This is a genomic window from Xanthocytophaga agilis (assembly GCF_030068605.1).
Lineage (GTDB): Bacteria > Bacteroidota > Bacteroidia > Cytophagales > 172606-1 > Xanthocytophaga > Xanthocytophaga agilis.
The window spans coordinates 461371-575942 of the sequence record NZ_JASJOU010000005.1 but is presented as its reverse complement, the minus strand read 5'-3'; the positions used below and the strand labels follow the sequence as shown (position 1 = coordinate 575942).

The 114572-nt window shown below is 37.9% G+C and carries 89 protein-coding genes (1 of these 89 running past the window's edge); 56 read left to right on the top strand and 33 right to left on the bottom strand.

Annotated elements, in window-relative coordinates:
• Nucleotides 1-4934: Ig-like domain-containing protein (locus QNI22_RS18100; RefSeq protein ID WP_314512754.1), on the top strand; the 4934-nt coding region annotated here is incomplete at its 5' end.
• A 966-nt stretch (nucleotides 4935-5900) separates the two neighbouring features.
• Here the strand turns inward: QNI22_RS18100 and QNI22_RS18095 are convergent.
• The gene (locus QNI22_RS18095; protein WP_314512752.1) at nucleotides 5901-7886 is read right to left on the bottom strand and encodes a DUF3352 domain-containing protein; all 1986 of its coding nucleotides are present in this window, start codon (nucleotides 7884-7886) and stop codon (nucleotides 5901-5903) included.
• Nucleotides 7887-8062: 176 nt separating this feature from the next.
• Nucleotides 8063-8533, bottom strand: coding sequence for a response regulator (locus QNI22_RS18090; protein ID WP_314512750.1), 471 nt, complete (start codon nucleotides 8531-8533; stop codon nucleotides 8063-8065).
• 190 nt (nucleotides 8534-8723) lie between these two features.
• Between QNI22_RS18090 and QNI22_RS18085 the strand changes: the two genes are divergently transcribed.
• From QNI22_RS18085 to QNI22_RS18055, 7 genes are all read left to right on the top strand, one after another.
• Entirely contained in the window at nucleotides 8724-11069 is a 2346-nt protein-coding gene (locus QNI22_RS18085; RefSeq protein WP_314512748.1) for an Rv1355c family protein, read from the top strand.
• A 22-nt stretch (nucleotides 11070-11091) separates the two neighbouring features.
• Nucleotides 11092-11874 (top strand): GNAT family N-acetyltransferase, encoded by a 783-nt coding sequence (locus QNI22_RS18080; protein WP_314512746.1) that lies wholly within the window; start codon nucleotides 11092-11094, stop codon nucleotides 11872-11874.
• Nucleotides 11875-12048: 174 nt separating this feature from the next.
• A complete protein-coding gene (locus tag QNI22_RS18075) occupies nucleotides 12049-14235 on the top strand; it encodes a sensor histidine kinase (protein ID WP_314512744.1) in 2187 nt (728 codons plus the stop codon).
• A gap of 105 nt (nucleotides 14236-14340) precedes the next feature.
• On the top strand, nucleotides 14341-15450 hold the full coding sequence (locus tag QNI22_RS18070) for a hybrid sensor histidine kinase/response regulator (protein ID WP_314512742.1): 1110 nt from the start codon (nucleotides 14341-14343) through the stop codon (nucleotides 15448-15450).
• Nucleotides 15451-15546: 96 nt separating this feature from the next.
• A complete protein-coding gene (locus QNI22_RS18065) occupies nucleotides 15547-16884 on the top strand; it encodes a D-alanyl-D-alanine carboxypeptidase/D-alanyl-D-alanine-endopeptidase (protein WP_314512737.1) in 1338 nt (445 codons plus the stop codon).
• 18 nt (nucleotides 16885-16902) lie between these two features.
• Nucleotides 16903-17277, top strand: coding sequence for a hypothetical protein (locus QNI22_RS18060; protein WP_314512734.1), 375 nt, complete (start codon nucleotides 16903-16905; stop codon nucleotides 17275-17277).
• A 17-nt stretch (nucleotides 17278-17294) separates the two neighbouring features.
• The gene (locus QNI22_RS18055) at nucleotides 17295-18029 is read left to right on the top strand and encodes a YqjF family protein (protein ID WP_314512732.1); all 735 of its coding nucleotides are present in this window, start codon (nucleotides 17295-17297) and stop codon (nucleotides 18027-18029) included.
• A 13-nt stretch (nucleotides 18030-18042) separates the two neighbouring features.
• On the opposite strand, the gene QNI22_RS18050 is transcribed toward QNI22_RS18055, so the two are convergent.
• From QNI22_RS18050 to QNI22_RS18030, 5 genes are all read right to left on the bottom strand, one after another.
• Nucleotides 18043-18822, bottom strand: coding sequence for an alpha/beta fold hydrolase (locus QNI22_RS18050; protein ID WP_314512731.1), 780 nt, complete (start codon nucleotides 18820-18822; stop codon nucleotides 18043-18045).
• 91 nt (nucleotides 18823-18913) lie between these two features.
• Entirely contained in the window at nucleotides 18914-20842 is a 1929-nt protein-coding gene (dxs, locus tag QNI22_RS18045) for a 1-deoxy-D-xylulose-5-phosphate synthase (protein ID WP_314512728.1), read from the bottom strand.
• Between the two features lie 232 nt (nucleotides 20843-21074).
• Nucleotides 21075-21908, bottom strand: coding sequence for an amidohydrolase family protein (locus tag QNI22_RS18040; RefSeq protein WP_314512726.1), 834 nt, complete (start codon nucleotides 21906-21908; stop codon nucleotides 21075-21077).
• A gap of 60 nt (nucleotides 21909-21968) precedes the next feature.
• Nucleotides 21969-23249, bottom strand: coding sequence for a metal-dependent hydrolase family protein (locus tag QNI22_RS18035; protein WP_314512725.1), 1281 nt, complete (start codon nucleotides 23247-23249; stop codon nucleotides 21969-21971).
• Nucleotides 23250-23333: 84 nt separating this feature from the next.
• The gene (locus tag QNI22_RS18030; protein ID WP_314512723.1) at nucleotides 23334-23768 is read right to left on the bottom strand and encodes a YybH family protein; all 435 of its coding nucleotides are present in this window, start codon (nucleotides 23766-23768) and stop codon (nucleotides 23334-23336) included.
• 346 nt (nucleotides 23769-24114) lie between these two features.
• Here QNI22_RS18030 and QNI22_RS18025 point away from each other — a divergent pair, with 346 nt between their 5' ends.
• Complete coding sequence (locus QNI22_RS18025; RefSeq protein WP_314512721.1) at nucleotides 24115-24651, top strand: RDD family protein; 537 nt, start codon at nucleotides 24115-24117, stop codon at nucleotides 24649-24651.
• A gap of 80 nt (nucleotides 24652-24731) precedes the next feature.
• Here the strand turns inward: QNI22_RS18025 and tatC are convergent, their stop codons facing one another.
• Nucleotides 24732-25532 (bottom strand): twin-arginine translocase subunit TatC, encoded by an 801-nt coding sequence (gene tatC, locus QNI22_RS18020; RefSeq protein ID WP_314512767.1) that lies wholly within the window; start codon nucleotides 25530-25532, stop codon nucleotides 24732-24734.
• A gap of 283 nt (nucleotides 25533-25815) precedes the next feature.
• On the opposite strand from tatC, the gene QNI22_RS18015 reads away from it, so the two are divergent.
• A complete protein-coding gene (locus QNI22_RS18015) occupies nucleotides 25816-27042 on the top strand; it encodes an S-adenosylmethionine:tRNA ribosyltransferase-isomerase (protein WP_314512719.1) in 1227 nt (408 codons plus the stop codon).
• A gap of 156 nt (nucleotides 27043-27198) precedes the next feature.
• Nucleotides 27199-29874 carry an ABC transporter permease gene (locus QNI22_RS18010; RefSeq protein ID WP_314512717.1) on the top strand — a complete coding sequence of 892 codons (2676 nt, stop codon included), beginning with the start codon at nucleotides 27199-27201 and terminating at the stop codon, nucleotides 29872-29874.
• Between the two features lie 670 nt (nucleotides 29875-30544).
• On the opposite strand, the gene QNI22_RS18005 is transcribed toward QNI22_RS18010, so the two are convergent.
• The 4 genes from QNI22_RS18005 to QNI22_RS17990 form a co-directional block, all read right to left on the bottom strand.
• The gene (locus QNI22_RS18005) at nucleotides 30545-31180 is read right to left on the bottom strand and encodes a uridine kinase family protein (RefSeq protein WP_314512715.1); all 636 of its coding nucleotides are present in this window, start codon (nucleotides 31178-31180) and stop codon (nucleotides 30545-30547) included.
• A gap of 158 nt (nucleotides 31181-31338) precedes the next feature.
• Nucleotides 31339-32187, bottom strand: coding sequence for an SMP-30/gluconolactonase/LRE family protein (locus tag QNI22_RS18000; protein ID WP_314512713.1), 849 nt, complete (start codon nucleotides 32185-32187; stop codon nucleotides 31339-31341).
• 89 nt (nucleotides 32188-32276) lie between these two features.
• Entirely contained in the window at nucleotides 32277-33137 is an 861-nt protein-coding gene (locus QNI22_RS17995; RefSeq protein ID WP_314512711.1) for a TraB/GumN family protein, read from the bottom strand.
• 190 nt (nucleotides 33138-33327) lie between these two features.
• Nucleotides 33328-35469, bottom strand: a complete 2142-nt coding sequence (locus QNI22_RS17990; protein ID WP_314512710.1) for a peptidylprolyl isomerase — start codon at nucleotides 35467-35469, stop codon at nucleotides 33328-33330.
• A gap of 321 nt (nucleotides 35470-35790) precedes the next feature.
• Between QNI22_RS17990 and pheS the strand changes: the two genes are divergently transcribed.
• Together pheS and QNI22_RS17980 are read left to right on the top strand one after the other, a co-directional pair.
• On the top strand, nucleotides 35791-36831 hold the full coding sequence (pheS, locus tag QNI22_RS17985) for a phenylalanine--tRNA ligase subunit alpha (protein ID WP_313979685.1): 1041 nt from the start codon (nucleotides 35791-35793) through the stop codon (nucleotides 36829-36831).
• Nucleotides 36832-36989: 158 nt separating this feature from the next.
• Nucleotides 36990-37751, top strand: a complete 762-nt coding sequence (locus QNI22_RS17980; protein WP_314512708.1) for a zinc-dependent peptidase — start codon at nucleotides 36990-36992, stop codon at nucleotides 37749-37751.
• 76 nt (nucleotides 37752-37827) lie between these two features.
• Here the strand turns inward: QNI22_RS17980 and rlmB are convergent, their stop codons facing one another.
• Nucleotides 37828-38565: a 23S rRNA (guanosine(2251)-2'-O)-methyltransferase RlmB gene (gene rlmB, locus QNI22_RS17975; RefSeq protein WP_314512707.1), complete on the bottom strand. Its 738-nt coding sequence runs from the start codon at nucleotides 38563-38565 to the stop codon at nucleotides 37828-37830.
• A 582-nt stretch (nucleotides 38566-39147) separates the two neighbouring features.
• Between rlmB and QNI22_RS17970 the strand changes: the two genes are divergently transcribed.
• The 5 genes from QNI22_RS17970 to QNI22_RS17950 all read left to right on the top strand — a co-directional run bounded on the left by QNI22_RS17970 (nucleotide 39148) and on the right by QNI22_RS17950 (nucleotide 46995).
• Entirely contained in the window at nucleotides 39148-39876 is a 729-nt protein-coding gene (locus tag QNI22_RS17970; protein WP_314512705.1) for a glycosyltransferase family 2 protein, read from the top strand.
• A gap of 119 nt (nucleotides 39877-39995) precedes the next feature.
• Nucleotides 39996-43769: a T9SS type A sorting domain-containing protein gene (locus QNI22_RS17965; RefSeq protein WP_314512703.1), complete on the top strand. Its 3774-nt coding sequence runs from the start codon at nucleotides 39996-39998 to the stop codon at nucleotides 43767-43769.
• A 117-nt stretch (nucleotides 43770-43886) separates the two neighbouring features.
• Entirely contained in the window at nucleotides 43887-44927 is a 1041-nt protein-coding gene (locus tag QNI22_RS17960; protein WP_314512701.1) for an acylneuraminate cytidylyltransferase family protein, read from the top strand.
• Between the two features lie 57 nt (nucleotides 44928-44984).
• A complete protein-coding gene (locus tag QNI22_RS17955) occupies nucleotides 44985-46478 on the top strand; it encodes an N-acetylneuraminate synthase family protein (protein ID WP_314512699.1) in 1494 nt (497 codons plus the stop codon).
• A 133-nt stretch (nucleotides 46479-46611) separates the two neighbouring features.
• A complete protein-coding gene (locus QNI22_RS17950) occupies nucleotides 46612-46995 on the top strand; it encodes a hypothetical protein (protein ID WP_314512697.1) in 384 nt (127 codons plus the stop codon).
• Here QNI22_RS17950 and QNI22_RS17945 read toward each other — a convergent pair.
• Nucleotides 46988-47392: a hypothetical protein gene (locus QNI22_RS17945; RefSeq protein ID WP_314512695.1), complete on the bottom strand. Its 405-nt coding sequence runs from the start codon at nucleotides 47390-47392 to the stop codon at nucleotides 46988-46990. The two genes, QNI22_RS17950 and QNI22_RS17945, sit on opposite strands and share 8 nt — an antisense overlap.
• 700 nt (nucleotides 47393-48092) lie before the next feature.
• Between QNI22_RS17945 and QNI22_RS17940 the strand changes: the two genes are divergently transcribed.
• The 5 genes from QNI22_RS17940 (at nucleotide 48093) to QNI22_RS17920 (ending at nucleotide 54463) form a co-directional block, all read left to right on the top strand.
• Complete coding sequence (locus QNI22_RS17940) at nucleotides 48093-51533, top strand: ligand-binding sensor domain-containing protein (RefSeq protein WP_314512693.1); 3441 nt, start codon at nucleotides 48093-48095, stop codon at nucleotides 51531-51533.
• A gap of 325 nt (nucleotides 51534-51858) precedes the next feature.
• The gene (gene rsgA / locus QNI22_RS17935) at nucleotides 51859-52920 is read left to right on the top strand and encodes a ribosome small subunit-dependent GTPase A (RefSeq protein ID WP_314512691.1); all 1062 of its coding nucleotides are present in this window, start codon (nucleotides 51859-51861) and stop codon (nucleotides 52918-52920) included.
• A gap of 282 nt (nucleotides 52921-53202) precedes the next feature.
• Complete coding sequence (locus tag QNI22_RS17930) at nucleotides 53203-53640, top strand: VOC family protein (RefSeq protein WP_314512689.1); 438 nt, start codon at nucleotides 53203-53205, stop codon at nucleotides 53638-53640.
• A 137-nt stretch (nucleotides 53641-53777) separates the two neighbouring features.
• The gene (locus QNI22_RS17925) at nucleotides 53778-54179 is read left to right on the top strand and encodes a DoxX family protein (RefSeq protein WP_314512688.1); all 402 of its coding nucleotides are present in this window, start codon (nucleotides 53778-53780) and stop codon (nucleotides 54177-54179) included.
• A gap of 14 nt (nucleotides 54180-54193) precedes the next feature.
• Nucleotides 54194-54463, top strand: a complete 270-nt coding sequence (locus tag QNI22_RS17920) for a hypothetical protein (protein WP_313991451.1) — start codon at nucleotides 54194-54196, stop codon at nucleotides 54461-54463.
• 113 nt (nucleotides 54464-54576) lie between these two features.
• On the opposite strand, the gene QNI22_RS17915 is transcribed toward QNI22_RS17920, so the two are convergent.
• The gene (locus QNI22_RS17915; RefSeq protein ID WP_314512687.1) at nucleotides 54577-54960 is read right to left on the bottom strand and encodes a DUF3037 domain-containing protein; all 384 of its coding nucleotides are present in this window, start codon (nucleotides 54958-54960) and stop codon (nucleotides 54577-54579) included.
• Entirely contained in the window at nucleotides 54938-55735 is a 798-nt protein-coding gene (locus QNI22_RS17910) for a HipA family kinase (protein ID WP_314512686.1), read from the bottom strand. Before QNI22_RS17910 ends, QNI22_RS17915 begins: the two co-directional genes overlap by 23 nt.
• A gap of 301 nt (nucleotides 55736-56036) precedes the next feature.
• On the opposite strand from QNI22_RS17910, the gene QNI22_RS17905 reads away from it, so the two are divergent.
• Nucleotides 56037-56366 (top strand): hypothetical protein, encoded by a 330-nt coding sequence (locus QNI22_RS17905; protein ID WP_314512685.1) that lies wholly within the window; start codon nucleotides 56037-56039, stop codon nucleotides 56364-56366.
• Here QNI22_RS17905 and QNI22_RS17900 read toward each other — a convergent pair.
• The gene (locus tag QNI22_RS17900) at nucleotides 56363-57232 is read right to left on the bottom strand and encodes an alpha/beta hydrolase (RefSeq protein WP_314512684.1); all 870 of its coding nucleotides are present in this window, start codon (nucleotides 57230-57232) and stop codon (nucleotides 56363-56365) included. The genes QNI22_RS17905 and QNI22_RS17900 overlap by 4 nt on opposite strands.
• 402 nt (nucleotides 57233-57634) lie before the next feature.
• Nucleotides 57635-58498, bottom strand: coding sequence for a DNA/RNA non-specific endonuclease (locus QNI22_RS17895; RefSeq protein WP_314512683.1), 864 nt, complete (start codon nucleotides 58496-58498; stop codon nucleotides 57635-57637).
• A 150-nt stretch (nucleotides 58499-58648) separates the two neighbouring features.
• On the opposite strand from QNI22_RS17895, the gene QNI22_RS17890 reads away from it, so the two are divergent.
• Entirely contained in the window at nucleotides 58649-59233 is a 585-nt protein-coding gene (locus tag QNI22_RS17890) for a hypothetical protein (RefSeq protein ID WP_314512682.1), read from the top strand.
• Between the two features lie 258 nt (nucleotides 59234-59491).
• Here the strand turns inward: QNI22_RS17890 and QNI22_RS17885 are convergent, their stop codons facing one another.
• The 3 genes from QNI22_RS17885 to QNI22_RS17875 form a co-directional block, all read right to left on the bottom strand.
• Nucleotides 59492-60826 (bottom strand): DUF4910 domain-containing protein, encoded by a 1335-nt coding sequence (locus QNI22_RS17885; protein WP_314512680.1) that lies wholly within the window; start codon nucleotides 60824-60826, stop codon nucleotides 59492-59494.
• Nucleotides 60826-62106 (bottom strand): class I SAM-dependent methyltransferase, encoded by a 1281-nt coding sequence (locus QNI22_RS17880; RefSeq protein ID WP_314512678.1) that lies wholly within the window; start codon nucleotides 62104-62106, stop codon nucleotides 60826-60828. The genes QNI22_RS17885 and QNI22_RS17880 overlap by 1 nt, the downstream gene beginning before the upstream one ends.
• Nucleotides 62107-62697: 591 nt before the next feature.
• Nucleotides 62698-63279: a MiaE family protein gene (locus tag QNI22_RS17875; RefSeq protein ID WP_314512677.1), complete on the bottom strand. Its 582-nt coding sequence runs from the start codon at nucleotides 63277-63279 to the stop codon at nucleotides 62698-62700.
• 189 nt (nucleotides 63280-63468) lie between these two features.
• Between QNI22_RS17875 and QNI22_RS17870 the strand changes: the two genes are divergently transcribed.
• The 4 genes from QNI22_RS17870 to QNI22_RS17855 all read left to right on the top strand — a co-directional run bounded on the left by QNI22_RS17870 (nucleotide 63469) and on the right by QNI22_RS17855 (nucleotide 66290).
• A complete protein-coding gene (locus tag QNI22_RS17870) occupies nucleotides 63469-63912 on the top strand; it encodes a VOC family protein (RefSeq protein ID WP_314512674.1) in 444 nt (147 codons plus the stop codon).
• An 83-nt stretch (nucleotides 63913-63995) separates the two neighbouring features.
• Nucleotides 63996-64952, top strand: coding sequence for a methylenetetrahydrofolate reductase [NAD(P)H] (gene metF, locus QNI22_RS17865; RefSeq protein ID WP_314512672.1), 957 nt, complete (start codon nucleotides 63996-63998; stop codon nucleotides 64950-64952).
• A 2-nt stretch (nucleotides 64953-64954) separates the two neighbouring features.
• On the top strand, nucleotides 64955-65383 hold the full coding sequence (locus tag QNI22_RS17860) for a GNAT family N-acetyltransferase (protein WP_314512670.1): 429 nt from the start codon (nucleotides 64955-64957) through the stop codon (nucleotides 65381-65383).
• Nucleotides 65384-65438: 55 nt separating this feature from the next.
• On the top strand, nucleotides 65439-66290 hold the full coding sequence (locus tag QNI22_RS17855) for a hydroxymethylglutaryl-CoA lyase (RefSeq protein ID WP_314512668.1): 852 nt from the start codon (nucleotides 65439-65441) through the stop codon (nucleotides 66288-66290).
• A 25-nt stretch (nucleotides 66291-66315) separates the two neighbouring features.
• Here the strand turns inward: QNI22_RS17855 and QNI22_RS17850 are convergent, their stop codons facing one another.
• Entirely contained in the window at nucleotides 66316-67404 is a 1089-nt protein-coding gene (locus tag QNI22_RS17850) for a phosphoglyceromutase (RefSeq protein ID WP_314512665.1), read from the bottom strand.
• A 321-nt stretch (nucleotides 67405-67725) separates the two neighbouring features.
• Between QNI22_RS17850 and QNI22_RS17845 the strand changes: the two genes are divergently transcribed.
• The 9 genes from QNI22_RS17845 (at nucleotide 67726) to QNI22_RS17805 (ending at nucleotide 77273) form a co-directional block, all read left to right on the top strand.
• Entirely contained in the window at nucleotides 67726-68736 is a 1011-nt protein-coding gene (locus QNI22_RS17845) for an NAD(P)H-dependent glycerol-3-phosphate dehydrogenase (RefSeq protein ID WP_314512663.1), read from the top strand.
• 46 nt (nucleotides 68737-68782) lie between these two features.
• A complete protein-coding gene (gene aat / locus QNI22_RS17840; protein WP_314512660.1) occupies nucleotides 68783-69373 on the top strand; it encodes a leucyl/phenylalanyl-tRNA--protein transferase in 591 nt (196 codons plus the stop codon).
• Nucleotides 69374-69821: 448 nt separating this feature from the next.
• Nucleotides 69822-71750, top strand: coding sequence for an ATP-binding protein (locus QNI22_RS17835; RefSeq protein ID WP_314512659.1), 1929 nt, complete (start codon nucleotides 69822-69824; stop codon nucleotides 71748-71750).
• Nucleotides 71751-71803: 53 nt separating this feature from the next.
• Nucleotides 71804-72775 (top strand): DUF2279 domain-containing protein, encoded by a 972-nt coding sequence (locus QNI22_RS17830; protein WP_314512657.1) that lies wholly within the window; start codon nucleotides 71804-71806, stop codon nucleotides 72773-72775.
• A 525-nt stretch (nucleotides 72776-73300) separates the two neighbouring features.
• Nucleotides 73301-74080: a ParA family protein gene (locus QNI22_RS17825; protein ID WP_313979645.1), complete on the top strand. Its 780-nt coding sequence runs from the start codon at nucleotides 73301-73303 to the stop codon at nucleotides 74078-74080.
• Between the two features lie 97 nt (nucleotides 74081-74177).
• Nucleotides 74178-75110, top strand: a complete 933-nt coding sequence (locus tag QNI22_RS17820) for a ParB/RepB/Spo0J family partition protein (protein WP_419836233.1) — start codon at nucleotides 74178-74180, stop codon at nucleotides 75108-75110.
• 143 nt (nucleotides 75111-75253) lie between these two features.
• Nucleotides 75254-75901, top strand: coding sequence for a DUF5683 domain-containing protein (locus tag QNI22_RS17815; protein WP_314512655.1), 648 nt, complete (start codon nucleotides 75254-75256; stop codon nucleotides 75899-75901).
• 140 nt (nucleotides 75902-76041) lie between these two features.
• Nucleotides 76042-76758, top strand: a complete 717-nt coding sequence (dapB, locus tag QNI22_RS17810) for a 4-hydroxy-tetrahydrodipicolinate reductase (RefSeq protein ID WP_314512654.1) — start codon at nucleotides 76042-76044, stop codon at nucleotides 76756-76758.
• Between the two features lie 110 nt (nucleotides 76759-76868).
• Nucleotides 76869-77273, top strand: a complete 405-nt coding sequence (locus tag QNI22_RS17805; RefSeq protein WP_314512652.1) for a small multi-drug export protein — start codon at nucleotides 76869-76871, stop codon at nucleotides 77271-77273.
• A 37-nt stretch (nucleotides 77274-77310) separates the two neighbouring features.
• On the opposite strand, the gene QNI22_RS17800 is transcribed toward QNI22_RS17805, so the two are convergent.
• From QNI22_RS17800 to asnB, 3 genes are all read right to left on the bottom strand, one after another.
• On the bottom strand, nucleotides 77311-78777 hold the full coding sequence (locus QNI22_RS17800; protein WP_314512650.1) for an ATP-binding cassette domain-containing protein: 1467 nt from the start codon (nucleotides 78775-78777) through the stop codon (nucleotides 77311-77313).
• 108 nt (nucleotides 78778-78885) lie between these two features.
• Nucleotides 78886-80106, bottom strand: a complete 1221-nt coding sequence (locus QNI22_RS17795; RefSeq protein ID WP_314512649.1) for a glycosyltransferase family 4 protein — start codon at nucleotides 80104-80106, stop codon at nucleotides 78886-78888.
• 214 nt (nucleotides 80107-80320) lie between these two features.
• On the bottom strand, nucleotides 80321-82186 hold the full coding sequence (gene asnB, locus QNI22_RS17790; protein WP_314512646.1) for an asparagine synthase (glutamine-hydrolyzing): 1866 nt from the start codon (nucleotides 82184-82186) through the stop codon (nucleotides 80321-80323).
• A 543-nt stretch (nucleotides 82187-82729) separates the two neighbouring features.
• Here asnB and QNI22_RS17785 point away from each other — a divergent pair.
• The 12 genes from QNI22_RS17785 to QNI22_RS17730 all read left to right on the top strand — a co-directional run bounded on the left by QNI22_RS17785 (nucleotide 82730) and on the right by QNI22_RS17730 (nucleotide 98705).
• Nucleotides 82730-83581 carry a CheR family methyltransferase gene (locus QNI22_RS17785; RefSeq protein WP_314512644.1) on the top strand — a complete coding sequence of 284 codons (852 nt, stop codon included), beginning with the start codon at nucleotides 82730-82732 and terminating at the stop codon, nucleotides 83579-83581.
• A gap of 164 nt (nucleotides 83582-83745) precedes the next feature.
• Entirely contained in the window at nucleotides 83746-84363 is a 618-nt protein-coding gene (locus tag QNI22_RS17780) for a chemotaxis protein CheB (protein ID WP_313979625.1), read from the top strand.
• 47 nt (nucleotides 84364-84410) lie between these two features.
• Nucleotides 84411-85265, top strand: a complete 855-nt coding sequence (locus QNI22_RS17775) for a GAF domain-containing protein (protein WP_314512642.1) — start codon at nucleotides 84411-84413, stop codon at nucleotides 85263-85265.
• Nucleotides 85266-85334: 69 nt separating this feature from the next.
• Entirely contained in the window at nucleotides 85335-88010 is a 2676-nt protein-coding gene (locus tag QNI22_RS17770; protein WP_314512640.1) for a PAS domain S-box protein, read from the top strand.
• A gap of 95 nt (nucleotides 88011-88105) precedes the next feature.
• Entirely contained in the window at nucleotides 88106-88657 is a 552-nt protein-coding gene (locus QNI22_RS17765; protein ID WP_314512637.1) for a SiaB family protein kinase, read from the top strand.
• Between the two features lie 76 nt (nucleotides 88658-88733).
• Nucleotides 88734-89096: a DUF1987 domain-containing protein gene (locus QNI22_RS17760; RefSeq protein WP_313979616.1), complete on the top strand. Its 363-nt coding sequence runs from the start codon at nucleotides 88734-88736 to the stop codon at nucleotides 89094-89096.
• Between the two features lie 378 nt (nucleotides 89097-89474).
• The gene (locus QNI22_RS17755) at nucleotides 89475-92624 is read left to right on the top strand and encodes an ATP-binding cassette domain-containing protein (protein WP_314512636.1); all 3150 of its coding nucleotides are present in this window, start codon (nucleotides 89475-89477) and stop codon (nucleotides 92622-92624) included.
• 313 nt (nucleotides 92625-92937) lie between these two features.
• Nucleotides 92938-93837, top strand: a complete 900-nt coding sequence (locus tag QNI22_RS17750) for a hypothetical protein (protein WP_314512634.1) — start codon at nucleotides 92938-92940, stop codon at nucleotides 93835-93837.
• A gap of 99 nt (nucleotides 93838-93936) precedes the next feature.
• A complete protein-coding gene (locus QNI22_RS17745; protein ID WP_314512633.1) occupies nucleotides 93937-94374 on the top strand; it encodes a hypothetical protein in 438 nt (145 codons plus the stop codon).
• 157 nt (nucleotides 94375-94531) lie between these two features.
• Nucleotides 94532-95641 carry an FtsW/RodA/SpoVE family cell cycle protein gene (locus tag QNI22_RS17740; RefSeq protein WP_314512631.1) on the top strand — a complete coding sequence of 370 codons (1110 nt, stop codon included), beginning with the start codon at nucleotides 94532-94534 and terminating at the stop codon, nucleotides 95639-95641.
• Between the two features lie 52 nt (nucleotides 95642-95693).
• Nucleotides 95694-96797, top strand: a complete 1104-nt coding sequence (gene murG, locus QNI22_RS17735) for an undecaprenyldiphospho-muramoylpentapeptide beta-N-acetylglucosaminyltransferase (protein ID WP_314512629.1) — start codon at nucleotides 95694-95696, stop codon at nucleotides 96795-96797.
• 555 nt (nucleotides 96798-97352) lie between these two features.
• Entirely contained in the window at nucleotides 97353-98705 is a 1353-nt protein-coding gene (locus QNI22_RS17730; RefSeq protein ID WP_314512627.1) for a peptidoglycan DD-metalloendopeptidase family protein, read from the top strand.
• 73 nt (nucleotides 98706-98778) lie between these two features.
• Here the strand turns inward: QNI22_RS17730 and QNI22_RS17725 are convergent, their stop codons facing one another.
• Nucleotides 98779-100566: a tetratricopeptide repeat protein gene (locus QNI22_RS17725; RefSeq protein WP_314512625.1), complete on the bottom strand. Its 1788-nt coding sequence runs from the start codon at nucleotides 100564-100566 to the stop codon at nucleotides 98779-98781.
• Between the two features lie 170 nt (nucleotides 100567-100736).
• Here QNI22_RS17725 and QNI22_RS17720 point away from each other — a divergent pair, with 170 nt between their 5' ends.
• Nucleotides 100737-100958, top strand: a complete 222-nt coding sequence (locus QNI22_RS17720; protein ID WP_314512623.1) for a PspC domain-containing protein — start codon at nucleotides 100737-100739, stop codon at nucleotides 100956-100958.
• A 60-nt stretch (nucleotides 100959-101018) separates the two neighbouring features.
• Here the strand turns inward: QNI22_RS17720 and QNI22_RS17715 are convergent, their stop codons facing one another.
• Together QNI22_RS17715 and QNI22_RS17710 are read right to left on the bottom strand one after the other, a co-directional pair.
• On the bottom strand, nucleotides 101019-102029 hold the full coding sequence (locus tag QNI22_RS17715) for a glycosyltransferase family 2 protein (protein ID WP_314512621.1): 1011 nt from the start codon (nucleotides 102027-102029) through the stop codon (nucleotides 101019-101021).
• A gap of 156 nt (nucleotides 102030-102185) precedes the next feature.
• Complete coding sequence (locus QNI22_RS17710; RefSeq protein ID WP_314512619.1) at nucleotides 102186-102521, bottom strand: YbaB/EbfC family nucleoid-associated protein; 336 nt, start codon at nucleotides 102519-102521, stop codon at nucleotides 102186-102188.
• A gap of 155 nt (nucleotides 102522-102676) precedes the next feature.
• Between QNI22_RS17710 and QNI22_RS17705 the strand changes: the two genes are divergently transcribed.
• Together QNI22_RS17705 and QNI22_RS17700 are read left to right on the top strand one after the other, a co-directional pair.
• The gene (locus QNI22_RS17705) at nucleotides 102677-104167 is read left to right on the top strand and encodes a leucyl aminopeptidase family protein (protein WP_314512617.1); all 1491 of its coding nucleotides are present in this window, start codon (nucleotides 102677-102679) and stop codon (nucleotides 104165-104167) included.
• Nucleotides 104168-104664: 497 nt separating this feature from the next.
• The gene (locus QNI22_RS17700; protein ID WP_314512616.1) at nucleotides 104665-105852 is read left to right on the top strand and encodes an ATP-grasp domain-containing protein; all 1188 of its coding nucleotides are present in this window, start codon (nucleotides 104665-104667) and stop codon (nucleotides 105850-105852) included.
• Nucleotides 105853-105869: 17 nt separating this feature from the next.
• On the opposite strand, the gene QNI22_RS17695 is transcribed toward QNI22_RS17700, so the two are convergent.
• The 5 genes from QNI22_RS17695 to QNI22_RS17675 form a co-directional block, all read right to left on the bottom strand.
• Nucleotides 105870-106664: a DNA polymerase beta superfamily protein gene (locus tag QNI22_RS17695; protein ID WP_314512614.1), complete on the bottom strand. Its 795-nt coding sequence runs from the start codon at nucleotides 106662-106664 to the stop codon at nucleotides 105870-105872.
• Between the two features lie 38 nt (nucleotides 106665-106702).
• Complete coding sequence (locus tag QNI22_RS17690; protein ID WP_314512612.1) at nucleotides 106703-107722, bottom strand: RNA ligase; 1020 nt, start codon at nucleotides 107720-107722, stop codon at nucleotides 106703-106705.
• 120 nt (nucleotides 107723-107842) lie between these two features.
• A complete protein-coding gene (locus tag QNI22_RS17685; RefSeq protein WP_314512610.1) occupies nucleotides 107843-110371 on the bottom strand; it encodes an ATP-dependent Clp protease ATP-binding subunit in 2529 nt (842 codons plus the stop codon).
• A gap of 211 nt (nucleotides 110372-110582) precedes the next feature.
• The gene (locus QNI22_RS17680; RefSeq protein ID WP_314512609.1) at nucleotides 110583-111254 is read right to left on the bottom strand and encodes a WbqC family protein; all 672 of its coding nucleotides are present in this window, start codon (nucleotides 111252-111254) and stop codon (nucleotides 110583-110585) included.
• Nucleotides 111255-111560: 306 nt separating this feature from the next.
• Nucleotides 111561-112154 (bottom strand): DUF4136 domain-containing protein, encoded by a 594-nt coding sequence (locus tag QNI22_RS17675; protein WP_313979578.1) that lies wholly within the window; start codon nucleotides 112152-112154, stop codon nucleotides 111561-111563.
• Nucleotides 112155-112395: 241 nt separating this feature from the next.
• On the opposite strand from QNI22_RS17675, the gene QNI22_RS17670 reads away from it, so the two are divergent.
• The 3 genes from QNI22_RS17670 to QNI22_RS17660 form a co-directional block, all read left to right on the top strand.
• Nucleotides 112396-113139 carry a class I SAM-dependent methyltransferase gene (locus QNI22_RS17670; RefSeq protein ID WP_314512606.1) on the top strand — a complete coding sequence of 248 codons (744 nt, stop codon included), beginning with the start codon at nucleotides 112396-112398 and terminating at the stop codon, nucleotides 113137-113139.
• A gap of 28 nt (nucleotides 113140-113167) precedes the next feature.
• The gene (locus QNI22_RS17665) at nucleotides 113168-113758 is read left to right on the top strand and encodes a Crp/Fnr family transcriptional regulator (RefSeq protein WP_314512604.1); all 591 of its coding nucleotides are present in this window, start codon (nucleotides 113168-113170) and stop codon (nucleotides 113756-113758) included.
• Between the two features lie 447 nt (nucleotides 113759-114205).
• Nucleotides 114206-114572 carry the 5' portion of a BON domain-containing protein gene (locus tag QNI22_RS17660; protein ID WP_314512603.1) on the top strand. The gene runs 137 nt beyond the window's last position, so only the first 367 of its 504 coding nucleotides appear in the window; its start codon is at nucleotides 114206-114208; the stop codon falls past the right edge of the window.

Below are 114572 nucleotides of genomic sequence, written 5' to 3'. Positions count from 1 at the left end.
GTTCAATCGCTAAAGTAGAGTTTTATGTTGGATCTACGAAAGTTGGAGAGAAAACAAGTTCTCCTTATTCTTTCAGCTGGAATGCGGCTACGGCTGGAACCTATGCGCTAACAGCAAAAGCAACAGACAATAAAGGTGGAGTGACTACTTCCTCTGCAGTTAATGTAACAATTACAGCAGTTAATGAGAATCCCGTAGTTTCTATTTCCTCTCCTAGTGCCAATAATTCTTTGATGGTAGGAGAGGTTGTAAGTATTGCTGCTAATGCAAGTGATTCAGATGGCTCTATTGCAAAAGTAGAATTTTATACAGGCTCTACTAAAATAGGTGAAGCAACAACAGCGCCGTATACAATAGACTGGACTCCTTCTATAGCTGGAAGCTACGCGCTAACGGTAAAAGCTACAGACGATAATGGTGGAATTACAACCTCTTCCCCTGTGACTATTATTGTGAAAGCTGCACCTGTGAATCAACCTCCAGTGATTACCATTACAGCTCCTGCCAACAACCAAACTTTCACAGAAGGAGAATCCATTACAGTGACAGCTAATGCTACCGATACTGATGGACAGGTAATGAAAGTAGAGTTCTACGCTGGAACAACCAAGATTGGTGAATCTGCTAACTCTCCCTATACTATATCATGGGATAATGCAATGAGTGGTATGTATACATTAACGGCAAAAGCTACAGATGATAAAGGAAATGTAGCTATTTCTACACCTGTTGTTGTTACAGTTAAAACGACAGTGGTTGAACCTACGCCAAATCAAACTCCTGTAGTCACAATCTCTTCTCCCATATCTGATATTTCTCTGACAGAAGGTGAAAGTCTTAACCTTGTTGCTTCAGCAAGTGATAAAGATGGCAGCATTGCAAAAGTAGAATTTTATACAGACTCTACTAAAATAGGTGAAGCCATTTCTGTTCCTTATTCTATCAGTTGGACAAATATTGCAAAAGGTACCTATTCAGTTACAGCTAAGGCTATCGATAATGAAAACACTTCTGCGATATCACAGGCAATTACAGTTACTGTAGGTACTAAGCCAAACCAAATTCCTGTTATTTCTATTACAAGTCCTGCTACTGGTACAAGCCTTACAGAAGGAGCTACTCTTTCTATTACTACTAATGCGACTGATGGAGACGGGACAATTGCTAAGGTAGAATTTTATGCTAATGAAACTAAACTTGGAGAAGCTACCAATGCTCCCTGGAGTTTCAGTTGGGCTAATCTTTCTGCAGGGGCATATGCAATAACTGCTAAAGCCATAGATAATGTAGGAGGTAGTGCTACTTCTGCTGCAGTTAACCTCAATGTAGCTACAAAAGTTACAACTCCAAGACCTACTCCTAATGTAGTACCAGTAATATCTATTACTTCCCCATCAAATAACGCAAACTTTACGGAAGGAGGCACAGCACCTATCACAGCTACTGCAAGTGACAGTGATGGGTCGATTGCCAAAGTAGAATTCTATGTTAATAATAGTAAAATAGGTGAGACGACCTCTACCCCCTATACATTTAAATGGACAGGATTAGCTGTTGGTACCTATTCATTAACAGCCAAAGCTACCGATAATAGTGGTGCTACTACTACATCGACTCCTGTGGCTATTATTGTAAAAGCAACTCCTGTTAATCAAGTACCTGTAGTCTCAATTACATCACCTGCTAACAATACTTCTTTTATAGTTAGAAATGCTGTCTCTATTACAGCTTCAGCAAGTGATAAAGATGGCAGCATTGCTAAGGTAGAATTTTATGCTAATGAAACTAAACTTGGAGAAGCTACTTCTGCTCCTTATTTTATTAGTTGGATTCCTTCAGCAACAGGTTCTTATGCATTGACTGCAAAAGCTATTGATAACCAGAGTGGAGTTTCAACTTCCTCAGTTGTAAATGTAATAGTAACTGCTCCTGCTAATCAACTACCAAGTGTAACTCTGACCTCACCAGTTGCGAATTCTTCTTATCCGACAGGGAGTTCTATCAATCTGACAGCTACCGCTACAGATAGTGATGGAAGTATTGCCAAAGTGGAGTTTTATGTTGGATCTATGAAAGTTGGAGAGAAAACAAGTTCTCCTTATTCTTTCAGCTGGAATGCGGCTACAGCTGGAATATATACTATCACAACAAAAGCAATTGATAATGCAGGAGGAATAGCTACTTCTTCTCCTGTGAGTGTAACTATTACAGCTCCAAATCAGGCACCAACTATTGCAATTACTTCTCCTGTAATGAGTTCAACTTATATAGTAGGTAATGCCATTACTATCAATGCCAGTGTGTCAGATGCAGATGGAAAAGTAAGTAAAGTAGAATTTTATGCAGGCTCAACAAAGATTGGTGAAACAACAACGTCTCCTTATTTTATCAACTGGAGTCCCTCTGCTGCTGGAACCTATGCGCTAACAGCAAAGGCTACAGACGATAAAGGAGGAGTGACTACTTCTGCTGTTGTCTCAATTGTTATCAAGGCAGCTGCTGTGAATCAACCTCCAGTTGTAGCTATTACAAGTCCTGTTACTAATGCGTCTTTTATAAGTGGAAATACAGTAACTATTATTGCTAATGCAACCGATGGAGACGGAAGTATTGCTAAGGTGGAGTTTTACGCAGGTTCTACCAAAATAGGCGAATCAACAACGTCTCCTTATACAATCACATGGAATGCAGTTAGTTTAGGTACCTATTCATTAACAGCCAAAGCTACCGATAATAGTGGTGCTACTACTACATCGACTCCTATCGTTATTACGGTAAAGGCTGCTGTTGTAGAGACGCCTACGCCTTCTAATAATGCTCCAACTGTCCGAATTACCTCTCCAACTGCAAATAGTGTATATACAACAGGACAAAATATTACTATTACTGCAGATGCCAAAGATGTTGATGGAACTATTCAGAAAGTAGAGTTTTTTATAAATGACTCAAAAGTTACAGAAAAAAGTGCTGGTCCTTGGAGTATTAATACTACTTTAAAAGAAGGCTCGTATGTACTTACTGCCAAAGCCACAGATAATAAAGGTGCGGTAACTACTTCTACACCTGTAACAATTGTTATTAATGCCACTAGTAGTACGACGAATACCCTTCCAGCCGTATTGATTACCTCACCCGCTAATAACACAACTTTTACGGAAGGAGGCACAGCACCTATCACAGCTTCAGCAAGTGATAATGATGGAAGCATTGCTAAAGTAGAGTTTTATGCTAATAATATTAAAATAGGAGAAGCCACTTCTGCCCCCTATGCTTTTAACTGGAGCAGTTTGGTAATTGGTACTTACGCATTGACAGCCAAAGCAATTGATAATAGAGGTGGAATAGCTACTTCTTCCCCTGTGACCATTATTGTGAAAGCTGCACCTGTGAATCAACCTCCAGTGATTACCATTACAGCTCCTGCCAACAACCAAACTTTCACAGAAGGAGAATCCATTACAGTGACAGCTAATGCTACCGATACTGATGGACAGGTAATGAAGGTAGAGTTCTACGCTGGAACAACTAAGATTGGTGAAACAATGAGTGTTCCTTACTCTATTACCTGGAAAAATGTACAGAAAGGAACCTATGCTCTAACAGCTTTAGCATATGATGATAATGGAGCTTCTACCACCTCTGCTGTAGTTACAGTAGTTGTTAAAGAAAAAAATACACCTGGAGAGCCAGAACCTGAAACAGGATTCTATCGGGCTATTAATCTTAATGGACCTGGTTTGACTATTGATGGGCACGAATGGGGTGGCTCTGATGCTGCAAATTATACATACAGTGGTATATCTATGGAAAAAGCTTCTGTTGCTTTAATTCCTGCTACAGATGAGAATCGTACGTCAATGATTCATAGCTCTATTACAGGACGTAATGTGAATGTAGCACTTACCTCTGTACCTAATGCTACTTATGATGTTTATCTGTATGTGTGGGAGGAGAATGCTACGCAAACCTATAGTGTTTATTTGGAAGGTAAAGCTGTACAATCAAACTATATAAGTGGCAGTGCTGGTACATGGAAACGCCTTGGACCGTTCCGTGAAACTATTAAAGATAATACTATAAATGTAAAAACATCAGGAGGATATGCCAATGTATCTGGCATTGAAGTATGGACTGTGTCAGATGACAAAGCCGTTCCAACTATTTGCTCGGCAACAGGATATATTCTACGTGAAGAATGGGATAATGTAGCTGTGGATGTTGCTGAAATGATTCCTGCTTATAAGAAACCAGATAACAGCTCACAACTAACTCTTTTTGAAGCCCCAGCCAATGTAGCAGATAACTATCGCAGCCGGATCAGAGGATATATTTGCCCACCTGTAAGTGGCACATACACTTTCTGGATTGCTGGTGATGCTGAGGCCGAGCTTTGGTTAAGTTCAGACGAAAGTCCTGCTACCAAAACTCAGATTGCTTATGTAAGCGAGGCTACCAATCCAAGAGAGTGGGGTAAATCTGCTACTCAACGTTCTACTGCTATTACATTAGTTAAAGGCAAAAAATATTATATCGAAGCCATACACAAAGCTGGTGAAGGAAATGACAATCTGGCTGTAGGCTGGCAAATACCAGGAGGTATACAAGAACTACCAATAGCAGGTTCAAGATTATCCCCATATGTTCCAACAGATCTAGAGTTTGAAAGTCCAGCTATAACAGATTCAGGCTTGACTTTATTCCCGAATCCTGCTGATAGCGAAGTGAATGTGCGATTCAGTGTTAATGAAGATCAGGATGCAATAATAGCTCTAACCAATATGACAACTCAGCAGGTTATTCAAATCACACAATCTGTACAGGCTGGAGAAAATACAGTTCGGATTGATGTAGCTAATCTCGCAAAAGGAATGTATATTGTATATGTGAAAACCAAAGAAGGTCGTTTATCAAAGAAACTGGTAGTAACCCGATAAGATACTTTTGTGAAACCCCGTTTAGGAAGCCTGTTTATGCAATCTGCATAGCAGGCTTTTTTATTTTCTGATATTTTGGAAAATGATTCAAGTTAGACTATTTCCCCAATCTGACCGGAGTTCCAGTTGTTTATGTTTTTGACCATACTTCCAGTTACTAACGAAAGTGAACAGAGTTCGGATATTTCTGTGAAGTGACTGGTATTCGGATATTTTTTCAACCTGACCACATTTCCTGTCAAAACCAAAAGTGACCAGAACTATGGTCAAAATAAAAAATGATTCGATTTCTGTCCACTTTTTATTTTTATCAACAAACCTGTGTGGCTATTCCTCCTTATGGATTTGAACAGTATTTGAATAGTTGCGAAAGCTATGTTAAGCCCAAAATTGATTCTAATCTAGGTCAATTTTTGTAATAGCAGAAGATAAACTGAGGATATTAGAAGAAGACTCTAACTGAGTTCAGATTCTACCGATAACAGCTAAAATAATAGATAAATGCTATAGTAGAAAGGCTGCCAAAAAGTGTATTAAGTGAGATTTCTACCAGATTCTTCTCTGTATGATTACTATCTTTTGAGGATTCTTGCAGTCTATTGATGTTGGAGGAAGGAAGTAGTAATTTTAATAAACGAAATAAATTGTTAATCGATAAAATATCTGGCTATGAAACTGATCTTCACTTTGTTAGCTGCTTGTGTGATTATGTCTTGCGCATCTAACCGTCCTACAAAAGCAGGAGTCTACAAAAGCAATAGCATCCCTGAATTTGTAAAGCAGAAATAATTTCTGTTATTGAAATCAAATCTTACAATGGTTTGTGTTTTTGGAAGTGGAGTCTAAGTAGAGATAGTATGTAAGAAAGTAAATGATTTCATAATTTCTAAAAAGTAGGATCTTAAGGGATTGAGATTCTACTTTTTAGAAATTATCTCAGGGAGAATACCTTATAAACTTGTGAAATTAATGTGATATTTCTTTGCCATTATCATATTTCTTGCGGTTTACCAATTTACCCGATTCATCATAGTATTTCCAGGTACCATCTTTCTGGTCTGCTTTGTAGCGACCTTTTATTTTAACTTCGCCATTGGCATGATATTCCCGGTATGAACCGTCCCGGAAGCCATCTTTCATACTCACCTCTAATTTCTTCTTTCCATCCGGATAATTTTCTGTATATTTTTCCGTATTTAAGTCCTCAATATAAATATCTTCTTCCTCATCCTCTACCTGTGTAGAATCTGATACAATCAGAGTAGAATCTGTAGAAGCTACCAATACAGGTTCCTGTACCTCTGATGGTTCCTGATAACGAACAATAAAGCGTGTATCAAATAAAGTCTCCTCACCTGTTAACTGGAAGCCAACTTCAGGAAAAGCTACAATATATTTTTTGTTCTTTTCTGCATCTTTCCATGTCTCTGCTGATACAAAGCCTTTCAGGTTGTTGTGCAATACTGGCGTTTGAATATAAATAAATATATTGGAAGAGCTCTCGAACTTATCTGCAAACGTTTTGTAGGCTTCCTGTTGGGAAAGTGTTTGTTTCGCTTCGTAATCGTCAATAAAGCTTTTGATCGTTTGGGGATGATTACTGAATACAACATAATCATCTATGAACGTAAAATATGGTTTATCCAGCTTCTGAAATAGTTTACCCAGAATAGGTTTGAAGAATCCTTTTACTGCCATGTAGTGGATAGGATATCCCTTATAATCTACTTCCCGGATTTTCACAGGTGTTCGTTTCCGAATCTGTTTGCCAATAAATTCCATTTGCCGTTTGGCTTCATCAATGTCGTCTGCCTGTATTACTGCGGCAAATTCGTTAGCTCTTCCAAGACCCTGAGGCTGCATTTGTACAAAGCATACCTCCTCTCCCATCCAGTTGATAAAATTTTCTTTGAGACTAATTTTCAGGAAACCTTCTACTTTGTTTACGCTGCTTTGATATTCTTTGTATTCTGCTTCACTGTTTTCCTGCATTACTTTTTCAAAGCGATTGTGAAACTCTGCAAAGTTCTTCACAGCTATACTCACATAAAAAGCAGTTCTTTGAGGTATAACCTCCTGTGCTGCCAGTTTTCCACGACCTGATTCGAGCATAGCCTTCATATAAGAGCTAACAGAATCATTGATATTGGTAGCTCCCTTCATAGAGATCCATTCATCACTGTCCATATCAATAGTAGTAGCAGTGTAGGCAAGCATTTTACTGAGGCTATTCACATATTCGTTAGGCTCAGATAGATAACAGCGCATATAGTCATCCAGATAGGCATATTGCATATACATCTTAAACATTCCATCATCATCTATCTGTTTGTCGATTTCAACAAAGCGAATATCCCGGCCAATAACAGGCTCTTCACGTTGATCAATAGACGCTTCTACAAGACTGTTAGTATAAGAACATACCAGCAGGTTAGAGATAAATGCCAGATAGAGTGTTTGTCTGCTTTGTTTATCATACAGTTCAGTAATGGTAATACCATTGTACTGACGTTGTGACACTCTGTAACCAGCCTGACCGTTGAGGTTCGTAAGGTAATCCTGTAGAAATTTGAGCTTGCCTGCCTTTTCCAGATCCACAATAAAAAGGAAGTCGTATTCAGTCTTTTTGTAATTATGGGCAGATATTAAGACATGTCTGGAGCCAAACTGATCAAATAACTCTTTGTTATCATTGATCATTGAATCAAGCGCATTTGCTCCAGATGTTAACTCTCCAAAATAGGATTGAGTTTGCAGAAACTTCCACGCTTTACTACTACTCACTTTCTGCCAGCTTTTAATGGGTTCACTGGTTTCAATAATATAGATAGCGTTTTTAGGGACAAGATAAATAGCCTGGAAGTTCTCAGGCGGTGAAAGATAATATTGGTAAGCAGCAAAAAGCCCTCCCCCTGTAAGGATAATGAGGAAGAGCCAGAGAAGTTTTTTCATACAGAATCAGACAATGGGTTTCAGGGTTGTTAGATGAAGATCAGAGATGATTTTTCAGCGAAAGTTAATACAAAAAAGAACCAGAAAATAGCCAGAGACTGCATAAAAAATGGCAGATAAACTCTATTTATAACGTATAGAGGATTTTGTCTGCCATTTTAAAATAAAGAATCTTCCTATGAGATGAGTTTTTGTCGGAGATGGAACTCCAATCCTTCATTAATTTTGGTGAGTTTTTCTATTACCTCTTTGTCTTTTTGTTGTTTCTGATAGTATTCATATGCTTTGATAATGATTGTCTTCAGATTGTCTGCATCCCAGGGTTTGGTAGCAAAATAGAAGATATGGCCTTGATTAACAGCTTCTACAACAGAAGATAGTTCGGTATAGCCAGTAAGAAGTATACGAACCGGATCAGGAAAAGTATCTACAATAGATGATAGAAATTCTATTCCGGTTATTTCGGGCATCCGTTGGTCTGTAATTAGTATGTGGATGGTATCTTCTTTTAAAATTTCCAGACCTTCTGTTGCCGAAGGAGCTGTAATAATATGAAAATCGTTCTGAAAGGTAGCCTCAAATAAACTACGGTTATGGGGTTCATCCTCAATGTATAAGACACGAATGGCTGCATGTTCTGTATTCATAATTGTGAGTTGTTTGAATATAGAAGATAAAAAAATAATAAGTAAAAGTGGATGGTTGTAGTATAATTTTTCTAATTTTTGAGGGTAAAGCTGATAATTTTATTATTTTCAATGCTATTTTCAGAAAAAGGATTAATTCCATACTTTTTATAAGAGCAGACTTCCACCTTACAACTTTAATCACCGTCTTATGCATGAACTTTTACAGAGCAGACTTTCCGAAAATATCGCTCAGAAACAGGTATTCCAACCTCAATTTTTTTATTTGTCAAATGTTGAGGATAAACTGCAATTAAAAAAACTTTTAGTAGAAAACCCGCATATCAGTGTTTTTGATGAGTTGAAAAATCAATTGGAAGAACTCATCAAATCACTGAATCCTACTACGATATTCACAAAAGAAACGTTACATGAAGCTGTTAATACACATCTAGGTACTATAGATAGTTACTCCTATGGTGTGTGGGTATATTATCCGTGGTCTGCAAGGCTCGTTCATATAGTTGATAAAGAGGAGTTTATTTTTTTGAGAACAAGCCGCAATCATTATAAGATTACTCCAGAAGAACAAAAATTTCTTTCTACCAGAAAAATAGGTGTTGTTGGATTATCTGTTGGACAGTCCGTCTCAGTGACTATGGCTATGGAGCGTTTGTTTGGCGAAATACGCCTTGCCGATTTTGATCTGCTGGAACTTACCAACCTCAATCGTATTCGCACAGGTATTCATAATCTGGGATTGCCCAAAGTCATTTCCGTAGCACGCGAAATTATGGAAATAGATCCTTTTCTGAATGTAATCTGCTATACAGATGGATTGACAGAAGAGAATATGGATGATTTTTTTACAAAGGGAGGCAACCTTGATCTATTGGTTGAGGAATGTGATGGAATTGATATAAAGATCTTATGCAGATATAAAGCAAGGGAATTAGGTATTCCTATTGTAATGGAAGCCAGTGATCGCGGATTGCTGGATGTGGAAAGATTTGATCTTGAACCCAATCGTCCTATTTTACATGGGTTAATAGATCATCTGGATCCTCAGAAAGCGAAGACATTGAAGACAAGTGAAGAGAAGTTACCCTATATGTTGCCAATTGTAGGGTTTGAAACCCTTTCAACACGTCTTAAGGCATCAGCGCTGGAAGTAGGACAAAGCATTACTACATGGCCTCAACTGGCTTCTGCTGTTACTTTTGGTGGTGGCCTTACTGCAGATGTTTCCCGCCGGATATTACTGGATGAATATCAGGAATCAGGAAGGTATTATGTAGATCTGGAAGAGTTGGTTGGAAATACTACTGAACCTAAGACTGAAAACAAATGGGTTATTCCTATTGCTCCTCTTTCCTCGGAAGAAATGATTCGTCTGGCAGATACAATTGCATTAAAACCTGCTGATCTGCAATTAAGTGAATCTATGATTCAGGAGCTACTTACTGCTGCCAATTTGGCTCCCTCTTCTGGAAACAATCAACCATGGAAATGGTTATACAGAAACAATCGCTTATTTTTATTTCTGGAACAATCCCGGTCATACTCATTCTGGGATGTTGACAATGTGTTTGCTTATGTAGGCCTGGGTGCAGCATTGGAAAACCTGATTCTGAAAACAAGGCAAAAGGGATATGATATTCAACTCTCTCACTTTCCAAAGAAACAAAATTCAACTCTTGTTGCCGTTATCTCTTTTATAGCAAGGGATGCTATCTCTTCAGAACCCTCTACCCCACTGGATGGATTTTTAGCAGAGCATATTACTACCCGGGTCACCAACCGCAACAATAGCTCTCGGACAGTTTTATCACAGGAAAAATTTTCTGAATTACAAAATGCATTGCAAAATAACGCAGAGAGTTCACTCCATATCCTGAGTCAGGAAAAAGAATTAACAGAAGCTGCCAATATCATCACAGCTTGTGAAAGACTACGTTTTTTACATCCGGAAGGACATCGGGAATTTTTCCAGCATGAACTTCGTTGGCCTGATGCTGAGGGAAAGGTATTTGAAGACGGATTGGACTTAAGAACGTTTGATCTTTCTTCATCTGATATTCTTGGCCTTCGGCTTGCAAAAAGCCCTGAAGTAATTGCAATGTTACGCAATTGGCAGAAAGGAAAGGGATTAGAACGATTTAGTAAAAAACTAATCCTTAATTCATCTGCTATTGGGTTGGTTTCTGTGAGAGGAAACGATAATACAAGTTTGTTACATGGAGGGCAGGCTATTCAACGTATTTGGTTAATGGCAAACGCAATGGGTCTGGCTGTACAACCTGTAATGGCACCACTCTATCTATTTAACTATTATCATCATAACGCACTTATGTTGCCAGAGTTCATGAGAAATGAACTTAGTGCCCTCTATCCGAAATTTAATCAGCTATTTGCCATAAAAGATTCTCAAAGACCTGTATTCCTTTTTAGATTGGCGATTGCAAATTCCCCAAAAGTACGATCACTACGGTTGCCTATTGAGAAAACTGTAGTGTGGGCTAACTCGCCAAAAGAAGTAATAGTGGGTCATAAATAAAAAGACAATACCTCCTTCCTATGTGTTTTCAGATACAGAAGGAGGTATTATTTATTCATTGAGCAGAGATAAAATACTGAGCACTATGTTGAAAATCAGGGCTTTTCGAGCAGTTGATGATGAAGTTGCTTGTCTGGGATTTATGGAAGGACATGCACGTGTTCTGGCTGATTATGGTATCACCAGTATTTCTTCCAATAACTCAGAATGGAAGGATAGCGCCTCTGTATATGTAATTGTAGCTGAAAAAGAAGACGGTACTATAGTGGGTGGTGGTAGGTTACACTTAACAGATGGAATAGATTTGCTTCCAGTAGAGAAAGCCATTGGAGATCAGGATGTGAGATTGAAAGATATATTATATTCTTATCCATTGGGTGAGACAGGAGAGTTATGTGGTCTTTGGAATGCAAGACAAATAGCAGGTTCTGGTTTGAGTATACTTCTGGTAAGATCTTTAATTGCTATTACCAGTCAGATAGGTTTAAGGTCACTTTTTACTTTCTGCTCGGAATATACTATAGAGCTGGGCCGCCGGGTAGGATTTCAACTGGAAAGTGGTGTAGGTGATAATGGTGCTTTTATTTATCCAGGCATCAATTACCTGGGTAGGGTATTTCGTATTCCGGATATATATACTATTGAAACAGCTACTGAATATGACAGAGCCCGTATTCTGGAGTTGCGTATGAGACCTGACCAAACCTGTCTGGAACAAGGTTCTAAGGGTGAAGTTCAGATATACTATGATCTTCTAATATCGGGTATAGTGGAAGTTAATAAGTCAGATGCCTTACTGAATTAGTAGATCTGTAGCAAAAAAACAAACAACTTATTTAAAATACTACTATTTTATTCTAAAACCTTACACACAGTTATTGGGATACTAATTTACCTAAAAGCCATCTTTAGTATCTAATCACTATCTTTTCATTTAAGAAATATCCGACTCATATCTTAATGATAAAAAAGGTCTTAAATGAAAAAGAATTTTTACGGTTTATGGTATCTGCTAATAGGAATAATCTTGTTTTTTGCTCATGATGGATATGGACAAAGCCAAGTATTTACCTATACAGATGAGACTACATTGCAGCCTTTGTGGGATGGACTATCCATATTGGAAGATCCTTCCGGAAAGATTTCTGCTAAGGAAGTTCTATCCTATCCAGATCAGAAATTTACCCATACTACTGGTTCAGTTCCGAACCTGGGAATATCACATTCTACATTCTGGATTAAGTTTCAACTCACAAATCATACAGAACGGGATCATTTAGTGATAAAACTGGCACAACCTAATATAGAGGATGTTACTTTTTATTCTATCCTTTCAGAGGGTAAAATGTCTGTTGAAGAGACAGGAATCTTATACCCTATCCGCAATCGTCTGATCAAGAATCAACATTTTCTTTTTAATGTAGAAATTCCCAAAGGAAAAACCGGTACTTTTTTACTGGCTTTAAAATCCAATGGTCAGCTGGAAGTTCCTTTATGGGTAGGATCAACACAGGCTATTTCTGATGTAAGCAGTAAGGAAGATATATACATAAGTCTGTATGTTGGATTGCTGCTAGCTATGTTCTTTTACAATGGATTTTTATTTCTGGCCATCAGGGGACGCAGTTATTTACTTTATATTTTGAATATTTTTGTTGTAGGTCTTACACAAGCAACATTTCAGGGCTATACGTATCGGTTTCTCTGGTCAGATATGCCGTGGATATCTACTCATGCCATTGTGATTTTGAGTGCTTTAGCTGGAATTATAGGTACTGTTTTTGGATCCCATTTTTTGAGAGCGTCTAAGTTTACACCAAACCTGAATAAAGGGTTTATAATACCATTGGCTGTATACATGCTAATTATTGTTTTGTCTGCATTTGACTTTCTGATTGAAAGCTATATTCTTCTTCAGTTTAATGCATTTGTCGCAGCCTCTTATATTTTATTTGTCGCCTATCGTATATACCATAAAAAGAGCCGGACAGCAGGTTTCTTTTTGCTTGCATGGTCTATATTCCTGATTGGAGTATGTATTTTTGTACTAAAAGATTTTGGAGTGATTCCGTTTAATAATTTTACCAATAACATCATGCTTATTGGATCTGCTGTTGAAATGATTCTTCTCTCATTTGCCCTGGCTGACCGGATTAATAAACTGAAGAAGGAAAAAGAAAGATCTCAAAAGAAGATGATGGAGGTATTGCTAACAAATGAGAAACTGATTCAGGAAGAGAATTTGAGACTGGAAGCAAAAGTACGTGAACGAACTCAGGAACTCGAAGAATCTACAGAAGAACTACAAGCCACACTGACTAATCTGAGAAATACTCAGGCTCAACTATTTCAGTCAGAAAAAATGGCATCTTTGGGGCAGCTTACTGCGGGAATTGCCCATGAAATTAATAATCCAATCAACTTTGTAAGTGCAAGTGTAAAGCCTCTACGCCGTGATGTGAGTTATCTATGGATGCTTTTGGATAAATATGAAAGCTCTTTGAAATCCATGGAGAATGAGCTGGAAAAGATGGAAATAGAGGCAATGAAGAAACGATTAGATGTAGATTATTTACGTGAAGAAATAGAATTACTGCTGAAAGGTGTAGAAGAAGGTGCATCCCGTACTGCTTCTATTGTTCTTGGCTTGCGTAACTTTTCCCGTCTGGATGATGAAGATCGTCGTTATGTAAATATCCATGAAGGACTAGATGCTACTCTCCTACTTTTGAGCCATTCATTGAAAGAAAATATTCATGTACAAAAAGACTATACAGAGCTTCCTGAAATTGAGTGTTATCCAGGCAAGTTAAACCAAGTGTTCATGAATGTGTTGACTAATGCTGTTCAGGCTATTAAAGCGCTTAATAGTGTTACCAAAATGGGAGTGTTAACAATAAAAACATGGAAAAAAGATAACATGGTTTGTATTAGTATTGCAGATAATGGCGTTGGTATGTCTGAGAGTGTAATGAATAAGATATTTGAACCATTTTTTTCGACAAAAGGCGTTGGAGAAGGAACCGGACTGGGATTGTCTATAGCTTTTGGCATTATTGAGGCGCACAAAGGAACTATTGAGGTTAAGTCTACAGAGGGAATCGGAACGGAATTTATTGTTTGTATTCCTGTCACAATAGCTCAGGAACTAGCAATAGTTGCCTGATGAAGAATAAAGACTAATTTTGTTTTTGATTGATAAAAAATAATAAGCTTTTTTAGATAGAAAACTCAACAAACACCTTAACTACTTTAGAATTTACCTAGTAAAATGGATAAAGAAAAAATCCGGATACTATATGTTGATGATGAATTGAATAACCTGAATATGTTCAGAGCGAGCTTTCGTCTGGATTATGATATTGTTACTTCTCTTTCAGGCAAAGACGCACTGGAACAAACCAGAAAGTCTTCATTTCATGTTGTGATTGCAGATCAACGAATGCCGGAGATGAGTGGTGTCGAATTTTTTGAGAAACTATTGGAAGAAGACCCTGAGCCTGTACGAATACTTCTCACTGGTTATACAAACATAGAATCAGTTATTGACGCCATTAACAGGGGACAGGTATTCAGGTATATTAAAAAACCTTGGGAAGAAGATGATCTTCGATTAACTATTGAGAACGCATACGAGATATACTATACACGACAGGCACTTAAACGGAAAAATGAAGAATTAGCCAAAATGAATGCCGATCTGATGCGGGCTAATGAAGAACTGAATAGGTTTGTATATAGTGCTTCACATGATCTCAAAGCTCCGCTAGCATCTATTATGGGTATTGTGCAGGTGGCACGTATGGAAGGTGAAGAACATGAAGCTGCCCATTATCTCTCTCTTATCGAACGGAGTGTAAAGCAACTGGAAACATTCATTCAGAACATCATTGATTATTATAAAAACATTCGGTATCAGGAAAATTTGGTAGAAATAAACTTTGACAGCCTGATTCAGGAAACAATAGACTCATTTCAGTATTATCAGAATATCTCAGAAATTGACTTTGATATCTCTGTACAACAATCTACTACCTTTATTAATGATGATTTTCGTATGAGAGTCATCTTCAATAATTTGGTATCCAATGCGATAAAGTATCAGAAAAAGAAAACTACTGATAAAAAAATCAATATTCATGTCAGAACTGCAGATGGAATTGCTGTAATTCATATTCGGGATAATGGGATTGGAATACCAGACGAATACATAAAAGATATTTACAAAATGTTTTTTCGGGCAACAGAAGTGAGTGCAGGTTCGGGGATGGGTTTATATATTGTAAAAGAAGCCATTGAGAAAATGCATGGGCAAATCAGTGTGGCATCAAAAGAAGGTGAAGGAACTGCATTTACGGTAGTACTTCCCAATAGAAATTAAATCTAACAAAGCTTTTTTGAGATATTATTTTACAGAAACAGCATATTCTGTATTTTGGGTGATGTAAAGACTTACATCACCTTTTTATTTATTTCCTTGAAAAACCGAGTTTCAGCTTTCCCAACCATTTATCTTCTGGTTTGTATCATTATTCTGTCTGTAGGATGTCGTTCGCAACAGATAGGACGTACTTTTCGCCAATCGGATGTATTCAGTAAGCATTTCACTGGATTTATGTTATATAATCCTGAAAAGCAGAAGATCGTCTATGAACAAAACAGTGACAAATATTTTACTCCTGCATCTAATACCAAATTATTTACATTTTATACCTCTCTGAAAATACTGGGTGACTCAATTCCTGGTTTGAAGTATGGAGTAAGTCATGATTCTTTATTTTTCTGGGGAACAGGAGATCCATCTTTACTTCATCCGGATCTGATTACATTACCAGGAAGAACTAAACAAAGTCGTGTATATGAATTCTTACGGAGTCGACCTGAAAAACTGTTTTATGTAGCAACTCCGGTTAAAGTTACAGGTTTTGGCCCCGGCTGGGGATGGGATGATTACAATGACTATTATTCTGCAGAAAGAGCCCCTATGCCTATATATGGCAATATTGTGCGGTTAAAGGCTACATCTGTTGACTGGTCTGCACAGCCTGCTTTTTTTAAAAGCTACTTTGTAGAGAAACCTTTATTACAGAGATTATTGCCTCCTTCAAGCTACGTTTTTCAGCGAGATCCGGTGAGTAACCTGTTTACATTTGATCCTTCCCTGTTTCAAAAGGAAATTGTACATGATATGCCTTTCCACTATTCAGAACAACTCCTGACAGAAATACTATCTGACACACTACATAAGGCTGTAAACTTAATAAATCGCAAACCAGTTAAAGCAGGACAAACCTTATATAGTGTACGTGCAGATTCTTTGTATAAGAAACTTATGCAGGAGAGTGATAACTTTATTGCTGAGCAACTATTATTGATTTGTGCCTCTCAGTTTTCAGATACCCTATCTTCAGACAGTATTATTGCTTATTCGACACATAAGCTTCTGAATGATTTGCCAGATGCTCCTGTATGGGTAGATGGTTCGGGACTTTCTCGTTACAATTTGTTTACTCCTCGGTCGATTGTGCGATTGTTGCAGAAAATCCAGGCTACCATACCTCAGGATCGGCTTTTTAGCATTCTACCTGCTGGAGGACAATCGGGTACAATCAAAAACTTTTACAAGGGTGATACTCCCTATGTGTTTGCCAAAACAGGTAGTCTAGGCAATGTACATTGTTTGAGTGGTTATATTGTAACTAAAAAGCGTAAAATACTTTTATTCAGCTTTATGCATAATAACTATACGGGATCTTCTACTCCTATCAAAGAAGAGATGGAGAAAGTACTCAAACTGGCACGGGATAAGTATTGATATTGTATTGTTTGTAATATGTTTCAACCTTATGAGGAAATACTGAAACGCAAGCCTGATTTTAGAGTCACCTATCAATTTTATAGCCCTGAAGAAGGTGGAAGATTGCGTTTGCCTATACAGGGACTACGTTTTAACTTCTGGTATGAAAGCGAGTTGCATACTGAACCTAGCATCTTTATGATCTGGCCTGAATTTGAGGATCGTAATCAGAAGGTGATTTTAGAAGGTGAAGTATACAAGGAAGGCATAGCCCGTATGTGGATCATTAATCCAGTAACTATACCTTACCATAAAGAACGATTACAGGTAGGTAGCCATGGTTATTTTATGGAAGGTAGACGTCGAGTAGCTGAGTGTGATGTTATTGAACTTATAGGGTTAAAAGAATAAAACTGGAATTCATTACCATGAATGTATTTCTTACGGCTGAATGGAAGCACCTGATTAATCTGACCTATGAGGTTGAGCCATCTTTACTGGAAGAATATCTACCGAAAGGCATAGAGATAGATACTGCTTTAAATGGAAAAGCACATGTAAGTCTGGTTGCCTTTGATTTTTTGAATACACGAGTCAAAGGAATATCTATACCGTTTCATGTAAATTTTCCTGAAATCAACCTTCGTTTTTATGTACGATACAAAGGCCATGTAGGAGTTGTATTTATTCGGGAGTTTGTTCCAAAACATTGTATTGCATTGGTAGCAAACCGGATCTACAATGAGCCCTATCTGGCTACACCTATGACTTCATCTTTACAAACCGCTAATGATGGAGTGGTATCCCATCATCGATTTAAGTATAAAGGACAAATATTTGATATTCAAGCAACGGGAACCAACTCACTTTTTACACCAGAAGAGACAACCATGGAACATTACTTTAAAGAACATACCTGGGGCTTTGGTACGGCTCATTCTGGAAAAACTATGTGTTATAAGGTAGAACACCCGGTTTGGCGTATTTATCCCTTTAAAAGCTTTGAATTAAGAATAGAATTTGGAAAGCTTTATGGAAAAAAATGGGAGTTTCTTGAGCATACTCAACCAACTTATAAAGTATTTGCAGAAGGATCTGCTGTGAAGGTATTTGGTGCTCTTACACTGACTGAGTTTGATAAGTTATATCCTCAGTCAGTGTAGATGCGAATTATTTTTAAAGATCTTGACAGATCTCAACAAAGGATTTTATCATAGCTCTTGTTTCTGCTGGTTTTTCAAACATACCCATATGAGCAGTATCGGAAAGTGCCTGGACAATAGAGTGATTTGGAAGATAAAATTGCTCCCTGGCTGATTCAAAGACAATCGCATTGTCATTTTTACCAGCAATAAATAATACAGGATAGTTGGAGTTACGCAATACATGGGTTCGGTCTGGGCGATCTCTCATTGCCAAGGTGGCGGCAATAGCTGTCGGAGCAGGTGTATGGCTGGTTAGTTTGTAGACAGCCGTAATAGTTTCCTGTAATTCTGTCTGTCTTTCCTTATAAAATAATCCGGGAATAAAGTTTTCAAGAAATTCCGGCATCCCATTCTGTTTGATTGCTTCGGCTGTTTTATTACGTCCCTGTTTCCTTTCTTCTGTATCCGAATAGGCAGTTGAATGAAACAAACCCAGACCAGTTATAGATTCCGGATACTTTTCTGCCAATGCAAGGGCAACATATCCTCCCAGTGAATGAGCAATGATAATACTTTTAGGTACAGATAATTCCTGTAATAGCAGATGCACTTCCTCTGCCATAACATCAACGCTCTGATAGTTTGTATTAGAGGTACTTTTTCCAAAACCGGGCAGGTCAACTACAATGCTCTGGAAATTGTTTCCAAGTGGAGCTAGAAATTCCTGCCAGATTTCCTTGCTTTCGCAGAATCCATGCAGAAATACTACAGGTGTTCCCTGACCGTAAATAGAATAACTGAGGCTTGCCATAGAGATAGAAAAATGATATATAAACAAAAACTCTCACAGTGAATCTGTGGGAGTATATTATATAAAAATAGTATTCCAGCAAAGTAGATTATCAGATTTTTAGCTCCAGCGCAATCATGGCTTTTACAGCTTTGGCTATGCCTTCCGGATCAAAGCCACATTCCCGATGGAGTTCTATCTGTTCTCCATGTTCTACTACTCTGTCTGGTATACCCAGACGTTTCAATTGGGCATGGTAATCATGGTCTGCCATAAACTCCAGTACTGCACTGCCAAATCCGCCCATCAGGCAACCATCTTCTACTGTAATTACCTTGCTATAGTTTGAGAAAATCTCATGTAACATAACCTTATCCAGTGGCTTGGCAAAACGCATGTCATAATGAGCAGGTTTAATTCCTTCCTCTACCAATAACTCAGTTGCTTTGGTTACATAATTTCCGATGTGTCCAATAGTTACTATAGCAACTTCTTCTCCATCCTGTATTTTACGGCCCTTCCCAATTTCCATTTTCTCGAAAGGAGTTTTCCAATCAGCCATAACACCTTCACCTCTTGGATAACGGATCGTTATAGAAGACTTATGATTTTTGAAGTCAGGAAGTTGTACTGTATACATGATATTACGCAACTCCTGTTCATTCATAGGAGAGAATACAATCATGTTCGGAATACAACGCATGTAAGCAATATCGTATGCTCCATGATGGGTAGGTCCATCAGCACCTGCAAATCCGGCACGATCAAGACAGAAAATAACAGGAAGCTCCTGAATAGCTGCATCATGGATTACCTGATCGTATGCTCTCTGCATAAAGGAAGAATAAATGTTGCAGAAAGGTATCAGACCCTGAGTGGCTAAACCAGCAGAAAAAGTTACTGCATGCTGTTCTGCAATACCAACATCAATAGCACGATGAGGCATTGCCTTCATCATAATATTCAGAGATGAACCAGAAGGCATGGCAGGTGTAATACCATAGATCTTATCATTCTGCTCTGCCAGTTCAAGTATAGTATTACCAAATACATCCTGATATTTAGGTGGTTGTGGTTTATCGTATACTTTTTTACGGATCTCTCCTGTTACCTTATCAAACAGACCTGGAGCATGCCATTTGGTTTGTTCTTTTTCTGCAGGAGCATATCCTTTCCCTTTTACAGTAACGCAGTGAAGTATCTTCGGACCAGGTATATCCCGTAAGTCCTGCATTACACTTACCAGATGATCTATATCATGTCCGTCAATAGGACCAAAGTAACGCAGATTCAGAGATTCGAAGAGATTGCTTTGTTGTAATAAGGCTGCTTTGATTGCATTCTCAATCTTGGAAACAATTTCCTGGGCGTTCTTACCAAATTTGCTGATCTTGCCTAAGGTATTCCATACTTCGTCTTTCGCTTTGTTGTATAGGCGGGAAGTTGTAATATCTGTCAGATAGTCTTTGAGTGCCCCTACATTGGGATCAATAGCCATACAGTTGTCATTGAGTACAATCAAAAGATTAGTATCAGAGACACCTGCATGATTCATTGCTTCAAAAGCCATTCCGGCTGTCATAGAACCATCTCCAATGATAGCGACATGCTGGCGATCTTTCTCATTTTTATAAGCTGATGCTACTGCCATTCCTAATGCCGCAGATATGGAAGTAGATGAATGACCTACACCAAAGGTATCATAGGGACTTTCTTTACGTTTTGGAAAACCTGATATCCCACCATACATTCGGTTTGTATGAAATACTTTGCGTCTGCCAGTTAATATTTTATGTCCATAGGCCTGATGTCCAACATCCCATACCAACTGATCATAAGGTGTATTAAAAACATAGTGAAGAGCCACTGTCAGTTCGACTACTCCGAGACTGGCTCCGAAATGTCCACCGTAAACAGAAACTGTATCAATAATGTATTGACGTAATTCAGTACATACCTGATAAAGTTCAGAAGGGTCTAATTTGCGCAAATCATCCGGTGTTTCGATTTGAGCTAGTAGTTTACCGGGTTGTATTAACATTTCAGAAAGAAGGATAAATGTTGTTGATGATCGGCCAAGCGTAGAACAATAAATCTTTTACAAAACAATAACCTCTTTAGTAATAACTGGTAAAGGTAACTAAATGTTTCAGAACGATAAAAGATTTACAACTAACCCAAATAAAATCTTCGTTAAAGAGTATAAAATCTTCGACAAAGTAATTGAATGCCAACGATTACAAACTTCAATGCTATATAAATAAAATAGTCTTTTATTCTAAACCATAAAATTTAGCAGCTGTCACACCTAGTATCTGATTTTGCTCGTGTTGAGAGAGTGTCTGTATGTAGTCAGTAACGAGCTGTGCTACCTTCTCATATGGAGAGGCTACCAAACATACTGGCCAGTCAGAGCCTATCATCAGGCGCTGTGGGGTAAATGCCTCAAGTACTGTATCAAGATACTTACGAAAGTCCTGAGGAGTCCAGATTTGCCAGTTGGCTTCGGTTACCATACCAGATAGCTTACAATAAACATTAGAATGAGATCCTAATTGTAGGATGTTCTTGCGCCAGTTATCAAAGCCTTGTCCGTTTTTAATATCTGGTTTGGCAATATGGTCAAGTACCATAGGTTGATCGGAAAACTTCTCAACAAATCGAATCGCCATGGGCAATTGATGGTGATAGATCAGAATATCATAGGTGAGACTATGTTGAGCCAGTTGTTGTATACCCTTCATAAATGCAGGACGTAACATAAACTCAGGATCACTTTCTCCCTGCACAACATGCCTGACACCTACAAACTTAGATTGAGAAGCGAATTCGGAAAGTGAGTCTGATACAGTATCAGACTGAAGATTTACCCAACCTACTACTCCTTTGATGAAGGAGTAGTCTTCCGCAAGACCTAGTAAAAAATAATTTTCATCCAGTGTCTGTGAGGCTTGTACTGCTACACAGCCATCAAATTGCAGCTTTTGTAGTTCTGGTTGCAGGTCTTCAGGCAGGAAGTTGCGTCGGATGGTGGCCATATCATCACTGATCCAGCTAAATTCTTCAGGAGTATATAACCAGAAATGCTGATGTGCGTCAATTTTCATCGTGTCTAACTTATAACTATTGGGAGTGTACTGAACATACAACTCCCAATAATACATAAATTATTGATTCTTGTATACTACTCCTTCTTTCATTACAAAGGTTACGTTTTGTAATGTCTTAATATTTTGAAGCGGATTCTCATTAGTTGCTACAATATCTGCAAACTTACCAGTTTCTAAAGAGCCAAGCTGATCTTTCATTCCCAGGATTTCTGCAGGAATGATAGTCGCACATTTAATAGCCTGTATAGCTGGCATACCTGCTTCTACCATATATTCAAACTCCTTGGCATTTTTGCCGTGTAGAAATACACCTGCATCAGTACCAAAGGCAATTTTTACTCCTGCCTTATAGGCTTTGGCAAAAGTTGCCTGAATTTGTTTTCCTGTTTCTATGGCTTTGGGTATGACCAGCGGATGATAATATCCCGGAACCTTTGCTGAATCTGCTACAGTTTTTCCGGCAATAATAGTAGGTACATAATAGGTACCATACTTTTTGAACAGTTCAATGGTTTCATCATCCATAAATGTGCCATGTTCTATGGTTGTAATACCAGCTTTGATAGCTCTCTTCATTCCTTCTGCTCCGTGTGCATGAGCTGCTACATGGAAGCCATAATCTTTAGCTGTTTTTACAATAGCATCCAGTTCGTCCTCCATAAATTGGGGTGCTTTCCCACTCTTGGCAATACTCAACACCCCACCAGTGGCTGTGATCTTGATACAATCTACTCCGTCTTTGTATCGTTGGCGAATGGCTTGACGGGCTGCATCCGGACTATCCACTACACCATCGCTAGTAGCAGTAGGAAACTGAATATCAGATCTCCATCCATTGGTAGGGTCACCATGACCACCTGTAGTAGCAATAGTTTTACCAGAAGTAAAAATACGAGGCCCTACTACCAGGCCTTTGTTAATAGCATTTCGCAAAGAGATATTTACCCCGCTGCCTCCCAGATCACGAACAGTAGTAAATCCAGCCATTAGAGTTGTCAAGGCATGTTTTTGTGCTTCAAACGCTATATCAGCCTGACCATAACTCATACGTTTGAGATATTGGTCTTTGCTGGTTTCGCTTTCCAGATGCACATGCATATCTGTAAATCCCGGCATAACGGTTTTATTCTTGAGATCGACAACTTTTTCATCAGCAGCAGGATTAGTATAACCTTTGTCAATCCGAATAATCTTCTTGCCTTCAACTACCAGTGTTATTTGAGTTTGTGTATCATTTCGGACACCATCTATAAGAGTGCCACAATGAATCAGTGTTTTTTGGGCGAATGCACATGATGCCCATACAAAAAGTGCGGCAGAGTAAAGAATTTTCTTCATAGGTAAGAAATGTGATTAGTTTGTTTGGTAGAGGTACGTGCTTCAATCAGCTGGTGTAAAAAATATAATCAGGAGATTCTGTTATTAACTGGTATGATCTACTACTATCTTCCACTTACCATTAACTTTCCGCCAGAGTAGTGTAAAATGACCACTTGCGTCTCCAACCTGAGGACGGGTCAGAAAAAATTTGCCAATAACAAAGGCTGCATCCTTACTCACTATATCAACTTTCAGAATTTCAAAGCGTAGTGTTCCACGGGCTGCCGCATCTGGATAACTTTTCTGATAGCGTTCCAATGTGGATTTCCATCCATAGACAATCCCCTTGCTTCCGATAAACTGAAGAGAGTCTGACTGCCAGTATCCATCCATAAACTTAACCAGATCGCCATTATTCCATGCTTTTACCTGCTCATCCATAGCCTGCCGGATAGCTTGGGAATCAGTATTTTTTTGTGCGGATACTTTTAGGCAGAAAAAAATACAAGTAATAATGAAAAAGTAGATAAATCTCATAGATAGGAAAGTTGAAGTGGTATAGAATAAGAGTTGAATATGACAATTACGTGAAAAACATTCTACTTGTCAATAATTCGGTGTTCTATTTAAAATGCTATTTAGTGAGTTTATAGTTTATACATTGGAATTTCTGCTAAAGGCATCCAAGAATTTTTTCTGTACGTTCTTGTAACAGTTCTTTCTGTGAGGGTTATTTCCAGATCAGACAAAAAGGCAAGGTATGTTTCTCCTAAAGATGAGCGTTTCTTACCTCCAGGTAACTCTACTATTTTCAGTGCTTTGGTTACCTGAAAAATAAATGAAGGATCTACAGAAAACTTAATTAAAACATAATTTCTGGTTTATGGACAGATTTTCATCAGAGTCTCTTTTAGATAAACGTGAATTTGTACGTCAGGTTATCAGCCCTACTACTTGGGGGAAAAGACTAGCTAACTATATCATCGATTTTATTCTGAGCTATATTATAGCAGTGATTGTTATAATTATAATTGGGGTAGTCTGGGGGGCACTAATAGATGAGGATATTATTTCAAAGATAGATGATATGAATAGTTTGGTTGATAGACTCATTACATTTCTTTTTCAGATTATCTGCTATTATATTCCCTTGGAGTACTTTGCTGGAAAGACAATTGGAAAGATGATTACACGAACCAAAGTAGTGACAGAAGAAGGTGAGAAACCTGACTTTGGAACTATAGTTGGCCGTAGTTGTGTCCGAATTATTTCTTTTGAAGTTTTCTCTTTTCTTAGTGAAACACCAATTGGCTGGCATGACAAAGTATCAGGGACAATGGTAGTAGATGATATACCATTATATAATCTGGATAGTTTTGAATCGAAAGCTACTAGCTTTTACGAGGAAGAAAAATATTGAATTCCCTAATACATATAGAAAAGCCCCACTATACCTGATATAGTGGGGCTTTTCTATATGTATAAGTCATTTAACCGATCTTATGTACCTGCATCCCATGCTTTTTGTCTTTGTTTTTCTACTCTTGCAGAAACACTAATACTTATTTCATATAAGAAGAATAAAGGCATTGCAACCAAAATCTGGCTGATCATGTCAGGCGATGGTGTGATAATCGCAGCAATTACTAGGATTACAACATACGCATGACGGCGATATTCCCGCATAAGAGAAGGTGTAACAACTCCCGCTTTAGATAAAAAGAAAACTACCATTGGCAATTCGAACATTGCGCCACAAGCTATTGTAAGTGTAGCTAGTATGGAGAAGTAAGAGCCAATATCAAATTCGTTGGAAATACTTTCGTCGAGTTTAAAGTTAGCCAGAAAGTTGATTGTCAATGGGGAAATGATATAATAGCCAAATAGGACGCCACTTAAAAACAAAAGCGTAACATAAAAAACAGCCCCTCTGGCCGCTCTTCTTTCTTCTGGTCGCAGACCTGGTTTAATAAAACGCCAGACTTCCCAGAAAGCATATGGAAAAGCGCCGATTAAACCGGCTAACGCTGCTGTTGTAATATAGGTCATGAACTGACCGCCTACCTGTCTGCTTTGTAAAATAAAATCCAGTTTGTTTACACAAAGATCTGCCATATTCACTACCTCTGATAACTTGCAGAGCATACGATATGTCCAGAAATCTGTTCGGCTGGGACCTAACAAAACTTCATGGAATATAAAATGGTGAAAATATAATGCTGCAATCGCAAAAATGAAGATAGATGCTACAGAGCGGATGATGTGCCAGCGCAGCTCTTCCAGATGGTCAATAAATGACATCTCTCTTTCGCCTGGATTTGACTCTTCTTCGTCATTATCGTAGTAGGATGTCTGAGATTGTGTGTTCTCCTCCCAACTGTTCTCGTATGTCGGCTTCACAGATAAGATAATTTGTTAAGTAACAGAGTTTATATTTTAAATGGTACCACTGCATTTCTGCACAAAGATTTACACCAGAAAAGTACCAAGGCTTTACAAAAATACTCAAATTGCAACATTTTATTGACAACAATCCTTGAAATCTGAGAACTTCAGATAGAAAACGAAAATCGGGTATTTTAGTATGAGTCCCAATCCATCATTTTTGACAGAAATTCTCCTTGAAGAATATACCTATCATTTACCTGAAGAGCATATTGCCACTTTTCCGGTTGAGCCACGGGATCAGTCCCGGTTACTGGTTTATAACAAAGGTAATATTACACATACGAATTTTTACAAAGTAACGGATTTTTTGCCTGAAGGTACATTATTAGTTTTTAATGATACCAAAGTAATTCCTGCCCGTTTATATTTTCGGCGGGACACAGGCGCTTTGATTGAAATTTTTCTATTACAACCTCAAAACCACAGCCAGACAGCTCATGAAGCCATGCGACAAACAGGTAGTTGTATCTGGCAATGCATGATTGGAAATAAAAAACGATGGAAAGAGGGAGAGTCTCTGAAGATGCTGCTAGTTATTTCTGTTACAGAATCAATAGCTGTTGAAGCTGTATTGGCAGATGTTGCTCAAAATCTGGTTCGTTTTTCCTGGTCACCTGCTAACTTGCCTTTTTCAGACGTGCTGGCAAAGTTGGGAGAGATTCCATTGCCACCTTACCTTAACCGTAAAGCAAGTAAAAAAGATGAAGAGACGTATCAAACTGTCTATTCACGAAACGAAGGAGCTGTAGCGGCACCAACTGCTGGTTTACATTTTACAGATGTTGTTTTTGCAGAGTTGAAAGCAAAAGGTATAGAAACAGAGTTTATTACGTTACATGTAGGGGCAGGTACATTTCAGCCTATCAAAGAAAAAAATGTATGGCAGCATCCCATGCATATTGAACAGATTGTTTTTACCAAAAGTAGCCTAGAGAATCTACTTCAGAAGCCAGAGTCGATTTTTGTAGTTGGTACTACCTCTATGCGAAGTATAGAGAGTCTATACTGGTATGGAGTGAAATTGCTCAGAAAGGAAACAACTAATTTCTTCATTGAGAAAGTATATCCCTATCAGGTAGAAGGACAACTGCCAACTATCAGTGAATCTTTTCAGGCTATTTATAATTACATGCAGCAACATAACCTGGAAGAGATAATAGGCGAAACACAGATTCTCATCGTACCAGGTTATCAGTTCAGAGTATGTAAAGGGCTAATCACCAACTATCACCAACCTGGAAGTACTCTTATTCTGCTGGTTGCCGCATTTGTGGGAGAAGACTGGAAACGTATTTATCAGGAGGCATTAAGCAATGGATACCGCTTTCTGAGTTATGGTGATTCTTCTATACTTATTCCATAATAAAATCGGACAACATGTGTTCGTTATCGGACATATAAAATGAAGATCTTTTTAGTAAATGCCTCTTTCTATTGTAGAAAGAGGCATTTTGTTTTTTGGCAATGCATTTGTTCTACCGAAATAGAAGTAATGTCTGGTAGTAACTCATCCTGATACATGCAACCATCTTCATTAAAGCAATCTTCCAATACACATAGTGATCCGCCTCTCTGGATGGACTATTTGCTGGAACGATTTTGTGCTCCCCATTTACTGGAAGAGGTACAAGGCGATCTATATGAAAGATACTATCTGCGTGTCAGAAGGAATGGGATACGCTATGCAAACAGACTGTACTTTTGGGAGGTAGTTAGTTACCTGAGGCCTTCTTTTATTCGACGCAAGAAAATACTACAAACTCTGACTACTGATATGCTACAAAACTATTTGACCATCGCCTTTCGTAATCTGTGGCGTCGTAAAGCTTTTACGTTTTTAAATGTATTTGGACTTGCCATAGGCATCTCTACTGCACTATTAATTATGTTGTATGTACAACATGAATTTAGTTATGACCGATTTAATGAGAAGGCCGATCAAATAGTGCGGGTTGTATTTAATGCAAATACACACGGAGAACATATTGCTGAATCTCATGTAATGCCACCTACAGCTCGTGTATTGAAGTCCGACTATCCGGAAGTGCTGGATGCTACCCGTTTGCGTTCTGGAGGATCTCCTTTGGTCTCTTACAAGGAGAATACATTTAAGATCAATGGTTTTGCTTTTGCAGACTCTAACTTTTTTCAGGTGTTTACACTGCCTTTCCTGCAGGGAAATCCTAGAACGGCTTTGCTTGAGCCCAATAGTACTGTCATTACCAAAGAATTAGCCAAACGTTACTTCGGAATAGAAGACCCGATAGGCAAGATGTTGGTATTTAAAGAACTAAATGCTACCTGTAAAATAACAGGAGTAATAGAAACAATCCCTACCAACTCTCACTTTCATTTTGACCTGTTTGTTTCCATGAGCAGTCTGCCTGAGGCTAAGTCAGACTCATGGATGTCATCTGAATTTTATACCTATCTGGTACTACCTAAAGGATATGACTACAAAAAGCTCGAAAGTAAGCTGGATTATACAGTAGATAAGTACATGAGTCCACAGATGCAGGTAGCAATGGGAATGAGTACAAAAGAGTTTCGGCAGAAAGGAAACAGTATAGGGCTATTTTTACAACCACTGACAGATATCCATCTGCATTCTAATTTCTTATATGATCTAAGTCCGGCTGGCAATATTCAGTATATCTATATCTTTAGTGCAATTGCCATCTTCATGGTACTTATTGCCTGTATCAACTTTATGAACCTTTCAACAGCAGGCGCTGTCAAACGAGCCAGAGAAGTAGGAATGCGTAAAGTGCTTGGCTCTGTAAAATCTGAATTGATAGGACAGTTTCTGTTGGAATCTATTCTGCTTACATTGTTCGCATTGGGTATTGCTATTGGTTTGGTATACCTGGCATTGCCTGTATTTAATCATCTGGCCGGAAGGCAACTGAGTTTCCAATTTGTAGAAACTCCCTGGTTGTTGCCTGGTCTACTTTTATTTGGTATTTTGGTTGGGACTATTGCTGGTAGTTATCCGGCATTCTTTCTGTCTTCTTTTAAACCCATACAGGTGCTGAAAGGCAAATTGGTAACAGCTCGGGAAAGTATTGGATTGCGCAGTGGTCTGGTTGTTTTTCAGTTTTGTGTCTCGATCTCTTTAATGATAGGAACAACCATCGTATATCAGCAACTTTCATATATTCAAAATAAAGCATTAGGGTACGACAGGGATCAGGTATTGATTATGCGGGAGACCTGGCGACTAGCTAAAAATGAAGATGTGTTTTATCAGAAATTGCTGCAGGATTCACGGGTGAGTAATGCAAGCATTTCAGGCTATGTACCTGCAGGTAATTCTTACAATAATAATTTTTTTGTTACAGGAGAAGATAATCCTACTAAGATGGTAAAAACGCTTCGTTATGGAGTCGATTACCGTTATCTGACAACAATGGGTATGAAAATCGTACAGGGGCGAAACTTCTCAGAACAATTTGCTACCGACTCTACTGCCATTATTCTAAATGAAACTGCTGCCAGAAGTTTTGGCTGGAATAAAAATGCCATTGGGCATACTCTTACAAATTCAGATAATGATGGAAAGAAAACTGCTTATCATGTGATTGGGATCGTGCAGGATTTTCATTTCAGATCATTGCATGAACGTATTTCTCCATTGGTAATGGTACTGGGACAAAATCGGGGGACTATACTGGTAAAGGTAAAAACAAAAGATGTGTCAGGTTTACTATCTTCACTGAAGCAACAATGGACAGCCCTTGGAGTCGAAGCACCTTTTGAATACTCCTTTCTGGATACTGATTTTGAAGCTGTCTATCAGGCAGAGCAACGAATTGGACAAATTGTAGGGCTATTCTCTGGGTTGACCATATTTGTAGCTTGTCTGGGCTTATTTGGGTTGGCGATGTTTATGGCTGAGCAGCGTAAGAAGGAAATCGGTATCCGTAAGGTGGTTGGTGCATCTGTAAGTGATATTGTAACCTTATTTGCCAAAGATTTCTTAAAACTTGTTGCTTTGGCAAATCTGATAGCATGGCCATTGGTATATTATGCTATGAGTCTTTGGTTAAGTGATTTTGCCTATCACATTGATATAGCCTGGTGGGTGTTTGCATTCTGTGGAGCTTCTGCGATTCTGATAGCTTTGTTTACCGTAAGCTCTCAGGCAATTAAAGCAGCACATGTAAATCCGGTGAAGATATTACGAAGTGAATAAAGTAGATAAGACATATAAGGGAATTTCGGATAGAATGGTCTGAGCTATTTTTTCAGAGCCCTTTAATTGCTCTCTTTACAACATTTGTAGTTGTTATTATCTGGTAAGAATTAAGTAATCAGACAAAATAGCAGTATAGAAATGCCATTCTGATTAGTTGTGTATAAAATTGGAAACGAGTATATAAACTAATATTTAAAGTGTCTTACTACTTAATAAACAAGTAATCCTGATTTCTAAAGCAAGATATAGTTACGAATAGAACTAGAGTTTTCTTTAATGACGGGAAGTAGTATAAATGTATAAGGAATCTTCCCCATGAGACTATTCCTTGTTCTTGTGGGGAAAATAGTATAGAAAAATTATCCTTTTTGGACTTTTTAAACGAGTAATTCAACTGAGAATAAAGCCTAGGCTCTTGAAGATTCTAGGCTTTATTCTATTTACAAGTTCGGACTGAATCACATCCAAAATTTGGGATAGTCCATCTTACGCTTGTACTTAATAACATTGAAGTTACAATACCAAACAATTATTTCGTTAATCAATAAAAAAGAAATATAGAAATGGTTGACTCAGTGCGGGTAGTAGATTAATTGTCTCGCTCCAATATCTACTTGTTGAGTGTTTTACAGTATAATTATCCTGAACCACTTCCTTTTGTGTGTGTCTACTTTACTGAAAGGTTTGACTTAACCTTACTTTGCAAAAATAGAATAACCATTTCCAAAGCAGTCTTAAAGTGGCTATTGTTTGGAATAATTACATCTGCTTCATGTTTAAGGGGAGCTATGTACTTCTCATAAGCAGGTACGATATGGTGCTCAAGTCTGTATAAAACATCTGTGAGGTCATATCCTCTTTCTGTGTTATCCCGAAAGATACGACGCTTCAATTTGATATGTTCTTTAGCGTCAATGAAGATCTTTAAATCCAATAGATTGGCTACTTCAGGATAATACAACACAAACAAACCTTCTACCACTATAATAGGAGCAGGTTGGAAGGTAAGCATCTGAGGTTCTATATCCTTTTTGTTAAAAGTATATTCCTTTTGTTGAATTGTACGTCCCTCTCTCAGACCCATTACATGATAGCCAAAGAGCTGATGATCGATGGCTTCAGGAAGATCAAAGTTTTGTACGCCATTAGAATCCAGTTGTTGCTGTTCTAATGGTCGGTAATAGTTATCCTGAGAAATTAAACAAATCTCCTCTGAGGAAAAGGATTTTAATAGGCTATTCAGAAAATATGTCTTGCCGGAACCGCTACCACCTGTAATACCGACGATGAAAGGACGCTGCATTCGATTGGAATGGGAGTTTGTTGAGAAGAAGGAAGAATTTTTCTCAAAAATACGATCTTTATATAACAAACCCTATTGATACAAAAGATTGTCCATCTATAAAAAGATAACCTCTCCACAATGAAGAGGTTATCTTTAACAGTACTAAGCTATTTAATTCAATCTACTTTAAATGCCAGTACTTTATTAACAAAGAATGTTGGTACCAGCAAAGTCTTTTTAGAAGGGATATAGTCGATGTCAGCTGTATTTATTTTTTGATCCACTGTATCATGCAGTAGCTCAATTTTTCCATCAGGTGTCACATGCCAGATTTTACCACGCCATTCAGAAGCAAAATACCCCTTCTTTCCATCAGATACCAATCCATCTATTCCACCCATACCTTCTGCAAGAGTAGTATACTGCTTGGTCTTTATATCATATGCCAAAATCTTTCCATCTCCATTTCCAACCAGCAGCTTTCCTTTCTCATACAAAAGTCCATTTGGATTATTTAATGGTCCGCCTTCGCTTACCTTCATAATCATACCATTGTGTAACATCCAGATGCGATTGTTTCGCATATCTGTAAAGTACACCATTCCACTTTCATCAGCGGTCACATCATTCAAAAATTTTGCTTCTGGCACATCGTATTTCTTACTAACCTTCCCTGTTTTCAGATCTATTTCTACCAGTTTAAATATCTCTGTTACATAAATTTTATTGCCACTTACAATCAATCCCTTGGTTGAGTTTAGTCCTTCTGTGATTCGCTGAAGGACTTTGCCATCAGGACTTACCTTGGCAATAAAACTTTTTGAATTTTCAGGAGCGGGTCCCCCATTGATACAAGACACATAAATGGTATTTGTCTTGTTATCATAAAATACTGATTCAGGAGTAGTGACAGTAGTATCGGTTTCCCAAACCTTTGTCAATTTCACAGATTGTGCAATTGTATTAGTTGATAGTAATAGAAGGAAAAGACCTGCACAGGTCAAAAAAGCACTTACTGATTTCATAGGTGTTAGGGTTGAAGTGATGAAAAACAAAAGTGTTGACTTTCAATGATATTTGCACATACTAAGTAGAAAATTAGCAGCTTTTTTAACTATAACTTTACAGGTTTTATTTGGTAGCCTGCTTTACGCAATAGTTGTATCACTCCTTTTTTTCCTCCCAGATGTCCTGCACCTACAGCAAAAAAAGTAGGCCTCTCTGTGGCAATTTTGGTAATAAGTGGTATCCATCGGTTATTTCGGTCTGTTAGCAGTATACGTTCATACTTGGAGGTTGCCTGAGATGCCTCTGCAATAGATTTCTGCATACCATCTATATCCTGATCTTTGTATAGGTTTATAAGTTTTTGATTTTCTTTTTGTGATTGGATAGTATCTTTCAAAGTCTCTAGTAGCATTGAAGCCTGATCTTTATAGGAGATCTGATCAATAACTGCCAATTGATCTTGTAAAGTCTCCAGTCCGTATGTCTCAATCTTTTGCTCCTGCGCCAGTGACATTAATGAAGTTTCCCATGAGGCTGTCTGACAACTCATGGTAGAAGGCAAAACCAAACTCATAATAAAAAATGGCTTGGTTCCAGCCAACATATCTATTGACATGCCTGTTTTCTTCTGAAAGAAGGTAGATACGATAGTGTAATCTGCCTCTGAAACCAATGACTTTAGAGTTATACCATCTTTCATGGTCATATGTTGCATCATCTGAAGCAACATACCTGGATCATCCATATCCAATTCCAAATAAAGTTGTTCAGACTTGTTAAAGGCAATCTTAAGATTGTTAGTAATTACCAGGTCTGATGCACACAATATATGTATTGTTCCAAAAATATAGGAAGGCTTAGTGATTCCTTTCCCTGATATCTCCCATAATAAGGATTTATCATTCTGGGCAAACAAAGTTGGTATTGAAAATAAAAAGCTGATACAAAGCAGAAGGTAATGTCTCATTGTGAATATATAATAATTTGATTAACCCTTGTATGACCTTACAGATCTGACTCTCCATAAAAATACGATGATTTGTTCAGTAAACAGAAGCTTTTTAATAAACTACATTTCTGAGCTATATCTGTAGAAATAAAAAAACCTTGCTTTCTGGTGAAGCAAGGTTTTAAATCATAGTAGATAATACAGGCTATTAATAGAATTTATATCTCAAATCTTCGATATCTGCATCTTCCTTGATAGCTTCACCAGCCAGATAGGTGACAGAGAAGCTCTTATTTTGTTTCAGTTGCGTCTTATATTGTGTATAATCTGCGATCTGAGGAGCAGGAGTTTGTTTAGTAACTTCCATTACAATCACACCATTCTCACCTTTGATAGCCTTACTTTTCTGACCAACTTTCAAACCAAATGCTTTACCCAGGGCCGCAGGTTCCATTCCCACACTTGGTAAAGAATTAGATCCCATTGTAATATCTGTACCTGTCAACACCTGAGCTTGTGCACCATATTTCTGAGCAATAGCATCCAATGTTCCAGATAGATCACCCAACTTGCTTATGATCTGTTCTGCTTTTTTCTGATTACGAACCTTATTGGTTAGTTCAGCCCGATATGCGTCTACAGAAGGAGATCCTTTTTCACTTTTACCAGTTAATACAGCTATTACATACTGGTTTGGATTATCCAGTTCAAACAATTCTGTTGAAACAGTTCCTACTTTTGTATCATCTTTAAATGCCCACTGTACAATAGATCTTGCATTAACCAGTGTATTGATGCTGGTAGCTTGTGGCTGAAGACGATCCGCAGTGTAAGCAGATAAAGTAGGATCTTTCTTTACAGCCTCTTCAAATGAAGCAATATCTTTAGCCTGACTGCCGATTGCACTGGCTTTACGATATACTTCATTTCGAGTAGCCTCACTAGGTACGATAGACTTACGGATAACAGCAACTTTGTATTTCTTGTATGTCTTAGGTTGAGTTACTTTCACTATATGATAACCATACTCAGTTTCGACAAGGTTTGGAAGCAAGCCAGATCCGTTAAAGCTAAATATAGGTCCTTCGAACTCCTTTACCATTTGCCCATTCTTAGAAAACCAACCCAAGTCCCCTCCACGTTGCGCAGTACCATCAGAACCATATTGTTGTGCTAGGGCTTCAAAACTAGCTCCATCTTTGATTTGTTTCAATACATCTTCAGCTTGTTTACGAGTTTGGGCTTTTACTGAATCTGAGGCACCTTTAGGTAAATTAAATAAAATATGGCTGGCGCGTAATGAAGGAATGCTATCATCTTTTGCTCCATCATATTTAAAGATGTAGTATTCGTTACCATCCTGAAAAGGCCCATTAATAGAACCTGGTATTAAGGTAGAGATCGTATTCTGAATTTCCTGAGGCAGTGCCCCAATTACCTGATAGGAACCATTACCTGGAACTTCAATTTCTGATTCAGCAATAGCAAAAGATGAATCGTTTGGTGCAACAGCCAGCTGTTTAGCAAGATCCACCAATTGACTTTTCAGGTCAGCGCTATCTTTAGCAGAAGGCATGATAGGGAAAGTCACATATTTAAGACTGCGAGTTTCATCTCCTTTGTACTGATTCTTATGTGCACTCAAATACGTTTTTAATTCATCATCAGAAACCTTGATAGTAGAATCAGGAATAGAATAATAAGGAACATATATGTATTTAGCATCAACTTTGGCAACTTGTGCTTCATACTCATGCTGTGCTTCTGCCTGTGTAACATATAAGGAAGTACGTAACAGATTGTCATACTTCTCACGCATACGCATTTGAGGCAGTTGGTTTACGATAAAGTTTTCCCATAATTGCTTATCCTGAGGACGGGCAGAGTCTGACTCTATGTAATCCAGGTAACGATCCAGCATAGTCCTATCAAACTGGCCTGATGCATTTTGGAATACTTGAGTTTGTTTGATGCTGGTATGAATGTTATCTCCTGCAATCATATCATCCCGCTCTTCTGGAGACAAGCCAATGCCCAGTTTTTCAAACTGTGGCTGGTATGCATAACGGAAAATCATATCCTGCCATACCTGTTCACGAATTTGTTGCAGTTGTTGCTCTGTTGGATTCTGCCCTTGCATTGCCATAGTGGCTTTTATCTGTTCCACTTCAGCCTCAAATTCTTTAGCACTAATGCCATGACCCGCAATTTTTCCAACTTCGGCATCATTACTGAACAGATTTGATTTGGGGCCAAAAAAGTCGGCACCGACAATAAAAAGGCCTAATCCTAAAGCAATCAATCCGATTGCCCAGCCTGCTTTTTCTCTGATTTTACCAATTACTGCCATTCGTTGACAATTAAAATAGGTGATTAAAAATAAATAATGAGACGTTATTTCTGATTTAGCAAAATATACTTTCCCGAAAAATAGGGTCACCTTTTGTTTTTACACAGAAAGGGACGCAAAATAAAAAGATAATCCCATAAAAAACAATGTTTTTTGTAAATCATATAGGTGTTTATTGTGGATAATTTACAGGTTTTTGCATAGAAAGAATACGATTTCATACCCGGACTATTATCTTTGCGAAACAAATACTACTAATGGACACATCCGTTTGTACTATTTTTGATATCAGCCTGATTATAGTCAAATCCGAAACTTTATATGTTAGACCGCATTAAGGACATTCGACAACAGATCGAAGACGCCCAAATTGATTCTGCAGACCAACTGGAACAATTCCGGATGGCTTATATAAGCCGAAAAAGTGTAATTGCCGAATTGTTTGAAGGCATGAAAACCATTCCTGCAGAAGATCGCCGGGCAATGGGAGCAGAATTAAATACACTTAAGAATCTGGCTGAAAATAAGTTTAAGGAAAAGCAGGCATGGATTGAAGAGCAAAGCTTATCCGCTCAACAAGCAGCACCTGTTGATCTTACACTACCTGTATATCCAAACGAACTGGGGTCTGTACATCCATTGACGCTGGTACGTAATCGTATTATAGAGATTTTTGGCAGAATGGGATTTGCTGTTGCGGATGGCCCTGAAATTGAAGATGACTGGCACAACTTTGCCGCCTTGAACTTTGCCGAAAATCACCCTGCCCGTGAAATGCAGGATACGTTTTTTATTCGGAAAACAGATAACCCAGCAGATGACCTACTATTACGGACACATACATCTGGTGTGCAAGTGCGTTTGATGGAAAAACAAAAACCGCCAATCCGTGCTATTATGCCAGGTCGTGTGTATCGCAATGAAGCCATTTCAGCCAGAGCACATTGCTTCTTTCATCAGGTAGAAGGTCTTTATATAGATACCAATGTTAGTTTCCGAGATCTGAAAAATACGCTTTACTATTTCGTGAAGGAGATGTTTGGCAATGATGTGAAGGTGCGTTTCCGTGCTTCTTATTTCCCATTCACAGAGCCAAGTGCTGAAATGGATATATCCTGTCTTATTTGTAAAGGAGATGGTTGCCAGATGTGTAAGCATACAGGTTGGGTAGAAATTCTGGGTTCAGGTATGGTTGATCCAAATGTTCTTACCAACTGTGGCATCGATGCTGAGAAATATACCGGATTTGCTTTTGGTATGGGCATCGAACGGATTACAAACTTATTATATCAGGTACGGGATCTGCGTTTATTTAGTGAGAATGATATACGCTTCCTGCGACAGTTTGGAGGAATCAGTTAAGATATCCTAATAAATAAAGAAATTCCTGAATTCTTACAGATAAGCGTGATGCCACTTATGGTATCACGCTTACTTTTTTTTAGATTACAGCATCTACATAAAAATATAGTCAGCTTGATGCTTACTATATGAACATTTTTTAACAATATACCGATTCTATGATACCCATTATTTTTGGTGTGCTGGTGGCGATAATTGGAGGTTACTGGTGGACACAAGTCCGTACGAAACATGTTAGTAGACAAACACTCTCTCTAAATGATACTATTCTGGAGAAAAACTTTGCGTACTACCGACAACTGACACCTGACAAGAAACAAATATTTAATCTGAGGGTAGCTACATTTTTACAAGAGAAAGAATTTATCTCACGGGGTAAACTCGAAATCACAGAGGAAATGAAAATATTGATAGCCGCCTGTGCTGTGCAACTGACATTTGGTCTCTCACCTGTGTATCTATCCCATTTTAACACGATTATTTTGTATCCTGACAAATATTATTCACTGCTTAACCGGGATTATCATGTAGGCGAAGTAAATGCAGGAGGGATCATCGTATTATCATGGAAACATTTTGTGGAAGGCTATTTTTATCCAACGGATGCCCTCAATGTAGGCTTACATGAAATGGCACATGCACTATTACTCGAAAACCGTCAATACGGTGAGGACTTCCTGGCACCAGAACACGTACAGGAGTTTTTTTTACAGGCTAAAGTGGAATATAGGAAGATACAGTCAGGAGAGGAATCTGTGTTGCGAAAATATGCAGGTACAAATGTTGCCGAGTTATTTGCGGTAGCCGTTGAAACATTCTTTGAGAATCCAACAGAAATGTTGTCTGAGGCGCCCTTACTATATAATTCTATGGCAGATCTATTAAATCAGGACCCTCTTCACAGACAAGTTGCAGCTTGAGCCTCTCAACAAGCTAAAATGCACTTAGTAATGAAATAGTCTCCTGATCATGGAGACTACTTGGCTCTGCTAATTTCTATCTTAATCGTTGACGTATTGCTTCATAAATCATTACTCCGGCAGCAACAGAAACATTCAGAGAAGAAATTTGGCCAGCTTCAGGAATTTTGACCAATGTGTCTACTTTACGAATCAGTTCGTTGGTAATGCCATCTTCCTCTGATCCCATAATGATAGCTGTAGGAACAGTAAGATCTACTTCATATAATAACTTTTCAGCTTTTTCTGTACATCCTATTACCTGTAATCCGGATTCTTGCAGAAAAGAGACAGTTCTTACTAAACTTTCTTCCCGACAAACCGGAATAAAATTCAGTGCACCTGAAGATGTTTTGACAGCATCCGCATTGATTTGGGCAGCTCCTTTAGCAGGAATAACAATAGCATGCGCACCAGCACACTCGGCAGTACGGGCTATAGCACCAAAGTTACGTACATCAGTTACCCGGTCCAAAATCAAGATCAAAGGCACCAACCCACGCTCATATACATCACTGATGACATTGTGAAGTTTAGCATAATTTACAGCTGATACAAATGCAATCACGCCCTGATGATTTTTGCGAGTAACACGGTCCAGGCGCTCTTTAGGTACACGAGATATAGGAACATTAAACTCATGCGCAGCCTGTAGTAATTCCGCCAGGTTTCCGGCCGTGCTCAGATCCCGCTGTACCAATAATTTGTCTATTTCCTTACCAGCCCGGATGGTTTCAATCACAGCCCGAATGCCAAAAACAAGATCTTTGCTCAATGAAAAGAGAATTAGTATGAAAACAAAATAAGCGAAAGAGCAAAGGTAGGCAGTGCAGGGTAGAATAAAAAGTCCAGTAAGCAGAGATATGCTTGAAAATTGTTACAATGAATATAGTAGGCTAAACTGATATATAAAACAAAGTTGTTTTTGAGTTTCCTTATTATTTCTAAATAAAATATATCCTGAAAATAGTAGCTTATTTAGTATCAGGTGTCTTATAATGGATAGATACGTCTTAATTTTCTATGCTATTAACTTCCTGTCTAGTAAGTAAGCGAAACAGTATCTTACTACCTGTGAATCTAAAATTTAGTTATTATCGTATATAATAGATAGGAAACTATATATATTTTTCTCAGGTCAGGCACGTTTTTGAAATATATAGTAAAAATCCATAGAAATAAATAACAAGGTTGTATTGAACAAAGATATCATTGCATAATAGTCTAATAAACAAGAGTATTGTTTTTGTGCAATTCTTTTTTTAAGGAATATGCACTAGAATTGCAAAAGTATTATTTACTTTTACATAATTTGACTATAAATAGCATCATTCTTGCTTATTAAACCTTATTTTCTGTGCAAACAACGACCATTACCAAACTATCTATTGTTATTCCGGCATATAATGAAGGGAGAACTATTCACTTCATTTTAAATAAAATCAAAGCGGTACAATTACTCAACAACATTGAAAAAGAGGTCATCATTATTAATGACTGTTCAAAAGATAACACAGAAGAGTCTATTCTGAATTATCAACGAGAAAATCCAGATCTACCTATTACGTATTTTAAACACGAAGTAAACAAAGGCAAAGGAGCCGCCCTGCATACAGGGATCAGTAAAGCAACCGGTGAATATGTAATTATTCAGGATGCGGATTTAGAGTATGATCCGCGGGAATATAATATTCTTTTACAACCTGTTCTGGAAGGATTTGCAGACATAGTATTTGGTTCTCGCTTTATGGGCGGAAATCCACACCGTATTTTATTCTTTTGGCATACTATTGGTAACAAGTTCCTGACATTTTTATCCAATATGTTTACCAACTTGAACCTGACAGATATGGAAACATGCTATAAGCTCTTTCGTACAGATATGATTCAGGCAATTAAGCTGAAAGAAAACCGGTTTGGTTTTGAGCCGGAAGTAACAGCAAAAGTGGCTCGTATCCCTAATGTTCGCATTTATGAAGTAGGTATATCTTATTATGGACGTACTTATGCAGAAGGGAAAAAGATAAACTGGAAAGATGGTTTCCGTGCAATTTATTGCATTTTGAAATATAACCTGTTTGCCTGATTTTAATATAAGAAAATCTTATTGAAATATCAGGTGATACAGACTTACCTTTTCTTATTTGGGAAGGATTAATTTAAAGATTTTACATAAAGTCAGAAAGTCTCAATAATCAATATTTTATGAAAAAAAGTGTACTATTTCTCTTAATGGTTTTGGGGGGGCTGCTAGCAGATTTTTCTGTGCTCGGACAAGCTCCAACAATTACAACCCCAGCAAATAATGCAACAGGTATAAATCCCTACACACAAACAATGACTGGACGTTTAAGTGCAGGGACAACTCCTAGAACAGGAATAAGAAGGCTTAGAGTTCAGCTTTATGATAGCGATGGTGTAACATTACTTCTGTCCAGTGCAGCTGTCAGTGGTGCAGGTTATTTTTCTCCTACTATTATACCTACTACTTCTACAACTGCAACATACACCTATCCTTTGTGGAATCTTTTACAATCTTATGCTGATCTTGATCCTTCTACTTCCCAAGTATATTATGTAAGAGTTCAGACATCAACAGCAACAGCAGGTTGGTTTGGACCTTCTGATGCAACTGTTTTAAATAGCACGCTTACAAGAATTACCATCACAGAGCCTGCTTTACAAAATCCTCAAATTATTTCTCCTGCCAATGGAGCATCTTTTGACCTTTGTCAGAACCTTACAATTACTGTTAATGCCAATTATCAGGGAGCGCGTACACTTCTATACCTTGTCTATCCAACCTCAGATCCAAGCAGTCCGGTTGTAGATAGTGATGCAGATGGTATAAATCCGACTTTTGCCAACGCAACAACAGCTACAACAAATTATGCATTGCCAGCAATAGATACCGCATTATTAGCCGCTAGCACGCCATATACTATAGAGGTGTACAGCGTTGATATCAATGGTGAACTAATAGGAACTACAACTTCTACGTTTACAACAGGAGTAAAACCACCTTCCTCTATACCAGTTATTACTTCTCCATTAGATGGTGCAACAGATGTATCAAGAACCCCATCTATCGCAGTTGCTGCGTATACAGGTTGTGGAACATTGACATCAAGAATTATAGAAGTGGATACAGATCCAGCCTTTGGTGGATCATCCAAACAAACCAGTTTACAGGGAAGTGGTAATGGAGCGTTTAGCTGGACTCCAGCTACATTAGAATTTGGCACACAATATTATGTACGTGTTACCTTCCAAATAAGTGGAACAACTGTAGGAGAAAAAGTCATCAGCTTCACGACAGAATCTCTTGTTATTGCAGACCCTTTACTCATTTCACCAGCTGATGAGGCAACGCTGGATTTATGTTCAGATGTTGTTGCTAATGTGAATGCGAACAGCACATCCGCAAGAAGCTTAGTATTCAAAGTGTTCCCAATAGGGCCTGGACCTACTATCTTTCAACAAACATATAACTTTGCAGATGGTAATGCTGCGACTACACCTTTTAATATAACGTTGCTCCGTTCATTATTTGCAGATAATGCACACTATCTGGTTGAATTAACAACCCGGACAGGGGCTAATAATACAGGTACGTTGATTGGACAAGTATATAACGATTGGTTTACAGGAGTTAATCAATCCAGTGAAGCGGCTAACACACCTGTAATTACCTCGCCAGCAGATGGAGTAACAGTTAATACTGTGACACCTACTATTATAATTCAATCTCCATTTGCAGGTTGTACATTAAACTCTGTATTGTATGAAATCCTGGATGGAACAGTTGGAAATACAGTAGTTGCTTCTCAGAATTATACAACTGCTACTTATAATTGGACTGTTCCTTCTTTCCTAACAGCAGGAAATACCTATCGTGCCCGGGTTACGTATAATACAGCAAATGGTACATTCAGTGATACTAATACTTTCACTGTTTCTGCAACACCTGGAGTTTCTATTCAAAGTCCACTTTCGTTAACTGGATTAAATCCTTGTGGATTCCCTGTGATTGTAAATGCTTACCCGGGAGCAACTACCATAAAAGTAGAGTACAGACAAAAGCCTTCCGGTTCTTTCGGAACAGCTTTCTATAGTACAGCTAGTGGTTCTGATTACACATTCTCATTTACTAATACGCAATTACTTGCGAATACAAATTATGAAATGCGTTTGACTGCAGGTACAGGTACAGGAGGCAGCTTTACAGCTATCACAGGATCTGCAACATTATTTGATTTTAGCACCGGAGGTATTGGAGGTACTTTAACACCAACATTATCCACTCCGCTAGATGGAGCGACAGGGGTTTCTGTGACTCCTACAATTACATTTGCCCCATATCAGGGAGACTGTGGTGCTATTACAAATTATCAGATTGAGATCGTACCTGTTGGTGGCACAGGAGACTGGTCTACCAGAACAGGCTACTACTATGCGAGTTCGGCAAGTCCATCCTTCAGCATTCCAAATGGAGTGTTGACAGCGGGAATTACTTACAAGATTCGTATCTCCACAGAAGTAAGCTTAAATGGTGGAGTAGTAGGATACTATAGCAATTATGATGGAGATGATTCAAATCCAAATATCTATACGTTTACAACTGTTAGTCCACTTGAAACTTATCTTGAACTAGTTACTAGTACATCTAATGTGGTAGGTGGTGAGATATATCTCAATAGTTTGAATCAAACATTACAGGTTCTGGCTGTATCAGGAGCCACACAGTATGAAATTCAACTGAGCACTGATTCAACTTTTACTTCTAACATTCATTATACTGCAACTTCGGCTTCCAATGTTTTTGCATTCAATCCTAATTCACAGCAATTACAATCTGGAGAGAAATATTATATACGTGTTAGAATATCAGCACCGTCTGTAGGTCCATGGACATCTGCTGCAAACATTAAACATGTGTATAACTCTTTGCATCCAACGTATGCAGATAGCCCTGTAGGAAATGTATCTTCCAATTCAATGAAACTAAGAGGATGGCATATGAAAAATGCAACTTCTATGTTCTTCCAGATTGCAACAGATGTAAATTTCACAAATCTGGTTGATGTACATGGTCCATACGGCCCTATATCTGCAGATCCTGCGGGAAGTGGAATAGCTTATGAACGCTATTCATATAGAAAATGGATAAACGGACGTTTAGTAGCGATTGACATTTCAGCTCGTGATGATAATTACCAGGCATTTACAGTACTGGGAGAGTATGATTATGTACGTTACCTGATACCTGGAAAAACCTATTATCTGCGTGTGAAGAACGTAAGAACTGCAGCAAACGGTACCTATCTACAAACAGGTTACTGGGCAAATGTGGCAGCATTTACAGTTCCATCTTATACGCTTACACCTACTGCAACTATGGCAGGTACTTTGACAAGTATGTTTGTAACACCATCCATAACTGCATCATGTCCTCCTGCTGGTGTTTGGAATGTAACAGGTATGCAATTACAGATAAGTACTGATGCAGGTTTTACAGGTATAGTAAGAGATATTACAGCAGCGAGTTATGCTACTACAGTTAACTCACCATTAAACTATAATACTACATACTATCTTCGTGTAAGAGCACAAGCGTCTAATAACCCATTAGGTGCAGGTGCATGGTCACCTTGGTCTGCAACTGTTACTTTTAAAACTATGGCATCTCCATCAGGAAGAGTTGCAGCCGCAGCTACCAGCTTATCAGAAGATGAGCAAAGTCAGTCTGTAGCTTATCCGAATCCATTCAATAGCACTATATCTGTTACATTAAAAGCAGAATATGCAGCAGTTACTGTTAGCCTGGTAGATCAAACAGGTAAAGTTGTGGATCATGCACAATCTGCAGGTGGTAATACAGTTGTATTAGGTAAAAAATCTTCGCAAGGCTTGTATCTGATTCGTATTACAGATCAGACAGGTGTAAAAGAAACTATTAAAGTTGTGAAGCAATACTAGTTTGACATAAAACCCAAACTTTTGAAAACGTAGAAGTGTAGTCACAGTACTATGCTTCTACGTTTTTCTTTTTAACTTTGGCCAATAAAATCCTGTTTCAGCGAAAATAACACTATTGTGCCAACTGTTTTAGCCATTATACCAGCTCGTCAAGGCTCTAAGTCCATCCCTCATAAAAATATCCGTTCCATTGCAGGTAAGCCCATGCTGGCTTATTCCATTGAACATGCCTTATCTTCAAAAAAAATAGATCGTGTAATTGTCAGTACAGATAGCGAACTCTATGCAGACATCGCAAAGCAATTTGGAGCAGAAGTTCCATTTTTACGTCCGGATGAGATTTCCCAGGATCATTCAACTGATCTGGAAGTATTTCAGCATACCTTGCATTGGTTAAAGGAAAACGAAAATTATATTCCGGATATCTGTGTTCATTTACGGCCTACCCATCCGGTTCGAAACCCTGCAGATATTGATATGATGATTGAGATAATCCTGTCTGATAATACCTTGGATTCTGTTCGCTCTGTAGTAGAAAGCCCTGAAACACCTTACAAAATGTGGTTTCAGGATGAGACAGGTAAACTAAGCCCTGTCATTAAAACAGATATACGCGAAGCCTATAATCAACCCCGACAGATATTGCCTAAAACCTATCTGCAGAATGCATCCATTGATATTGTACGCACCAGTACATTACTGGAAAAGAATTCTATGACAGGTGATCGTATACAGGGGTATATCATGCAGGAAATCTTTGATATTGATTATGAGAGTCAGCTTAGTGAAGTATCTGCACGTCTTAACTCTGTAGCTAATGATGTGCCATCTGGCCACACTAAAAAAGTTAAGTCTTTCTGTTTTGATATTGATGGTGTGATTGCTACTCTTACGCCTGACAATGATTATACAAAGGCCGACTGTAACCCAATGATGGTTGCTGCCGTAAATGCACTTTATGATGCTGGACACGAGATTATATTATTTACAGCACGTGGTACCAAAACCGGAATTGACTGGTCAGAAACTACCCGCGAGCAGATGAAACGTTGGGGAGTAAGATACCATGATCTCCGATTTGGCAAGCCAGCAGCAGAATATTATATAGATGACCGAATGCTATCTTTTGATGATCTCTACAAACTGGTTAAGAAATAAATTAGTAGTTCGTTATACCTTCTATGCCTTTTCATCCATTAACTTCTTTACATGTATATGAATCCTCTTTTTAATGATCTTTTTATATTTGAGATGGCCAATAATCACCAGGGCGATGTTAATCATGGCCTTGCGATTATCCGGGAGATGGGAAAAATTAAACGTAAATACAATATCAATGCAGCTGTAAAGTTTCAGTACCGTCAATTGGATACGTTTATCCATCCTGATTACCGTAACAATACAGAAGCCAAACACATCAGCCGTTTCCTCAGTACAGAATTGTCTCTGGACGATTACTATACCATGGTAAAAGCCACTCGTGAAGAAGGGCTTGTTACCATCTGTACTCCATTTGATGAAGAATCTGTGGACATTATTCTGAAACATGGTATTGAGATTATTAAAGTAGCCAGTGCCAGTGCAGATGACTGGCCTTTATTACAGAAAATAGCCAAAGCAGGAAAGCCTATTATTGCTTCTACTGGTGGATTATTAATGCCACAGATAGATAATCTGGTGAGCTTCCTTCGTCATCGTACAGTTGATTTTGCAGTGTTGCATTGTGTAGGAATTTATCCAAGTCCTGATAATGTATTGCATCTTAATTTCCTTGAAAAGATAATCCGTCGTTATCCGGATGTAACTATTGGCTATTCAGGTCATGAAGCACCTGACAACACAGATGTAGCTAAAATTGCTATTGCCAAAGGAGCTAAGATTCTGGAACGCCATGTAGGTTTGCCAACAGATACTATCAAACTGAATAACTACTCAATGAATCCAGAGCAGGTAGATCAGTGGATTGCAGCTACCTTACAGGCCAAGATAATCTGTGGAAATAATGAAAAGTCTGTAACACAGGCAGAAATAGATTCCTTATTGTCTTTAAAGAGAGGTGTCTTTGCTAAGCGAGCCCTAAAAAGTGGACAAGAAATTACAGCAGATGATGTATTCTTTGCCATGCCATGTCAGCCTGGCCAACTTACCTCCGGAGAATTTGGTCGTTATCGGGCAAAGTGGAAAGCTTCAAAGGATTATAAATTAAATGAAGGGGTATTTGAAACAAACCCTCCCGATTTATATACTCAGATCAGAGGAATTATCCATCAGGCCAAGGGATTATTTACAGAAGCGGGAGTCGTGTTAGGTGATAATTACGAAGTTGAGCTTTCACATCACTATGGTTTGGAAAACTTCGCAACTACAGGTTGTTTAATTGTAAATATCATTAATCGGGAATATTGCAAAAAATTAATTGTTGTTCTACCAGGTCAGTCACATCCATCCCATAAACACAAAAAGAAAGAAGAAACTTTCCAACTGTTATATGGTGATCTGAAGGCACAGTTAGAAGATCGTCAGTATATTCTTAAACCAGGAGATCAGCTGCTGGTAGAACGGGAAACATGGCATTCTTTTAGCTCTGAAAAAGGGGCAATCTTTGAAGAAATTTCAACTACGCATTTTCGTAACGACTCTTTCTATGAAGATGAAAGCATTGCTGCTTTAGACCCTATGCAACGTAAAACAGTACTGGAAGAATTTTAGAGATAATAAATCCAATTACTGATCCCTCAATGCTCATTAAAGGTATTGAGGGATTTTTTTTATCTATGAAGTGGTCCTTGATATCTGATTAAATTTATCGTATTATAGCTTTGTACATTATAGAACAAACAGTTTGATTACAAACGATATGGTCAAACCTTTTACTGTTGAAGAACTCAGTCAACTTTCAATGCAACTTCTTTCTGCACCCAGAGACTCTCCTTTGTTTACACAATGGACATTGGCAATAACAAAGACATCTTCCAAAACTTTGATAGAACTTATGACTAGGCTAGCGATGTCAAACAAGGATCTTTCTGATCAGGAGTTCGAAAAGTTACGAGCTATCTATCCGGCTATTCTGGCAGCAATAGAGTCCAGCAATGCAGATGATACTGTGTGGGCTGTTGAGAAAATTGAAAAACAGTTTGAACAACTAAACAAACGTATCTATACACTCATAGTTGTTTCAGGGTTGGTTGTATTCTTGTTGGTAGTTTTATTGATATTTAAGTAATAAGCCAGTTATCCATTTTCTGAATAGCCTCTTTATTTTTAAGAAGCAGCCAGGTCAGTTCCTGTCTAAACCGATCCGGAGATATTACTTCAAACTCCGGAGTTCGGCTTTTAGTTGAGAACTGTTGTTCAAATACTTTGAAAGTGAGATATAAATCACCTAAATAAATTTCCTTGTCCTTATTTTTAGTACCCTTTACAGAAATATATACTACCGGGTGACGCAAAATTACATCTGGATAAAGATATATCTGAAAGGATACAGAATCTTCACACTCCTGCGAACAATCGCCATATACACCATTCTCATAGCTATTTCGTACAACATAATACTGGATAATAGCCAAGTCAGGAATGTCTTCTATACTAAGAGGAATATCATCAATATGTATATTCATCGATTATATATAGGTGAAGTACAGTCATTAAATCGCAAGCAGAGTTATGCTTGTCTCACTAAATCGTTCATAATAATCTGTTACGGACGATCTGCTAATTACTAAAGTACACAAAATGACTAAACATCACACCAATATTTTTCTCACCTGATCGTTCTTAGTAAAAATGGAAAAGTGGCAAAGATACTACTGGCACAGATTTTGGATATAACTACTATAATGAATGTATTATTTAAAGAATATCGCTATGGCAACTCTCATATTAATTGGATGCTTTATTCTTTTTGTGGGTCTCGTAATTCGTAATACAGAACATCATATAGGATAATTGAAACCACAGGCAATGGTAGGTATTGCCTGTGGTTTTTTAAATATATAGGCACTGCAAACACACTAAGTAAAATTGCCTGTAATTTTTTAGAATGCTATTTTAGGCTATTCATTCTATCCCACTTTTCTATTAACTTTCTTGCTGACAGAATAATACAAAATTCTTAGCAGGGAAAAGGTTACAGACTTAATCAGATAAGTATATAATAAGTACAAACCACTAACTTTCTGCGAGTAATCAATCTCCAGCCAAAAACAGCCTTCTTAAAGTTATTTATAAATAAAAAAAGAACTATTAATCAGGTATAGATCTGTTGGGTATACAATCACACAGCAAAATCGTTATTTGTTTCTGATTGGGCTAAAATATATGAAACACACTCAAAAAGGTAACTGGTTACAGGTAAGAAAATGGATATTAGCCAGTGTGTTTATATTTTTTTACATAACAAGTTACGGTCATCATAGACTGTTACATTTCCGACACCTCACTGTGGCAGATGGGCTTTCACAAAGTACCATTAATTGCATCTTACAAGATAGCAAAGGGTATATGTGGTTTGCTACAGATGATGGGTTAGACAAATATGATGGATATAAATTTACTGTTTACCAGAATGATGCAAACAATACTCAAAGCATCAGCGGTAATCGTGTAATGGGTATTGTAGAAGATCAGGAACACAATTTCTGGATTGCAACTGCTGGAGCAGGAATTAGTAAGTTTATCACAAGTAAAGGGACTTTCGTTCAATATCTTTCAGATAAAAATAATAGGAATAGTCTGAGCAATAACAATGCAAGCAGTATTTTAGTAGATAAAAAAGGTATAATATGGATTGGTACCAATGGAGGTGGCTTAAATCAATATAACCCCATTACTAATACATTTACGAGATACATTCACCAACCTAATAGACCAAACAGTTTAATAGATAATGAAATAACCTGTCTTTTTGAAGACACCCAAGGCAATATATGGGTTGGCACTGATAATGGAGGATTAGACCGCTTTGATCAATCTACCAATCAGTTTCTCCATTATCAGCATAGTACTGAACAAAAAGCAAGTCTTATTCACAATTATGTAAGACGTGTATTCGAAGACCATAACGGTAAACTCTGGATAGGTACAAATGGAGGGCTAGACTGCCTGAATGAAAAGAAAGATGGATTTATCCATTATCAGCATGATCCTCTTAACCCTCATTCCATTGGACACAATGTAGTCCTTTCATTGAATGAAGATGCTCAAGGTCATCTTTGGATTGGAACTGAAAATGGAGGTATGGATGTATTTGATCAGAAAAAATTTGAACATTACTTACCAGATCTGCAGGATCCTACCAGCTTGAGTAGCCCGTCTATTTACTCTATTTATAGGGATTCTCACCAGAATATGTGGGTGGGTACATTTGGTGGAGGTATTAATTGGGTTGATCGCTACCAGAAAAAATTTAACTCCTATCATTATCTCCCTACCTCTCTTGCTGGTTTGAGTCACAATATGGTAAATGATTTTTCACAGGACGCTGATGGGAAGGTATGGGTTGCAACAGATGGAGGAGGAATTAACTGTTTTGATCCTAAAAAAAGAACATTTACTCATTATGTGCAAAATCCTAAAAATTCAAATAGCATTCTGGGCAACTTCATGACATCTGTACTGGTAGATGATTTTAATAATGTATGGACAGGTGCATGGGAAGGGGGAGTAACCAGAATTAGTGCAGACAGGAAAAAGTTTACCAGGTATAAGTATACTCCTTCTCAACTTTACTCCTGCACTCCCCTTTGTACTAATAACCCATACTCTATTAAAAAGGATAAACAAGGTGTACTATGGATAGGTGAATATGGAGGCGGTCTCACTAAATATGACCCACAAAAAGATAGCTTTACCTCTTATCGACATAATTCGTCAGATTCCAATAGCCTCAGCTCTGATTATATTCAGGTTGTATTACCTGCCCAGAATGGTGATATATGGATTGGAACACTTGGTGATGGCCTTACTCGGCTTATCCCTTCAACAAATACTTTTATCCGGTACTATCATGAAGATAGAGATAAGAACAGTCTGACAAGCAATGATATCTATTCTCTTTTTGAAGATAAGCAAGGCGTAATATGGATAGGAAGTAGTGGAGGATTGAACAAATTTGACCCCCGTAAAGATGCTTTCAGCAGATATTCCATTCAGGACGGCTTGCCTAGTAATGCTGTTATGGATATACAGGAAGATACACGTGGTAATCTATGGATCTCTACCAAGAAAGGTCTTTGCAAGTTTAATCCCATTACTAAAGTACTGCGTGTGTATACACAGGAAGACGGCTTACAAAGCAATGAATTTAATCGTGCCTCACTACACAGTAAAACGGGAGAACTATACTTTGGCGGGACCAATGGTTTTACTGTTTTTTATCCAGACAGCATCCAAGAGAACCCAATTATACCACCTGTTTATCTCACAGACTTTCAAATCTTTAATAAATCAGTACCTGTAGGAACATCAGATTCACCTTTACAAAAAGTTATTGGAGAGAGTTCTTCTGTAACACTTCCACATGATGCCTCTGTAATTTCCTTTGAATTTGCAGCACTAAACTTCACAATCTCACAAAAGAACAAATATGCCTATATGCTGGAAGGGTTTGACAAGGCTTGGAATTATGTAGGTAATAACCGGCATGTTACCTATACTAACCTCGATCCAGGCACCTATACTTTCCGAGTAAAAGCCTCTAACAATGATGGAATATGGAATGAAAAAGGAACGTCTGTCCAGCTTATCATTATCCCGCCCTGGTGGAAAACCTTCTGGTTTCGTATAGGGTTAATAGGCTTTATTGTTTTACTTGTATCTATTTGGTATACAGTCAAAACCAATACCATACGAAAGCAGAACCGGATATTGGAAAACAGAGTACTGGAACGGACTCACAAGATAGAACAACAGAAAGAAGAATTAGCCCAGCAAAGAGATATTCTAAGCCAGCAAAAGAATACAATTGAAGAAAAAAATGCTCTTCTGGAAAAATCACACCTTTTGTTAGAACAACTGGTTGAGGAAAGGACAGAAGAACTGATCAATAAAAATAGAAGACTAGAGCAATTCGCTTTTATTACCAGTCATAACTTCCGATCTCCGGTTGCGACTCTGCTGGGATTATGTTCTGTATTTAATACAGAAGATCCCGCCGATCCATTCAATATGGTTATTATGGAGAAGACAGGCGAGGTTATTCATAAACTGGATGAAATGATTCAGGATCTGAGCATCTTATTGGATCATCAGAAAGATGCAGAATCACTTTACGAATGGGTAGAATTAAAATCTATCCTGCATGATACTAAAATACTTCTGGCAGAAGAAATCCAGAAATCAGATGTCCGGATTCATGAGAATCTGACTATGTCAAGAGCTTACCTTGTCCCTGCTTATATCCATAATATATTTCTGAATCTGATTGGTAACGCTATCAAATACAGACAAGAGAATGTTCCTCTGGAAATACATGTATCCAGCTATGAAGATGATAATACTATTACCCTTATATTCAGAGATAATGGATCTGGTATAGATCTCACTACCAAAAAGAATCAAATATTTAGCCCTTTTAAACGGTTTCATACTCATATACCAGGGAAAGGTATTGGCTTGTATATGATTAAAACTCAGGTGGAATCCATGCGAGGAAGTATTCAGGTCGAAAGCGAAGTAAACAAAGGTACAACCTTTACTATTCTGCTACAGAAAAAGACAGACCTGCCAAAAGAAACCATCTCCGTTAGTGAGCAAGCCTGACGGCATACTTTCAATGAGTACAAATTGAAAAGCCGTTTATTAAGGTTATTTCATTTGTTCACAGAATATACCAATCTGTTTTGCAATTTTCATAAATTGGTTACCTTTGTATCTGTATGTCACTGATCTCCAATACATATCGCCTCTTTGCTGCCGGAATATCGGTAGCCTAACACTGGGATAACCCTCTATCCTTAAAGCTTTCATTTGAAAGCCAGTGTAACTATTGCCTTCTACTATTTCTATTCTTTATTCACCTGAATCAGGTACAAGTAATCGCACTCCTGCAAACTTCTTGTATAGATTCCTTATTTCATTTTTTACAATGTCATTTTTAACTCAATACGGCTGGAATCCGTTTTTTGAAAATAACTATTCGGCACACACCTTATCTGAATCTGTTGGCAGAATATGTACAGTATTTGGTCAACGATATCAGATTATAACAGCATCAGGTTATCTGGAAGGAGAAGTTTCAGGTTCATTGTTAAACAGCAAAGAAGCCTGGGATTTACCCAAAGTCGGAGATTGGGTTGTATTTATAGCTACTGGCGATATGGGTTATATTATTGATGTACTTCCACGACAAAACGAACTATCACGAAAATCACCTGGCAGATCTATGGAAAAACAGGTTCTTGCTACCAATATTGATCAGGCATGGATACTTCAGGGATTGGATCGTGACTTTAACTTAATGCGTTTACAAAGGTATCTGTATCAAATATGTTCCTTAGACATTTCACCTCTTGTAATTCTTACCAAATGTGATCTGGTTAGTAATCCGGAACACTATCTTGAGCAAGTAATCCAATTGGGATATACATGTCCGGTTATTCTGACAAGTATTCAAACAGGACAAGGGCTGGAAGAATTGCGAAAGCTATATCTGAATGTAGGAAAAACCTATGTCTTATTAGGTTCTTCAGGGGTGGGTAAAAGTTCGCTTTTAAACACGCTGATGGGAACAGAAATTCAATTAGCAGGAAGTGTTAGTACCGCGAATAGCAAAGGAAGGCATACGACCACTACCCGAAATTTAATTTTACTTCCCAACGGTAGTTTAATGCTTGATACGCCTGGTATGCGGGAATTTGGAGTTACTGTTGATCAAGAGACTGCAGCTGGATTGCAGCATCCTCAGCTGGAAGAGTTGGCTCTTCATTGCCACTTTCATGACTGTACCCATCAGGATGAACCTGGATGTGCTGTCAGAGAAGCTATTCATACTGGCGAACTACCCTTACTGGTATACCAGAGTTACCTGAAACTGACAAAAGAAAGTCAGCGATTTAATCTTAGCGCTGATGAGAGAAGGAGACGAAATAAACTGGCAGGCAGGCTATCCCGAGAAGCCAGTATGTATCGTAAGAGAGACAAATATTAATGGTGGTCCTTAATGCACTTGTTATTGTCAACAGACAATAACAAGTGCATTCTCTGTAAAAGAGATTTGTCATTATTGCCCCTTCAGTTTGTCGTATTTACACCTGCACAAAATCATTTATCAGTAGTATGTTTGTAAAGAAAACAAAAATGTTTGTAGTGAGAACATTATGTGTATATTTGTCTCGATTTCAGGAACCGATATTGTTCGTTAACAAACATAAGACAATACTGAAATCAAAATTTATTATTCCTATACTAAACCATTTAAACAGTTAACAACATGGCCACAATCAATCCTTATTTGAATTTCAATGGCAACACGGAAGAAGCCTTCCTTTTCTACAAGTCTGTATTTGGTGGTGAGTTTGTATCATTACAACGCTACAAGGAGGTACCAGAAATGGAGACTGAAGCGAAAACGAATCTTACTGAAGATGACAGGGAAAAAATTATGCATGTCTCTTTACCTATTGGACAAAATGCTATTCTAATGGGGACAGATGTACTAGAAGCATATGGACAAACACTTACAGAAGGTAATAATTTTTCTGTTGCGATTGGTACAGATAGTGAAGCAGAAGCTGATAAGCTGTTCAACGGGTTATCTGAAGGTGGAACCATCACTATGCCCCTGCAAAAAACTTTCTGGGGTAGTTATTTTGGTATGTTTAATGACAAGTTTGGTATTCAATGGATGGTAAATTATGATTATCAATAAGATATCTTTAATAAGATTGCTACTACAGCTGTGATAAACTATTAAATCGATTTCCTTTGCTTTCGTACAGCCTGTTTTTGTGCGAAAGCTTCTTTCGTGTATAAATTCCAATCATCAAACCTTAACAGATGTAGAGTATGAAAAAGCTAAAGATTATTTACTGGATTATTACTGGTATCATGGTAGCGATGTTAGGCCTGGGTTCCATCTTTGATGCCATTTCTGCACCCGAGGCAGTAGCCTATGTTACAAAATTAGGATATCCGGCCTACATTGTCCCTTTTCTGGGAGTTGCCAAACTACTAGGTATTATAGCAATACTGATTCCCGGTTATCCCAGGATTAAAGAATGGGCATATGCCGGATTGACATTTGATCTACTGGGAGCCTTATATTCTCATATTAGTAATGGAGATCCAGCATCTACCTGGATATTTATATTTATACCGATCCTACTTGTTGCTGGTTCCTATATTTTTTACCATAAGCTCCAGGAAATGGCAAAAGGTGAAACAGCAACTTATGCTCCACAACTTTAACCAGACACTACTTTATGGTCGAAGTATTTAAAACCAATGTTACAACTACAGAGCATGCAGATTGGCTGATATACCAAATCCATCATCATTTTCCTAATTATAAAGCCAATTTCGACCTGACCGACTGTGATCGGATTTTGCGCATAAAGAATGTATCGGGTCCTATAGAATCCGATTTTTTGATTTCATTCCTGGAAAGATTCAGATGTAGAGCAGAGGTACTATCAGATGAAAGTGAATCTGTTCTAAGTGGAATAAATCTCTTACTCAATCAGGTTAGTTAACCTATATGTTTTTTGATTGAACCTATACAGTAAAGAGCCTAAATTCGGAATAGTGGGTCGCTTTAGGCTCTATTTTTTCTTTATTTCAAACAATAAAATAATATAACAGAGATCTACTGTACCAGTTGAGCAAATAATCGAAGAAGTGTTTCCTGGGCATTCAGACAAAATCCAGGATGTACGGGTGATGTTTGTACTACTGTACTTCGGGTTGCTGTAAGCCATCGAAAGCGGGAAGCTATTGGAAGCAGACCAATGGGACCTCCTTGCTTGCCTCCTTTACATATCTGAGCAAAGGCAGTAAGTCTCTCTTCCAGTTCCTGTACTTCAACCTGACAGACAAACGCTTTTAATCTCTCTGGATTTATTTCAAACATAGTTTGCAGAAATCCTTCTGCTGAACAATAAACAATAACGCCTACATTAAGAAATTCTTCGCGTTCCACACGAGGTACGACGCGAATTACGGCGTACTCAAATAAGTGCTTCTCTTGCATGTTGTGCTTCCTTGACAAAAATTTCTGATGAGGCAAGTCTTGTTTCTAAAAACTGGATATACATATCACGTTCTTCATCAGCAGAGATAAAAGCTGATCCTCCGGTAAGCCATATATCCGGAACTAACCCAACAATAGAGTGTATTCGTTCCAAAGTTAATATTGACTTAACTTCTGTGTCTATTTTTTCCAGTTCGGAGGCTTGTGGTAATAGTACATGATCTTTTACCTGAGTAAAAGGTTTTCGGCTATGCTCTTCCCAATTCTGGCCGGAATGATGGAAATACAGGGATGCTCCATGATCTATCAGCCATAATTCTTTATGCCAGATTAGCATATTGGTATTGCGGGCAGTTCGGTCCACATTGGTAATCAGACAGTCCAGCCACACAATTTTGGATGCCAGATACGGTTCTACTGTATTGACTACAGGATCAAATGTAATAGCTCCAGAGAGATAATGTACTGCTAGATTTAGTCCTGTGTCACTGGCCCGAAGCAGATCCTGAATTTCCTCGTCTGGTTCTGTTCGACTTAAAGCGGGGTCTATGGTAGCGTACACAATTTCTGGTACACGCATGCCTAAAGCTCTTGCCAGTTCACCACCAATCAACTCGGCAATAAGTGCTTTTACGCCCTGTCCGGCTCCTCGAAATTTAAGGACATATAGAAAATCATCGTCTGCTTCCACCAGGGCAGGTAATGAACCTCCTTCCCGTAGTGGGGTAACATAACGAGTCACATGGACTGTTCTGAGATGAGATGAATTATTCACAGGAATAGAGTTCTGGATCACACATAATAAATCTCTTTATCAACAGACTCATCTGTCTAACAAGATATGAGCGTGAAAGTTAGACCAAATTTTTGAAAAGTCAGAAATCAGGATTTAACTTTTGTAGAAACGTGGATTTACTAAAAGTGCTAGAGTAGGCACTATTTTATTGCTAATCAGATTTTTGTAATAGATCAGGAGTAGAAAATTATTGATAGGAAATAATCTACTTTGCTGTTCTATTTTGTAATTTACTATCTGTCAACAAACACACAAATCTTTACTTCTTAAAGCGCAATCCATGGAAGCTATTACCTATGACCTCGTTTTTGATCCAATAGACATTTCTGCTATTGAATCAGACTTTTACTCAAACAACAGGATCTATTGTAATATAGAAAAAACACCGGATGGTGATCACATCTATGTATTCAATCCGGAATATGCTTTTGAAAAGCAGCAAATAGTCAATGCAGATGCAGGCAGAATCCTGCGCTATCTGCATATACCTGAAAAATACCCAGAATTATACCAGAAATTTCTGCAGATCGGACACATGTATATCCGGACGGATCATGCCAATATTAGTGTCTTTCTTATTCACAGCCTTCCCAGTGGAGTTACTCATTAACGGAAACTCGCTCCAACAAACTTCAATACTTCGGGCAGAGCTGTACGCCAGTATATCCAGGTATGGGCACCATCTCTGACACGAAACTCATGCGGAATGCCTTTGTTAATAAGTAAGGCATGTAGTGCCATGTTTTCCTTTATCAGATGGTCATCGTCACCACAATCAATATAATAACGGATTGACTTAAGCTGCTCAACAGGTGTAGTCTCAATGATTTTTGGAATAGAGTTTTTATACCAATGATCTGTCAAGCGGTCTTTGCCTTTTAGTGTTTGCGGAAAATTTACGGTAAATCGTCTCGCCCATTCTGAATCTGCCATGGTTACTGCATCTGTATCCGTAAACACAGCGCTACTTAAAGGAGCAGCCGCTGCAAAGAGATCAGTATGTTTGGTTGCCAGCAACAATGTACCAAAGCCACCCATCGATAATCCGGCAATACCTCTGAATTCTTTGCTGGCTCGTATCCGATAAGAGGCCTCAATATGAGGTATTAACTCACGAATAAAAAAATCTTCATAGTTATTCTTACCATCTGCACTATTCATATACCAGGTCTTACCTGCATCAGGCATCACAATAATCATAGCAGGAGCATCACCATTATTTATAGTCCTATCTGTGATAGACTGTACTTCTCCAGCTTGTGTCCAGCCAGTTTCATCATCTCCTAATCCATGTAAAAGATATAAGACAGGGTAACGGCGATTGGTTTTATCATAATCTGCCGGAAGGTATATGGAATACTCAACTTCCCTTCCAAGCACAGAACTTTTTAACTTAAGGCTTTCTTTGATAGTTCCTTGTTGAGCGTAAGTAATAAATGAAGTAAGTATCAGATATAACGTAAAAAACTTTTGCATGAGATTTCTTTATAGTAATGGGTATAGAGCAACAAAGAAATATTTTATTTCTTAACCAGAAAATTATTTTCAGCATGCTTCATCCCGAATTTTAGCTAATGACTTATTTATTCATCAACTATTGGATTTACGATGAGTTTTATATTTGCGTTTTATTCACAGCAAGAAAAATTTTGCGGTGAACTCCGATCAAAAATTTTCTTGCTGTGAGTTATGCGCAAAAGAAAAAATGATCGGAATTCTGATCAAAATAAAAAGTGATTAGAGTTATATGCAATTTGTTCACTAATCAATAAGGCAGTCGTACCTTCTCTAAAAAATAGTTTGCCTTGAACTATGCGCATAGACAAAATATGATGTAAATAAAACGCACGCTCTCGGCCAATCAGTAAGGCTTTAATTTCATTGAAAAACAGGTTTTTCAATTACTTCCTGAATACACACTGGTAAATGATTAAAGAAATCATAGCCTGTTTTCTGCTCCACTTCATCTACTGATACAGCATATGCTTTCCAGCTATTATCCAGATCCTGATTATTAGGAGCCCAGATGGCAATAGTCTGAGTAGTTTTGGTCACTCTTTTGACATCATCATCTCCTTTGGGCATGACAATCAAGACTTTCCAGCATGCTTCAGGTACTGTTATCTTATCTTTTACTTTGGTAGCAGTACCATTTGATCCTGTGCCACCTGAACCAAATGTTCCTGCATAGATATACAGCTCATTACCTTGTTGCACCAGATCTCTGCAATAGCTTTCAAGCGATTCCCAGGTATTTCGATTCAGATCAGGTGATTGAGGAACCATATTAGTCATCAAAAAGGTAGCTGAGTTGTCCGCTTGAGTAGCAGTACGGTCAGCACTTGGACACAGATGCCCTCGATCAAATCCGGAACCGCTATAGTCATTTGGTTTAGCAGCATCCCAGCCGGAAGGCAAGCTTGCATCTGGTTTGAAATCATCCTGTCGATCTGCGCTGCCAATATCTTCACTGCCAAGATGCCATGCAGCCCAGTTGGATATTAACTGACTGCGATTATAGGAAAGAGCATATTGTGTTTTCTCCATTAGGTAATTATCACTCTGGCTTTCGTCCTTCTTGGCTCCAGAAGGATTTCCCATCAGCAAATGAGCTGATGTGGTAGTAATAGTAGGGTAGTCACACGATGTTTGGGGCGATACAGGTGTCCTCTTACAGGACCATAGTGTGACAAGGCTTATGATGACAAGTACATAAGTTGATCGACGAATGTAAAATTGCATAGTTATAGATGATTGGTTACTGATAAACGAAGATAAAGTGTTTATTCTATTTTTTTGTGTCTATCTTTCAGGAAGATATATGTGAACCAAAATGTATTTTTAGAATCCTATTAATTTTTAGTAAAATGCAGCTGTACTTACTAAATCCGAATGAAAGCTATCCTATTTCTATTTGCTATTTTACTTTTTGTATTGATAGCAACACCAACACTTGCTCAAATAGCAGATACAACCACCCAAATAACACAATCTGTACAAGCAGATTCTTTACACACAGCTACAAATGATCCTGGCTATGTTGAAGATGATTTTGCACCAGGTATTTTGGGGGCTATTATTTTATTATTTGTATTTATACTGGTTTGTATTGGAGCGGGTATTGTGCTTACCATTGTAGGACTTGTAGCAGCATTTGCACTTGTATCTTTTGGCATTCTGTCCACTTCCATCCTAGTTGGTCTTTATCAAAAATCCTTCGCGAAAGGTTTTAAGACACTTCTAGTTAGTACATCCACATTGGTAGGATTGGTATGTGGGGGTGTTGGTTTAGGTATACTAAATGCCTTATTGCATTGGTGGGAGATTGGAGCCTCTGTATTCATTGGTTCAGTTTGTGGCACTCTGGCAGGCTTTGCATTTGGAATTCTTGCATACTACATTATTCAAAGGTTTGTTGCATTCTTTAAACAAAAATTGAATCTCTCAACAGAGTTAGTCGCAGAACGTAAGCTATAACACATGGTTCATCCCAAATTTTAGTAAATAGAAAAAGAATAAGCTTTATAGGAAAAGTTTACAGGGGACCTAAAGGCAATATTGTTTAAGGTCCTCTTTTATCAATTCTAAAGTTCACTCACACACAGGTATTACATAACTCCATAAAAAAGAATAGCGGTACAAAAACATAGTGTACCGCTATATCAAACCTGAAATTTGCTCCTTCAAATCTTCAATACCTCTGATTTTCAAACTTAAGGCAGGACGATTTTTATTCTATAAAAACGTCTGAAGTTTCAGCAAGCCATGTTCCTCTAGTAGCACAGCCACTTTTTGGATAAATTCAAATGGAATATCCGCTTTTTCTGCAATTTCCAGCAATGAATGTTCGCCATCTGAAAGGTTTAGTACCCAAAGCATAGCCATCTCATAGGATTTGGTATGATTATCACCACTAATAGCCCGATATAATCCCCGTTTCCCTAACTGCGGCTCACATTTCGGATTTTGGTTTACATATATACCATTACCTTCCAGTATCTGAAGTATAGTTTTATAAAGTTGATAAGATTCTGTAAGGTTTTGGGGCTGTACCAGATCTAAATTATCAGCAGAAGTATGATATTCAGGATATTGTCCATGTGGAGTACGCATAAGACACCCTACAGGCAAATTAAAACCTGGAGAGCAGTACTGACGTTCGTCATATCCATAAGGAAAGAAATCTATGATGTGATAAGGCAGCTGAATATGTTTTAATGCATGCGCAGCAGCTCTGTCAATCGTTGCATTACCACGACGGGATTTTTTGTATGTGAATCTTCCGCTATCGCCTACCAGGGTAGCGACCAGACCATGTTTAATCTTAAATGCTTGTTGTTCATTAAGACTCAACCAGGTTATAGAGCCAATAGTACCAGGTATAAACAGAAATCGGTAAGAATATCTGTGAGGTTGTTCCTGAAGCCACTGAATCAGTTTAACTGCCAGTGAGATACCTGAAAGATTATCATTTGCCAGTGATGGATGACAAATGTGGCAGGAGATTAAAACTTCCTCTTCTGTGCTACCCGGCAGGAAACATTCTCCATAAGTGAGACTGCCTGGTTCAAGAGAAGAATCAATGCATACTTCATAATCTCCATCTTCTAATGATTCTAATTGCCTATGAGTCATACAGAAGCCCCAGTTCTCATTATAGTAAGATGTCCGATATGGTATCCAGTCAGGTTTGTCTGGTAATGAAAACAGATGAGGTTTTAGTTCTGCCAGTGATACCGTTTTATGGATAGGAGTACTATAATTAAGTACATGAAGGTTATGGTCTTTGAAGCTAAGAATAATATTTCCTTGAGGATCTTTTATCCATGCATCCTGAATATTCCATTCTTTAGGGACAGTCCAGTCAAATACAGGTGTTCCAGTAGGAACTTCTTTGATCTGTACTGGAATATAGTCCTGTAAGATTTGTAATGTCTGGCGAACTCCATTCCCGGTAATGCTCCGGCAAATAGGATACAACCGGGTAACGATCTGATACATTTCGTCACCCGGTTGTATAACAGAAGGGTCTGCCATTGCTGGCAGACCTGTATTTATTTCAGTTATCATTATTTTTCTACTTCTTCCAGTTTTTGTGCTGACACATTATCCTGTACTGCTTTTTTAGGAGATATAACTTTTAAATCCGGGATACAGGTTACAAACTGTCCGCCCCAATCTCCAATATAGCTCAGTTGTTTGCTTATCTCATCCCGTAGATTCCATGGTAGAATGACCACATAATCAGGCTTTTGTTCTTTGATTTTGTATTCATTCACAACTGGAATGTGACTGCCTGGCAAATATTTGTTTTGTTTGTATGGTGAAGCATCTACAGCAAATTCAATTAACTCTGTACCTACTACTCCACAATAATTCAGGAATGTATTTCCTTTTGCAGCAGCTCCGTATGCAGCAATTTTCTTTCCTTCTTTTTTCTTTTCGAGCAGGAATAACAGAAAATCGTATTTGATTTTGGAAACTTTGCTTTGGAAATCAGCATAAGATCCAATGTTTTTGAGACCGGCTGCTTCTTCTTTCTGTAATAACTTCTCTACATTAGGAGTTATCTGGTGTTTTTGATTTCCAGCATGTTTTGCAAAGATCCGTAAGGAACCACCATGAGTAGAAATTTCCTGTACATCAAACATTTCCAAACCCTGCGCTTCAAAAATACGTTTTACAGAGACAAATGAAAGATAAGAGAAGTGTTCATGGTAAATAGTATCAAACTGGCATTCTTCGATCAGTTTCAACAAATGAGGGAATTCCATTGTAATGATACCATCATCTGCTAAAAGCATCTTCATACCACTAACGAAATCATTAATATCTGGTACGTGAGCTAATACGTTATTACCTATCAATAAATTGGCTTTTAACCCTAATCTTACAGCAAGTTTTTTGCTGAAATAATCGGTAATAGTAGATATCCCTTTTTTTACTGCTTCTGCAGCTGTATTTCGGGTAGGTTCAATACCTAGTACAGATACATTTTTCTCTTTAAAATATTGAAGCAAATAACCGTCATTTGAAGCAATCTCCACAACCATCGAATCCTCGTTGATTCCAAAACGTTCCTGCATCATTTCGGTGTAACGTTTTGCATGTTCAAGCCAGCTCTTGGAGAAAGAGGAATAATAAATATAATCGTTGTTAAAGATCTCAGTTGCTTTTTTGTACTCATCAATCTGTACTAAAAAGCATTCATGACACACATAAAGCTTTAGCGGATAATAAACTTCTGGTTCATTCAATTCTTCGTGTGAAAGAAAAGAGTTAGCTGGTGGACTGCTTACTAAGTCTACAAATTCATGCTTCAATTCTGTGTTACAATGACGACAATGCATAGGCGTGTGTATCTGACTGGTTACTAATTAATTAAGTGGATTTAAATTGTTAAGAGATCCGTATATAGACAGTGGTTTGTAGCAAAACAAATATGAAATTTAAAAATCAGTTTTTAGTTAAGTCAGATTGAATAAGATGTAATAGTAGAAATATCTGACATCACTACAAGTGTAAGAAATAATTTAATTATTTGTTTTTGAGGCTAGAATATCCAGATAGCAGACTCTCCGGATAAGAGGTTAGATCCTTGATCATAAATTAACTTGATGGTGATACAAGGTTAGTAGAGCAATTCTTACGATACATTTTCAAATGTGATGAATATGTAATTTTTTGAATATACCAATTTAATAATTTCCATTCTACGAATATTAGTACAGGTAAAGGTAAAAAGGTAAACACCAAGAAGTTAAAGAATGGGCATTCCTTCGACAGAAAGAAGTTTTAAGAAGATGAAAATGGTTTTATATCTGATAAAGAAAATAGAACCATTTATCTTCAGTGTCATTTTTATTGAAAAAAAGCAGAAAACAAACCTCATGCTTTTTTTCTGCTTTTTTGAAAAAATAAATCGTACATGGTTAAAACAGTTAATGCATTCGATCTCCTCTGATTTCTAAAGTTGAGATAATTTCAGCTTCTGCCTGTAATAATTCTTCCCATCGTTGTTTAACAGTTTCTGATGGCATATATTCTTTCGCCAGGTCCAAAAAGGTTCTATAATGTCCAGCCTCAGAGACCATAAGTTCATAATAGAACTCTTTTAGTGATTCATCTGCAATATTTTCTGATAATAATCTGAAACGTTCACAGCTACGAGCTTCTATTAATGCACTAATGAGGAGTTTATCCATGAGTTGTTGCTCGATACGTCCACCTTTACGTTCTAGTTTTCCCAAACGAACAGCATATTCATCTGATCTTTTATGGCCTAGATGATACCCTCTTTTTTTTAACTCTGCCAAAACACGTTCAAAATGATTCCATTCTTCCGCAACAATCTCTGTCATTGTATCTACAAGTTTTGTTCGTTCTGGAAACTGGACAATAAGAGAAATACCATTTGATGCAGCTTTTTGTTCACAGTATGCATGATCTATCAGGATCTCATCAATATTCTTTTCAGCAATATTGACCCATCGGGGATCTGTTGGAAGTTTTAATCCAAGCATGGTAATAAGATTATAAGAACTTGTTTATAAATGCGTTTGTCTATTTTTATGCAAAGGTAAAATTTTTGTTTTTGGAGTTACTACCTGAATGAAAGAATGACTCTTGTTTTTGGATTATAATTTGGATAAATAGAAATATATTTAAGTGATCCTATATTTGTACATTTAACACCTAATACCTCCAATCCTATGCGTTATTATTTCTTTTTGGTTATTTTTCTTAGTTCAATAGCAGCCCATAGCCAGTCTGCAGATAAGCTTGGAATAGTTAAACATAATCATATTGGATTACATGTTAAAGATATTCAAGCCAGTACAAAGTTTTATCGCGAAACCCTCGGCCTACAACCTATCCCTGTTCCTGATGATTTGAAGGCCATTCGATCTTGGTTCAAGCTAGGAGAAGACCAACAAATACATTTATTGGCAGGACGTACAGAACCTGTGGTTAATGATCGGAATGGTGGTCACTTTGCAGTCTTCGTTGAAAGTATTGATCAGGCAGAAGCATTTCTGAAAAAGAGAAATATAGCTTATCATCCACAAGTGCGCTTTGACGGTGTAAAGCAGATTTATATTACAGATCCTGATGGATATGTTATTGAACTTAATCAGATTAGCACCAAAAAATAATATCTTTTTTCTTCTACACTACTACACGTTATTACCTTTGCCTTATACTTCTGCATGTTTGACTAGACATGTACTTGTTTTCTATGACTAAAATTACTGAACATATTCGACGGGCTAATGGGAAGACTCTGTTTTCCTTTGAAATAATTCCTCCCTTAAAAGGTGAAAGTATTCAACATCTTTTTGATGCAATAGAACCCTTAATGGAGTTTAAACCTCCTTTCATTGATGTAACCTATCACAGAGAAGAGGTTATTGATAAAAAACACAGCAACGGATTAATTGAGAAGGTATCTGTACGGAAACGTCCAGGTACAGTGGGCATCTGTGCCAGAATTATGGAACGATTCAAGGTAGATGCAGTGCCTCATGTGATTTGTGGTGGTTTTACAAGAGATGAAACAGAGGATATGCTTGTGGATCTACATTACTTGGGAATAGATAATGTATTAGTGTTAAGAGGTGATCCTGAAAAATCAGCCGGCGTATTTAAACCTCGTGAAGGTGGACATGCCTATGCTTCCGAGTTATTACAGCAGGTAATGCAAATGAATAAGGGTATTTTGCTACATCAGGAAACAGAATCTTATCCCACCAGCTTCTGTGCCGGAATTGCAGGTTATCCTGAAAAACATTTTGAAGCTCCCAATATGGAGACAGATTTCAAATACTTGAAAATGAAGGTTGATATGGGGGCTGAATTTATTGTAACTCAGATGTTTTTTGATAATGCCAGGTATATTGAGTTTGTAAAGAAATGTCGCCAGGCAGGGATATTAGTGCCTATAATTCCAGGACTCAAACCTCTGACTACAAAAAAGCAATTAACCGTATTGCCACGTATTTTCCATCTGGACTTGCCTGATGAACTGGTAAAAGCAGTGGAAGAATGCAAAACAGATAAAGAGGTGAAGCAGGTCGGGATAGAATGGTGTATACAACAGTGCAAAGAACTTATTGAGTTTGGAGCACCTGTCATGCACTTTTATACAATGAGTAAATCTGATCCTGTAAAAGCCATAGCACAGGCAATTTTTTAATTATGGAAGTTCAACTCGCACACACAGAAAAAGATTTTCTCAAATGCTGGGAGGTGATACATGCGTTACGGCCTCATCTGACAATAGAAGAATATCTGGCGTTGTTAACAAAAATGACTCAAAGCGGATATAGTCTTATCTTTATTGAAGATGGAGATAAGGCTGCTGCTGCATTGGGATTTCGGTATATGACTATGTTCTATGCTGGAAACATTATTTACATAGATGATCTGACAACATTGCCAGAAAGTAGAGGCAAAGGATATGCCAGTACATTGTTGGATTATATCATTGAAAAAGCTAAAAATGAAGGATTGAATGGCGTTCATCTGGATTCCGGACATCAACGATTTGATGCTCACAGACTGTATTTGAATAAAGGATTCCGGATTACCTGTCATCACTTTCAGCTTGATTTATCAAGAAGATAAAATAAAGGATTGAAATCCATATAAATTTTGTTTCTGGTAATAAAACGGATTGCCTATGAAACTTATTGAATGTCCCCGTGATGCAATGCAGGGTTTTACAGCTTTTATTCCAACATCTGTTAAAACCACCTATCTCAATAAATTATTGGAAGTTGGCTTTGATACATTGGATTTTGGAAGCTTTGTTTCTCCCAAAGCCATCCCTCAAATGGCTGACACTGCAGAGGTATTAAAAGGCTTAGACCTAAGTGGTACTAGTACTAAACTGTTGTCTATTGTAGCCAACAGAAGAGGAGCAGAACAGGCCACATATTTTGATGAAATTAGCTATATAGGGTATCCTTTATCTGTTTCGGAAATATTTCAGCAACGCAATACCAATAAGTCTATTTCAGAGGCATTAGAAGAAATCGAGCAGATTCAGAACCATATATCTGGTAAGGGAAAGATATTGGTAGTTTATTTGTCAATGGCTTTTGGAAATCCCTATGATGAATTGTATCACCCGGATCGTGTATCATTGTTAACAGAAAAGTTATCGGACCTGGGTATTACTATAGTTGCACCTTCAGATACTATTGGATCTTCTACTCCTGCAAGTATTATACAGTTGTTTCAGCAACTGTTAAAAGATTTCCCTCATATTGAGTTTGGGGCACATCTGCATTCTACTCCTTCGACTGTTATTGCTAAGATAGAAGCAGCATATCAGGCGGGATGTCTTCGTTTTGATGGCGCTATCAGAGGGTTTGGAGGCTGCCCGATGGCTAAAGATGAGTTGACAGGCAACCTCCCTACCGAACAAATTATTGAGTATTTTGAACGTCAGTCGATAGATCCGAATATTAATAAATCAGCTTTTGAAGATGCCTGGCAATATGCTGCTCAGGTATTTGCCTTGCATTAAGTTACTTTCTAAAAAATACACTCATTTATTTAGCTTTACTAGCTGGAGATATTATTTCTCCGACAGGTTGGGTATTTGTATAGGTAATACCCAGAAAGGCAGCCAACGTTTTTGCAATCTGGTTTTGATAATATTGTCCTTCTACTTTCATCTCTCCCTGATTGGGTGTATCTGGGCCGATTACAGCCATCCAGATCTGATCTGCATGTACTACCTTATCTCCATGATCTTTCCATAATGCTTTGGGTTCATCACCTCTGCCATGATCTGTTGTAATAATAAAAGTTGTCTTGTCTTTATATTGTGGTTGTGATTGGACAAAATTCCATAAGTCTCCAATAAATCCATCAACCATATGGGCGGTTTTTAAATAGGTATCGTACTTTCCAGCATGTGCATAGTCATCAGTTTCATCAAAAGATAAGAAAAATACTCTGGGCTTATTTTTTTTGATGTATTCCTTAGCTAGATAATAAGTCATCCAGTCCAGGCGGGTTGTACCCCAAGGGCTAGGTACTTGTTTCTGCATATCATTCAATAATTCTTCCTGTACAGATAGTTGTCCTGTTGCCTGTTCATAACCTGAGTTGACTGGTATACGGCTTCTGGATTCATTGATGATAAATGGGAATACATCCCATGTTGTATAGGCTGCCACTTTTCCGGTAAATCCTTTTTGCTGATTTATAAATTCAAGAACAGTTTGATTTGGATTAAGAACCTTATCATTAGAATTGATACGGGTATCGACAAAGCCTGTTAATGTTTCACTATAACCAGGATACGAAAACCAGAATGGGTTTTTTACATTAACTTTGTTCCCATAGTGCCGATTTCCATATAATTGTCCTTGTTTGCCTATTGTTGTCCATAAAAAAGGAAATAATACTTCTCGTCTTTGTTGAGTTGTTTCCTTCCAGAATTGAGGTTTGACATCTTCCGGACTAGGTGTGAAGACAACATCGTTGATCAAAGCAGAATCTGCTCCTCTGAATATCTCCTGCCAACGTAAGCCATCTGTCATAATGAGAAATACATTTTCCGTTTTGTGTTGCGCAGTAATGGAGTTCACACACAGAATTGTAAATAGAATAAATAGTATAGGTTTATGCATGGTTAAAGGTGGTTTGACAGTTAAAAATGATTGCAGTGAAAGAATGTATTGAAATCAAAATTAGAGGAAACATGCTTCTAGCTGATTAACAAAGTATTATCTCTAAGTGAAATTTATGGTTTTATTAATACGCTGAATATCAGTGGTTTGTTTGATGTGTTATTAAGAGGAATATGGAAGAGAGGAGAAAGAGAATGTAAAATATATCAAAAAGAAGGAGTAGTAGTGACGAAGTTGATTATAATCTTTCCTGCACAATGACAAGAATTGATTCATAAAATACTATTATTTTGCAGACATAAAAACCAATTGCCAAATCTATTGAAACCAGATACTCATTCAAGTCCAATTATTACCGTTATTGGAGGCGGTAGTTGGGCAACAGCTATTGTTAAGATTTTATGTGAGAATGATGTTCATATACGTTGGTGGCTGCGCAACATAGAGGATGTTGAGTACATTCGTAAATTTGGTCATAATCCCAACTATCTGAGTGATGTTCAGATTAATCGCCGTAAGGTGCGTACATTTTATCAGCTACCTAAAGCGCTTGAAGATGCAACACATGTGATTCTGGCTGTCCCTGCTGCTTTTATTCAGGATGCCATGAAAGATGTACGTCCTGAAGATTTACAGGGGAAAGTAATCATATCTGCAATAAAGGGGTTGATCCCCAATGAGAATATACTAATCACAGACTGGGTAGAAAGTGCCTTTTCTGTTCCGAAGGGCCAGATTTGTGTGATTGCAGGCCCCTGCCATGCTGAAGAAGTTGCTTTAGAGAAACAATCCTATCTGACCATTGCATCAACAGATGTACTACAGGCTGCCCACTTTGCAAAGATGATGAGTTGCCGATTCCTTCAGGCTCATGCCATAAAAGACATTTATGGAGTGGAATACTGTGCTGTAATGAAAAATGTTATTGCACTGGCATGTGGTATAGCTCATGGCTTAAATTATGGAGATAATTTTCAGGCAGTGTTGGTTTCTAACTCTATGCAGGAAATCCAGCGGTTTGTGGATGCAATTAACCCTATGCAAAGGGATCTGATGGCTTCTGCCTATCTGGGCGATTTACTGGTGACAGCATACTCTCAGTTTAGTCGGAATCGTACATTCGGAAATATGATTGGACGGGGTTATAGTGTTAAATCAGCTCAGGTAGAAATGAATATGATTGCAGAGGGATATTATGCTATTAAAAGCATTTTTGCTATTAACAAACAATATCAGGTTAATATGCCTATTTCTAAAGCAGTGTATCGGATTCTTTATGAGAAGGCTTCTCCTGCATCTGAAATTCAGAAATTAAAGGCACAGTTAAGATAATTTAAAATAGGTAAGTTTATTTCTAAAACCAGATACTAAGAATAGAATGTCTGAGCTGACGATAGACATGCTGTTATATGCCTATGCGCGAGGAATTTTTCCCATGGCAGATGATCGCAATGGTGAAATTCATTGGTATTCAGCAGATCCTCGGGCTATTATTCCTCTGGATACATATCGTCCACAACGATCCCTGCGACCGATAATCAATAAGAACATATTTGAAATCCGGATTAACACCCGTTTTGAAGAAGTTATGCGGCATTGTGCTGCACCGCGGGTTTCAGATGCTAATACCTGGATATCTGAACAGATGATACAGGTATATACACAATTGCATAAAAATGGATATGCTCATAGTGTAGAGGCCTGGTATGATGGACAGTTGGCAGGAGGCTTATATGGAGTGGCTTTAGGTGGGGCTTTTTTCGGAGAGTCTATGTTTACTTTACGTTCCAATGCGTCAAAAGTGGCATTTCATTATCTGGTACAACACCTGATCAAACAGGGTTTTGTATTATTGGATACTCAATTTATCAATGACAATGTATTGCGATATGGCGCAGTAGAGATTCCAGCTACAGAGTACCATCAACAATTGGAAATAGCACTGGCACAATCAGTTTCATTCATATGAATACAATCTCCCCACATAATATCGCAGGATAAGTATTTGATGGTTATATCTGACGGCATGAAGATTTACTTTTTTGTTTAAGGAGTACATTTTGTATGCTTTCTGGTAAAAACTAACATACTTTCTATAGTCAATCTGTTTCCGGTTAACATCAGGGTGAGAAAAGATGGAGAAAATTTGCGAACTTCAACTAACCACATTCTCAATAATACCCACAAAATAGAATAAATCTGTTATTCAGTCCGATCATTTTGATAACAGGCAGAAGATAGTGTTTTGAGTGTATATGCAAGGGCAGTCTGATAAAAATTAATAATTATAGTCTGATATCCAATATAATAGATGGAAGCTAACTGTCTGATGTATAGAGGATCGGCATAATTACAAAATAGGTTTAAAATTATTAAATTACTTACAGCGTCAAGTGATACGCAAATTCATACGGCTTGTGATTTTCATCTGGTTGGGCGCTGGGCTTTTATGTATAGTAAAGGCTCAGGAGTATGCCTTGCGTGGTATAGTAATGGATGACGCACATATTCCTGTTGGTGGTGTACAGATTTCAATCAATGGTTCGTATACAGTTGTAAGTACACCAAAAGAAGGACGTTTTCAGGTAAATCTAAAATCTCCTCCTGTAAATGGAGAGCTTGATATTGTTGTTATAGCTACTGGATATAAGCTTAAATCAAAAGACTTTAATTATTATCAGAGAGAGATAGAGCTAATCATCCAACCCATTTATAAGACATTAGGTGGCTGGGTTCGGACTCCTGATAAATCACCTGTTAGCAATGCGTTAGTCCGATTCAGGAATAATACGCTTGAACGAAGTGCAACAACAGACACTGATGGTTTTTTTAAGTTGCAGCTTCCCAATGAGGCACAGGTTACTATTTCAGACTTTGCTGTAGAGGCCTACAAAGTAGATGATGGTAATGTAGAGTTACGAAAGGTAAAAAATGACAATCTGAAATTTATACAAGAAAATACATTTGTCTTCTTGACTGTATCAGCAGATGACCAGATAGTAGAAGTAACATCTTTACAAGATAAAAATACTGCAAATACGCTAAATACAAGTGAGAATACTACTAACCGTATTAGTTTACAAAAAGCTTCATCCCATCAGGAGCCTTTTAAAATAACAAAAGACAATAAGAACCTTAAGGCTTTAATCAGATTAATAGGAGAAAAGCGGGGTGATAAGGCTATTACAGGAAATCATACACAGGTCATAGGTAAAGAAATTGAAACTATAAGTAAAGAACTAAGTCGATTACAAGGTGAAGTAACTGGAGCAACAACCGATCACGAACGTACTCTCGCAGAAGAAGCTTTTACAGCCTATATCAATGATGAATATATTAACAGCTTTATCGAATCACTCAGAAAAATTGATCCTAATAATCCATTGGTTATTCTCCTGGAAAAATATAAGCGGGATAATCAGGATATTCTGGATGCAAAGAATGAAGCGGATCGTCAATTAAGTATTATTACAAGCCAGTTTCGAGCAAGTAAATTCGTTGTAGTCCTTTTGCTGTTATTGGTCGCGATTGCTGTATTTTTTGCAGTAAGTAATAATAAGAAGAAAAAGAAACTACAGGAAACCTCTCAAACCTTGGAGGAAGAACGTCGTCGTTTAGAAGTGGTTAATGAAGAACTTAAGACTCTGATGGGGATAGTTGCCCATGATCTGAAAGCTCCCTTGAACAAAGTAGTGGGTCTAACTCAGTTACTACCATTGGTAGGTTCTCTTAATGAGGAGCAGACAAAATGTATGCATATGATAAATCAAGTTGCATTTGATGGGAGACAGTTTATTGAGAACTTGTTAGACCTGAAAGCTATTGAAGAACAAAGCAGACGTTTAAAGATAGAACCTTTGGAAATTATGCAGTGGTTCTCTCGCTCTATAGTGGGCTATGAGCAAACTGCAAAGAAGAAAAATATTGACCTAAGAATGCAAAGTAATGTCAGTGAAGGCTATATATTAGTAGATAAATCAGCTTTTGGACAGATAGTAGATAATTTGGTGTCTAATTCCATTAAGTTTTCTCCTACAGATAAAAATGTGCTCATATCTATTGATGTAGGATACTCATTGGTCTCTATTGCTGTGAAGGATGAGGGGCCAGGAATATCAGAAGAAGATCAGCAAAAGATGTTTCGGAAATTTCAACGTCTTTCTGCCCGTCCAACAGCTGGAGAACATTCCAGTGGCTTGGGGCTTTCTATTGTGAAAAGGCTTGTTGAGCAGCTGAATGGCGAGATACATCTGGATAGCAGGTTAGGTGAGGGTAGTACCTTTACTGTTTATTTTCATAAGCATGTGCTAGAAACAGTTGAGGAAGAAGAAGCCATTAATCAATAAAATATTTGATTGAAATGAGTATCGCTTGTAATTTCCTTTATAAGCTGATACTTTTGACAATCACCTCTATCAATGCGATTTTGTCAGAATTCCTGAATAGTTTTAAAGAATACATACAGAGAACCATTTTAGTATCTCTGGTTTTCGCTGGTTTGGCTTTTTCCTCTTCTGCTCAAACTAGTAATCATTCTGATTCTACATTCTCTTTTTCCACAGTAAACAAACAACGTTTACGAACTTTGGTGATCGGGGGAAGTACAGTTTATGCTGCCACTTTAACAGGTTTGAATTTCCTTTGGTATGCAGATGAGCCACGTAGTTCTTTTCATTTTTTTGACGATAACTCTGAATGGCAGCAGGTTGACAAGGTAGGACATTTCTACACAGCTTATCATATAAGTAGAATAGGCGTCCAAGCTTTTCAGTGGACAGGTATGCCACGTTGTAAATCTATCTGGTGGGGTGGCTTAATGGGAGTTATCTTTCAGACTCCTATTGAGGTGCTGGATGGTTTTTCAGCAGCATATGGCGCATCCTGGGGCGATCTTACGGCCAATACTGTTGGCTCAGGGTTACTCATAGGGCAATTATTGCTTTGGGATGAAGAACGTATACATCCCAAGTTCTCATTTTATCCTACCTCATTAGCTAAGGTACGTCCACATATATTGGGTGATAATCTAATTCAACAGTCTCTAAAAGACTATAATGGTCAAACCTACTGGCTTGCATTTGATATAAAGCCATGGTTAAAGCAAGAGAGTAACTTTCCTGACTGGTTATGTATAAGTTTAGGATATGGTGCTCAGAATATGATTTCTGCAGATAATGCCCAGAGCAGGTTAGCAGGATATATACCTTACAGGCAATATTATCTATCATTGGATATTAATTTTACCAAAATTCATACAAAAAATCGTTTCCTGAAAAGTCTATTCTTTTTATTAAATAATGTACATATTCCAGCGCCTGCCTTAGAATGGAATCATGTAACAGGATTTAAAGCACATCCTCTTTATTTTTGAGCAAGAACTTCTCCTCTATATAAATAGTTTATAAGGAAAGAATCTGCAATAGTATTCTAATTTGCTTTAATTATCTTGAAAAATAAAAAAACAGCAGTATAGTAGTATACTGCTGTTTGATAGCTGATTGAAAACTTGGGGATATTTTCTCTTAAATGAATAAAATTTAATTTCCGTGAAACGTGTGAAACATCTATCTTTGTAAAGATGATCACATAACAAATATCACATAGAACTCTAGAGAAAAAAACAAATAGGAGAGCGTTTTAGTACGTGTGTGATAACCGTAATAAAATTCGGAAAAAAGTGGTCAATAATCTTTGAGTTAAAGCTAAATGGTTAATTTTCAGTCGTTTTGTAAGCCAAGTAAAAGGTTTTTACAGGTAAGAAAAAGTAAGATTTGTATTAACTTTTTAAAAAAGTAACATTTTTTTTGTAAAAACAACATGAGATACTGATGTTATTTGATCTTCAGTAGGTTACTATGTTATAATTCAAAGCCTGTAAGTAAGCCAAATCATATATATGGGTAAAATCATAGCCATTGCCAATCAAAAAGGCGGCGTAGGGAAGACAACTACCGCTATTAATCTTGCTGCCAGTATGGCTGCATTGGAATACAAGACATTAATTGTAGATGCTGATCCTCAAGCTAACTCTACCTCTGGTCTGGGTTTTAATCCAAAGGAAATAGAATTCAGTATTTATGAGTGTATGGTTGAAGGAATCAACACTCGTGATGTGATTATTCATACGGATATATCATACCTTGATCTTCTCCCCTCTCACATTGATCTGGTTGGGGCAGAAGTGGAGATGATCAATCTGAAGAATCGGGAAGATAAGATGAAAGAGTCATTACGGGATGTGAAAAACGATTATGATTTTATTATCCTGGACTGCTCTCCTTCCCTAGGTCTGATCACAATAAACAGTCTTACTGCGTCAGATTCTGTCATTATCCCAGTGCAATGTGAATACTTCGCATTGGAAGGATTAGGAAAACTGCTGAATACAATCAAGATTATTCAATCAAGATTAAATACCAGTCTGGAAATAGAAGGTATTCTGCTGACTATGTATGATCTGAGGGTGAGATTGTCGAATCAGGTAGTAGATGAAGTAAATGCGCATTTTCAGCAAATGGTATTCAGTACAATTATTCCGCGAAATATTCGTCTTAGTGAGTCTCCAAGTTTTGGTGTACCAGCTATTGCTCATGATGCGGAAAGTAAAGGCGCTATCAGCTATCTGAATCTTGCACGAGAGATACTGGCTAAAAATGGAATGATTCATTCTGAATAAGAATGACCTGTATTGTATACAGACCTACGTTTGTTGTGTGAAATGGATAAGGCTTGTATACAGAAAGAACCAGATAAAATAATCCTGACAATCAAATATGGAATTAAACATAAAAGAGACAGACAATATGGAGACGGCTAAAAATTTGAAACGTAGAAATGCATTGGGTAGAGGCCTTGGAGCCTTACTTCAGCAAACTGAGCCCCTTAATGAAACGGAACTGACTCAGGTTCCATCTATAAATTCTGTTTCTGACATTGATGTTGATACTATAGAAACCAACCCGTTTCAACCACGTACCTCGTTTGATCGCGATGCGTTGAATGAACTGGCTGAATCTATCAGAGTTCAGGGAATTATTCAGCCTATTACTGTTCGACAACTAGATAGAGATCACTACCAGTTGATTTCAGGTGAGAGACGTTTACAGGCGTCCAAGCTAGCTGGTCTTAAGGAAATACCTGCTTATGTGCGTACTGCCAATGACCAGCAGATGCTGGAAATGGCATTGATTGAGAATATTCAGCGTGAGAACCTGAATGCAATGGAGATTGCTTTAAGTTATCAGCGCCTGATTTCTGAATGTAGTCTGAAACAGGAAGAATTGGGAGAAAGAGTTGGTAAAAATCGTGCTACTGTAAATAACTATCTGCGCTTGTTGAAATTACCACCTGATATTCAGGCAGCATTACGTGATAACCGACTTTCAATGGGACATGCCCGTGCCATTATTAATGTTGAGAATATTGAGGCTCAATTAGCTATATTTCATAAGATCATTGAAGAAGATTTATCTGTGCGTGCTGTTGAAAATATGGTTCGTAATCTCGCAGAAGAATCCGGACAAAAAAAGAAAAAGGAACGGAAGCCTCTCCGAATGGAATACACACAACTGCAGTATAAACTATCTTCTTTTTTAAGTACAAAAGTGACTCTGAAGAGCAATGATAAAAATCAGGGTGAAATCCGGATTCCTTTTGTATCAGAAGATGATCTGAACCGTATTCTGGAAATATTGTCATTAAGTTAATAGTATATTTGAACCAACTGTATGCTGGCCTGATTTTTGATAAAATGATAAACCCGCAAAGCAATTTCTTGCGGGTTTATCATTTTAGTCTCTATTGCTCCAAGGTTTATTACTGCTAAGCAGAATGTTGTAATATCACATGTATGATTGATCAAATAGAACTGAAAATAGTATTCAAATTTTTTGTAGTATTTGTGTTATGTCTATTAGGTACCTTTACTGCTATAGGCCAGACAGATACTACCAAAGTTGGCCCTGAAAAGGCTCGTGTGGTTAATGCTGCCAAGGATACCTTGCTAATTGAAGGTGTTAATCCTCATTCTCCTCGTCGTGCTACAATGTTGGCCGCTATATTGCCTAGTGCCGGACAGATTTATAATAAGAAATACTGGAAGGTGCCTTTAGTATATATTGGTTTTGGGATTATTGGTTATTTCATTTATGATAACAATCGTACCTACCAGAATTTTTTACAGGCGTGGACTGCCAAGTATAACGGAGGCAGTAACGATGGACCATTCATTTTAGCTAAATTTTATCCGGAACTCTCAGCTCAGCAATTAGAAAGACTGAATGATGTAACTGTGCTGAAACGAAATAAAGACCTTTTTCGCAGATATCTTGAACTCAGCATTTTGTCTGCTGCTGCATTCTATGCATTACAGATCATAGATGCCAATGTGGATGCTCACCTGAAAGGATTTGACTGGAATAATCATAGCATTAGCCTACGTTTTGAACCAATTATTGAAAATAACTATGCTGGTTTGGGCTTTCGTTTACGCTGGTAAAAATCATAGCATAGTTCTGTAATCCCTACATTTGTAAACTCCGGATATTTCGCTGGCAAAACATCATTCGAAACAGAAAGATGTTATTTTTGTGCCTTAGTTGATTTCCAATACCTTTTTTCATTCTAACCGCATTTTTCATGAATATCCTTATTCTTGGTTACGGTAAAATGGGCAAAATGATTGAACAGATTGCCTTATCACGTGGTCACCAGATTAAACATAAAATCAGTGCTGACAATATCCATGAATTGAATCAGATAGATCCTAAAGAGATCGATGTTGCTATTGAATTCAGCGAACCTGGTGCTGTTATTTCTAATTTGTATTTTTGTTTTGACCATCATATTCCTGTAGTATCAGGTACTACAGGCTGGCTTGATAAACGGTCAGAAGTAGAAACACATTGTATGCAGAAGAATGGCGCATTTTTTTATGCGTCTAATTATAGCCTGGGTGTGAATATATTTTTTCACATAAATAAAGTGTTGGCAAAGCTAATGAATCGCTATCCCGATTATGATGTAGTTATGGAAGAAACTCATCATACAGAGAAGAAAGATGCACCTAGTGGAACAGCGCTTACCTTGGCGGGAGATATTCTGGATGAAGTTGTACGAAAAAATAACTGGGTAAACCATGGTGGAAAAAATGCATCAGAATTACCCATTATTTCTCACAGGATTCCAAATGTACCTGGTACTCATGTGATTCGTTATACTTCTCAGGTTGATGATATTGAAATCAAGCATACTGCACATAATCGGGAAGGGTTTGCATCAGGAGCGGTATTGGCAGCGGAATGGATTATTGGAAAGCATGGGGTTTTTGGTATGGATGATATGCTGGAATTTTAATGGCTATCAAAGCTCTCACATTGATCAGTTATACTCAGAAAGATTGATGGATGTATAATCTATAGAACTCTATGCGGATTGCGAAATATATTAGCGTCATTCTTGCAAGTATGTTTAAGTTTATAGGAGGACCATTAAGTGGAGTTGCTTTGGGGCTGCACTGGACAGAAACATACCTGCTTACAGTAACAGGGATGATGGTGAGTGTTATCCTGTTTACATTGCTGGGACATAAACTCAAACATACTTTGTTGAGTCGTTTTTATAAAAAACGGCTTTTATTTACACCTCGTAATCGGAGATTGGTAAAAGTATGGCGTAAATATGGGATGTTGGGGGTTGCTTTTTTAACTCCATTGATCTTGACCCCTATTGGGGGAACAATAGTCGCTTCTTCGTTTGGAGAGTCTAAATTTCGGATTTTTTTATATATGTTTTTCAGTGCTTTAGTTTGGGGCGTAATCCTGACTTTGGTTATTGATAAGCTTGGAGAAAAAGTATTGGAATTTTTCTGAAAATTGAATTAAACCCGGTTACAAGCCGGGTTTGTTTTTATCTGGAAGTAATAGTAGCGTGTCCAGCATTAAGAGATAAAATCTGAGTAACGCAGGATGGAATTTCTTCATCATAATGAGTTACATATAATAATGTTTTGTTAAGACGAAGACAAATCTCGTTAACCAAATCACGAAACTGTTTCATTCTGCTTGTATCCAGACTCTGACATGGTTCATCAAGAATAAGCAGAGGTGGATTTCTCACCAGAGCTCTTGCCAATAACACTTCACGTTGTTCACCTGTTGAGATTTCTTCCAGCTTCTTTTGTGAAAGATGACTAATATTCAGTAAATGCATATAGTCATCTACCAATGCCTGTTGTTCTGGCGTGGGTGTACGATACAATCCATCTGTGTTAAAAAGGCCTGATATGATGGTAGTATATACTTTGGTTTGCTTGGGGAAATACAAATGAAGTTCTGGAGAGACAAATCCGATACGTGATTTAATATCCCATATACTTTCTCCAGTACCTCGTTTTCGATCAAAAAGAAAAATATCGTTGGCATATCCCTGAGGATTATCAGCATTAATCAAACTCAGAAGTGTCGATTTTCCAGACCCATTAGGCCCTAATACTGCCCAGCGTTCACCTCGTTTTACTTCCCAATTAATATTATATAATACTTTTTTATCATTGTAAGATATTGTGACATTCCGCATTTTAACAGCATACTCAAAATTGGTATCTGTTTGCTGGGACAGTGCATGAATACGTGCATTAGCCTGTATAGATGGTGTTTCCTGACCTTCTATGGCTGACAGAGTTAGAGTATTTGTAATACAGGTTGGTATCTCATCAGAGGTAGTAGTAATAATAATTGTTGTACCAGCTTCTGCAAGATGGTTTAGTACAGTGTGAAGAATTTGACGAGATGCAACATCCAGTCCAACAAAAGGCATGTCAAGTAATATGGCCTTAGGTTGTTTTAAGAATGATCGGGTTAATAAGACACGTCTTGTTTCACCATTGGAAAGCGTCATCAGTTTTCGTGATAACAGATGACTGATTTTGAGTATATCAGCAGCCTGATTTATTTCATCATCTGTATACTTGGGAAGTCCCAGATTTACAGATGCATCGTCAATAGTACCAATAGGTTTCATCTGGTCTGTGAGAAATTCCCATACAGTAGGAGAATGCTCGGAGTCGTAGGCATAGAAGCGTTGTTGATAATATTGTGCTGCAGACTGAAGTATACGATTACCAGAATAATCTTTAGTGACCAGTTCCAATGAATCAGCTATCCATTCATTATCCTTTAGAAAGTGATAGGTTGCTGCCCCTCCCATGAATGGTATTTTACCTGCCAAGGCCTCTAACAATGTACTTTTTCCTGATCCGTTGGGCCCAATAATAGCCCAGTGCTGACCTTCGTGAAGATTCCAGTTAAAGTGTTGAAAGATAATTTTTTCAAATTTTCGGACAGAAACGTTCTGAATAGTAATAAATGGTTGCAAGCGACTAAAATTTAAATAGAAGGATTCAGATTGATTTTATAGCAGCATAAGCTGTATTCTCTTCTTGTTTTTAGAAGAGATCCGGGTAGAGGATTATAAGATCGACGACTAAACTGTGACAACGTGTTTTACTCGGGTATGGGTTGCCAGACTTGGATCAAGTATTTGTACAAATTTCCTTGTCAGGTGTTCTCTGGAAAACTGAGTTTCTGCCAGACGACGGGCATTATACTGGGCTTGTTCCAATACCTCTGGATCTGCCATATAGTATGAAATCTTGGTCAGCAGTTCTTCTGGTTTAGTAGGATTTACGTAAAATCCACATTCGTATTCTTCAATCAGTTGAGCTATCCAGCCGGATGTATTGGTAATGCATAATTTTCCGGAGGCTAGGGTATCAAAAAACTTATTAGGGCTACTGGTCTCCAGTACAGGGTAAGAAGCAAAAGATACATAAACTGCATCTGTTATATTGATAATTTCACGCAACTGATACTTACTAACATGAGGGATAAACAGGATATTTGTTAATTGATACTGTTTTGCCAGTTTCTGTACTTCTGCTAATTGATTTCCACGCCCTACAATCAGAAAACGTAATGCCTGGTTATTGGCTTCCTGCGCTGTTTTGGCAACCTCAATCAGGCTTTGTAGATTATTCACTTGCCCAATAGCACCAAAATAGGTAACTACAAACTTATGGGTAGTATCGTATTTATCTGTCAAATATGTTTTCTTGGCTTCTTTTTGAAAGAAGTCACAATCTGATATGTTAGGTAGCAGATGAATCGTTTTGTAGGGGACACATTGCTGAATATGTGAGGCTATTCCAGGAGAAAGAGCAATAATAGATGTTGCTTCTTCATAGATCCTTTGCTCAAGCCGGGATAGAAACTTTTGTAACCAGCGATTTTTGATTATGCCTAGCTGAATAGGGGCTAGAGGCCACAAGTCACGTACCTCAAAATGATATGGAATATTTCTCTGCCATTTCAGCAGAAGTGCTGTAATACCTACAGTTAATGGTGTAGACGATACATAACAGGAATCAATATTCTTAATCTTTCGGGTTAGTTTATAGGCTTGGAACATAAAAGAAAGAAAAGACCAGATTCTGTCAAAAAAGCCCATATGATTATCATAGGAAACAGGCAGATAATGAACTTTTATACCTTCTATAGTAGTAAAGAGATAGTCCTTGCTATTGTGGGAAGTAATTAATTCTACATCAAATCCATTATCAACTAAGGATTTAGCAAGGTAATATGATCTGGAGGACCCCCCGTCTGAATACGTTTTGAAATATTGATGAATATAAACAATCTTCACTAGAAAAGCTGGAAATTGATGGTGAAACAAAAGGCAACATATGAACATACTGGGTTTTTCAACAGTTCGCTTCCTGCTTGCCTGCTCCCGAATGGTTGTTGATGTTTTGTTTGAAAGGTCTTTTTTTAGAAAAATTATATAAAGCAATTTTACAATTTTTTTTCTCAAAAAGAAGATATACACAAAATCATTTCACTTTAGACAACAGACAATCCTAAAAATTGAGTTCCAACCAAGTAGCAAGTAATGAAAGTCCCCACAGTTCTGAGGTATAATCAGCTGACCCTGTGATATGATTCTTTTTAAGCTGTTGTACCCAGGCATAATCTACAATCTCATAAATCAATGAATCAGAATTTTGTAAAGACCTGAATATGTTATCCGAAACAGGTTTCCGCAACCAATGGCCTAACGGCATTCCAAATCCTTCTTTACGTCGTTTATTATAAGCTGTACCTTGTTTTTGAGAAAGGATGTCTTTCAATAGCCACTTCTTTCCATATTTCAACAGATCTGTAGCTGAAATGTTTTGTGCCTGTTCTACTACTGTATTATCCAGATAGGGAACTCTGGCTTCAATTCCATGCTGCATAGTCATCCGATCTGTAATGGTTAATACATCTGATATCAGATAATGTGACTGGTCAAAGTGTAAAGCTGTAGCGAGATAGTTTTCTATTGACTGTTGTTGGCTTGTGGTAGTGAAAAGTTCTTCCTGAATACGGGATGAAAGCTCCTTATGCCAAGAAAAAGAAGTAGCTCCACTAGTAAAACGAACGTACGTTTGTTCTGGTGATGGGTGTAACTGCTGCAGAGCTTTTTCCCATAGACGACCGTAATGAGTCTTAGAAAATTTATGGTGTGGAATATGATGCAATAAAGGGATGCCCTTTCTTATAAAGGATGGTGTTCTCAGGTATTGATAATAAGCCCAATGTCGATTATAGCCTGCAAATAGTTCGTCTGCTCCTGCTCCGGACAAGATGATCTTAACATATTTGCAGGCTTCCTGAGATAATAGATAGGTAAGCCATGCAGCTCCATCTGCAACAGGTTGATCGATAGTCCTTACCCACTCAGAAAACTGATCGAGTAATTGACTACCAACAACAACTTCATGCATATCTGCTTTATATTGCCTGGCTGCCTGTTGCGCGAAATACTGATCCTGAGTCGCATAAGGTTTATCAGAATCTGTATATCCAATAGTAAACACAGGGAAGTTCTTTATACCTTTGGCATACAAGCTAGCTAGCAATAAAGTAGAATCTACACCACCACTCAAAAACAAGCCCGCTGGTACATCTGCTGTACTATATTGATAGATAGTTTCTTCTAATGCCTGTGCTATGTTGTTTCGCGCTTCTTCTTTATGTAGTATTTTACTTGTCGACCTTTGAGGAATTGACAGATGGCTGATTGTATGTAACTCAGAACTGTAACCAGTTTGACAAATTCTGCCAGGCTCGACTTCAAAAATATTTTTATAAAATGTTTGAGGACGACAGGGAAACTTGAACGAAAGATAATGCTGTATCTGATTGAGGTTGGGATTTTTGGGAACTAATCCAGTTGCCAGTATTCCTTTGATCTCTGAAGAAATAATTAGAAATGCGTCGTTTTCAAACCAGTAAAGAGGTTTTATCCCCCATCGATCTCTGGCTATGATAAGGGTTTCAGTAAATTTATCATAAAGAGCTACAGCAAACATGCCATTCAACTCTGAGAAAATGGAATGACCATATCTGACTAATAGCTGTAATAGTGTTTCTGTGTCAGACAGAGTAGCAAATTCAGTGTCAGACAGCTTAGTCTGACGTAATGGAACATGGTTATATATAGCCCCATTAAATACGAGTGTAAATTGCCCATCTGCCGTACTCATTGGTTGATTGGCAATATCCCGAAGATCACTGATTTTGAGTCGGTTATTTGCCATCCAGACTGTCTGACGAGATGATACAATCTGAGTCCAGACCTGAGCGTCAGGACCACGATAATAGGTTGCCGAAAGCATTTGCTGAATGGGTTTTTCATTCAGTTGATTTTGCTTATCAATAATTATGTGAATGCCACACATGTATCTGAAAAAGAGGAAAAATGAGGATTTTATTGCAAAAGAGATACAAATAGAAATGGCCAGGAGGCATAAATACACATAATTCTGGAGAATTTATTACTTATTTGATACAATTAGCCAAAGCGCATATTTTGTTGCAAAGGACAGGCGTAATTTTTAGGTGGCTATTCACCTTTTTATGTCACTACACTATCAAATTCCCTTTCTTTTATTAGAGAAAAAGGACTTCTGAATATGCCTAAACCCTTTTTTAAGTACCCAGACCCGGTTTCCAAGCTATGAGTTGTGTCTGAGCAAACTTTTTCTGCTAATTACAGAAGTTGCCGTAAAGGTAATCATATATGCGTATATCCGACATTTGAAAGTATCCAAAAACTGCACCCTTCTTTGGGAAAATCGACAAAATACATCCTGAAAGTTACTCCCTTTTATACATAGCACTACTGTCTAAATACTTGTAACAGATGTAATTCCATTAAATTCGCAATAGCCAAAAAGGAAAAAAACTGTAGTTCTATCTGCATTACGAAAATAATAAGTCCTGTGTTACAATATCCGAACATAATTACAACACCCGACATTGAGATTACGGAACTTCGGAGGTTGACGGAGCTTCTCCGGCAGAAGTATAACTATGACTTCTCTAACTATGCGATGTCTTCCTTCAAGAGAAGAATCCAACGTGTGCTGGAGTTGTATCGCATTCCGACGATTGATGGTTTGATCAGGCGAGTCAATGACGAACCTGGATTTATTAAAGAGTTTATCTCAGAAATCACAGTAAATGTGACGGAGATGTTTCGTGATCCTTCTTTCTGGAGAGAGGTAAGGGACAAGGTTATACCTAATATTCTCTTAAATAATAATCATGTGAGTATCTGGCATGCCGGATGTTCTTCTGGTGAAGAAGTTTTCTCTATGACGATTCTGTTGAGAGAAATGGGAATTCTGGATCGTTGTAAAATTGTGGCAACAGATATAGATGCGGATATATTGGCTAAAGCAAAAGCTGGTATAATTCCCGTTAAAAACATGGAGTTGAATCAGAAAAACTATATCCGTTTTCAAGGTGCTCATTCGCTGGAGAAATATTATAAAGAAGAAGGGGGCAAGGCTATAATGGATAAAACATTGGTAGAAAATGTATCCTGGAGAGAGCATAATCTGGTAGACTGTACTCCGTTCTCCAAGTTTGATATCATACTTTGTCGTAATGTCATGATCTATTTTAACCAGCAGTTGCAAAACCAGGTTTTAAAAATGTTTCATGAAAGTTTATTTAAATATGGTTATCTGATTATTGGTTCAAAAGAGTCTTTGATCTGGTGCGAGGTGGCAAACCGCTTTATTGTTGTCAACAATGAAGAAAAGGTTTATAAGAAAGTAAAAGATTAATCTGATACCAATCTCTACAATGATCTGTTTGTAGATAAGGTAAGGCTTTCTGGTGGTTGATTAGATGAATAGTGTTGATAAGAAAGTTTTTAAAAGATTTTTGCTTTGACAGGTAATACATAAAAGCAAAATGGCCGAATTATTAAACGCGAAAAAGTACGAAAGTGAATCCTGTTCAGAATACGAACCAATATAAAGCAATCGTCATTGGAGGATCAGCTGGTAGCTTTCAGGTTATCAATAAGATACTGAATGGTTTACCAACTGATTTCGAACTACCGATTATCATGTGTTTGCATAGGCTGAAACACGTACGACAGGGTTTTGTAGAGGCTCTGAATCTGAAAAGCAGCATTACTGTAGAAGAGCCTGATGACAAGGAGCCAATACGTAAAGGGAAGATATATCTGGCTCCTGCTAATTATCACATGTTAGTTGAACTCGGAAATTCATTTGCACTTTCTACAGATGAAATGGTAAATCACTCAAGACCGTCCATAGATCTGACACTTGAAAGTGCAGCATATGTATATAAAAATAAGCTTATCGGAATTTTGTTGTCTGGTGCCAACAAAGATGGAGCTCTGGGAATGAAAAAGATTAAAGATTGGGGTGGATTGACCATTGTACAAGATCCCGCAGAATGTATGATAGATACTATGCCAACATCTGCTATGAAGGTTACACAAATTGATCATGTATGGCCAGTTCAGAAGATCCTTCAGTTTTTACTTGAAGTGCACAAACAGAATAAAAAAATAAGTCCGTTAATGAGCAAATAATACAATAAACACATCTCAGACTAAAAAGATAAAACAGGTATAGAGCAATGAATAAAAGAAAATTATATACTATTCTTTCTATTGTAGCCATTGCTGGGTTGCTGGCAAGTATCGGCTATGTCTGGTATCAATACATATCTCTTACTGATAAAGCTCATACTTTGTCTGGAAAAGAGATTGCCACATCCTGGGTATCTGTTAAGAATCTGATACAAGCCCTGGGTACATCTGTTGCTATTTGCAGTGGAGTGACACTAGTAACACTTGCCATACTACTGTTAAGCAGAAATAATGGAGAGGTGCAAGTTGTATATGTAAAGAAAAGTGAAGAGAAGCAATATGGACTTGATACAAGTGATGATGAGCAGAATGAAATGGGAAAAAATCACAATGCAAGCCATCTGGAAAGCATTCTTGCTGAGCAATCACGTGATTTAAAACCCGTATTTGAGAAGCTTCTTTCATCAGTATGTCGGGAGCTTGAAGCATCTCAGGCGATTATCTTCGTTGCCAAAAGATATGAGGGGAAACGTATTCTGGAGTTATTTGCTACCTATGCTTATCATATTGCCGAGAGTAAAACTTTTCATTATGAGTTTGGCGAAGGCCTGGCAGGACAGGCTGCCAAGGAGGGAAAGCAGGTTGTTATTAAAAATATACCGGATGGATATGTAACTGTACTATCTGGGTTGGGAAAAGCTTCACCTGCAGAGTTATTGATTGCACCTGTAATTTATGATGAACAGGTTGTAGCTGTAATCGAAATAGCATCCTTCAAGAGATTTACCCGTTCGGATGAAGCCCTGGTAACAGAAGTGACTCGTTTGATTAGTAATCGTATCAATAGTCAATTCTTGGAAGAAGAAGTAATTTCTCTGGTTCCACAGGCAAGTTTGGTATAGCTATGCTAGTAAAAAGTAGAAAGTCAGAAGTTCAGCATATTCTTGAATCGAAATAAGTTACTAACAGGTATGTTTAAAAATATAAAAATCGGCACAAAAATTACCGCACTTGTCCTCTCAATTGTGGTACTTGCCTTAGCTACAACCATTATTGTCATAAGCCATCTGGGCGATAAGTCTGTGCCTGCCGAGCAGATACAATACTATATGGTAGGTGTAAGCGTCATCATTCTATTGCTGGCTCTGGTTATTACAGTTCTTTTTTCACGCTTTCTTACCCGTCCGTTGATGACATTAAAAACAACAATGGGACTTCTCGGACAAGGTGTATTGCCTGAGAAAATTAAAAAGTCAAGTGAAGATGAATTTGGTGAGATGACTGAGACAATGAACCGTCTGGTAGAAGGCCTGCATAAAACGGCAGACTTTGCTCACAAAATTGGAGAGGGAGAATTTGAAGCTGAGTTTAAGCCTATGAGCCAGGATGATATGCTGGGTGTGGCATTGTTGAATATGCGAGATAGCATTCAGGAGTCTGCCAAACGGGATGAAGAACGTAACTGGATTGTAACAGGTGTAGCTGAGATTGGCAATATCCTTCGTTCAACAAATGAGTTGGAAGAACTTAGTGATAAAGTAGTCTCTTATCTGACAGGCAAAATAGGAGCTATTCAAGGTGCTTTGTATGTTGTAAATGATGAGGATGAAGGCAGATTTATGCTTGAAATGAAGGCAAGCTATGCCTATAACAAGAAAAAATATCTTAAAGCCCAGTTTCGGTTTGCAGAAGGCCTGGTAGGACAGGCAGCTGCTGAGAGGGATACTATCCTGCGAACAGAGATTCCAGATACTTATGTAACAGTTACCTCTGGGTTATTAGGTGATCGTAAACCTAAATGTTTACTAGTTGTACCATTAATGACTGTGATAGGAAGTGAGAAGGTAGTGTATGGAGCATTGGAGTTTGCCGGCTTTGAAAAATTTAGCTCTCGTAACGTTCAGTTTATAAATGAAGTAAGTGAAATCATTGCACGTACTGTATTCAATATCAAAGTAAATGAGAAAACCAGCCGACTGCTGGAAATGTCACAGAGACAGTCTCAGGAACTTCAGGAACAACAGGAAATTCTGCAGCAGAACGCAGAAGAGATGCAGGCAACACAGGAAGAACTGAAAAGAGCCAATACAGCGCTTGAATACCAGGTAGAACAAGTAGTACATGCTCAAAAACGTTTGCAGAAGCTACTTGAGAATGCGGCAGAGGTGATCATGATCTATGAAAAAGACCGAACCATCCGATATGCCAGCCCTTCTGTAAACCGAATCCTGGGATATTCACAGGAAGAATTGATTGGTGCAGACGATATGGCTCATGTAGATGAAGCAGGTAGGGAGTCTATTACGAAGATGTTTGAGGATTTGTTGGCAAACCCAGGTCAGAAATATACAGTTCAGTATAGCTACTATAGAAAAAACGGAGAGCAGATATGGCTGGAGGCAACGGGATCAAACTTATTGCATGACCCAGCAATCGAAGGTATTCTGATAAACTCTACGGATATTACAGAAAGACTTCGGGCAGAGAGAGAACAGCGTATGCGTAGCCAGATGCAGTCTCTATCTGAAAACTCTCCTGATTTGATTATTCGTTTCAATAAAGAAGGCCGTATCTTCTATATCAACCCAATGATTGAAGTATATGCGGGGCAACGTAAAGAAACATTTGAGCAAAAGAGTCTGGATGAGCTCACCATTAATACTTCTGTGGTTGATGCGTGGCGTTCTGTTCTGAATCAGGTGATAGAAACTCAGGAAAAAGTAAATACCGAAATTGATTTTCCTTCTACTGTTGGTACCCGTGTGATGGATATCAAGGCAATCCCGGAATTTAATGATCAGGGAACTGTAGAGTCGGTGTTGTTTGTACTGGGTGATATTACAGAAAGAAAGATGACAGAGATTGAGATCTCTAATAAAAACAAGAAGATCTCAGAATCTATCAACTATGCAAAACGAATTCAGGGTGCTATCCTTCCTGCGAATCAACTTATTAAATCAGTATTTCCGGATGCATTTATCCTATATAAGCCAAGAGATGTAGTAAGTGGTGACTTCCCATGGTTTATGCAAAAAGGAGATGATCTGTATATCGCAGCTGTCGATTGTACAGGGCATGGTGTACCAGGTGCCTTGATCTCACTAATTGGATACTTCCTACTGAATAACATAACTGAAAGTGGTGAAAATATCCTTCCTGGGGAGATTCTGGATCGTTTGGACCGCGGTGTAACAGCCACTCTCAAGCAAGACTCCAATGATGAAGGTTCAACACGTGATGGTATGGATATCGCCTTGTGTAAAATAAATCTGAAAGAGAATGTATTACAATACGCTGGTGCTCACAGACCATTATACTTCTTACAGGCAGGTGGAGAACTTGTTGAAATAAAAGGAGATAAGTTCCCAATTGGCGGTGGCCAGTATAAAGACAGAACCAACTTTGTTACTACAACTATCCAGTTAAATTCAGGAGATTCAGCATTCTTCTGTTCAGATGGCTTCCCTGATCAGTTTGGTGGACCTGATAATCGCAAATTCTCTCCAAAACGTATTCGTGATCTGATTACCGGTAATCCATCTGCTAGTATGAACCAGATGCATACCATATTTGATCGGGAGTTTGAGGGATGGAGAGGTGATACCAAACAAACCGACGATGTACTTATGATAGGAATCAGATTTTAATAAATCCGTTTTTATATAAAAGAATAGTTTAACCCATAAATTTCAATTAGCAGATAAAGCAAATTTCGTATTCATCCAATATATCTTTTAAAACTATGAAGTATATCTATGACTTGCACCGAATTATGATCCAGGAGGACTTAATTTTAGTCTATGAAGGAGAATTCACGCAAGAGATTACCAAGTCGGTTCTGTCTATGACAGAGCGTAATATGGAGTCAATGGGAGAGGAGTCCAGTATTAAACGTAAAGTATTCAATGTAATGGTAGAGTGTTTGCAGAATATTTGTAAGCATGCTGAAGAAGCAATTGAGGATGCACCCAATTCTGCTATTTTCATTGTAGGTAAGAGAGATGAAGAATACGTTATTACTTCAGGCAATCCGATTCGTAATGACAAAATTGCCCTCTTATCTGCTAAACTAGATCAGATCAATGGTTTAGACAAAGAAGGTCTGAAGAACCTTTATAAAGAGATCATCCGGAATACTGAACTTTCGGAAAAAGGTGGTGCAGGCCTGGGCTTTGTGGATATGGCTCGGAAATCTGGCCAGAAGCTAGAGTATGATTTTCATCCGGTAACAGAAAAAACATCGTTCTTTTCACTACAGACCCGTGTTTCCCGCATGGCAGGCATGGAAGCGTAAACGGTTGAAAATATTCCTAAAACATAATTTGATTTATTAATCCTTTCTGAAAGAATTTAAAATCCTTTAACATATCATGGAAATCATCAATTTAGAAGGCGCAGAAGATACGCCAAAAATTATTCTTGATAAATCGAATGGTATTTTCGAAATATCTGGCCGTTCACTTCCTGAAGATACTGCTGAATTCTATAGACCTATATTGGATTGGTTGTCTCGTTATGCTCAGACACCAAATAGCAAAACTCAGTTTACATTCAAATTAGAGTATTTCAATACTGCTTCCTCTAAGCTTATCCTGGATATTTTGGCAAAGCTGGAGGCAATACCTGGTACTACTGTTGAATGGTATTTTCATGAGGACGACGAAGATATGGAAGAAGCCGGAGGCGAATTCTCTGAATTAGTAGAGGTGCCTTTCGATTTCAAAGCCTATTAATCTCATTAGACATACAGGAGTAATCTCGACCTATACAGACTTAAGCAAATCTGTTCTAAGTCTGGCTGATAGTGATTTCTTGTTGAATGCAGTCATGTGTTGATTGCAAATCGGTTTTGTCTTGCCTAAAAATAAGGAAAATCCGAATATTTATAAAGCAGGTGGCTGTATTCAGAGAATGAAGCTTAGATGAAGAGATGCTGGCTTGGGAGACGGAGCTTTATATCAGTACTGAAGAGATATTCCTGTTGTCATTCTAGTGCGAAAGTTTAATTATTTAGTTGCCAGCATTTATTTCTCAAAACGTAATTGAGAGACTGAAATAATAGTTAATCGGCAGATTGTTATTTTTCAGTTTCTGAATTAAAAATTACAGCTATGAGTGAGGAAATACTTAAGGCATTGACCCAACTGTTTGCCATTATTACCAAACAGGATAGTGGGGCCACTGTCAAGGAACGTAATTATGTTATTCAGTTTTTCCGACAGGAACTGGATCTGGATTCAGTACAGGGATATCTGGCCCTTTATGATGAGTTAGCCGGATATGGAGTAGAAGACACTAGTGGGTCTAAACTTACTTCTGTAAAGGATTCGGTAAAAACATTGGCTATTTGTAAGAAGATCAACAAAACGTTGACTCAGAAGCAGAAAGTCATTGTATTGATCCGTCTATTGGAATTAGTAAATTCTGATAAAAACTTCACCCCTCAGCGGATGAGCATTATTGATACTGTATCCACTGTATTCAATATTGTTAAAGAAGAATATTCACTGATTGAAAGTGTTGTACTGAAGGATAATCTATTGGACATTGTTTCAGATGCCAAGTTACTGGTAGCACGTGAAGACGCTTTGCCATCTGAACATTCTCACTCAAAATATTTACATCTGGATCATTTCTCCGGTGAATTGTATTTTATCCATATCGCAAGTGTGGATATGTACTTCGTGAAATATGCCGGACATGAAGATTTGTTGTTGAATGGACTACCTATTAAACCGTTACAGATATATCTGTTTTCACATGGTAGTACATTGAAACTGGCACACAGTTCACCTCTGTATTATAGCGATGTAGCGGGTATATTCCTGAATACAGCCAAAGCCAATAAGCTCTCCTTCCACGCCAAAAATCTTGAATATCGCTTCTCCAGTGGAACTATTGGATTACGTGATATCAATCTGGCTGCTGGTCCGGGAAATCTGATTGGTATTATGGGAGGTAGTGGTGCTGGTAAAACTACCCTGCTAAACGTATTGGCAGGGATTGAAACTCCTTCTAAAGGAGAAGTTCTGATCAATGGAATCAATATTCATGCACAGAAAGATCAGATTCAGGGTGTAATTGGGTATGTTGCCCAGGATGACCTGCTGATTGAAGAACTGACAGTGTATGAAAACTTATATTATAATGCAAAACTTTGCTTTGCTAACCTGAATGAAGAACAGCTTCACCAAGCTGTAATGAGTGTGTTGGCAAGCCTGGGATTGGATCATATCAAAGACATAAAAGTAGGTAATGTCCTGAATAAAAAGATTAGTGGTGGACAACGAAAACGTCTGAACATTGCTTTGGAGTTGATTCGTGAACCAGCAGTTATGTTTGTCGATGAACCTACATCAGGATTATCATCCCGGGACTCTGAAAATGTAATTGACTTATTAAAAGAATTATCACTGAAGGGAAAGCTGATCTTTGTGGTTATCCACCAGCCTAGCTCAGACATTTACAAGATGTTTGATAAGCTGTTTTTGCTGGATACAGGAGGTTTTCCTATCTATTACGGCAACCCGGTAGAAGCAGTAACCTACTTCAAAAGGGCTACAAATCAGGTAGATAGTGAACGTGGTCAGTGCCATACGTGTGGTAACGTAAACCCCGAACAGATATTTAATATCATCGAGGCTAAGGTGGTGGATGAATACGGAAGATACACCAGTAAACGTAAAGTCACACCGGCACAATGGAATGATAAATACCTGACAAACTTCAGAATGGACGAAGTTACTACCATAACGGAGTTGCCGCCAAAAGCGTTAAATCTTCCATCTCGTATCAAGCAAGCTACCATCTTTACAATCCGGGATTTCCTGTCAAAAGTCAGCAATGTACAATACATGCTTATAAACCTGTTACAGGCTCCATTACTAGCATGTCTACTGGCTTTTGTGATTCGATATACAAATACTTCTGAGACAGCTGACTACTCTTACAGATATAATGATAACATACCTGCATTCATTTTGATGAGTGTTCTGGTAGCCTTATTCATGGGGCTGACAGTAAGTGCTGAAGAGATTATACGAGACCGAAAGATTCAGAAACGAGAATCTTTCCTAAATCTGAGCCGTACCAGTTATCTGACGTCAAAGGTGTTGATTCTGTTTACATTATCTGCGATTCAGACGTTGACCTTTGTGGTTGTAGGACATTGGATACTGGATATTCAGGGAATGACATTTAGCTACTGGCTGATTCTATTCACATTGTCTTGTTTTGCCAATGTGCTGGGATTGAATATGTCTGCTTCTTTTGACTCTGCTGTGACAGTATATATAACGATTCCGTTACTACTGATACCACAGATGATATTTAGTGGTATTATTTTCAGCTTTGATAAACTGAATGAAGCAGTAAGTAGTAAAGACAAAGTACCCGTACTGGCAGATGTGATTGCCGCTCGCTGGGGTTTTGAAGCATTAGCGGTAGATCAGTTTAAAAATAATGCCTATCAGGAGTCTTTTTATGATTGGGAAAAAACACAAAGTCAGACGTACTTCAAATACACATATCTGGTTCCTGAGTTAGAAAACAGATTGAGTTTTGTAACAGAAAACTTTGCTGCTAAAGATGATTCGGTAAAGTCTTTGGCTGAACGGGATTTGATGATTTTGGAGAGGACATTAATGAAAGAACCTGGGGTGGAAACTTTACAATTAGATGGACTGACACTAGATAAATTTACTAAGGAAAAGTCGGCTAAAATAAGTGCCTTTATCAAGCAGGTAAAAGAAGCTAATATTGAGCAGTTTAATCAGGCTGGAAATATAAAGGATCAATTCATTTCTGTTCAGGAAAAAGATAAGACATTCAATCTGACATCCTTCAAAAATCAGTTTTATAATGAATCACTGGCAGATCTTATGAAGAATACCAGTGCAAAAGACAGGATTGTAGAATACAATGGTAAATTGTTACAACAAACTGATCCTGTTTTCAGAGATCCTGAAACACTATCCATGCTGGATTACAGAACTCATTTTCTGTCCCCACAGAAACCATTGTTTGGGAGGTTATTTGATACATATTATTTTAATATTATCATTCTCTGGGCACTCACAGGATTTTTGTATGTGACCTTATACTTTGAGGCTTTTCGCAAACTATTCTATGCTTTCGGCAATATTCGTTTACCTAAGGCATTTCTGACAAACCTGGAAGGACTCAAGAAAAAATTGAGTGGCATTCGTGTAAAGGTGAAGGTAGATATTCCATTTGCAAAGAAAAAAGTTGCTACCAACTAATTATACTTTAGTAGAGACGACAATGTATATCGCAGATATCATTGTCGTCTTTAGTATAATCATAGATAACAATGCAACTATTTTATGAGGCATATTATAGAAACTCTATAACAAATGGCCCGCTTCTTTACAATAGAGGAACTTTTCTAAAGATCATTACCAGAAGAAGTAATTTTAGAGGTAGAGAAAAAATCATTTTTGATAAATCTCTTACATGGATTACGGGAAGTAATTTTTGATAAAACTTGTAAATAGCTGAATTACAATTATTTTTACTGCGCTCATTACTTAACTATTTCAATTACCGATCACTATGAAAAAACTACTGATAGGGTTTGTTGCATTGACCTTGCTGTCTTGCGAGAGCGAAAAAAGTCGTCGTGACAAATTCGTTGCAGACAGTATAGCTAAAGCCAATGCCCTTCCTAAAGCACCTGCAGTATCTAAGGAAGTTGTCAACGAATTCATACAATCTATACCTTCTCCTATTGAAATTTCTGTTCTTATTAAAGAACAAGGTGCAAAATACGACTCAAAATTACTTAACCCGACAGCAAGCCAGGGTAATTATAATACTAGTTTCCGTCAAGCTGTGAATTTAGGTGTATATAGTACGGATCTTGGATATGCTAACATCTATGATCAGAAGCAAGACGCTATTAAATACCTCGATGCTGTAACAGGGATGGCTAATGGTCTGAATATTGGACAGTTTTTCGACTTCTCAACAATTAAAAGACTGGCAACAAATAGCAGTAACCTTGATTCACTGTTATTAATTACAACACAAAATTTTGAGAAGATCAACTCTTACCTGCAGGATCAAAATCGCTCTAATCAAAGTGTATTGATTTTGACAGGCGGATGGGTTGAATCACTATATCTGACCTGCGAAGTAGTGAAGAAAAATCCAAGTCAACAATTCAAAGAAAGAGTAGGTGAGCAAAAAGTGATTTTGGATCAATTATTACTTCTGTTAGATTTTTATAAGGACGATGCAAATGTGCAAGGATTGATAAATGACCTTAACAATCTGAAGGCCCAATTTGATGCTGTAAAAGTTACTCGTGAGTACAAGGAATCCAAGATGGAAGAAATCAATGGTATTCCAACTATTGTAGATAAGAGTACCAGTCGCATTGATTTTACGGAAAAAGATATTGATAATATTCGTAATGCTACCATTGCCGTACGTGACAAAATTATCAAATAGAAGATTTGTTCAAGATACCGGATTACTAAAGAGTTATATTTAGTATTAATAATTAAAGCTTTACGCAATACTTACAAGAACTTAATATTGGCTGACTTTATGAAAAACATTCTATTTACCGCTATGCTGCTTGCATTATTTTTTTGTGCAAAGAATAGTGCTCTTGCACAGTGTGAAGCAGAAAAATATACAGAAAAGATAATTGGTAATTTACCTGATGGAACAACATTTTTGAAGAGTTATAAGATTGATGGTGAAGGTGGTAACAAGACTAAAATCGAGTATCCATATATATTTCGTCAGAATTCGACTTACCTAATCAATATTGCTAACAAAGATCCTGAATTAAAGGGCGTTGTGTTGGAACTTTATGATGCAAACCGTAATCTGATTGGAACAAGTTATGATGCAAGTGGGAAAAAGTTTCGTCCAGGCTTAGGATATACCTGTTCTGCTACAGGTGTATATTACCTGAAGTTCTCATTTGAAGGATCAAAAGACTATTGTGCTGCAGCAGTATTGTTGTTGAAGAAATAAATTAATAAGTATAGTTCTTTCAAAAAGCGAAGGTGTGGATACACTTTCGCTTTTTTATTTTATAACTTTCCCAAGTTGCCAGATTCCTGTAGATTTGTGAAACAGACATACCTACAAGTTTCTTGTATTTACTTACACCTAATCTACCTGAAGACCTATGCGTGAATGGATCGAAAAAAATTTTAAAGGAGATCTTTATATCTGGTTCATTGTTCTGGCTTTTTCCATTATGAGTGTACTGGTTGTATATAGTGCAACAGGTACTTTGGCTTACCAACAGCAAGGTGGAAATACGGAATATTATCTTTTTAAGCATTCTTTACTTATGGGGATAAGTGTATTTGTGATGTGGATGGCTCATCGGGTAGATTATCGATATTATGCTAAATTGTCCCAATTAGGACTCTGGCTATCTGTACCTCTACTTATCCTGGTATTTTTTGTTGGAAGTCGTGTTAATAGTGCGACACGGGTTATTTTTGTTTTTGGACAATCATTCCAACCGTCAGACTTAGCCAAACTGGCTTTGATTGCAAGTATTGCAGCGATTCTGGCAAAGAGACAACAAAAGATTGAAGATGTAAAAGGAACGTTGATTCCTGTACTTATCTGGTGTGGACTTATCTGCGGTCTAATTGCTTTGGCTAACTTTTCAACAGCTGCGCTATTGTTTGTAACCTGTATGCTGCTAATGTTCATTGGAAGGGTGCCTGTTAAGTATTTGTTTCGGCTAGTTTTGGTAGGAATATTAGCAGGAACCATTGCAATGGCTGTAGGTCAGCGTGGGGGAACAGTTATTAGCCGGGTTAATAGATTTTTGGATAGTAAAGATATTCCTTATCAGGCTGAACAATCGTTTATTGCTGTATCTACGGGTGGTTTGGTAGGTAAAGGGATTGGACACAGTGAACAACGTAATATGTTGCCTAATGCCTACAATGACTTTATTTATGCCATAATTGTGGAAGAATATGGTATGTTGGGAGGTATTGTCGTGATTCTGCTGTATTTGCTCTTGTTGTATCGAAGTATGTTAATTGTCTCAAATAGTGATCGACCGTTTGGAGGGTTGCTAGCTGCAGGGCTTAGTTTTAGCCTTGTCTTACAAGCATTTGCGCATATGGCAGTTTCTGTAGGCCTGGCTCCTGTAACAGGACAGCCTCTGCCTTTATTGAGTATGGGAGGAACTTCCTTGCTGTTTACAGGAATGGCAATAGGTATTATCATCAGTGTAAGCCGTACAGACCTGAAAGGGCGTAGTTTGTAGTCTTATTACTTTTAGTGAGTTTATAAAAGAACATTTTCAAATCCTTAATATCTTGACTCAACCTGTTCGTATTATTATCAGTGGTGGTGGCACAGGAGGCCATATTTATCCGGCTATTGCGATTGCTAACACCTTAAAGAATATCAATCCTGATACAGAAGTTTTGTTTGTTGGGGCAGAAGGTAAAATGGAAATGCAGAAGGTACCACAAGCAGGATATAAGATTGTAGGCTTACCTATAAGAGGTCTTCAGAGAGGCTTTGATCTGAGCAATTTTTTACTTCCCTGGCGATTTCTAAATAGTTTGTTAAAAGCACGCAAGGTAATTAAGGAGTTTCGCCCTCAGGTTGCTGTAGGTGTAGGAGGGTATGCCAGTGGGCCATTGCTGTATATTGCAGGATTGATGAAAATTCCAACTCTCATTCAGGAACAAAACTCTTATGCAGGAATAACAAATAAATGGTTAGCGAAACGTGCCAGCAAAATCTGTGTTGCCTATGAAGGAATGAATGCGTTTTTTCCTGCAGAAAAGATTGTGTTAACAGGTAATCCTGTTCGAAAAGATATTTTATCAGCAGATCAGAAGAAATCCGCAGCTATTTCACATTTTCAGCTGTGGGATAATGTGCCTACGTTGCTTATAATAGGCGGCAGCCTGGGAGCAGGTACAATCAATAAAAGTATTCAGGGAGCTATTGAAACACTGAAACAAACATCTGTACAGGTAATCTGGCAAACTGGTAAGTACTATTATGAAGCCTGTCAGAAGGCTGTTGCTGCTTCTGGAGCTACAAATATTCGGGTATTTGATTTTATTGGACAGATGGACCTAGCCTATGCTGCTGCTGATGTAGTTATTTCGCGGGCTGGCGCTTTATCTATCTCAGAACTTTGCCTTGCTGCCAAACCGTCTATTCTGGTTCCCTCTCCTAATGTGGCAGAAGATCATCAGACTAAAAATGCAATGGCCCTGGTTAAGGCGGACGCTGCACTGCTAGTAAAGGATACAGATGCCCAGCAAAACCTGGTAACTACAGCATTGGAATTATTGAATAATCCAGAAAGGAAGGAGGTACTATCTCAGAACATAGTAAAGCTTGGCTATCCAAATGCTGCCGAACAAATTGCCAAGGAGATTCTAAATCTGGTACATTAAGTCAATTAACACGCGGTACCTAAGTGATTCCGAATCATAGTTAGATGGTTGTCTAGAGAGTTACACATAGACTTATATTATTACAAAAAAAGGCTTGCGTATAGTTCAGAGAAGTTCGCTGCTTGCGGTGAATTCCGATCAGATTTTGTTTGTGCCGTGAATAATGCGCAAGACGAAAAGGTGATCGGAGTTCCGGTCAAAATAAAATCCGCTGTGAGTTATGCATAAAACCAAAGCTATAGGGAATAAAACGCAAACTTTTCATTGGTTGGACCTAATGTCTTGCTTTCACTAAAAAAAATTGAACTGAACTATAGGCAAATCAGAAATCCTAACTAGAAGTAGTTCCATTATCTTAGAGAAACCTGGGATGATTCAAGCTTTTAGAGGTAGTTTCTGATCAGAAAGCCATGTATTCTGATTTTTTAGTTATTCAGCTACCTGATACATGGATTGCTAAAATTGTAATTTATTGATCTACAATAGATTGAAACTTTGAGGTATAACATGTTGTTATAAATGAGGTAGTTATCATTATTTCCTCAGTTTATATACATGACAAATTATCTGCATCGTAGAAAAAATCATTATTTCACATTCTCACTTTGTACAGCTTTCCTGCTCTTCCTGACTAGTTGTGGAAAGACAACGCCCTTTCGGGAAGTTTTCAAAAAGGCAACACCCTATGAGCAATACCAAAAAGCACTGGAAGACACTAAACTTGACCAAACTGCTATTGGAAGGGATTGGTTATTAGCAGGGCAGCGTGCATTGCATGATTCGCTATTGATTTCTATTCCTTTTCAGGAAACGGGGTATTTTGGTGCAGAAAAGCCTACAGCTTATAGTTTTCGGTTTAATGCACGTAGGGGAGAACGTATTACTATCCAAGTCGGAGTACAATCTCTTCAGAAAGTAAAAGTATTTGTAGATGTATTTGAATGGGAAGGAGCTCCAAAATCACTTATTTCTGCTGATACCAATGTAACTTCAGTAACCTTTGAAGCAGAACGTGATCAGATGCATCTGGTACGGATACAGCCTGAATTGTTACGGAGTGGACGCTATACGTTATCTATTACCAATAGCCCCAGCTTAGGATTTCCTGTACAGGGAAAAACCGATAAACATATTGGGAGCTTCTGGGGGGCAGACCGTGATGGGGGTGCACGAAGACACGAAGGTGTAGATATTTTTGCAGCGAGAGGTACACCCGCTATTGCTTCTACGAAAGGTGTAATAAGAGGCGTAAATACCAATAACCTGGGTGGAAAGGTCGTGTGGCTATGGGATCAGGAACGAAATCAGACATTGTATTATGCCCATTTGGATAGTCAGTTGGTACAAACCGGACAACTGGTAAACCCTGGAGATACGCTGGGGCTTGTGGGTACTACTGGTAATGCTCGATTTACGGCTCCGCATTTGCACTTTGGTATTTATCGTTGGCCTTCTGGAGCTATAGATCCTTATCCGTTTATAAAAGCTTCTTCCGGTATGCCTGCTGATATAAAAGTACCACTGGATAATTTGGGTATGTGGTATCGGGTGTCAGCAAAGAAAGCATCTGTCTATCATACACCAGATAAGAAATCGCTTCTTCTGCAATCCATAGAGCGCCATACACCTTTTATTGTGGTTGGAGGATCTGCTCTTTGGTATCATATAATCTTACCTTCAGGTGTAAATGGATACATTGCTGCGAAAGATATAGAAAAGGTAAGGATTCCTGTTGACCAGCTTAAAGTACAACAGAATACTTCTATTACAGATCAACCTGATTCTAGGGCAGCCGTGATGCAGACCATAGCAAAAGGAGAGTCGGTATTCGCGCTTGCTAAATTTGGATCGTATTGGTTAGTAGAAACAACCCGCCATGGGCTTGGATGGGTACAAACAGCTTTATAACGTTGCCGAGATATGATGAAAATGAAAAAGCCCTGCATTGGCAGGGCTTTTCTATTGAAAATTGCTACAACGCTTATTTCAAAGAATTTTTGAAACCTTCAGAATCTTTGTAAGCTGCAAATTCAAGATCATCTACTGCTTTTTCACGCAGGCTAGATTTGTTTTGAACGGCTTTCTGAAGATTAGTAAATACATCAGCTTCTTTCTTAGCACGTGCATTTGCAACAGCCATCAGGTAATAAATATCACCATTGCTTGCATCTTTGGCAGCTGCATCGTTCAGTGTTGCAACAGCTGCATCGTTTTGTCCTGCTAGTAATTGAGCCAATGCTTTGTTATACAACACACTAGCATCATCACCAGCCTGAGACAATGTTGCAGCAGCTTCGCTATACTGAGCAGCACGGATTTGCTGAACACCTTTTGTCGCGTTGATAGCTTTAGTTACTTGATCGTTACCAGTTAAAGACTGCGCTTTAGTGATAGCGTCAGCAGCTTTTTGCTTATCGCCTTTGATAGTATAGGCAGTTGCTAAGTTGCTATACACTTCAGCTGTTTCCTGTTTAGTTTTAGCTGTTTCCAGATGAGTGATTGCATCATCAGCTAGTTGAGCTTTTTTAGCAGGATCAGAAGACTTCTTAGCCATTTCCAGTTGAGTAGCTGCATAGTCATTGTGTGCTTGCCAGCTATCGTAGTTTTTAACAGCAACAGCATAGATTGCTTGTTTTTCTTCTACTATTGGAGTCAATGTTGCAGACCAAGCTAATTCAGCTTCGCTAAGAGCTCCTACTGTATCTTTTCCTTCAACGATACGTTTAGAGATAGCAGACATTTCAGCATCTGTTTTCTTCTCAACCAGCGTTAAGATTTCAGTGTTTGCGTTACGAAGCTTAGGATATACTTGTTTGAACAAAGTTTTCCAGAAAGCTAATTTCTCCAGTTGTTTTTCTTTTTCTTCCCATTCTCCTCCTCCATCAACGATTGACAACACTTGGTCTTTTTGTTCTTGTTGCAGGATAGTAGAAGAGTTTACAGAATCTTTCAATACTGTCCAGTCTTCGAATACTGGCTTCAGAACGAATTCAACAGAGTCAGCCTGAGACTTGTAGTCATATTGTTTCATTTTCTGACGATAGAACTTCTCGATCTGTTTTGCACGATCATCAGAAAGGAATTTGTTTTTGCGTTCTGTACCTTCAGGAGAGTGTGTTCCTGTTACAGTTACTGTTTTAGTAACGTTTTTGTCTGCGATGAAAGCATCCAGGAATTTACCACGTTTGCTACGTACTTCACTGGTTTTCAGTGCAGATTTTCCTTGGTCAAAGTAAAACGCAACATAAGTTGGTTTGTATTCAGGATCTGGGTTATAGCCAGTCTCTGCATACACAACAGGAACTGCATCCTGAGCAAGGCGAGATGTTGTAATGATACCTTGAGCGATTGCTAACTCAGGAGATACTTTAGACTTTTTGCCTTTTGCTGCAGTACCTGTAAAGGTTAATTCACCACGACGCATATCTTCCTGATACGGGAAATTGAATTCCTGAGATTTTACAGGAGATTCTTTCTTTGCATTAGGATAGTCTGCTGCATTGAATTGGATAGAACCTACATCTGTCTTTTTATCTCCATATTTATATGCGATGTTTCCTGTATAGGTTGTTTTTTTCTTCAACATTTTTACAGGCAATGTTGCTTCGGCTGTGAACTTCACCTGATCAGCATGAACCTCCAGAGGATTAGGAGTTACAGCTACTTTCTGTTCTTTAGACTTTTTGACCATCTGGTTGAGTGTACACCCAGAAAGCGCCAATACACCGCAAACAGTAAGGGTTGCAAGTGTTGTTTTTTTGTTAATCATAATAAAAAAGTTTAATTTAGAAGTTACAAATAGTTTTAGTAAAAGAGATTTATTGAAATCAAGTGTATTTTTTATATACTTTTTTCTGTTGTCTCAAAGAAGCACTTAACTTCGTTATGTGATCTTGTACGACTTTTTATTATTTTTGTTACTATTAATTAGATGAACATATGCAAAAGATTAAATCCTTATTTGAAAATCAAGCATTTGGTGTTTGTACACGTCTGGGAGAAAAGATGGGTGTTTCGATCAGTAGTATTCGCTTATTCTTTATTTACACCTCATTTCTCGCACTTGGATCTCCGGTAATTATCTATCTTGTATTAGCTTTTGTACTTAATATGCGTAAACATCTTCGCCGATATAATCATCCTACTATCTGGGATATTTAATGTTTTTTTGTTTTCGCCACAAATAAAATACATTTTACAATTTTTCTGTATTATTTGTCCTTAAAATTGCAATTCACTGAATTTCTTTTTTTTGCGAACAAAATGCATCCAAACAATACTACTTTGATAAACTAATAAGTCAAAACCATCCTTCTTACGTATCACGTTCTGCCTTTGTTTCATCCAAAATGGAATTTTTTTATAGAAGTCAAAATGGGCTCGAACGATAGCCCAGCAGTGTGTCGGCTTTTTTTGTAATAAAAATATTGCTCCGGCAACTCCATCCAATACCAAACGAATAAAAATCGTATAAATAAGCCTAAACGTGTGTAAATTTTTGTACAGTGTCGCTAAACTGTTGCGGAAATTCAGAAACGTTTTCTGAGGATTTGAATTACTTAAAGTGCCGGCTCCTACATGATAAACTGTACTTTCTGCACAGTAATAAATCTGATAGCCACTATTGTGTGCACGCCAGCAAAAATCAATTTCTTCCATGTGGGCGAAGAATGCGGCGTCAAGGCCATTTAGTTCCCAAAAGATGGATGATCTAACTACCATGCAAGCTCCAGATGCCCAAAAAACAGGACGTGTATCATTATATTGATCTGTGTCAGCTTCCATTTCCTGAAAAATTCGCCCTCTACAAAATGGATAGCCCAGAATATCTATAAATCCACCTGCTGCACCAGCATATTCAAAGTGAGTCTTTTGATGAAATTGCTTTAGTTTAGGCTGGCAAGCTGCAATAGTAGGATTGCTATCCATTAACTGAATAAGTGGAGAAAGCCATTGGGGTGTAACTTCTACATCTGAGTTAAGAAGTACATAGTACTCGGCCTGGACCTGTTTAAGTGAAGAGTTGTATCCGCCGGCATATCCTTCATTATGCGTATTTTCAATGATCTGTACCTGTGGAAATTTTTGTTGAAGCATTTCTACCGATCCATCTGTAGACAGATTGTCTGCTACGATAATCTGTGCTTCAGTAGTATATTGTACAACTGAAGGTAAAAATTGCTCTAAAAAATGTTTTCCGTTATAATTAAGAATAACAACTGCGGTTTTCACTAGATCTGTTTTGTATTTACCCATTTATGCCTGTATCTCAAAGTTCAAACAAGTGATACCAATTACTTTTTTCATCGATATCCTGAATGAAACAATCTTACTTCAAGACAGTAAACGTAAAACGAAAAACGGTAAACACAAAACAGATGTGAGATTTTACGAAAACATACTCCCTAAATCAAGACCCGGAATGTTTGGCAATGTACCCTGGGTGGCTTTTTTTAGTTCCTCCCGTGCTTTTTCTTCCACTTCCTCCAGTGCTTTATTCATTGCAGCAATAATAAGATCCTGTAACATTTCTTTATCGGAAGGCTTTAATAAGTCATTGTCAATATCAAGTTTAATTACTTGCTTTTTTCCATTTACAATAACTTTTACCATACCACCACCAGATTCCCCTGTTGCCTGTACTTTTACTAAATTATCCTGGGCTTCTTTCAACTTGGCTTGCATTTCTTTTACCTTACCAAGCATATTCATCATGTCGAACATAATCTCTGAAAATTATAGTAGTGAAAAAATTACGAAAATTCTAATTAGGACACAAAGTTAACCAATCTATGATTCATGCCTGAGAAAACATACTATTTTTGAGATCTTATAATCCTTGTTGCTTACTATAAGTAAAACTCAATATTTATTAGACAATGAATATACAACTCTATTCACAGATTCAACCTCAGATTCATGCTTTGATTATTCCTGTATGGCAGGATACTAACTTGCAGGCTTCTTTAACACAGATTGCTGAGAAATTTCAACTTTCTGACGATGACTTACAAAACGACTTTAAAGCAGATTTTAAAGAAGTATTATTTTTTTATGTTTCTACATCCTCTGAAAAGCTGAAGAAAGTTTATTTGCTAGGGTTAGGGAAACCTGCTGGCAGTATAGAAGTGCTAAAAGCATTCCGTTATTTGTTTTTTAGCTATAAGGCCAAATTGCCTGCTGCTCTTGGGATAGACCTTACTTTACAAGCTTCTGCTAATGGTATCAACTATCTGGAAAATATTATAAATGGAGCATTACTTGGAGGATATGATCTGAATTTATATAAGACAAATAAATCAGACTCTTATAACTTTTTTCAGGCAAATCCCTCACTAGACCTGTATGTACACCAAGATAGTATGACTAATGCCGAAAAAGCGGTTTCCAAAGGCACAGCTATAGCTGAGACTCAGATTAAAATAATGAATCTAGGTAATGCTCCTGGTAATTACAAAACACCACAAACATTAGCAACCTGGGCTCTGGAGTCTGGAAGAGAATGGGGATATGCTGTCACTATTCTTGATAAGAGTCAGCTTATCGATATAGGAGCAGAGGCCCTGTTGGCTGTAAATAAAGGAAGTGCCAATCCACCGGTGATGATTGTACTAGAATATAAACCAGATACTATTACTGCGTCCCAGAAAATAGGATTAGTAGGTAAGGGGGTCACATTTGATACTGGTGGAATCTCTATTAAGGATTCAGCCAATATGCATTTGATGAAAAGTGATATGGGAGGAGCTGCTGCTGTACTTGGCACTATTGAACTAGCTGCCAGGTTACAATTACCAGTACACCTGATTGGTGTGATACCATCTACTGAAAATAGTGTAGATGGAGAGTCTACCAAGCCCGGAGATGTAATTGGTTCTTATGCAGGAAAAACAATTGAGGTGATTGATACAGACGCAGAAGGAAGATTGATTCTGGCAGATGCACTAGCCTATATTGTTAAGAACTATCAACCAGATGTGCTGATAGATCTGGCAACACTTACAGGTAGCGTAATAGGAACCCTGGGATATGTAGCTGCAGGATTGTTTACTACAAATGACACACTGTCATCTGAATTAATAAAGGTAAGTGAACAAACCGGAGAAAAGTTATGGCGATTGCCTATGTGGGATGATTACAAAGATGATTTGAAATCAGATGTAGCTGATGTGAAAAACTATCATGGGAAACCGTTTGCAGGAGCCATTATGGGTGCTAAGTTTCTGGAAGTTTTTACCAATAACCATTCTACCTGGGCGCACCTTGACATTGCTGGAACTGCATTTACAGATAGTGAATATGGTACTCAGAAGAATGCAACGGCTTATGGAATCCGGTTATTAACAGCCTACATTGAGCAAAAGATATAAACCTTGAAAGTATTGAGCAGTTGTCTATCAAAATTTTATAAAGGCTACAAAGGCAGATAGTAGTAAAGTTCTTAAAGAACTAAAAACATATGTGCTGCGTCTTCACCTATTTTTCGGTTCATAGCTGCTGGCTATGTTGCGATTGGTTTATAGGTAAATAACTTGGCTCGTTAAAAAATCTGCTCGTTGAGTTCCTTTAAAAATAGTTTAGATATCCTCTTAGACTTAAGCTACAATTTCCTATTTTGTAAATTATAATCAGGTACTGTTTACATAATTTGTTGGAGGGACTTTCGGAATCTTAGATTAAACGTAATTCTGACATATTTTCAATGCTTTAACAAATAATGTAGACAGTTCCATCTAATAAAATAATCTGATGTCTCGTTTAGTAACATACAGTGCCTGTTGTTATAAATGAAATGCTTCTGCTTTGAATGCCAAATGGCCAGCTTGAAAATGTAGATAACTTCATCACTTACTTATTTTATTGGAACATGCCATTTACTAGCCTTACCTTCCTCTGTGTTTCAAGCTATTTCAAAGGTGCGAAATTTCTAAGTGCTTGCAAAGAAGCAGGTTGTACCATTTATCTGCTGACATCTAAAGCAATGGCAGATAAACCCTGGCCACATGACGCTATTGATGAGGTCTTTTATATGGAGGAGACAGAATGGGATATGAGTTCAATTGTATCAAATGTTGCTCATCTTATGCGTCAACAACGTATAGATCGTATTGTAGCTATGGATGACATAGATCTTGAAAAAGCTGCTATTCTCAGGGAAAATTTTCGTATTCCGGGTATTGGACAGACCACAGCACGTTATTTTCGGGATCGGCTGGCAATGCGTATGAAAGCAGCAGAAGCTGGGATAAATGTACCTTCATTTTGCGCTCTTTTTACAGATAAAGTAGTACACCATTATACACAGACTGTGAGTCCTCCCTGGATACTTAAACCTCGCACAGAATCCTCAGCAGGCACAAAAAAGATTCATAGTATTGATGAATTATGGAATATACTTAATGGCCTAGAAGATATGCGCCATAATTATATTTTGGAGCAATTTAAACCAGGAGATACCTACTATGTAGATACATTGGTTATGGGCGGAAAAATTGTTTTTGATTGGTATAATCGTAATCTGAGTAATCCTGTAGAAGATGCTTATAAAGGGACCCTATTTCGTTCTGTAACAGTTCCATTCCAATCAAAAGCTGAAAAAAGCCTAAAGCGATTAAATAATCAGATTATAAAGGCATTTGGAATACGCAATAGTGCTATACATAGTGAGATTGTGCAAGCAAAAGAAGATGAACAATTTTATTTTGTGGAGACATCTGCACGGGTAGGCGGCGCATATATTGCCGAAATGATAGAAGCTGCCTCAGGAATTAACCTATGGCAGGAGTGGGCAAATATTGAAATAGCATCCGCAAGAAGTTTTGACTATAAACTACCAGAAGTAAAAAACATGTATTCAGGTCTTCTGTTATCCTTAAGTCATAACGAACATTTGGATACTACTTCTTTTGCTGACTCAGAAATTATCTGGAAGATAAATGATCCACATCACATAGGCTTTGTTCTGCAGTCTCCGGTACGAGATAGAATTCTGGAGTTACTGGAATCATATACTGACCGTATTTTCAGAGATTATCATCATACTGCTCCTGTTTAGGTATTTAAAGAAAGGTTTTATTCATAAGATAAACCGTTTTCATTGACAGTATAGAAAAGATCTAAGTTAAAGTATTCTGTCTGCGTATAATGATATTGAGGCAAACTTTTTAACTGTTGTAAATAAGTATCTATCTCCTTTTGATGTGATGGAAGCATGTAACGTGTTAACTTCTCCGTTTCTATAGCCTTAGTAAGCACATCCTTGCGAAAGTAGTCTATTGCATTTTGTAATTCTTTCAGTGCCTCTTTTCGGGTAGAAAGAGAAAAAGATACAAATTTCTGTCGCTTTTCCAGAAGAATAGCATCTTTCAGGGTAAAGTTTTTCTGAAAGATGCTTTTAGCAAATAACAATCCGCGTTCTGCGTGTATGTATTTTTTGACAGCCTCCCTATCAGAAGGTTGCTGCCAGTATTGTTTGAGATCTCTGTTTGCAAATCCAAGATAAGCTTTAATAATCTGATAATTATAAAAGTAGGTACGATGTGTATACAAAAAGCCTAATGCAGTGTTTGGCAGATCTTCTATATGAATAGCCTCAAAGTTAAGCGTAGAATCACCTGATAAAGCATTACGTATAAATGTAAATACATCTACAAACAGATAATCTGTTTTTTGTGCTTTGTATTGTAGTTGGTGGTGTGTTTGTGCAAAACTGTATAGTTGATTATGAAAAGGGTAATAAATACAGAGAATATCTTTATCACTGTATTCATCCTGCAAGCCATATAAAGGAGAACCCACTTCCAGCTGTACAATAGTTGCCTTGATGAGCTTAGAAAATAAGGATGCTTCTTTGAAATGAATATTCATTCCCTTTATTCGATTAACGGAATTATAAAAAAGTTGGTTTAACTATCTTCACTTATACGAAAAGGCCTTTCGTACTCAGGGCGAATTAGCTTCCAGATAATATGGCTATAATCCTTTTGATCAAGCATGGCAAACAGAATAGCTGGATACTTAAGTGTACGAAAATATAAGGCATTATCTTTTCGGTTGCCAAGGTCTCTGAAGTGTTCCTGACAATATTTTTCAATAGCTTGATACTCTTTGTTAAGATCTGCAACTGTCTTTTTCACCCAATCATAAAATTCATCAGGGACTTTCTCTAGAATTTCTTCAAAAGATTGATTTCCCGATAGGTATTCCCAGATATTTTTTGATGATATGCGGGTTAGAATTTTGTGTAACCGCACATATTCTTCAAATTTTACTTTTACCCGAAAACCCGATCGGAATTTAATCACAAATCCTTCTTTGTTTTCTTCCTCAAGCAATTTTAATGTTTGCAGATCTGAGATTCCATCATATCGGGTAACCAGTGGAAACCCAATATCCTCTAATGGCTCATCCTGACCCGTTTCATTATTGATAATCGCCAGTAAGATTAAGTCTTCTTTTTCCCCATAGTTGACTACAATCCGGTTTTCTGGATAGATAATTTCAAACAGATAGGTTTTGGATGTGTCCAATAATGGAAATGTATGAGCATATTTTTGATAAAGCATCTCTGTTGCCTTCAATGCCTGTTCACTATTAAATGAACCTCTTGTTGCCATATAAGGCTTATCATTTAGCCAATACAAAATTCCCAGAGATCCATCCAGCTTTTCGTATACCTCAAAATTTTCAGAAGGAATTTCCTCTGATGGATGTTCTTCCATATTGAAAAACTTTCGGAATGGTCTGGCTATAACTGTGTAATTCTGATCCAGGATCAAACCTCGAGCCATGAGTGTCCACTCATTCCATGTACGTTCAAACTGAGTTTTAGGTGTATAATTATAGATGTAATAGTCTGCCTCAGGATGCTTTTGCATGCAGATGTATCCATCGTTCATGAGTTCTTGTAGAAAGGAAATATTCATAGTGTAGTATAAAGATATTCAAAGAATGATGCACACAAATAGCCAATTAAAAATATTCAGGAGCGCAAACAAAAAAGGGGCTCACAAGAGCCCCTTTCAGATTTATAACAAGTGAAAGTGTTACACACCTACATTCTTAACTGTTTTAAAGGTCAAAGATTCACCTGTACCTTCATAATCCGCCAGAATGGTATCACCTTCTGCAAAATCACCTTTCAGGATTTCTTCAGCTACCGGGTCTTCAAGGTATTTCTGAATCGCTCGATTTAACGGACGAGCACCATATTGAGGATCATAACCTCTCTCAGCTAAGAAGTCTTTCGCTTTTTCTGTCAGTTCTATCTTGTAACCTAACTGAGTCAGACGAGAGAATAGTTTAGCCAGAGACAGATCAATGATCCGGTGTATATCCTGACGTTGCAGTGAGTTAAATACAATCACATCATCCAGACGATTCAGAAACTCAGGAGAGAAAGCTCTGCGCAGGGCATTCTGAATAGTACTCTTCATCAGATCATCGTTATTATCTGATTTAGCACGGGTGCTGAACCCAATACCAGAACCAAACTCTTTCAGGTCACGAACCCCAATGTTAGACGTCATAATGATGATTGTGTTCCGGAAGTCAACCCGACGACCTAAGCCATCTGTTAATATACCGTCATCCAATACCTGTAACAACAGATTGAATACATCCGGGTGAGCTTTCTCGATCTCATCCAATAGTACGACAGAGTATGGTTTCCGACGGATTTTCTCAGTCAGCTGACCACCTTCTTCGTATCCAACATATCCCGGAGGCGCACCTACCAGTCTGGATACGGAGAATTTCTCCATATACTCACTCATATCAATCCGAACCAGGGCATCTTCTTTGTCAAACAAATACGTTGCCAGTACTTTTGCCAACTCAGTTTTACCAACACCTGTAGGGCCTAAGAAGATAAAAGAACCAATTGGTTTTTTAGGATCTTTCAAACCTACACGCGTACGTTGAATTGCTTTTACCAACTTTTCAATTGCCTCGTTCTGACCAATTACACGGTTCTTCAGTTCAGTACCCATGCCAAGCAGCTTGGTTCCTTCGTTCTGAGCGATTCTGTTAACCGGAATACCTGTCATCATCGCTATTACTTCTGCAACATTTTCTTCTGTTACAGTATAGCGTTTTTGCTTGGTTTCCTGTTCCCACATATCTTTTGCACGCTCCAACTGCTCTAGTAATTTCTTCTCTCTGTCACGTAACTGAGCTGCTTCTTCGTAGCGTTGGCTCTTTACAACCTGGTTTTTCTCCTTCTTGATATTCTCAATGGATTCTTCCAGTTTCAGAATATCTTCAGGTACAGATATATTATTGATGTGTACACGAGCACCTGCTTCGTCTAATACGTCAATAGCTTTATCTGGAAGGAAACGATCAGAAATATAACGATCAGACATTTTCACGCAAGCTTCTATAGCCTCAGGGCGATAGTTTACATGGTGGTGGTCTTCGTATTTATCTTTGATGTTGTTCAGAATTTCAATGGTTTCTTCTGGTGAAGTTGCGTCAACCATTACAATCTGGAAACGACGAGCTAATGCTCCATCTTTCTCGATATACTGGCGATATTCATCCAGTGTAGTGGCACCAATACATTGGATGTCTCCCCGGGCTAAAGCTGGTTTGAACATATTGGATGCATCCAGTGAGCCAGAAGCTCCACCTGCACCTACAATGGTATGTAACTCATCAATGAACAGAATAACTTCCGGAGATTTTTCAAGCTCGTTCATAACGGCTTTCATTCTCTCTTCAAACTGTCCGCGGTATTTGGTACCAGCTACTAATGAAGCCAGATCTAGTGTAACCACACGTTTACCAAACAATACACGAGACACTTTTTTCTGAACGATACGAAGAGCCAGACCTTCTGCAATAGCAGTTTTACCAACTCCTGGTTCACCAATCAGAATAGGGTTATTCTTTTTCCGACGAGATAATACTTGTGCTACCCGTTCAATTTCTTTTTCACGGCCAACAATCGGGTCTAATTTTCCAGCTTCTGCAAGTTTAGTCAAATCACGACCAAAGTTGTCCAGTACTGGCGTACGCGACTTTTCTGTGGATTTAGCGGACTCCCTTCCGCTGCCTCCCTGGCTTCCGCCACCGCCAAAGATCCGTGAATTGTCATCATCCGGATCATCTGCATCGGCAGCAGAGGTTGGGTTGTGGGTATGGTATTCTAACATTTCCTTAATCACTTCGTAATTAATATCATATTTAGAAAGAATCTGCGTGGCAACATTATCTTCGTCACGTAGAATAGAGAGGAGCAAATGTTCTGTACCGATAAGTTGGCTTTTGAATATCTTAGCCTCCAGGTAAGTAATCTTCAGCACTTTCTCGGACTGACGTGTCAATGGAATATTGGCAAGATTCTTCACAGTATGAGTGGCTGTACCTTTGGTTGCCTGCTCAATCGTCTGACGAAGCTCTTCCAGGGAAACGCCCAGCTTTTTAAGTAGTCCGATCGCGACACCCTCACCTTCCCGAATCATACCCAGTATGAGATGTTCCGTTCCGATATAGTCATGTCCCAGTCGCAATGCCTCCTCACGGCTGAGAGAAATCACCTCTTTTACTCGGTTAGAAAACTTAGCTTCCATATATGGTTCCTAATTAAAAACTTATTTCAGCAATAAGTTGGTTAGTTATTTAAGTCTGAAATTTATTAATAAACTAATAAAAACAAAAAATAGTTTATTGGCTCAGATTAGTGTTATTAAATTTTTATACGTAATCAATATTTGAGAAGATTTTCAAGTATGGTATATAGTAAACCTTCACATCACTAAAATAGTGTATAAACTCCTTTCTTTAAAAATTGTGCCCTTGCGGGTTGACAGAAGATTGACAGATGAGATCAGATGCATAGATACCTTCACAAAAAAGAATATCCAGGATTGATAAGTTTGGTACAAAATCACTGCCAAAGTTTTGCGTATAGGGAACAACTTTATAAAGATCCGCTAATAACTCTGTTTTTTTGGGATGAATACGATCTCTAAAGTCATTTGGAGCCTCCAGACCCCTAAAATATTCATTAGACAAGCGTATTTCCTTTTTCCATCTTAAAATACGCAGACAGTTTGTCAGTATTTCAAGATTTAAATCAAATAAAAACGTATGTTTTTTGTGGAGAATTCTTTCAAAGACAGGAGCTAATTCACTAAAGAAGGGCGCTTTTCCGTATCCTGAAGCAATTGTACGCCAATGATCTTTAATCCAATTCTCACTATAATCAATTTTTATATCCTTTATCCGCTGTTTTGTATTTCCTTTTATTACTGGTACTGACAAGTTGGCTACTTTGTTGGCAGTACGGATATTACATCGGTTCCGGTAGCTTTGCTTTGTATAATTTTCTGCTGATTCTAACAGAATTGATTCATAACATGATATACAGGCGAAATAAGCTAAACAAGGAAAATAATGTAATTCAATATAGGCGGATTTACTATCTGGCAGATTGCTGACAATCTCTTGCACGGTAATTTTAACTAAGTAAAGTAAAAAAACAAAAGTTTTCAAGTATCAAACCCAAAAATATAGGATTATTCCGAATAACACTTTTTTTTCGATGTAATATCATATGTAATCTATGTATGTGTAGAGAATCACATATGAAGTAATTTTGATCTGGCGTAGTAAATTTGCCTGCTATCGTATGTAAAAGTGAGGTGAGTATTTGGTGAAAATAATATGTTTTTACTGACAAATTTTACTATAAAACAAGAATCCGGAGATTTTCCGGATTCCTGCATAACCATACCACCACTATTATATATCTCCCTTTTATTTATCCGAATTACCCACAGGTGCGTTTTCGCGGTTTTCAAGGATATACCCATCTGCAAAAAGTCTGTATTTATCAAAGATAGAACGTACCGCACGTTTCAGATAGCGATCACTGGTCAATGTTTGATCATTATAAAGTCCCGATGCATAGCCTTGCCAGACTGTCTGATGTTTTTTGGCGTCCAGCAATTGCACTACCAAAGTACCACGCACCATACTATACTTGATAGGATCATATTTTACCTCCTCATCCTCTGTTGCTATCCAGTTTTCTATTTCAGGTTGATTAAATCCTTGGAAGCGAAGATCGTCATAAAAAATCTTGTAGGATACCAGCAAGCTGGGTTTACGCTTATTGAAACGATAACCATGTAACTCCAGTTGTTTACGTACTGATTCCTCGATAATCGGATTCGACATTGTCGAATCTTTATCGTCAGCACTGCCATTATCTACAAAGCAAAACGAGTTGTACTTTTTGAAATTTCCTTTGTAGCTATAATCATATTCAACCAAAAAACGGCTTTCGTTCATACAGGATCCAAAAACCACCAGCAAGGCAATTGCGAGTAAGGGATAAGCTTTTTTCATACATTGTAAACATTTCTTCAATAAGTAGACAATTTAAAAGATATAAACATAGAGTGGTGAAAGGAGCAGGAATACATACTTGTAGTATGTTAAACTTATTAAAATTACTAGCTTATAGATAAAAATCAAATGCCTGTCTATAAATTTTAAACTATTGTCGTTATAAAGTATACGTCAGGCTTGAGGTTTGTATAACTTTCTTTACTTGATTTTGTTTTGTATGAAATAAAATTTCTCTTTTATGCGAGAATTCCACCTATTTTGTCTGCTGAGTATCATCTTCTTACACGCTTCGTGCAGTCAGCCTGGCAGACAAACGCTTACTACCCAAGCGGTAGATAGTATATATAAAAATGTTCCAGCCGGAAGTCCGGATGGTATAGGAAGAGTGTATATGGGGCGGGAGATAGCACATACCATGAGTCATGAAGCGGCTTCCTGGTTAGATCGTCCTGAAAGATTGGAGGAAGAACGTACTGATTTGATTATTCAGGCGTTGCAGTCTCAAATTAAACCTACGGATGTAATTGCTGATATTGGAGCTGGAAGTGGGTATTTTTCATTCAGACTTGTGCCAATGGTGCCACAGGGAAAAGTATATGCGGTGGATATACAGCCTGAGATGCTGGCTATCATACAATCTAAACGAGAGAAAAACCGTATGTATCAGGTAGAAACGGTACTAGGGACTATTACAGACCCCAAACTGCCTGAAAATACTGTAGACTGGGTATTGCTGGTAGATACGTATCATGAGTTTTCAGAGCCCTATGCCATGATGCAAGGTATATACAAGGCTTTGAAATCTACAGGAAAGGTTGTATTGTTGGAATATCGTGCAGAAGATGAGGCTATTCCGATTAAGCCTTTACACAAAATGACAAAGGAGCAAATCAGAAAAGAAATGGAGGTGATAGGTTTGAAAGGGATTGAGAGACAGGATTCGCTTCCCTGGCAACACTTACTGATATTCGAGAAAAAATAAATCCTCCTCAGGAGCCTTTACTTATACTATGGAGCATCTTCTCTTACGTCAGCATATCGAACGTTTTGTTTCTCTTACAGAAGAGGAATGGGGTGCATTGGCTCAGAATTTATCTGTCAGCAAGATTCCACGTAAGAGGACCTTTAGTAAAGAAGGACAAATGGAAGACAAAATAGCTTTGGTATTGCAGGGAAGCTTCCGACAGTTTTATACGAAAGATGGAGAGGAAAAGACTACCTATTTCTACTTTGAAAATCACCTGATGTCCTCTTATATAAGTATTCTTCAAAAGCAACCGAGTTTGTTAACTATCGAAGCACTGGAAGACTCGGAGGTTTTGTGTTTTTCTGCCCAAACGCTGCAAAACCTATATGAGAACTATCCGGTTTATCAGATTTTTGGCAGAAAGCTGGCGGAATATTTGGCAGTCGGACTTGAAATACGTATGGTTTCTCTATTAATGGATAGTCCGGAAGAGCGGTACATAGGATTGTTAAAAAGTAATAAGAAAAAGATTCTGGAACGAATACCTCAACATTATATAGCCTCTTACCTAGGGATTACACCCGTTTCATTGAGTCGTATTCGTAACCGGATTATTGCTGCTGAACGAATTTGAGGAATTAATCTAGTGCTGAAATTTTTCTATAGCTGGCGGAAATACTTTTTCGCTTATATGGTTAATTTTCTATTTGTTTCACTATCAAGTAAGTAGAGTCCATTTCGAGGACATATTTCCCCAGTTTCCCTTTTGGGGAAGAAGTGTCCTATTGTGCTATAGTGTCTGTATAAGATACTGATTCAATGGATGGTACACTCTTAACATACTCAGTCATGTAATCTGTAGTAAAACCACATTCTCTTACTATTCATTTAGATTACAGCAGGCATAGAAATTTCTTTCTGAGGAACAGGCTTCTAAAACATCTTGACTATTGGTAGATAACTAGTTATTTATTTGATAGTCAGTTTGTTTTATAGGTATGAGTATGTTGTTAACAAATAAAATTACCTATATTTCAGTGTTTATAGAAGTAATGTATTAATCAACCTAATTTTTAGTTCTATGAAAAACAAAACGTCATTATCCTTGTTTATGCTGATGTTCAGCATTCTATTGTCTGTCAGCAGTTGTAAGAAAAAGCCTGATGATACGGCTATTACAGAAAGTGTTAAGGTTAAAACACAAAACATACAAGGGGTGAATGTGTCTGTTAAAGAAGGAGTGGTTACATTAAGTGGAGAGGTAGAGACGCCAGAACTGAGTACACAGGCAGAAGAGGCTGCCAAAACTGCAGATGGTGTAAAGTCTGTGGTAAATACACTAACAGTAAAAGCCCCTCCTGCACCTGTTGAGCCAGAGAGAACTTTCTCACCAGATGATAGTTTGAAAACAGCTGTGGACGATAAGTTTAAGCAATACAATATAAGTG

Bases quoted from the DNA above. Each gene is read 5' to 3' on its own strand.
- QNI22_RS18095 (WP_314512752.1), bottom strand. From the start codon at position 7,886: ATGAAAAAACTTCTCTGGCTCTTCCTCATTATCCTTACAGGGGGAGGG.
- QNI22_RS18090 (WP_314512750.1), bottom strand. From the start codon at position 8,533: ATGAATACAGAACATGCAGCCATTCGTGTCTTATACATTGAGGATGAA.
- QNI22_RS18085 (WP_314512748.1), top strand. From the start codon at position 8,724: ATGCATGAACTTTTACAGAGCAGACTTTCCGAAAATATCGCTCAGAAA.
- QNI22_RS18075 (WP_314512744.1), top strand. From the start codon at position 12,049: ATGAAAAAGAATTTTTACGGTTTATGGTATCTGCTAATAGGAATAATC.
- QNI22_RS18070 (WP_314512742.1), top strand. From the start codon at position 14,341: ATGGATAAAGAAAAAATCCGGATACTATATGTTGATGATGAATTGAAT.
- QNI22_RS18060 (WP_314512734.1), top strand. From the start codon at position 16,903: ATGTTTCAACCTTATGAGGAAATACTGAAACGCAAGCCTGATTTTAGA.
- QNI22_RS18055 (WP_314512732.1), top strand. From the start codon at position 17,295: ATGAATGTATTTCTTACGGCTGAATGGAAGCACCTGATTAATCTGACC.
- QNI22_RS18050 (WP_314512731.1), bottom strand. From the start codon at position 18,822: ATGGCAAGCCTCAGTTATTCTATTTACGGTCAGGGAACACCTGTAGTA.
- dxs (WP_314512728.1), bottom strand. From the start codon at position 20,842: ATGTTAATACAACCCGGTAAACTACTAGCTCAAATCGAAACACCGGAT.
- QNI22_RS18040 (WP_314512726.1), bottom strand. From the start codon at position 21,908: ATGAAAATTGACGCACATCAGCATTTCTGGTTATATACTCCTGAAGAA.
- QNI22_RS18035 (WP_314512725.1), bottom strand. From the start codon at position 23,249: ATGAAGAAAATTCTTTACTCTGCCGCACTTTTTGTATGGGCATCATGT.
- QNI22_RS18030 (WP_314512723.1), bottom strand. From the start codon at position 23,768: ATGAGATTTATCTACTTTTTCATTATTACTTGTATTTTTTTCTGCCTA.
- QNI22_RS18025 (WP_314512721.1), top strand. From the start codon at position 24,115: ATGGACAGATTTTCATCAGAGTCTCTTTTAGATAAACGTGAATTTGTA.
- tatC (WP_314512767.1), bottom strand. From the start codon at position 25,532: ATGTCATTTATTGACCATCTGGAAGAGCTGCGCTGGCACATCATCCGC.
- QNI22_RS18015 (WP_314512719.1), top strand. From the start codon at position 25,816: ATGAGTCCCAATCCATCATTTTTGACAGAAATTCTCCTTGAAGAATAT.
- QNI22_RS18010 (WP_314512717.1), top strand. From the start codon at position 27,199: ATGCAACCATCTTCATTAAAGCAATCTTCCAATACACATAGTGATCCG.
- QNI22_RS18005 (WP_314512715.1), bottom strand. From the start codon at position 31,180: ATGCAGCGTCCTTTCATCGTCGGTATTACAGGTGGTAGCGGTTCCGGC.
- QNI22_RS18000 (WP_314512713.1), bottom strand. From the start codon at position 32,187: ATGAAATCAGTAAGTGCTTTTTTGACCTGTGCAGGTCTTTTCCTTCTA.
- QNI22_RS17995 (WP_314512711.1), bottom strand. From the start codon at position 33,137: ATGAGACATTACCTTCTGCTTTGTATCAGCTTTTTATTTTCAATACCA.
- QNI22_RS17990 (WP_314512710.1), bottom strand. From the start codon at position 35,469: ATGGCAGTAATTGGTAAAATCAGAGAAAAAGCAGGCTGGGCAATCGGA.
- pheS (WP_313979685.1), top strand. From the start codon at position 35,791: ATGTTAGACCGCATTAAGGACATTCGACAACAGATCGAAGACGCCCAA.
- QNI22_RS17980 (WP_314512708.1), top strand. From the start codon at position 36,990: ATGATACCCATTATTTTTGGTGTGCTGGTGGCGATAATTGGAGGTTAC.
- QNI22_RS17965 (WP_314512703.1), top strand. From the start codon at position 39,996: ATGAAAAAAAGTGTACTATTTCTCTTAATGGTTTTGGGGGGGCTGCTA.
- QNI22_RS17955 (WP_314512699.1), top strand. From the start codon at position 44,985: ATGAATCCTCTTTTTAATGATCTTTTTATATTTGAGATGGCCAATAAT.
- QNI22_RS17945 (WP_314512695.1), bottom strand. From the start codon at position 47,392: ATGAATATACATATTGATGATATTCCTCTTAGTATAGAAGACATTCCT.
- QNI22_RS17940 (WP_314512693.1), top strand. From the start codon at position 48,093: ATGAAACACACTCAAAAAGGTAACTGGTTACAGGTAAGAAAATGGATA.
- rsgA (WP_314512691.1), top strand. From the start codon at position 51,859: ATGTCATTTTTAACTCAATACGGCTGGAATCCGTTTTTTGAAAATAAC.
- QNI22_RS17930 (WP_314512689.1), top strand. From the start codon at position 53,203: ATGGCCACAATCAATCCTTATTTGAATTTCAATGGCAACACGGAAGAA.
- QNI22_RS17925 (WP_314512688.1), top strand. From the start codon at position 53,778: ATGAAAAAGCTAAAGATTATTTACTGGATTATTACTGGTATCATGGTA.
- QNI22_RS17920 (WP_313991451.1), top strand. From the start codon at position 54,194: ATGGTCGAAGTATTTAAAACCAATGTTACAACTACAGAGCATGCAGAT.
- QNI22_RS17915 (WP_314512687.1), bottom strand. From the start codon at position 54,960: ATGCAAGAGAAGCACTTATTTGAGTACGCCGTAATTCGCGTCGTACCT.
- QNI22_RS17905 (WP_314512685.1), top strand. From the start codon at position 56,037: ATGGAAGCTATTACCTATGACCTCGTTTTTGATCCAATAGACATTTCT.
- QNI22_RS17900 (WP_314512684.1), bottom strand. From the start codon at position 57,232: ATGCAAAAGTTTTTTACGTTATATCTGATACTTACTTCATTTATTACT.
- QNI22_RS17895 (WP_314512683.1), bottom strand. From the start codon at position 58,498: ATGCAATTTTACATTCGTCGATCAACTTATGTACTTGTCATCATAAGC.
- QNI22_RS17890 (WP_314512682.1), top strand. From the start codon at position 58,649: ATGAAAGCTATCCTATTTCTATTTGCTATTTTACTTTTTGTATTGATA.
- QNI22_RS17885 (WP_314512680.1), bottom strand. From the start codon at position 60,826: ATGATAACTGAAATAAATACAGGTCTGCCAGCAATGGCAGACCCTTCT.
- QNI22_RS17880 (WP_314512678.1), bottom strand. From the start codon at position 62,106: ATGCATTGTCGTCATTGTAACACAGAATTGAAGCATGAATTTGTAGAC.
- QNI22_RS17875 (WP_314512677.1), bottom strand. From the start codon at position 63,279: ATGCTTGGATTAAAACTTCCAACAGATCCCCGATGGGTCAATATTGCT.
- QNI22_RS17870 (WP_314512674.1), top strand. From the start codon at position 63,469: ATGCGTTATTATTTCTTTTTGGTTATTTTTCTTAGTTCAATAGCAGCC.
- metF (WP_314512672.1), top strand. From the start codon at position 63,996: ATGACTAAAATTACTGAACATATTCGACGGGCTAATGGGAAGACTCTG.
- QNI22_RS17860 (WP_314512670.1), top strand. From the start codon at position 64,955: ATGGAAGTTCAACTCGCACACACAGAAAAAGATTTTCTCAAATGCTGG.
- QNI22_RS17855 (WP_314512668.1), top strand. From the start codon at position 65,439: ATGAAACTTATTGAATGTCCCCGTGATGCAATGCAGGGTTTTACAGCT.
- QNI22_RS17850 (WP_314512665.1), bottom strand. From the start codon at position 67,404: ATGCATAAACCTATACTATTTATTCTATTTACAATTCTGTGTGTGAAC.
- aat (WP_314512660.1), top strand. From the start codon at position 68,783: ATGTCTGAGCTGACGATAGACATGCTGTTATATGCCTATGCGCGAGGA.
- QNI22_RS17825 (WP_313979645.1), top strand. From the start codon at position 73,301: ATGGGTAAAATCATAGCCATTGCCAATCAAAAAGGCGGCGTAGGGAAG.
- QNI22_RS17820 (WP_419836233.1), top strand. From the start codon at position 74,178: ATGGAATTAAACATAAAAGAGACAGACAATATGGAGACGGCTAAAAAT.
- QNI22_RS17815 (WP_314512655.1), top strand. From the start codon at position 75,254: ATGATTGATCAAATAGAACTGAAAATAGTATTCAAATTTTTTGTAGTA.
- dapB (WP_314512654.1), top strand. From the start codon at position 76,042: ATGAATATCCTTATTCTTGGTTACGGTAAAATGGGCAAAATGATTGAA.
- QNI22_RS17805 (WP_314512652.1), top strand. From the start codon at position 76,869: ATGTTTAAGTTTATAGGAGGACCATTAAGTGGAGTTGCTTTGGGGCTG.
- asnB (WP_314512646.1), bottom strand. From the start codon at position 82,186: ATGTGTGGCATTCACATAATTATTGATAAGCAAAATCAACTGAATGAA.
- QNI22_RS17775 (WP_314512642.1), top strand. From the start codon at position 84,411: ATGAATAAAAGAAAATTATATACTATTCTTTCTATTGTAGCCATTGCT.
- QNI22_RS17770 (WP_314512640.1), top strand. From the start codon at position 85,335: ATGTTTAAAAATATAAAAATCGGCACAAAAATTACCGCACTTGTCCTC.
- QNI22_RS17765 (WP_314512637.1), top strand. From the start codon at position 88,106: ATGAAGTATATCTATGACTTGCACCGAATTATGATCCAGGAGGACTTA.
- QNI22_RS17760 (WP_313979616.1), top strand. From the start codon at position 88,734: ATGGAAATCATCAATTTAGAAGGCGCAGAAGATACGCCAAAAATTATT.
- QNI22_RS17755 (WP_314512636.1), top strand. From the start codon at position 89,475: ATGAGTGAGGAAATACTTAAGGCATTGACCCAACTGTTTGCCATTATT.
- QNI22_RS17750 (WP_314512634.1), top strand. From the start codon at position 92,938: ATGAAAAAACTACTGATAGGGTTTGTTGCATTGACCTTGCTGTCTTGC.
- QNI22_RS17745 (WP_314512633.1), top strand. From the start codon at position 93,937: ATGAAAAACATTCTATTTACCGCTATGCTGCTTGCATTATTTTTTTGT.
- QNI22_RS17740 (WP_314512631.1), top strand. From the start codon at position 94,532: ATGCGTGAATGGATCGAAAAAAATTTTAAAGGAGATCTTTATATCTGG.
- QNI22_RS17730 (WP_314512627.1), top strand. From the start codon at position 97,353: ATGACAAATTATCTGCATCGTAGAAAAAATCATTATTTCACATTCTCA.
- QNI22_RS17725 (WP_314512625.1), bottom strand. From the start codon at position 100,566: ATGATTAACAAAAAAACAACACTTGCAACCCTTACTGTTTGCGGTGTA.
- QNI22_RS17720 (WP_314512623.1), top strand. From the start codon at position 100,737: ATGCAAAAGATTAAATCCTTATTTGAAAATCAAGCATTTGGTGTTTGT.
- QNI22_RS17710 (WP_314512619.1), bottom strand. From the start codon at position 102,521: ATGTTCGACATGATGAATATGCTTGGTAAGGTAAAAGAAATGCAAGCC.
- QNI22_RS17705 (WP_314512617.1), top strand. From the start codon at position 102,677: ATGAATATACAACTCTATTCACAGATTCAACCTCAGATTCATGCTTTG.
- QNI22_RS17700 (WP_314512616.1), top strand. From the start codon at position 104,665: ATGCCATTTACTAGCCTTACCTTCCTCTGTGTTTCAAGCTATTTCAAA.
- QNI22_RS17695 (WP_314512614.1), bottom strand. From the start codon at position 106,664: ATGAATATTCATTTCAAAGAAGCATCCTTATTTTCTAAGCTCATCAAG.
- QNI22_RS17690 (WP_314512612.1), bottom strand. From the start codon at position 107,722: ATGAATATTTCCTTTCTACAAGAACTCATGAACGATGGATACATCTGC.
- QNI22_RS17685 (WP_314512610.1), bottom strand. From the start codon at position 110,371: ATGGAAGCTAAGTTTTCTAACCGAGTAAAAGAGGTGATTTCTCTCAGC.
- QNI22_RS17675 (WP_313979578.1), bottom strand. From the start codon at position 112,154: ATGAAAAAAGCTTATCCCTTACTCGCAATTGCCTTGCTGGTGGTTTTT.
- QNI22_RS17670 (WP_314512606.1), top strand. From the start codon at position 112,396: ATGCGAGAATTCCACCTATTTTGTCTGCTGAGTATCATCTTCTTACAC.
- QNI22_RS17665 (WP_314512604.1), top strand. From the start codon at position 113,168: ATGGAGCATCTTCTCTTACGTCAGCATATCGAACGTTTTGTTTCTCTT.